Below are 115343 nucleotides of genomic sequence, written 5' to 3'. Positions count from 1 at the left end.
GTTTTACGGAGTGCAATTCGGATTTATCGAGCGGAAATGCAGGCCGATTTGGCAAACCAGCAGCTTAGAGAAAGTCATGAACAACTCATTTGTAAGAACCAAGAATTGGAGAGACAACAGCAACAAATTCAAATGCAAAACTTCAAGCTATTGGAGGCATCACGTCTAAAATCACTTTTTTTAGCCACTATTTCCCATGAACTTAGAACACCAATGAATGCGATTATTGGTTTTTCGCAAATCCTGCTGCGTCCTAAGTTTGGTCAACTAACGCACCAGCAAGCAGATATGGTTGAGCGCATTTTGAATAATGGGAAGCATTTGCTGATGCTGCTGAATGAAGTTCTCGACTTTTCCAAGCTGGAGGGAGGAGGATTAGATTTAAAAGCAGAAAGATTCGATATATCCAAGGTAATCAATCTCGTTGTCAGTGAAATGCGTTCCCTCGCTGATGCTAAAAATCTTTCATTGTTAGTACAAACCGATTTGCAAAATCCTTTGGTATTTAACGATCCAGTTCGTGTCAAACAAATTTTGATTAACCTGCTTTCCAACGCCATTAAATTCACAGAGTCTGGTGAAATTTGGGTTGAGGTTAAGGAACTACCTGCAAATCGAGTAGTAATTATTGTTCAAGATACAGGTATTGGCATAGCTTCCAAAGATTTTAAGCATATTTTTGAAGCATTTCGGCAAGTCGATCAAACTATCACTCGCAAATATCCAGGTACGGGTCTGGGTTTGGCAATTATAGATTCGCTAGTGCGAATGATGGGCGGTAAAATATTTCTTGAGAGTAAATTGGGGGTTGGTTCAAGGTTTAAAATTGAATTGCCACGTCAAATTACATTACCGACTGTAGCAGGCAATGCTCCAGCTTCACAGGCTTCATTAGATAACGAAGATTTTTTTTGCCCTGGAAAAAATCCTCATCAGTCATCTTCTCAAGCCAGGAAGGCACCTTATAGAATATCCTAAATTTAAAAATTACTTCCACAAAAACTGATAAAAATATATAAATATAAATCATGTCTGTAGTTGAAAATAATAAAATTTATCGTATCTTAGCAGTTGACGACACTCAAGATAATCTCATTTTGGTTCAAGCAATTTTAGAAAGTGAAGGATATAAAATTGATTTAGCTTCAGATGGAATAAAAGCTTTGCGGCAAATTGAGCAATCTCCACCTGATCTGATTCTGTTAGATGTAATGATGCCGGGGATAGATGGCTATGAAGTCACACGTCGAATTCGGAATAACCCCGCAATCTCTTATATTCCCATTCTGTTGATTACTGCCTTTCATCAATCCAGCGTTGTCGAAGGTTTGGATGCTGGTGCTGACGATTTTATTCGTAAACCATTTGATACTGATGAACTACTGGCAAGAGTGCGATCGCTATTACGTCTCAAGCACAGTCTGGACGAACAACAAAAAATGGCCCGCCAACGGGAAGATTTTGTTTCCCGTCTGACTCATGATTTGCGAACTCCCCTAGTAGCTTCTGATCGCATGTTGAATTTGTTTGAAATGGAAACATTCTGCAAAATTTCGCCGGAAATGAAACAGGCGATCGCAGTCATGATTCGTAGTAACCAAAATTTGATGGAAATGGTCAACACCCTATTAGAAGTCTATCGCTTCGAGGCGGGTAAAAAAACGTTGAATTGGGAGGAATGCAATTTATGTGAAATATCTCAAGAAGTAGTCAGCGAACTAAGTCCTCTAACTAATGAAAAAAGCTTGGCTCTGGAAATTGATACCCGTAAATTAGATCCACTGAGTCCAAACGCTGGTATTATCATGGGCGATCGTTTAGAATTACGGCGAGTGTTAAACAACCTGATTGCAAATGCCATCAAATTTACAGATACAGGAGGCATAACAATCCGCATTTATGAAACATCATCTAATTCAGATGATCCAGATTCGGTAATAATTGAGGTACAAGATACAGGATATGGGATTGCACCAGAAGATCAGGCAACAATTTTCGAGCGATTTCGCCAAGGCAGAAATAAACGCTCAGGTAGTGGCTTAGGATTACATCTATCCCATCGCATTGTAGAAGGGCACGCAGGAACTATCAAGGTCACTTCTGAAGTAGGAAAAGGTAGTTTATTTACTGTGCAACTACCTAAAAACGCTTAAGTTATTCTCCTTTATCACAGATTATTTTGCGGATATTTCCCTATAAATTAGATTTAATTTTTGATGTGTTTTTATGCCCTCAAAAAAATTAAATTACCTTAAATTAGATGGATTAATTACAGTAGCATTTGAAGGTTAATCCAATCAGATATTGCTGGATAACTTGCCTCTGCCAATATTTATATACTCCCAATGGCAGATGTATTGAGAAACTAAAATAACTAGATCTACTTTTGTATCATTCTATAGATAGTAGAAATAACTATTTTACAGAGTTATTATTTAACCTATTAATGCCTGAAAAACGTGTATGCACCCTGGAATCATAACCCAGGGTCTTTTTTATAAAAACTTAGACCATCTTCATATTTTTATCATTGACTATTGTCTATCCCCACCCTCAACTCTTGCTAGGGTGGAGATGAACAGCGCTTAAAAAGGATTATAGAGTAAACTAAAATACAGACCGTTTTCTTGTAATGTTCTCTCATTTGAGTTGTTAACAGATACCAAAGGAATACCCCAGTCAAGACGAACGGTGAAGCGATCGCCCTGTGCCCAACGCAACCCCAGACCAACAGCAGCTAAAGTATTGCGATCGGGATTGTCTTCACCAGAAGTATTCCAGCCAACCCCAAAATCCACAAACGGGACAACTTGTAATATGCTATCTATCTGCGGTAAGCGCAGAATCGGTACTTGAATTTCCGCAGAAACAAAAGCGCCATTATCTGTCAGCAGGTAATCTTGACGGTAGCCGCGAATGCTATCCTGCCCACCTAAGCCAAATTGCTCTATAGGTAGAAGTTTTGTAGATGCTAGTTGCGTATTTAAACGTAATAACAATAAGCTTTCAGGAGCTAAAAGCCGTGCCCATTGTGCTTGCCCTTGCCAAGCAAAAAAACGGCTATCGGGAGCATCTTGATTAACTGTCGCATCCAACACATCTATGCCCAAACTGAATTGAGAGCGTAGGGCAACGACTTCACGACTATTACGACTCGTCCATTCTTGAAAAAATCGCAATGCAGATACCCTGGTGCGTCCCTGTTCATCAGCACCAGGTGAAAGATCAGAGGCGGGAACCCCTTCTCTCTGTAACAAGGACGAGATCTCACTTTCGCGTCGGGAAGCTGTTAACCCCAAAGCGAATTCTTGTGTAGGAGTTTGGATTATTGGCTGACGGAATGTCAGCTCGTAGTAGCGAGAAGCCGATTCGATATCTAGGATGTCGAAAGGAGGCTCAATGACATTGCTCGACGTAGTGCCATAGTTGAAGGTAAGCGTTCCGTTGCGGGGATTGAGAGGCAATGTGTAACTAGCGTCAAAGGAGTTGCTACCATCAGTATTGGTGTAGCCTACACTCAGACCATCTCCCAATCCGAGTAAGTTGGCTTCATTCAATCTTAATCCGCGTCGAAAACTGCCAACACTAGGCGATCGCCCATTATCAAGAACTATTTGCCCACTAAAGGTTTTTGCCTCACTGATTTTAACTTCTAATAGACTCGTACCCGTCCGCGATCCTGCTGAGAGTTCAGCAGTCACGTTTTGAATCAAAGGATTAAGTTGCAAAAGTTGCAGTGCTTCTAATAGACGCTGGCGATTGAGAGGCGGTGATGTGGCTATTGCTAGTCGGCTGCGGACATAATTCGGATTCAGCCGCCGAGTCCCAGTTACCTGAATATCTTCTAATTTACCTTCGACCACCTGAATTTTGACAACACGGGATTGGGGTTGGATTCTTTGGGGTGGAATCAAAGCACCAGAAGTAATATAACCATTTTTGACATATAAATCAGTGATTTTGGAACGTGCTTGAAACAATTCAGTCAGTGAGATCGGGCGTTTGGTAAATTCAGCAGTGGCTTTGGCTAACTCTTCAGCACTGAAAACTGTGCTACCAACAACTTCAAAGCGTTCAACAACAATAGTTTGAGGAAAGTTGCCAGGGAGTGGTGCATCAGGTGTGGGAGTTGGGGCAGAGGGTGGAAGTAGTTCTGCTGGTGGGGGGAGTGGCTGTGGCACTTCAGGTGAGGGAAGTGGTGAAGGTGTAGGTGGTTGGATATCCTGTGGTGGTGGTGGTGGTGGTGGATTTTGTTGTGATAGGGTGAAATCACTAGTTGGTAATTGTGTAGTATCAACAGCCTGAGCTTTCAGTGGACTTAAAGATGTACTGCTAAGTAATAGAAGCATACTCAGCGGTAAGCAGGACAGTATAAGATTCTGAGGGTATTTATCAATCATCGCACTGGACTATTCTTGTCAGTAACTATGGGATTATACGGGGACTGCTTCAGAAGTGAATCTTACTTCATGTTTTGTCGCTAAAGTTAATATCTTGAGCAAATCTCAATTTAAAAGCTAAATCATCTGGTGATTGCAGATTTAAAAGTATCAATCAGATATCTGGTGAAATTAAATTAATTATGCGTTGCCCGAAATCCTTGGTAGGGAAAAAAATTTATGTAGTCAAAGGCTTCCCTACCACTACGTGGAAGCAAGCTACGCGTAGTATCTCCGTGCTTTTTTTACAGTTTAAATCGATATCAAATTTCTGATTTAGTATGCTGCACTCAGTGTAGGTCTTTCCCTTGTACGTCTCTGAAAGATAAGCCTACACCGCTCATTGAACTACTTGCTGCCTTTTTCACTCCATACCACTTTGCTGAAACATTCCCATCAATTTACGTTTACGAGCGTGAGTTTGCATCAAGTTTTCCCGATAGCTTAACCACTCAGCTTTCTTCCCAGATTCCAAATAGGCATTACGCGCCTTTTTCAACCATTCAACCGCGTAATAATAGTATTCGGCTTTACCTGCATCCATAATCTTTTCGGCACGGCGACGAGCATTAGCAATCACCCAACCAGGATTATGAGGGATAGCAGCATCCATAACTCGGTGAATTAACTCTGAACGATCGGAACTTAGTTCACCAGCGATCGCAATTGCATCATCAATTAGCCCCTCATACAAGAATATATCTACCTTGGCTGATTCTGTTCCCCAACCACTACAAGTACGGACAATTCTCAGCAGGTCTGTTTTGACACTTTCCCAGTTTGCCCCAGCCAATTCTGCCATCTTTTGGTAATCCACAAAGGAGGGCTTTATTTCAAAAGCCGCCTTGATTGCTAATAAAGCAGCTTCACTATTACCCAACTCAACAGCTAAATCACTTGTCCAAATTCCCAATTTGTACTGACAATTACCTGATAAATTTAATCCACTCTGGGCTATATCTAATGCTTGCTGTAATGCCCCCTGAACGCTAAGTGTTTTCGCTAAAGCAAAGGCTTCTTCCATTGAGTTCATCTGGGTTTGAGCAGCATCAATTGCTTCTTCCACCCTGCCTAAACGCCCCAACATTGTCAGATATTGCTGAGTTTGCCCTTCCGCTTCTGCTAAATACAGGTATTCTTGATAACGTTCTTGACGTTCGAGAATTTTCAGGCGAATTAATGCCAAATCATCAGCATAATCTGGTACGTCTTCTTCCCAAGCCCCCCTTTCAGTAATGTTACCTTGGAGAACTTGTACCAGTGGCGGATAATCCCAACCTTGGCGTAAAGCCTCCATAACTAAACCAAAATCAGCATTCCACTCATCTTGCCAAGCTTCTAAATTTATTTGAATATCAACTTTTTCTTCTGGAGTAAGTTCCGTGCTAAGAATTGCTTCACACCAAGCATTATTTAATTCCGCGACAACTTCATCATTTTCAGCGCCGTATTCGGCAACATCATCCCAATTTTCCGCACAGGTAGAGGTAATTGCTGACAAAATAGCGATCGCATTTTCACCTTCTCCCCGTTCGCTAAAATCAACCGCAGTTTGCACTACACTCAGCAAATCTTCGCCAATCGGGTCTTCTTCGTATCCCTCCTCAAAGTAGCGCACGGTATCCTTGAGAATCTGCCGTACTTGCCGCCGAAAAGCAGCCGGATCAATAGTACTGTGGCGCACGGATTTTATAATTGTTTGGTTGTCAACAGGATTTGTCATCCAACTTACATGGCGGTCAATCGCCTCAATTAGAGGGGGGTATTCTGCTACCAACTCTTGCAGGAGCCTTTGAGTTTCGATATAATTCAGGCGATTTAGTAGTTCTTCAAGGGTAGGACGCTGCTCAATATTTTCTGAGTTACGCGCACAAACGAGCATCGTCGCAACAATGTGTTTGCACCACCCTTCATAGTCGTAGGCACAGGTGCATTTTACTGAGGTTAACCCACTACTATCGAAATTCAGGCTGACATGATAAGGTCTAGCTTCGGTGCCTATAACATCTGCCTGAAGCAAATGACCACGTAGGATAACGGCATTAACAGCACCAGCGTTATAATATGCCTCGCCCCGCTGGAAAGATTTGGCGTTGGCATGACGGCGGATAGTAAATTCACTAATTTGGGGAATAGACATCGAGCGATCGCCTGCGTAAATCTTCTGGATCAATCCTAAATCCAGCTTAGTGTTACGCTAACGCCCTGTAAAGAAAAAGGTGTGGAGATTCTGAATGAAACCGCAATTTCTATTCATTAACTAGCTTAGAACTGGGAATCAGCTTCATTGCCCTGCAAATACTCACTTAATTTCTTGTCGCTTTTCTGGGAAAACCAACCCATATAATGAAAATATCCATATTTTCGCCAGAAGTGAGTGAATCATAATTTGAGTTAGCAATACCCAAACCTGAAATCAGTGAACAGTCAACAGTAAACAGTCAGGGTAATGTAAGGTAAGGGATTTAGAGTTCAGCGATAAAACTGATAACTGATAACTGTTAAAAGGGTTGCGCTGATTGTCGGTCAAGTTGAGAATAAATAGGCGAAGCACACGGGGAAACTAACGTGAGTCAAGGATATGATTACGATTTAGTAATTATCGGCGCTGGTGTAGGCGGACATGGCGCAGCCTTACACGCCGTAAGTTGTGGTTTGAAAACAGCAATTATTGAAGCTGCTGATATGGGAGGAACCTGTGTTAATCGGGGCTGTATTCCTTCTAAAGCGCTGCTGGCAGCATCTGGACGTGTGCGGGAGTTACGCAATGCCCACCACCTCAAGTCACTGGGAATTCAAATTGGTAGCGTGGAATTCGATCGCCAAGCGATCGCTAATCATGCTAACGATCTCGTCTCGAAAATTCAAGGCGACTTAACCAACAGCCTCAAACGTCTAAAAGTCGATATCATCAGAGGTTGGGGAAAAATCGCTGGGGCGCAAAAAGTCTCTATCGTCGGAGACGGGGGTGAAAAAACCATCACAGCCAAAGACATTATCCTTTCCCCTGGTTCGATTCCTTTTGTCCCTCCAGGGATTGAAATAGATGGCAAAACTGTCTTTACCAGCGATCAAGGTGTCAAATTAGAGTCGTTACCAGACTGGGTGGCAATTATTGGCAGTGGTTATATCGGCTTAGAATTTTCTGATATTTACTCAGCTTTGGGTTGTGAAATCACCTTGATTGAAGCCTTAGATCAGTTAATGCCAGGATTTGACCGCGATATTGCCAAACTTGCCGAACGGGTGCTAATTACTCCCCGTGATATTGAAACGAAAGTCGGAATATACGCCAAAAAAGTTATCCCAGGTTCACCTGTGGTGATTGAGTTAGCAGATTTCAAAACCAAAGAAGATGTAGATGTCATCGAAGTAGATGCTTGCTTGGTGGCTACGGGACGCATCCCAGCGACCAAAAATCTTGGTTTAGAGTCTGTGGGTGTGGAAGTCGATCGCCGGAATTTTATTCCAGTAGACGATCGCATGGCAGTGCTATCAGCAGGTGAAGTCGTGCCGCATTTGTGGGCAATTGGCGACGCTAATGGGAAGATGATGTTAGCCCATGCTGCTTCTGCTCAAGGCATCATCGCGGTAGAAAATATAGTTGGGAGGGAAAGAATAGTAGACTATCGCAGCATCCCCGCAGCGGCATTTACCCACCCAGAGGTCAGCTATGTAGGCTTAACTGAAACAGCAGCTAAGGAGTTGGGACAAACCGAAGGGTTTGAAATCGCCACAAGTAGGAGTTACTTCAAAGGAAATTCCAAAGCGTTGGCAGAAAATGAAGCCGACGGTATTGCCAAGGTGATATATCGCAAAGACACCGGAGAAGTCTTGGGTGTTCACATTTTCGGACTGCACGCCTCAGACATAATTCATGAAGCGTCAGCTGCGATCGCCAACCGTCAATCTGTCCACAATCTTGCACATCTAGTTCACGCCCACCCGACACTCTCAGAAGTCCTAGACGAAGCTTATAAACGAGCCATTTAGTCATTTGTCCTCTGTCATTTGTCCTTTGTCAATAAACTAGGACAAATGACCAATGACTAATAACCAATGACTAATGACCAATGACTAATGACAAATTATGCAAATCCGTCGCCGTTCACCTAACCCAGCTATTGATGTATCGATATTGCGTTATCAGGCTGTCGTGCCTGATGCAGCACCAAACCACATCTTAGAAGAAATTGTCTGGCAGAAAGAAGTAGAATATGACCAAATGCGGGAACAAGTTCCTTTGCAAGAATTACGGAAGCGGGTACTGACTGCGCCGCCAACCCGTGATTTTGTCGACGCCTTGCGCCAAGGTAAGACTAAGCCAGCATTGATTGCCGAAGTTAAAAAAGCTTCACCTAGTAAAGGTGTTTTACGAGAAGATTTTGACCCAGTAGCGATCGCCCTGTCTTATCAGCAAGGTGGCGCTAGTTGTCTTTCTGTGCTGACAGATGTCAAGTTTTTTCAAGGTAGTTTTGAAAACTTAGCCAAGGTTCGGGCTGCCGTAGATTTGCCCCTACTGTGCAAAGAGTTTGTCGTTTATGCTTATCAGATATACTTGGCGCGGGTTCAGGGTGCAGATGCTATTTTGTTGATTGCGGCTATTTTGAGCGATCAAGATCTGAAATACTTCCTCAAAATTGCTAACAACCTGAAAATGGCAACCTTAGTTGAAGTCCATAGTTTGGCAGAACTTGACCGTGTGTTAGCTTTGGATGGGGTCTCCTTAGTAGGAATCAATAATCGCAATTTGGAAGATTTCTCTGTTGATCTGCAAACTACTTGCCAACTTTTAGCTGCAAGGGGTAGACAATTGCAAGAGAAAAATATCCTTGTTGTCAGCGAGTCAGGACTACACAACCCAGAAGATTTAAGTTTAGTGCTGACAGCAGGTGCATCTGCTGTACTCATTGGAGAATCTTTGGTAAAACAACCAGATCCCGGCGCTGCGATCGCTCGTATATTACCGAGGAATTTTTGAAAGAAACACCTCACCTGCCCCTAAAAGGTGCAGGGCTGCACATAATAGTTGAGCAATTGGGCACACTATGCGTATACACGCAGCAGTTTGCCATTAAATATCATCAATATCTTTGCCAAATCTTCATTGCTAATCAAATCAAAGCCATAAGCAACTAGTTATTTAGTATGTAACAATTTATTAACAAGAAACGAACTGTGACTAATAAAAAATCCCAAATATGAAATCAAAATTTAACTTCATGGAGCAAATTCCTCTACCTTCGCCTATTCACTACGAACTTATACTTCAACTCTTAGAAAGACAAACTATGTTAGCAGTAAATGATAACCCAGATTTACGGCATCAGGTGAATCAGCTAATTATTACTCTCCGGAAAGCTGCTGTACAGCAAAAGCGACTAGAAGAAATTTGCGAGTTTTCCTCTGTAGCTATCGATCACCGTTGGTCAATCAATCATCATAACGATAGCAAAGTTGTTGCCCCCGATTGAAAAAAATTGTCATCTTTAGAAGATTTGAGTTCTGAGAAAGTTCATCTTGATTTAGACAAATCTGTAGATCAGTTAAAATAAAATATTGATAAGATTCTCTCTCGAATTTAACGAAAGATGAAATACAACAGCATTGATGAACTCCTCAGAAATAATCAGGCTTGGGTTGCCGAAAAGCTAGCTCTAGATCCAACTTACTTTCAACAATTATCTAATGGACAAACACCACCTTTTTTATACATTGGGTGTTCTGATAGTCGTCTGGCATTAACAAAGTTTACCCGTACAGAACCAGGAGAGTTATTTGTACATCGTAATATTGCCAATCAAGTTTCTCTAACAGATATAAACTTTTTAGCCGTTTTAGAATATGCAATTTTACACCTGAAAGTGGAACACATTATCGTTTGTGGTCACTACGATTGCGGAGGAATTAAGGCAGCTTTAGAAGGGAGAACTATCGGAATTCTTGATAACTGGGTAAATCCAATTCGGGAACTGTATTTAGAGAAACAAGAAGAAATTGACGCCTTGCCAACAAGAGAAGAACGTCTGAATCGCTTGGCAGAAATCAATGTTGTAGCGCAAGTGAAAAATCTTTACCAAACTTCCATCATGCGTCAAGTACTCCATGAGCGAAAAGCACCTATGGTTCACGGCTGGGTATTAGATATACGCACTGGGTTAATCAAAGATTTAAACGTTTCAACTGTGCAATGGCAATTACACATCTGCCCCTTGCTTCTAGAGTTTAGACTCTATACGATGTTAAAAAGTTAGAGTTAATTCAGTATTTACCCCACACAAAAGCTTACATTAGAGACTTGATAAATATTGTTTTTACAACTTTTATTTAGATATCGGGTTTTCTTGGGTAGTGTTTATGTATATTTCAAAAATAAAATAGTATTCTTAGAAATTTTTGTTTAATTAAAGTTACGAATACAAAGTAGTTAATTTTATAAACTTTTTTATAGAGGCAATTCATGAATTGCCTCTATAACAATCATTAACACAGATATTGGTACGCTTAACCTACTTCTACAAAGAATTATTTCTTAGCAATTATCCACACTGCATGAATAATACCAGGAATGTAACCAAACAGCGTCAAAAGTATATTAATCCAAAAGTCTATACCAAAACCTACTTGTAAAAAAACTCCCAAAGGCGGCAGGAAAATGGCACACAGAATCCGAACTAAATCCATTTAAACCTCCTGTTAATCTCAGAAAAAACAGCTTGTTGGCAAACTAATTTACCACTGTTCAAGCATATTTGTACCTCTCAAAGATAACATTCCCTCTCTTAATCTAGATAGCGCTTAAGATACGGTAAACCGCACTCAACACATTAGCCACCGCTAATTTTGGCTTTGTAACCTAGCTTGGTCAAAATCTCAACAATTTTCTGTTTGTGTTCGCCCTGAATTTCAATTTCGTTGTCTTTAAGTGTCCCACCTGTCCCACACTGGGTTTTCAACTGCTTCACCAAATCTGCTAAGGTTTCGGGTTTGGCTTGAAAACCGCTAACGACTGTGACGGTTTTACCTTTGCGTCCTTTGCGGGAAGCCTGTACTTTCAGATTTTGTTGTTGTGGGGGTAGTTCTGGAATCGGTCTTTCTGTGGCGGCGGAGTTGTCATTGCCAAATTCGCGGTAGACAAAGCTTTTGTCAGAAGATTGAGACTTGGAAGAAGACATAAAATGAATGTTTAAGAAAAATTTCAAAGGCAGTGGAAACTTCTACGCAACCATTCTGCTGGGATACAGTTTCTAGGCTAACATTACACATCCATACATCATAACCAAACTGACGTAATACTTGAACTAATTCAGGGAAATGGCTTGTCTATATCTATAATTAAACCTAATCTTACCTAAACCATCTCAAACTCTAATTGATGACTCTTGAGAAAATCATGGGTGAAATGATCTACCCTATTGGTATCAGCTAGTTCTAAATTATAAAAATCCACAGCTTCATGGTCAAAATGGGGGCCAGCGTGCCAAGTACCCTCGTGTAGCTTGATAAAACAATTCCCCGGAATGCGGAAAGCAGCAATATCTTCTAATGCTGGTTCATTCACATCATTATGAGGAGGACAAACTGCAATTAACCAATCCTTCCCTTCCAAAGAACCCAGACATTGAGTGCATTCCACATGACGAGTAATTTTGTGGAACTTTCGCCCTATCTTCTCCAACCGCATAATATAAAATCGTGGAATCCCGTTTTGCAGGTTTAACTGGGCATCTTCCCCATCATAAGTTTTGCCATCAAGACTTGCAAAAATCACCTGTCCATAACGTCCAAAGTTTTCAGAAGTCACCCATTGTACCTGCAATTGTTGCACTGTCTTTGGTGTACTCATATTAAATCTTTAAGAGAGATTATTTAGGTTTATTTTCCCCCAAAACGACTTAATTTTATACAGCCATTATGGTGATTTCTTTTATGAAAAAATAACTTTAGCTAGCTAGATAACTACGTACTTGTTCCTTTTGGCGTCGGAGGAGACTGAGAGCTTTTTGTTCTATCTGACGCACCCGTTCTCGACTAATACCCATGCGATCGCCAATCTGTGCTAAAGAAAGTTCATACCCATCAGTTAGACCAAAGCGCAGAGTTAATATTTCTCGCTGCTGGGGAGACAGCTTTGCCAATAAGTCTTGTAAATCTTGGTGGAGAGATTCTTCAACGGCATAATCTTCAGGAGAAGGACCATCATCCTCCAATATGTCCTGCAATTCTGTATCTTGTTGTTCCCCAACTCGTGCCTCTAGAGAGAAGGGTTGTCGGGCTAAGTATAAACACTCTCGAACTTGGCTAGGTGTCAAAGATAAGGCAGTAGCAATTTCAGCAGTACTAGGAACGCGACCTAACTGTTGAGATAATTCTCGCTGCACCCGTTTAATTTTGTTCAGTTTCTCAAAGACGTGGATAGGTAAACGAATTGTACGTCCTTGTTGAGCGATCGCCCGTGTAATTCCTTGACGAATCCACCAATAAGCATAAGTAGAAAACTTGTAACCAAGAGCGGGATCAAATTTATCCACCCCCCGTTCTAAACCTAAAGTACCTTCTTGAATTAAATCCATAAATTCTAGGTTCCGGTGCTGGTATTTCTTTGCCACAGCTACCACTAACCGGAGATTAGCCTGAATCATTTTCTGCTTGGCCTGGTGTCCTAAATTTAGCTGTTGCTCTAGTACCTCCACACTTAACTCCACCCGATCTGCCCATTCTTGCAGCGTGGGTTCGTAGTTTAATGTCACAGCCAATTCTTCCTTAGCAGCTAATAAATTCATCATCTGCTGCACGTGTTGGGCAAAAATAACCTCTTGTTCGCGAGTCAACAAATCTACACGCCCGATCTCTTGCAGATAACTACGCACAATATCATCTGTAGCTCGAGGCTTTTTATCTGCGGCTAAACTTTTTTTCTTCGTTTTTTGAACTTCGGTATGTGGAGATGTTAAGTTGCTCATGGTTATTTGCTCCTCTGTAACCTCATCAATTTATTGGTATCAAGTCTAGATATTCAGACCCACAGTCATTTCACACTGTTAATTAATAGATATCTTGCAAAAGTACTTAACACCCCATCCCTTAATTTCCTTCCACTTTCGGGGAGGGGAGATAAAGCTACGCTTTGGCGGGGTGGGGTTTTTAATTTGTAATTTATGCAAGAGGTCTAATCAATTTGCAACACTGATGAATTCTGGTCTATGATACATTACAAGTTAATTCTTGGAGATAATAAACCCAAAATCAACCTACTCCTTAATAATAACATCATCACCAGTCACAAATCAATTACCTAAAGTATCATTAGCATATCCTTTTAAGTAATTACATTCCTTTATCATTTATTTTCGCATATAAAATACAATTAACAATTAAATTTAGTTTCGTTATACAATGGTGTTACTGGAAAAAGTAAAAGTTACGAAGGATTTCATTATCTAAGAGATAAATTATTAATAGAAAATTTTAAAATATCACAAAAATTTCATTCATTGATATGCTCATAATTTTTTTATCAATAGATGTAATCCCCTTAAATAAGAACTTATTAAATATAAAATATCCATTTTTCACCTCATTTTTTTATAATACAATCTAATCATATCAAGCCAGGTACATAGCGGGATCCTTAAACGTGAAAGAACTTCACCTGCTCTCCTTCTTTAATAACAGCTTACTTTAAGAATCTGGTCAAATACTTAGTAATTAGGCATCTGGTGAAATTAATTATGCAGTATCCAGAACACTTGCACAGATGTAGCAGCGCTACATCTGTACATTCATTCTGACTCATATCTCTTTGCTAGGATTTAGGATGATCAAAAAGACGCAGATATCTGTGACAATTGCAATTGTGTCATAATTGCACGCAGACATCTGCACTGGATGCGGTATTATCAACTTGATTACTCCTAGAGAAATTTTAGGGAATAAAAGTACTAACAGTGGTAACACTAACATCAAGGATGATACTTGGCAAGGCAGCAACACCCGCGATCGCCCTAATATCCTCTTGAAGCGAAAACATTTTTGTGTAAGGGTATCTAGTTCATTGTTGTGCAGCATAGCTTAAACAACATTCCCACTTTTTGGAGAAGTCGGAAATAGTCTAAAACTCCTAATGAAGGAATATCTCACAGCTTTCTCGCTTACTGGTTTCAACTTTTAGTTGGCACAAAAGCCCAGTTATGTATCTATATATAGTTAGGTTATTGCAAAGTTTTTTCGGAAAATAGTACTATTATTGAAGTTTTAATCTAAATCTTCAATCATCACTTTAATAGATATTGGTTAAGAAAAGCATTCACCTCATTGGCGCATAATCTGACATTAACTATTTTTCCTGCTTTTTTAAGAATGTCTAATCCTTTACCATTATTGCGGGGGTCTGGATCAAGTATAGATACATATATTTCATCTATTCGACAATCTTCAGCGATCGCTAAAGCACATGTAGGTGTGCGTCCATGAAAAGAACAAGGTTCAAGAGTTACATACATTTTCAAGAAGTTGAAAGCTTTGCCTTGAATCTGTTTAAGTGCGTTAGCCTCAGCATGGTGTTTTCCTGGTGCTTGCGTGTATCCTTGAGCTACTATCTCTTGACCATCTACGATCGCACAGCCTACTGGTGGGTTCGCCAAACATTCCGGCAAAGCTTTTCTGCTTTGAGCTAAAGCAGCCAGCATAAATATTTCATCCATATTTGAGCGTAAATTCTCTAGATAAATCACACTACCAAGAATTAGCTATCTATTGTTAAAAAAATTCCTATATCAAAATTTAGTAACTGTCACACTAATACCAGAATCCAGTTTAGGAACCTTGAGATACTCAATTGGTTCAGTACTTTGAGTCTTGGTTGGCTCCTGACATTGCTTAAAAAAAGCGCTTGGGTTATTGATGAACTCAAGCGGGTTAATTTTTTGGCATCCTCGCTCCTGCATCAGGGAAATTGATTCAGCAGTTTGTTTTGGATTATTAGTCTGTCCGCTAAAATTGCTCCATGTAGCGTTAATTGTAGCTGGTTCTGTAAATAAAACTCCAGCCTGATCGCGATCGCCTATTGTTGTAGGAACATTCTCCTGGTTAGCATAGGCACTATGACTGAAAGTGAGTGTGCTAATCACAACGGGTAAGATAATAGAAGAGGATTTCATAATTCCATCTCTCAACATTTAATGTCAGTTTAATAATTACAATTGCCTAAAACCAAAAACCAAAAAATAGAAGGCTAGCTTGAGTACTTCAGATTAACACAGGTAATAATAAATATAGGGAAACTTCATGAAAAATATAGTGAAATCTAGTAAAATATGGCTGAAGTTGGCCTACCTTGAACAATTTGCTTGAGGTATTCATCTGGTTAATTGAGATAGTAGCTGGATTTCCGCTGTCTTGTACTAGTCTGATGTAAACTAATTTATTGCTCTAACCACGCTGTCATTTGATACTCCTTTGTTAAGCTACTTTAAATTAAAGCTGGATAGAGTTGAAAATTAAATTTTGTGTAAATTAATTTTGTCTTACTACTTGTCTTCTAATCATTTGTACCGACTTAATTACCTGTACTAAGTCGGTCAGCGGAAAAATTTGTCGTAGGTAGCAAGCCATCAGACAAGAGGGAGGAGTAAAGATTAGGGACTTCCAGTTAAAAAAATATCCCGTCTTAGGGGCCCAAGACCTTGCGTCCCTACAAATCTATAAATAATTTGGGATAATTTATTTTTTGCAAGTCCCTTAAGCTGATTGTGAGTCCTTATAGGTTCAATACTCAAATCATGCAATTTTATGATTGCCAGTCCCGTATTATTCCCATTGACTATTATTCAAAGCAAGAATTCATTGTTAATTAAAGTTTTGAAGTAGCTTACGTAAATATCCATCTAGTCTTTCTATGTATCTCTTTTCATTGTCCAAAGCCTATCTCTGAAGTGTGTACATTGCTTATAGACTGGCACAATCTAACTATTCCTTACCTGAAAAATTGACTCCTCTTGTCTTTTTAAAATCAGCAAACCAAAAGTAAATATATTAGTATTTTGTATAAATTTTTTGTGAAGTTATTAAATTCAGTGTTCTTACATAATATGATAGTGATTGTTAGGTTACTAATTAATACTTGCGTTAGTAGTAACATAAAACTAAGTTAACAAAAATTAAGCCCAAAAAATGGAAAGCAACTCAATCAGGGATAAAATTGTAAGTTATCCTGGCTTTGCTGCCAGTCAAATATGAATTAAGTTAAAATTGTGACTTGCTAAACTATTAGTTAACTTCAGATATTGAAGAATCTCAGCAATAAGGTATTAGCTAACAATCAACCCAAATATTAATATCACAAGATAGACTACAGTGTTACTGGATTCGAAATTGTGAGAACAATCTGCTGTAAGTAAATAGTCTTTTTTTATAAAAGTTTACATATATTATGACGATGGAATCTTTACCACATTTTGAAGAAGTAAATATTCAGAAATACCTAGAAGTTCTTCAACGGCGTTGGCTACCTCTAGTTGGAATTTTCGCTATATCTGTTAGCCTTGGATGCTTATATGCATTTTCACTAAAACCTTCATACAAGGCAGAAGGAAGTTTGATGATTAAAACAAATCGCTCTTCTTCACTCACGGGCTTACCGGATGACATAGGACGCCTAGAAGCTTTGAATGTGAACGACAATCCCTTGGAAACTCAGGTGAGAGTTATTGGATCAAATCCAGTAATTGAGAAAACGATTAATTCCCTCAACCTTAAAGATAGTCAAGGCAAACTGCTCTCGATTCCCGACTTGGCAAAACAACTAAAAATAGAAGGAATTAAAGGCACTGATGTTGTACAACTTTCTTATAAAGGCGGCGATCCAAAGCTAGCAGCTAAAATCGTTAATGAAGTTATTGACAGTTATATCGATCTAAATATCAAGGCTAATCAGAATGAAGCGCGGACAGCCAAACAGGTTCTTGTAACGGAAGTACCTAAAGCTGAGGAAGTTGTCAGAAGAGCCGAATCAAAACTGCGGGTATTTAAAGAAACGAATAAAGTTGTTGTCCTAGAACAAGAAGCAGCCGCAGCAGTCGATACAATTTCTAAGTTAGGAAACCAAATTTCTCAAGCTTTAGCTCAACTAGATGATGTCAAGGGTCGTCTACAACAGTTAAGCAGTGAAGCTCAGGTAGATTCACGGCAAGGGGTAATTGAATCTGAATTGAGTCAAGCACCTGGAGTTCAGAAAGTGCTTGCTGAACTCCAAGAAACAGAAAGCAAACTAGCAATAGAGCGGACTCGTTTTGCACCTGAACACCCTACAATTACTAACTTAGAAGAAAAAGTCGTAGCTCTTAAGAACTTGCTAAAAGAGCGGACAGGACAAGTAGCTGGTGGAGCACAGATAACACAGGGAAGTTTACAGGTTGGACAACTACGGCAAAGCCTAATTGCAGATATTACTCGTGCCCAGGCAGAACGGGTTGGGCTAGAGAGACAAATTGCCACACTCAAACAACAGCAAAATGCCTATATAAAACGAGCAAATAATTTGCCAAGGCTAGAACAAAGTCAACGAGAGCTAGAACGGAAACTGCAAGCAGCTCAAACGACTTACGAAACACTTTTAAAGAAACGCCAAGAGATTGATATTGCACAGAACCAAAAAATTGCAAATGCTCGTGTCATTTCCTATGCTTTAATCCCTGATAAAGCAGAAGGGCCTCGGAAAATGCTGTTTATTGTTGGTGGAGCAGGAGTTGGTTTTTTCTTAGGTATCATTGTCGCCTTTACTTTAGACTTGATAGACCGCTCGGTAAAGACCGTCAAAGAAGCCAAAGAAGTCTTGAGATACAGTGTTTTGGGAGTAATTCCTACACAAGGTAGAAATGGTAAAGATCATTCTTCTATACCAGGACTGGATAGAGCTATTCCCAAAATTATTGGCAGAGATATTCCTTACTTCCCTGTTGGTAATGCATATCAAATACTACAAGTAAACTTGAAGTTCCTCTGTTCTGATAAACCGCTCAAAAGCATTGTAGTTACAAGTTCTGTTGCAAAAGAAGGAAAGTCTGACGTATCTGCAAATTTAGCTGTAACTATGGCTCAAGCGGGGCGTAGGGTGTTGTTGGTGGATGCAGATATGCGTCATCCCATACAGCATCATATCTGGGGGCTAACAAATACAATGGGACTAAGTAATATACTAATTAATCAAGCTTCTTTAGATACAGTTGTTCAGGAAGTAATGCCTAATCTGGAAGTTCTCACTTCTGGAGTTTTGCCTCCTAATCCAGTTGCAATGCTAGATTCTCAACGCATGGCAACATTAATTAGTAACTTTGGCAGAGATTATGATCTTGTCATTTTCGATACTCCTCCATTGTCAGGAATAGCAGATGCTGCTGTTTTAAGCACCTTGACTGACGGTATCTTATTAGTCGTTCGTCCTGGAGTAGTTGACTTGAACAGTGCAAATGCGGCTAAAGAGTTTTTAACTCAGTCAGGTCAGAAGGTATTAGGGATAGTCATCAATGGTGTGAATACTAAAAATGAACCTAATAATTATTTTTATGACACTAAGAAACGACAAATTGAACAAGATTTGGTATCTAGCAGCTTAACTAAATTTCGCAAAGAGCATTAACTTTTCTGATAAATTTTGAAAGCTACCATCACTACAACCATCTAAACCCAATTTTGTGACTGTAGAAATAATGGATAAAACTAAAATTAAAACTTCTTGTTTAATTAATAATTACAATTATGCTGATTTTCTTTCTGAGGCAATTGATAGCGCTTTAAATCAGACAGTTAAATTTGATGAGATTATCATTGTTGATGACGCATCCACAGATAATTCTACGGAAATTATCAACAAATTTACTCAATTAACTAATGTTAAATCTATCTTGAAAGAAAAAAACCAAGGACAATTATCATCTTTTAATGAAGGGTTTTTAGCTGCTAATGGTGACATTATATTTTTTTTAGATGCTGATGATATTTATGAACCTCAGTATTTAGAAAACGCCCTAAATTTTTACAATAGACGCAGTGAATGTGATTTTTTATTTTGTGCGTATAAAAAATTTGGAGCAGTAGAAGGGACATTTCAAGACGATGAAGTTGATTTAGATTTGGGTTATTCAGTAATTAGAACTTTATATAATAATGAATGGATTGGTTCCATAACTTCAACATTATCAATACGTAGAGAAATAGTCAGAAAATTTTTGCCTATTCCAAATATAGAAGATTGGCGTGTAAGGGCTGATGACTGTTTGGTATGGGGAGCTTCTTTGGTGGGGGCTAAAAAGTTTTATATGTCTAAACCTTTAGTAATGTATAGAATACATGAAAATAATCAATATCATAATAAGAGGTTTTTAGATGTAGACAAAAACTATGAATATAAAAGATTTTGGAAACGCAATTCCCTCTTTAATTATATTTTGCAAAAAAACAATTTTAACCCTCCGCTATTCTTAGCTTTCATATCTCTGAATGAGTTACAAACAATACCATGCCCAAAATATCACGATTTTGTTACTTATTTGAAAATAATATTTTTATTTGAGCATAGTTTTTATTGGAAAATAAAGGGTATAGTTTTCTTACTTAGCTATTTTTTAAAAATTTTGACTAGTGGTAAATTAAAAATTTTGTAAGCGCTCAATGATGTGAATTGCTGAATAAATCCACTTTCTTTTATATTTAAGGAAGTTAAAAAGTTGCATGAGCTAGATTGATTATAAATAATTGCATATGATTAATTTATAAACATAATGTTAAGCAAATTAAAAATTAAAAACTTCTCGAAATTTAAATCTCGTTCTGGGCTGCGTGCAATTATTGCTAATACAGGTTGGTTATTTGCTGACCGCATTCTACGTATGGGTGCAAGCTTAGTTGTAGGAGTATGGGTAGCACGTTATTTAGGAGTACAACAGTATGGTCTATTTAACTATGCTTTAGCTTTTGTTGCCTTATTCAGCCCAATTTTTACTCTCGGACTAGATGACGTAGTAGTTCGCCACCTTGTTCGTCAATCATCAAACAAAGAGGAAATTTTAGGAACTACTTTTTGGCTAAAATTTTTGGGTGGAATTGCTTCTGTTTTATTGGCAGTTAGCACGATGTTTTTGTTAGGTGAGCGTGAAACACTAAAGATATGGCTAGTTGCAATTTTAGGAATAGCAGGAGTTTTTAGGGCATCTGATACTATTGAACTGTGGTTTCAATCACAGGTGCAGTCAAAATATGCTGTAATCGCTAAAAACACGGCATTTCTGCTAAATACTCTGATCAAAATCGCATTAATTTTAACAAAAGCACCGTTGCTAGCTTTTGCTTTGGTAACATTAGCAGAATTTGCAATGAGTGCTATTGGCTTACTGATTGTTTACCAAGTCAAAGGATCTTCATTGTGGTTATGGCGTTGGAGCGTTGCGGCTGCCAAAACTCTTCTGAAAGAGAGTTTACCTCTAATTTTTTCGGGGTTTGCCATCATGATTTTTATGAGAATAGATCAGGTGATGTTAGGTCAAATGATTGGAGATAGTGAGGTTGGAATTTATTCTGCTGCTGTGCGTATTTCTGAAATTTGGTATTTTCTTCCAGCGGCTATTGTTTCTTCTGTTGCTCCGGCAATTTATGCAGCAAAGGAAAAATCAGAAAGTCTTTACTATCAGCGAATAGGACAATTACTCAGTCTAATGACATGTATATCTTTAGCAATTGCTCTTCCAATGTCCTTTTTATCTGACAAGATAATTATGGTGATGTTTGGAAGTGGATATGCAGAAGCAGGAGCAATATTAGCAGTTCATATTTGGACTTCTTTGTTTGTATTTATGGGTCTTGCAACATCACCTTGGTTTATTGCTGAAGGTTTAAACCACGTTTCTTTAGGTAAGACTTTATTTGGGGCAATACTAAACATTATTCTCAATCTATTATTGATTCCTAAATATGCAGGACTTGGAGCTGCGATCGCAACAATAATCTCTCAAGCTGCTGCTGCTTTTATATGCAACGCATTTGATTCAAGAACACAAAAGCTATTTAAAATTCAGGTGCGATCGCTTATTCATTTTTACAAATACTAATCGTTATTATTTAAAGTTTATATGATCCAAACACCAGTAACTTTTATTATTTTTAAACGCCCCCAAACAACAGAAAAAGTTTTTGAGGCGATTCGCCAAGCCAAGCCAACAAAACTTTTTGTAATTGCAGATGGGCCCCGTACTGACCGCGAAGGTGAGGCAGAAAAATGCGAAGCTACTAGGGCAATTATTGAGAAAGTTGATTGGGATTGTGAAGTAATTAAGAATTATTCTGATGTCAACTTAGGTTGTGCAAAGCGGGTATCAAGTGGTTTAGATTGGGTCTTTAATAATGTTGAAGAGACAATTATTTTAGAAGATGATTGTATTCCTCACCCAACTTTTTTCAGGTTTAGTCAAGAACTGCTGGAAAAATATAGAAATGATACCAGAATCGCCACAATCTCTGCTCAAAATCTTCAAATTGAACAAAAACGTACAAATTACAGTTACTATTTTTCTCGCTACAACCACTGCTGGGGTTGGGCAAGTTGGAGGCGTGCTTGGCAACATTATGATTTGACTATCAAACTCTGGAAAGAGGTGCAAGCAGAAAACCTTTTACATGACATTCTTGTAGACCAAAAAGCGGTAAATTCTTGGCAACGAATATTTCAATCTGTTTATGACAATCCTACAGGTATAACCTGGGATTACCAATGGACATTTGCTTGTTGGATGCAGGGAAGCTTAAGTATTATTCCCAATGTCAATTTAATCTCTAATGTTGGTGTTGGTGTAGACGCAACTCATTTTACTTCAAATCAAGAATTTTCTTTCATCAATATGTCGATGCAAGCAATGGAATTCCCATTAAAGCATCCACCATTTATTGTCAGGAATGTAGAAGCAGATAATTTTACACAGAAAACAGTCTATAAAGCAACTGCATTGGACATTTTTAAAGAGGAAGTGAAGAAAAGATTGAATTACTCAGTGATAAAAAAATAGATTAATTAAATATCCCAAATGAAAGTAAAATTAACAGAAAAAATATTAACTATCTTGCTATTACTCATTGCTGTGGGGGCATTAACAATACACCCTGCGCAAGAAGTCTCCATGTCTACCCTTGGAGGTGATAAGCTAGATACTTTGTTCAACATAGTTTCATATTTAATCCTATTTTATTTCCTAATTTTATACTGGAAAGGTTTTCTTTATGTAATTACTAGAAGTCCATTACAGTTTTTTTTAATAGCAATAGTTATATTTTCTCTTTTATGGTCAGAAGACTTAAGTTCTAGTCTTACTTATCTAAGAGGTCTAATCCGCATATATTTTCTTGCAATCTATTTAGCAATGCGTTATTCCCTTAAGGAACAAATTAAGCTGATAGCTTGGGCGCTTGGCATAGCTGCATCATTATCTATGTTATTTTCTGCATTCGTACCAGGTTATATTCACGAATCACCTGAATTAGTAGGTATGTGGAGTGGAATTTATGGTCATAAAAATGAATTAGGTTACATGATGGCTTGGAGTGCAGGAGTTTTTTTGCACCTTGCTCTTAGCGGCCATCGATATCGCTGGTTGATGTGGGCACTATGTGGGATATCTGTATGTCTAATTATCCTCTCACGTTCAACAACATCTTTAACGATATTATTGACAATGGTATTACTTTTACCTTTCTACAGATCGCTGAAGAGAACTAATTATAAATTACAAGTTATTATGATTACTTCAACTTTGATGTTAATGATAGTTTTTTCAATATTACTTCTCAACAATATCGAAACTGTAGTTGGTACTTCTGGTAAAGACCTTACCTTCAATGGGCGCTCTGACCTCTGGGAGCTAGTAATTTCTAAGATTTTGGAAAGACCTTGGCTCGGTTATGGATTTTCGGGATTTTGGACTAGTAATGCTGCATCTAAATTAAGAGCTACTTATGATTGGGCAAGTAATGCTCACAATGGTTTTTTAGAAATATTTTTAGAATTAGGATTTTTAGGTTTTTTGACTTTCGCAGCAGGGTTTGTCCGGTTTTTTTTCATGGCATTGACTCGAATTATTTCTGTCGCGAAAAAACCGGAAGATTATTGGCCAATGCAGATACTAATTATTATTATCATAGTTAATTTTTCAGAAGCCAGATTATTAACTCCTAGCTGGAATTGGTTAATGTATGTCACTACGTCATTATCTTTAACTCTTGAATATCAACGAAACCATAAAAATATTTTAGTCAATTAGTTTTATGGCGGTCATAAATAGTTTTATTGATTATTAAGTTAATAAAAATGAAAATTTTACATATTAGTACCCATGATATTAATGGCGGTGCAGCAAGGGCTGCATATCGTTTACATACAGGTTTGCAGGATATAGGACTACAGTCACAAATGTTAGTTCAGGAAAAATATAGTAATGATAAAACAGTAATTGCACCTAAAATTAGACTATTTCAAGGCATCGCTAAGGCAAAGTTAACAGTTGAAAGTTTACCATTAAAGCTTTATCGCCAAAAGAAAAATACTCCATTTTTTACTCAATGGTTGCCAGATAGAGTTATTCCGAAAGTTGCTCAGATTAATCCAGATATAATCAATTTGCATTGGATTAGCGGAGGTTTTATGCAAATAGAAACATTTGCTAAACTGAAGCGTCCTCTAGTTTGGACTCTCCATGATATGTGGGGGTTTACTGGAGGGTGTCACGTAACTGGAGAATGCGATCGCTACAAAATATCCTGTGGGGCTTGTCCTCAACTCAACAGTGGCAATGAATGGGATTTATCCCGTTGGGTATGGCAGCGCAAAGTAAAAGCTTGGAAAAATTTAAATTTAACTCTGGTTTCACCAAGTTCTTGGTTAGCAGAGTGCGCTCGTTCTAGCTCTTTATTCCAAAATTTGCGAATTGAGGTAATTCCCCACGGACTAAATACTCAAAAATATCGACCGATTAATCAACATTTTGCACGAGAAGCACTCAATCTACCTCAAGATAAAAAGCTGATACTCTTTGGAGCGATAGAAGCAACAAGCGATAGAAATAAAGGATTTCATTTGTTGCAACCAGCTTTACAAGAATTGAGGAAATCTGGCTGGAAGGATGGCTTGGAAGTTGTGATTTTTGGAGCATCTCAACCCGAAAATCCACCTGATTTAGGTTTCAAAACCCACTATCTAGGACACTTACATGATGCTATATCTTTAGCAACTGTTTACTCAGCTGCTGATGTAATGCTTGTACCGTCTCTCCAAGAATCTTTTGGACAGACAGCTTCGGAATCATTCGCTTGTGGTACTCCAGTTGTGGCGTTTAATTCTACTGGCTTAAAAGATATTGTTGATCATCAGCAGAACGGCTATTTGGCTAAACCTTATGAAGTTGAGGATTTTGCCAAAGGAATTACCTGGGTTCTTGAAAATGAACAGAGGTTGCAAAAACTGTCATTTTATGCTCGTGAGAAAGCCGAGCAAGAATTTACCCTGGAACTTCAAGCCCGTCGTTATTCAGCTTTGTTTCAGGAAATATTGATGATAGCAAAGAAATCTTCATTGAGTAATTAACTTAGTAAATCAATACTTCATAATATGTCAATACCTATAGCTTTTATAATTTGTACAGAACCTGGTCGTTTAGAAGGTCAATCTTTGATGCTTGCAGAAAGTATTCGGAAGTTCTGCGGCGAATTGAAAAATACACCTATATATAGTTTTCATCCTAGAGTAGGTGAACCGATTTTAAAGCAAACCCAACAAGCCTTTGAAGCATTGCAGGTGATTCATCAACAAATTCCCATAAATCGAGAATTTCATGAATATTATTTAGCTAATAAGCCCCTAGTTTGTGCCTATGCGGAACAAAATATTGATGCAGAAATATTGGTTTTTTTAGACAGTGACAAATGCTTTTTTTCTGAACCAAAAGAATTTTTCTTGCCCGTAGATTGTAATGTACGGATGCGTCCTGAGTACGGTCAAGGAATTGGTTCTACAGGCCTGCAAGATCCTCAAGAATGGTATTGGCAAAAACTATATGAAGTACTGGGAGTAAAGCGTGAGGTATTTGTTGACACACCAATTGGTAATAAAAGAATCAGAGCCTACTGGAATTCTGGTTTGATTGCTGTAAGAAAGAGTGCGGGTATATTTACAACTTGGAAAGAGAATTTTGAAAAAGTAATGCGCTTGGATATTACTCCTCCCCAGGGTATTTATTTTGTTGAGCAGTCTGTTTTGTCTGTAACTTTATGTGCTTTGGAAGAAAATGTTGAACATCTTCCCCCTAATTATAGTTATCCATTACCTTTACATAACCGTTTATCAAAAGAACTACAAATTAAACATTGGGATGATATTGTATCCATTCATTATTTCAACTTATTTTTTTATAACGATTGGTATGGACAAATAAAAAGATTGAAAAAATTTAATGTCAATTCCGAGAAATATCAATGGTTATGTGAAGAGGTTGTCAGACTTAATATGCCTCGTGTATCAGTTTGGCATCGATATTTGTTGAGAGTCAGAAGAATGGAACAAAAGCTCAAAAGCTTTAATTTAGATATTAATTTTAGTGGCTGGATAGAAAGCAGGGTTAAGTTTTAAACCTATCTAACAATAATGGAAGGTATAAATTTGATGCTTAAGATATGAATAACATTTGTCAAAAATGCGTGTAATTTTATTACTTAGATTAATTATTGTTGTGCATATTATCTGAGGCAAATGAGATGAAAAAAGCGAATATAGCTGTAATTATGACATGTTATAACAGACGGAATACAACTCTTGCATGTCTAAATGCTTTATATCAGCAAAAAAATCATTGTGATGTTTATTTAACTGATGATGGAAGTTCTGACGGGACTACAGAGGCTGTTAAAGCAGAATATCCAGAAGTAAAAATTCTTCAGGGTAATGGCAATTTATTTTGGGTCGGAGGAATGCATCTCGCTTTTGGTGAGGCAATCAAATATCAATATGATTATTATCTGTGGTTGAATGATGACACATTTTTGGGAGCCAATGCTGTGAGTAAACTATTACAGGTTCATCAAAATTTGACAGAACTTGGTTATCCAGACTCAATTGTAGTTGGTTCAACTAAAGACTCAATTACAGGAAAAGCAACCTATGGAGGAGCAGTAAAATCTAAAAAGTGGTACTCTAATAAGTTTGAATTTTTAGAACCAAGTTCAGTTATCCAAAAATGCGATGCTATGTATGGTAACTGCGTGTTAATTCCTAAAAGTGTTACCGCCAAAGTTGGCAATATTGATACAGCTTTTGTTCATAGTCTAGGAGATTTAGATTATGCCCTGAGAGCGCGTAAATTGGGTTGTAAAATATGGGTAGCTCCTGGGTATATTGGTACTTGTACTAAAAACTCTATCCGCAATAGTTGGGCAGATACCAATTTAAATCTATTAGAACGCTTAAAAAAAGTACTAGAAATTAAAGGATTTCCATTGAAATCATGGACTATATTTTGTAGCAGACATTCTGGGCCATTCTGGATATTGTACTGGTTCTTACCCTATATTAGAGCAATTATTGGCTACAAAAATTTGGCAATCTCTCCCACATTTTCTGAGGATATTAATCAAACTAGTTCAGGAGTTTAATACTTGCAAAAGAGTCATTATTGAATGAAATTTCCATAAGTTATAAGTATCTTAGTAATTTGACAAATGTAATTTCAAATTATAAAATAATAATCTGCAATCATTTTATGGGTAAACGCTTACTGATTGTCTCAACCCTCGATTCTAGTCAGCCATTTGGTGCATTTACGAGACCTTTTTATCTAGGACAATATCTTACTAAACATTTTGATGTTTTTCAGCTAGGTTTAGATTGTTCATCTGTGAATTATGCACCTTCTTTTTCTATTGGCTCAAGAAGTTTAAAGTCATATATTCAATCTATAGAAAAGTGCATCGACGAGTTTTGTCCAGACATTGTGTATGCTCAGGAAACACTCCCTGGATTGGCTGCTTTAGTTTCACTAAAGCTTAGAAAACACAGTAGTTCCTCTCTTGTCTTAGACTTTCATACATTTTCGCCTTATGAATACTGGATGCGCTTGTTTTCAGTTGCCAATCCTTTCAAAGAGTTTGCACAATGTATTAAGACATATATTGCTCAGGGAATTTTAATATTCTCTGGTAGTCCAATAATTGCAGCAAGTGAATCAATTCCTAAACTAATTTCTCAATGGTATGGAAAAACTCCACAACAAATTTATTCTATCGGGAATGGAGTAACTGAAGACTTACTTAATAATGAGGTTTTTCCAGATAAAGACCCCTATCAAGCATTCAGACCAGCTAAAATAGTGGTTATTATTGCTCCCAAAACATTTCAATTTCCAAGTAATGATATGTCTGTATCAATGACTATTGAGGTCGCTAAACGCCTTGAAAGTCATCAAGGAAAAGTACATTTTGTTGTCATTGGTAGGGATAGTAGTGATATTGCAGAACCAATACCCTCTAATATTTCTTTTTTAGGATTTTTACCTAAAAGGGAAGATTTTATCACCCATTTGAAATATGCAGATATTGCTTTGTTGCCATTTTCAAAACAAGCAGTAGCAGGTGGTGCTCGCAATAAAGCATTAGATTATTTTGCTAGTAGAAAATTAGTTGTATCGACACCAGAAGGCTTGCGAGGTTTAGAAGAATTTCGGAACTTAGAACATCTGTTAGTAACAGGATACTCTAGCGAAGAAGTCGCTACTACAATACTTGATGCTGCTTCAAATATCGATACATATCAATCACTTGTAGATACAGCATATACTTTAATTACAGAAAAGTATTCCTGGAATGCAAGATCACAGAATATCGCAGACATCCTCATGAAAATAAGTGCTTTTTAGTTATATTTAGATAAGAGTTTTTAACTAAAAAACTTATATATTTCAATATTTTATTATTGAAGTTTTGTCAATTAATTTTACAATGCTAACCTTTCCATTGAGATAACATCTCATATTTATCAAAAGAAAAACAAGATATGAAAAAGCGATTTTCTTATAAAATTATTGGTGCTCAAGTGGATGCACTCTCTATCCTTGACTTAAATTTATTGATTGAAGAATCTATTGAGCAAGATGAAAAATGGATTATTGCTAATCACAACTTACATAGTCTTTATCTCTTGCATAACGATCTAAAAATGCAAGCTTTTTATTCCAAGGCCGAATATACCCATATTGATAGTATGCCTTTAGTGTTTATTGGAAAGCTGTTGGGTTTTCCAATTAAACGTGAACAAAGAGTAACCTATGCTGACTGGGTATGGCCTTTGATGGCAGAAGCTGCTACTAAAGGCTGGCGTGTATTCTATTTAGGTTCAAAACCAGGAGTTGCTGAAAAAGCAGCAAATATTTTATGCGAGAAATTTCCTGGTTTACAGATTGCTTGCGCTCATGGCTATATTGATATAGATAAAGATAGTCAAGAAAATCTCGCCACTGTAGCTGCAATTAATGCTTACAAACCCCATATATTAATGGTGGGAATGGGTATGCCACGCCAAGAGTATTGGATTTACGAAAATCTTGAACATCTTCATACCAACACTATTTTGACTAGTGGAGCCTGTATGGACTATATAGCAGGAGCAATACCTACTCCTCCTCGCTGGATGGGAAAAGTGGGGTTGGAATGGTTGTATCGCTTGTTATCTGAACCGAAAAGACTTTGGAGACGTTACTTACTTGAGCCTTGGTTTGTTGGGACATTATTTTTACGAGAAATTTGGAGTATCTCAAGTAAACAAAAAAAAAATAACCTGCTGGTATTTCTAAGTACGAAATTTCACAAGTTCGTAGCGTTATCGAGTTTCTCAAAGCCTTACCAGTAGGTTGCTCAATTCGTCACGAATTTATGGAATGTTGTACCAAGGTTTAATGATTAATTAGTCAGTAATTCTTCTTCAACTTCCATAATCGTGAATCACAAAAAATATCTCCATCTATTTTGCTTAGAATAATACTTAAAAGTGCTATAGCAGTGTCCGGCATAGTGAGGTACATTTTCCAATCTACTAACCTTGGTAAACAAGATTTGGGTGTACCTCAGTTGCTAAGGAAATGCTATATTTACGTCTGGACGGAGTATTAAGTTGATTCCTGAAAAGCCTGAGCTATAGCATTGCGGGCAGATTTAGGTTGCAGGTTTTCATCGAAGGGAAGCGGACGCAGAAATTTCCAAAGATTTGGATTGCCTCTAAAGATTTTTCTTGGCATCCAGTCGGGATGACGTATCCAGGTATGGCGATCGGTAAGTCCCCATGTAATGACAGTATCGACTTTAGCCGCAAAGCATAGATCAAGATATCGCTTGTAACTATCGGCTACCATCTGGTCTAGCTTTTTAATACTATCGGGCAATGGCGTATCAATAATAATATCTAATTCTGTGATTATTGGTTTAACTTCAAGATCGTTAAGCCGTTTTAAGACGGAATTAAATCCTTTCTCGTCAAAACTATAGGCAGTAGAAAACCATAGATGTGATTGGATACCTGCCCCGTCAATTTTAACGCCACTATTCTTCAGATATTCGACCATTTTTAAGAAACGATCTGATTTCCATGTAGCGCCTTCGATGCCAAAATCGTTTAGATAGAATTTCTTGCTGTTATCAACTGAAGCGGCAATTAAAAATAAGTCTCGAATTAATTCTGGCTTTACCCCTTTACGCAAACCGTAGGTAGCATTGTCAGTTTCATTTTCATTATCAGCGATAATTTCATTGGCAATATCCCAAGACTTTAAAACGGGACTATTGCGATAATGCCCCATGACTCCTTTAACATGGCGTTCGATCATCTTAAGTGTAGGGGGGTATGTTGCCCAGTCTGGTCTTCCCATGTGCCAGAAAAGGGTATGCCCGTGTAAGTCTATATTATGCTTTTGGCAGAAATTGGCGATCGCATCTGCTGATTCAAAGGTAAATTGTCCTGGCTGTGGTTCAGTGGCGTTCCATTTTAATTCACCATTCGGTGTCACAATCGAACATTCACGAGCAATCAGGTTAGCGTAATCCTTCTCTTTTAGCAAAATATCACTAGCAATTGCTGCGCCATAACGCTTTCCTTTGGCGGCAGCTAATTGCCGAAGGGGAGAATTATTAATTGTATAATTTGCTGCAATATAATCCGTGCTATGGTCTTTTTTTTGCTTATCCTTTTGCAAAAACCCCATAGTCAATAAGGCAGAAAGGGTAGTATATCCTGCTCTTGTTAAAAATTTTCTCCGATAAGGCATAAATTACACTTAAGAAAAAACACATTGATTATTATTTTACCGTATAAAAAATATACTGATTATTATTTTACTGTAATTCCCCAAGAATATACGGTGTTTTTCCCAAATAAAATTATAAGCTTATACTAAGTGGCAAACATAAAAATTTATGAGTATTACATCTAGCGCAAAATTGGATTAAACTATAACGCATGTTCGATTTAAATCAATCACTATATTTTTACATCTCAGCAATAAAGATGCTAACCTGATATATAACGATCGTTCGATATAAATAAGCTAAATCATGCCAAAGATTGTTGACCATGAGCAATACCGTAAAGAACTGCTCGACAAGTGCTTTGATTTATTTGCCCAAAAAGGCTATGGTTCCATCACTATGCGCCAAATTGCTGAGGGATTAGGGGTTTCTACTGGTACGTTGTACCACTATTTTCCTAGTAAGCAAACTCTATTTGAGCAATTGGCCCAGGAGATTTGTGAGCAAGACTTAAGTACAGCATTAGCTGAACTACAAGGAGCGCAAACGCTACAAGAATCAATGGAAGCACTAGGAAGATATCTAGTGAAAAACGAAGATTACTTCATTAAATGGACTTACATTTGGATTGATTTTTGCCAACACAAAGACTCTAAAGAAATGTTAAAAAATAGCATTTTTAAGCGGAATAATCAGCGCTATCAGGAGGCGATTTGCGATTTATTTGGTATTCAAGATTCAGTATTGGCTTCCTTTCTTTTGAGTTTTGTAGATGGTTTAATTCTGGAGAAGTTATGGGGTAATGAAACAATTGATTTTATTGAACAATGTGCGTTGTTAGGCAAAATACTGACAGCATATTTACCGCAACATACAGCAGAAATAAAAGTTTAAACGGAGGTTATATCACGTTTTGAGAGTTAGGCTATGTATCTCATGCTTGTTGCAACCTGCTATATGTATAATATATTAACCTGAATTGTTTTTGACAAAACTGACTCATTTAATATAAATAAAATAAGTTTTTAGGAGAGTAAAATACATGGTTCAAAAACTGTCAGAAAAAGCTTCTAAAAAAGGGTTAATTACATTAGTAATTGCAGCTACTGCAATTACAGGTGGAATTGTTACTTATGGGATTTCTCAGTTTGGATTAGTTGGTCAAACCGAGAAATCTGAGCCTGTTGAAACCACGCCCAACATTCAAAAAGTGGCTGCATTAGGACGGCTAGAACCGGAAGCTGAGGTAATTAGCTTGTTTGCGCCTTTAGCATTGGATGGCGATCGCATTGCCCGAATTCTAGTCAAAGAAGGTGATCGCGTTAAAGCCGGACAGGTGGTAGCAATTTTAGATGCCCGCGATCGCTTGCAAACTGCTGTAATACAAGCCCAACAACAAGTCAGAGTTGCTCAAGCTAAACTCGCTCAAGTGCAAGCAGGAGCAAAAGCAGGAGAAATTCAGGCCCAGCAGGCAAGCGTTGAACGTCTCCAGGCCCAATCCCAAGGAGACAAAACAGCGCAACAGGAAGCGATATTCCGCATAGAGGCACAGTGGGAAGGCGACAGAATAGCGCAAGAGGCAACCATTAAGAAGCTAGAGGCAGAACTCAAAAATGCCGAAGCCGAATATCAACGTTATCGGCAGCTCTATTCTCAAGGTGCAGTTTCTAATTCTTTGTACGATAGCAAGGGTTTGACTGTAGAAACTGCCAAACAGCAAGTAGACGAAGCCAAAGCAGTTCTCAACCGGATTAACACTACTGCTAGCAAACAACTTGCCGAAGCCAAAGCAGCACTTGCCCGTACTAACGCCACTGGTAGCAAGCAAGTCAGTGAAGCCAAAGCCACACTTACTAGTATTGCAGAAGTCCGACCTGTAGATGTCGCCGCAGCCAAGACAGAAGTTGAAAATGCGATCGCCACACTCAAACATGCCCAAACCGAGTTAGCGGGTGCTTACATCAAAGCACCGATGGCGGGACAAATCATCAAAATTCATACGCGAGTTGGAGAAAAAATTAGTGATTCTGGCATTGCAGAGTTAGCGCAAACAAACCAGATGATGGCAGTAGCAGAAGTTTATCAAACCGACATCGGTAAAGTGAAACTAGGACAACAGGCAGTGATTAGCAGTCAGGCATTTATCGGTGAACTGCGAGGAACCGTTGCTCAAATTGGTTTGCAGGTGAATAGACAAAACGTTTTCAGCAACCAGCCAGGGGAGAACCTTGATAGCCGAGTAGTTGAGGTGAAAATTCGCCTCAATCCTGAAGACAGCAAACGAGTTGCAGGTTTCACTAACTTACAGATACAGACAGCAATTGAAATATAGTTGTTGTCTGGTGTATTCCGGCATTTTTATCAGGTGAATTCAATCATGATTAAAGTCATATACCTTTTGCTTTGTGTACTTGGCTTTGTTCTACCTTACTCCCAGTTTGTTCCATTTATCTTAGAGCATGGTCTTGATATAAAGCTGTTTTTTGAACAACTCTTTGCTAACAAAATTTCTGGTTTTTTTGGCATGGATGTTATTGTTTCATCCCTAGTTCTCTGGACATTCATATTTTGGGAAGGAACACGTCTGAAAATGCAAAATCTCTGGGTTTACGTTGTCTGTAATCTTTTAGTTGGTGTTTCTTTAGGTCTTCCCTTATTTCTTTTCATGCGAGAACGCCAGCTTGAACAGCAAGCTGAAACACTGAGTTATTAAAGGGTTTTTTTATATGTTTTCTAAACTATTTCGCAAAACACCGCTAGCATGGCGGCAGTTAATGAAAGAAAAAACCCGTCTGGCTGTTGCAGTCGCAGGTATTACCTTTGCCGATATGCTGATGTTTATCCAGCTAGGGTTTGAAAGTGCGCTTTTTGATGCTGCTGTCAAACCTCATCGCAATTTACAGGCAGACTTGGTTTTAATTAGTCCCCAATTTCAAACTTTATTTTCTGTAAAAAACTTTTCTAGAGAACGGCTATATCAAACATTAGGTTATGAAGGTGTTCAGTCAGTTAATTCTGTCTACATCAGCACCGGACAGTGGCGAAATCCGGAAACACGTCTTGAGCGTGCCATTTTGGTTTGGGGTGTAGATCCGGCACAACCCGCATTTAAATCGTCCGAAATTAAGCAAAATCAAGAGCATCTTAAACAGTTGTATCAAGTTCTGTTTGACCAGGCAGGTCGTCCAGAATACGGAACAGTTGCCGATATCTTTAAGAATACAGGCAAATTTAACACGGAACTAAATAGTAAAGCCGTCTTTGTAAAGGGCTTGTTTACTGATGGTGCTTCCTTTGCAGCCGACGGTAATGTGATCACCAGTGACTCTACTTTTCTCCAGCTATTTCCAGAACGTAAACCTGATCGCATCGAAGTTGGGTTAATCACACTTAAAACAGATGCCGATGTAGAAAAAGTGCGATCGCAACTTGTCGATGGACTGCCTAAAGATGTCAGAGTCTTGACTCCAGAAGAGTTTGCCAAAGTGGAGAGAACTTACTGGGAAGAAGGTACTGGCATTGGTTTTATTTTCGGTTTAGGTACAGCAGTTGGGTTTATTGTTGGCATCGTGATTGTCTACCAAATCCTTTACTCCGATGTTTCTGATCACTTGCCAGAATACGCCACCCTCAAAGCAATGGGATACACCGATAACTATCTCTTAGGAGTTCTAATTCAAGAAGCGTTGTTATTGGCTATCTTAGGTTTTCTGCCTGGATTCATCCTTTCTTTTGGGTTGTATCAAGTCACTTACGCTGCAACGATGCTTCCTATTTTTATGAAAATGGAACGGGCAATACAAGTTTGGATTTTGACTGTGATAATGTGTAGTGTTTCTGGAGCGATCGCAATGCGGAAGTTACGATCTGCTGACCCTGCTGATGTTTTTTAGACGCGATGAATTGTGCCTGTACAAGAGACGCGATTAATTGCGTCTGTACAAAAATTAGTAGTTATCTCCCCAATGCCCTATAAAATCTTATGTTGCAAAAATCTCTACCAGTAAATCCCGATTCAACACTTTCTACTTTAGAATCTGTAATTTCTGTTAGTAACCTTAACCACTATTTTGGTGAAGGTGCGCTTCGCAAACAAGTATTATTCGATATTAATTTGGAGATTACTGCTGGAGAAATCGTTATTATGACTGGTCCCTCTGGATCGGGGAAAACCACCTTGTTAACCTTAATGGGTGGATTGCGTTCTGCTCAAGAAGGTAGTCTCAAAATTTTAGGAGAGGAAATTCGTGGCGCTAAAAAGCTGCAATTAACTAAACTTCGCCGCCAGATTGGCTATATTTTCCAGGCTCATAACCTGATGACTTTTTTGACAGCGAGAGAAAATGTGCGGATGTCCTTAGAGTTGCATGAGGATTTTCTGAATCAGGATATCAATGCCAAAGCGATCGCTATTTTGGAAACTGTCGGTTTAGGCGATCGTGTAAATTACTACCCAGAGAAACTGTCTGGAGGGCAAAAACAACGGGTTGCGATCGCTCGTGCTTTAGTTAGCCATCCTAAGATTGTCTTAGCAGATGAACCCACTGCTGCACTCGACAAAAAATCTGGGCGTGATGTCGTAGAAATAATGCAGAAGCTAGCTAAAGAACAAGGATGTACGATTTTGCTAGTTACCCACGATAACCGCATCCTCGATATTGCCGATCGCATCATTTATATGGAAGATGGTCAGTTGAAGACCGATGGTGTAGATTCTATCACAACAAGCAAGTAATACTAATTCGTAATTTGCAAAAATCTATGAATAAAGAATCACCTCAATTCATCAACCATATTGTTTCAAGTTTGCAGTCAATTGAGGGAATTACAGCTGTCTCATTAGGTGGTTCACGGGCACGAGGCAACCATACCCTAAAGTCAGATGTGGATTTGGGAATTTATTACAATCCAGAAAACCCGCCCGATTTAATTGCTTTAAATCGCCTCGCTTGTGAGCTTGATGATAACCATCGCGTAAATTTGATTACTGCGATCGGGGAATGGGGAAAGTGGATTAATGGTGGTGGTTGGCTAAAGGTTCAAGGTGTAGGTGTAGATTTTCTCTATCGCGATTTGGTGAAGGTAAATCGTGTCATTGATGATTGCCATGCTGGACAAATTACTATTGATTATCAACCAGGACATCCTCATGGTTTTGTATCTTCGATTTATATGGGAGAAATTGCTCTTTGTCAGGTACTTTATGACCCTAATAGTGTTTTAGAAGCTTTGAAGCTCAAAACAAAGCCTTATCCAGTTGGGCTGAAACAGGCAACTATTGATACTTTCGCCTGGGAAATAAGTTTCTCGCTGTTGGTCGCAAAAAAGGCGATCGCCCGCAATGATGTTGTTTACGCAGCAGGTTGTTGTTTCCGCAGTGTGGCGTGTATGAATCAAGTTTTATTTGCGCTCAATGAAGATTACCTGTTGAATGAAAAAGGGGCGATCGCAGTTGCTAATAAGTTTGCTATTTGCCCGCAGGACTATCAACAAAAGGTTGAGCGAGCATTTACACTTTTAGCTGCCGATGCAAAATCAATAACTGAGGCGATCGCGATTATTGATGCGATTGAGGATGATTTGAGTCAATGGTATGGAAACCGGCGATTAACAATGTAATATTCCCGTCCCTGTACCCCACAAAAAAGAATAAATTATCTAAAACTCCTTTAAAACAAGGACTTTGGTCATTGAGTACATTATTAATACATATTAATAGATGCAGTATTGCGGATGAGATATTAATAGATGCAGTATTGATTGAAAGTTAATTTAAGACCCTAAAGGTATCAACATATCCTTTAAACACGGAGTAAATCCTACCGTGAAATTTTTAATGCAGATAATACGTTTACTTTCTAGTACTGGCTATTTCTGATTCTTATATTCATACGTTCTGATAATGCAGCTTAGAGGCGGGGACAAAAATCATATTATGAACAAAACCTTTGCAACCATCGACGGGAATGAGGCTGTTGCCCGTGTTGCTTACAAATTAAATGAAGTGATTGTTATTTATCCCATCACCCCCTCTTCAGCAATGGGTGAATGGGCAGATGCTTGGTCAGCAGAAAGTCGTCCCAACCTCTGGGGTACTATTCCCAGCGTCGTGCAGATGCAGAGCGAAGGGGGAGCGGCTGGTGCTGTACATGGAGCATTGCAAACAGGCTCCCTGAGTACCACTTTCACGGCATCTCAGGGATTATTGTTGATGATACCCAACTTTTATAAAATTGCTGGTGAACTGACTAGCGCCGTGGTTCACGTTGCTGCCCGTTCTTTGGCTACCCATGCGTTATCAATTTTTGGTGATCATAGCGATGTGATGGCAGCCCGTGCTACTGGCTTTGCCCTGCTGTGTTCCGCTTCCGTGCAGGAAAGCCAAGATTTTGCTCTCATCGCCCATGCTGCTACCCTAGAGACGCGAGTCTCGTTTATGCATTTCTTTGATGGCTTCCGTACTTCCCATGAAGTGCAGAAAGTCAAATTGCTGTCAGATGATGATTTGCGATCGCTCATCCCCGATCATCTCATACTTGCCCACCGCAGCCGTGCCCTCACTCCAGATCGTCCAGTCTTGCGCGGTACTGCCCAAAACCCCGATGTCTACTTTCAAGGGCGTGAAGGTGCTAACCCTTACTACAAAACTTGTCCAGATATTGTCCAGCGCATCATGGATGAATTTGGAGAACGCACGGGAAGGCATTATAAAATCTATGAATATTACGGCGCTAACGATGCTGATCGCGTTATCGTTCTTATGGGTTCAGGTTGTGAAACTGTCCATGAAACAGTAGATTACCTTAACGCCCGTGGTGAAAAACTTGGTGTAGTGAAAGTACGGCTTTACCGCCCCTTTGATGTCCAAAGGTTTGTTGCAGTATTACCAACTAGTGTACAAGCGATCGCAGTTCTCGACCGTACCAAAGAAGCAGGTAGCGCCGGTGAGCCTTTGTATTTGGATGTCGTAGCTGCTATTCATGAAACGTGGGGAGATAAGAGAGCAGGGGGAGAAAATACTTCCTCATCTCCTAAAATTATTGGTGGTCGTTATGGTCTTTCTTCTAAGGAATTTACTCCGGCGATGGTGAAGGGCATTTTTGATAACCTTGCTCAAGCTAAATCGAAAAATCACTTTACTATTGGGATTAATGACGATGTTAGTCATACTTCCTTGAGCTTTGACCCTAATTTCTCTACAGAATCGGATAACGTTGTTCGGGCAATGTTCTATGGGCTGGGCGCGGATGGTACAGTTGGGGCTAACAAAAATTCCATCAAGATTATTGGTGAAGAAACCGACAATTACGCCCAAGGCTACTTTGTCTACGATTCCAAGAAATCTGGCTCGATGACCGTTTCTCACCTACGCTTCGGCAAAGAGCCAATTCGTTCCACCTACTTAATTGGCCAAGCCAACTTTATTGGTTGTCATCACTGGGGATTTCTGGAACGCATAGATATTTTGAAGGCTGCTATTCCTGGGGCGACTTTGCTGCTGAACAGTCCATACAATGCAGATACCGTTTGGGAATATCTGCCGCTAAAGGTACAGCAGCAAATTATCGACAAGCATTTGAAGTTATATGTGATAAATGCCAGCCAGGTTGCCCGTGAAAATGGCATGGGTGGCAGAATTAACACCATTATGCAAGTATGCTTCTTTGCATTAGCGGGTGTCTTGCCGCAAGAAGAAGCGATCGCTAAAATCAAACAAGCAATTGAAAAAACCTATGGTAAAAAAGGCGTAGAAGTTGTCCGCATGAACCTGCAAGCTGTAGACAACACCTTAGACAACTTGCATAAAGTAGATGTCCCCCAAACAATCCTAACTCCTAACTCCTCACTCCTAACTCCTCACTCCTCACTTAACCCCGCTCCCAAATTTGTACAAGAAGTTCTGGGCAAAATCATCGTGTGGGAAGGTGATGATTTACCTGTTAGCACACTACCAGTTGATGGCATTTTTCCCGTAGGTACTGCCAAGTGGGAAAAACGTAACGTTGCCGAAGAGATACCTGTGTGGGAGCCGGATGTCTGCGTTCAATGTGGTAAGTGCGTAATGGTTTGTCCCCACAGCGCCATCCGGGCAAAAGCTTATCAAGCGGATGAGTTAGTTAATGCACCAGAAACTTTCAAGTCAACTGGTGCAAAAGATAAAGACTTTGCCAATCAAAAATTTACCATTCAAGTTGCCCCAGAAGATTGCACAGGATGCACTATTTGTGTAAATATTTGCCCTGCTAAAGATAAATCTGAGCCATTGCGGAAAGCGATTAACATGGCACAGCAGTTGCCATTGCGGGAACAAGAGCGAAAAAACTGGGATTTCTTTTTGAGTTTACCTAATCCTGACAGGCGATCGCTAAAATTAAACCAGATTCGCCAACAACAACTGCAAGAACCTTTATTTGAATTCTCTGGTGCTTGTGCAGGTTGTGGTGAAACACCTTATTTAAAACTATTAACACAACTGTTTGGCGATCGCGCCGTCATCGCCAATGCTACAGGTTGTTCATCAATTTATGGTGGTAATCTCCCCACAACACCTTGGACAACTAACGCCGAAGGACGAGGCCCGGCGTGGTCAAATAATCTATTTGAAGATAACGCCGAATTTGGTTTTGGCTTCCGTCTCTCTCTCGACAAACAAGCTGAGTTTGCGGCGGAATTGTTGCAGCAGTTGGGGAGTGAAATCGATGAAAACCTTGTTTATTCAATCCTGAAAGCTGAACAAAAATCTGAGGCTGACATTTGGGAACAGCGCGAAAGAATAGAACTGTTGCAGCAGAAGTTAGATGAAATCGTAACTTTCGATCATAATCGTTCGACTGAGCGGCTTGTGCCGAGCGGAGCCGAGGTAAGCCGAAGTCTAAAATCCAAAATCCAAAATCTAAAATCCGTTGCAGATTACTTGGTGAGAAAAAGCGTCTGGATTGTTGGCGGTGACGGTTGGGCTTATGATATTGACTTTGGCGGCATCGATCATGTGATTGCTAGTGGTCGAAATGTGAATATCTTAATAATGGATACAGAAGTGTATTCTAATACAGGCGGTCAATCTTCTAAAGCTACGCCACGAGCCGCAGTTGCTAAATATGCCGCCAGTGGTAAGCCAGCACCAAAGAAAGACTTAGGGATGATTGCCATGACCTACGGAAATGTCTACGTAGCGAGTGTAGCCCTTGGCGCTAGAGATGAACATACCCTGAAAGCATTTCTGGAGGCAGAAGCTTATGATGGGCCATCAATAATTATTGCTTACAGCCATTGCATAGCCCACGGCATAAATATGACCACAGGGATGAATCATCAGAAAACTTTGGTAGAATCAGGTCGTTGGTTGCTGTATCGGCATAATCCAGAGTTGCTTAACCAGGGTAAAAATCCATTGCAATTGGATATGCGATCGCCTACACAATCTGTAGAACATTCGATGTATCAAGAAAATCGCTTCAAGATGCTCACCAAGAGCAAACCCGACGTTGCCAAGCAATTGTTAGAACAAGCTCAAGCTGAAGTAGATGCCCGTTGGCAGATGTACCAATATTTGGCAAAACGCGATATTCTCTGAACATTAACCCTAACTTTAGTTATAAAAATTGCGACTTAACTAACTCAAGTCGCAATTTTCGTTATAAAAACCCATTATTTTTGTTACAAACATCAGAATTTTCGTTACAAAAAACCATTTTGGTTACTAAATTCATTATTTTTGTTACAAACATTAGAATTTTCGTTATAAAAAAACCATTTTGGTTACTAAATTCATTATTTTCGTGACAAACATCAGAGTTTTCGTTACAAAAGCACCATTTTAGCTACTCAAATCGTTATTTTCGTTACTAACGCTATGGTTTAAGGTGTGTTGAACCCAAACTTTAGTCAACAAACGCGCAAATGTTGGGTTTCATTCCTCAACACAATCTGTAAAAAGAGTGCAATGTCTACGATGGACTGTGACGCTCAAATGCAAGAGCCTGTTGCAGACCAGACTCACTAACGCAACTCTTGGAGACGCTGCGTGTAGCTTGTTTCCCCGTAGGGATACGCTATCGGTGACGCAAAAACTTTATATAGCACTTCCTAAAATTCACTATAACTTTATCAAAATCATACCCAGCTTCTTGACAATGCTTAGATATTTATAAGAGTATTTAAGTGATTTAACGGTTATCAAAGTAATTTTTGCTTGCAAAGTCAGATCGGTTAACTAGCTGACACCAAAAGAGCACTATCAATACAATTCGTAATTGTAATCTTGTAATTCGTGATTAAATTTTATAATTACGAATTAGAATTACGAATTACAAATTATTCAATTACTGCGATCGGTCGGATGTGGCATCAAAGAGGGTAAGCGGGGAAATATTAATAGATAGCTCAATTTTAGAAGAGAGCAAAAGCGATCGCCCAATCTACAACGCAGTAACAAATTGACAATTTAATGGCAGTGCGGTAAAGGCTGGAAGAGCAAATTAGATTAGGATTTTCGTAAAAAATTCTGACCAAGCAGCTTGGTACTCAGCCTCATAGTACAGATTGGTGTAAATGAGCCACCCTTATAAAATGTCTAAAATCCTTATGCAATGGGAATTACGAATTACCCGTTCATGCAGCGTCTTGTAGAGAAGCGGTACAAATGTCTTTGCTAATGACCAAGGACAAATAACTTATAAAAACTAAACTGGAGACATGATGGCAAATTCAACTTTTAACCTTTTAAATCTCAACGCCACTCAGGGCTTTGCTATTAACGACATCAATAAAGGTGACAGTGCACGAAGTTCTGTCAGCAATGCGGGAGACATAAATGGCGACGGCATCGACGATGTGATTATCGGGGTATTCCTTGCTGACCCCAACGGCTTCGGTTCAGGGCAGAGCTACGTGCTGTTTGGCAGCAAAGGCAGTTTTGGTGCCCAATTTAACCTCTCCTCCCTCAATGGCACTAATGGCTTTACTATCAACGGCATCAATGAAGGTGACTTCTTAGGCTCTGTCAGCAATGCAGGAGATATAAACGGCGACGGCATCGACGATGTGATTATTGGTGCACGCTCTGCTGACCCGAACGGCTTCAAGTCAGGGCAGAGCTACGTGGTGTTTGGCAGCAAGAACGATTTTGATGCCCAATTTAACCTCTCCACCCTCAACGGCACTAATGGCATTACTATCAACGGCATCAATGAAGGTGACAACTCAGGCTTCTCAGTCAGCAGTGCGGGAGACATCAACGGCGACGGCATCGACGACCTAATTATCGGGGCACGCTTTGCTGACCCTAACGGCTCTAATTCAGGGCAGAGCTACGTGGTGTTTGGCAGCAAGAACGATTTTGATACCCAATTTAATCTTTCCACCCTCAACGGCACTAATGGCTTTACTATCAACGGCATCAATGAAGGTGACGGTTTAGGCTCTGTCAGCAATGCAGGAGACATCAACGGTGACGGCATCGACGACCTGATTATCGGGGCATACCTTGCTGACCCCAACGGCGACGGTTCAGGGCAGAGCTACGTGGTGTTTGGCAGCAAGAACGGTTTTGATGCCCAATTTAACCTCTCCACGCTCAACGGCACTAATGGCTTTATTATCAACGGCATCAATGAAGGTGACTTCTTAGGCTCGTCTGTCAGTAGTGCGGGAGATATCAACGGCGACGGCATCGACGACTTGATTATCGGAGCACCAGATGCCAGGCCCAACGGCAATTACTCAGGGCAAAGCTACGTGGTGTTTGGTAGCAAGGGCGGTTTTGATGCTCAATTCAACCTCTCTACCCTCAACGGCATTAATGGCTTTACTATCAACGGCACTAATATAACTTACTACTCAGGCTCGTCTGTCAGCAGCGCGGGAGACATCAACGGCGACGGCATCGACGACCTGATTATCGGGGGAGGATTGGGTTTAGGGGAGAGCTACGTAGTGTTTGGTAGCAAGGACGGTTTTCGTCCCCAACTCGACCTCTCCACCCTCAACGGCACTAATGGCTTTACCATCAAAAGCGCCACAGGTAGCTTCTTTAGCTCCGCTGTCAGCAGCAGTGCGGGAGATATCAACAGTGACGGCATCGACGACCTGATTGTCAGCACACTATATGGCGACTTCAGCGACCCTTTTTATAACTCATTGCAGAACACCTTCGTGGCGTTTGGCAACCGCGCTCCCGTTCTTGACCTCAACGGCAATTCAGAGGGAATTGATTTTAGCACTACCTTTAGCGGTACTCCCGTCTCCATCCTCGATCGCAATTTCACCCTAAGTGACAATAATACTACTACCTTAGCTGGTGTCACCATTACCATTACTAATCTTTTTAATGGCGCAGCCGAAAGTCTTAATGCCACTGCTATTGGTAACATCACTTCTACCTACAACCCCACCACGGGCACTCTCACCTTGAGCGGCACAGATACCATTGCCAATTACCGACAAGTTCTTAACAGCCTTACCTACAATAATACTGCTGCCGCTACTGCTAACACTACAATTGAGTTTGTCGTTAATGACGGGCAAGGTTTTAGTAATACCAGTGCAGTAGCAACTACCACCTTGGGTATTGTCCAGAAATTCATCACGGGAACTAAGAGTGCAGATATCCTCATCGGCACACTCAACAACAATATTATCGATGGAAAAGCTAGTAACGATATCCTCACAGGTAACGGTGGTCAAGATAAATTTATCTTTCTCCCTGGCGATGGTATCGACACCATCACGGACTTTGGCGGCATTGGCAAAGGCACAAATCCTTCATCAGGGGTGATTTCTCAAGTTGACACGCTGAACTTTACAGGATTGGGATTAACTGCTAAAAATCTGCAATTAACTCAAAATGGTAATAATCTAGAAGTCACTTTTGAAGATATTGCCAACACCAAAGTCATCCTGCAAGACTTTCAACTAGAATACTTGGATAATTTACCAGTATTAGGTAGCAGAGCTGCGATCGGCAATATCCTGTTTGATAACCAGACCAGCATCGCTGACAGTTTTGATGTCTTCGATGCCAACTCCACTCAAACGAACTTGTTTAATAAGAACACGGTGACATTCCTCAATGACCTTAACAATAACATCACAGGTTTTTACGATTCCAATGATGTGATTAATGGTCAGGGAGGTGATGATATCATCAACGGCAAGAGTGGCAACGATTTGCTACGAGGCGGCGCTGGTAATGATACCCTCATTGGTAATGATGATACCCTCATTAGTAGTGAAGACTATGATACTCTCGTTGGCGGTGCAGGTGCTGATAGATTTGTGTACAAAAAGGATTTTTCCAAACTTTCTCCTTCTACTCTTGTAGTAAATACCATTAGTGACTTTAATAGTTCTGAAGGTGACAAGATTGTACTGGATATAACTTTCTTTAATGCCATTACCTCTGTTGCGGGAAATGGTTTTAGTAATACCAGTGATTTTCAAGTCACTAATTTAGCAGGCACTAGCACGGCGAAAATTGTCTATGACGCTGTGAGTGGGCAGTTGTTTTACAACCAAAATGGCAGTGCGGCTGGTTTTGGCAGTGGTGGTCTATTTGCAACTCTAACTGGTGCGCCAACTCTCACTGCATCAGATTTTGTCTTGCAAGTGTAGTTTGTCCAAAACACGAAACTACTAGCTCGGAATTTTGAAATTGAATCCTTTACTAATACCAATTCAATTAATGATTGCAACACATTTTTGGGTAAAGACGCGACGCCAGTCGCTACAACGGGGAGCCACTGCGGTCTTCTCCCAAGGGGAGACGCCAAGGGCGATGGGGTTTCCCCAAGTGGAGCAAGTGGCGTGGGAACCCCCGCAACGCGCTGGCTCATGAATCGCGTCTCTACAAATGGTCTATTTGTTGCATTCTTTTTTTTAATTGGTATAACAACTCTTGGCTATTTAGATAGACGAGTCATTTCAAACAATTGTTGGGCATTACTTCCTAGAAAAGCATCGAAAAGTACCTGCTTTCCAGATTCCACTTCTACTAGATAGCGCTGGGCAATTTCATAATAGGCGTAAGTCCAAGGAATCTGAATTTCTGCACCACTGTTATCATCTAATACTGTCACCATTTCGGTTACTGCTTGAGTTGCAGTTTGCCGCAAACCACAAGCAATATTTCCCTCTATCTCTGCTTTCATTGGTACACCCAGGTTAGCTAAAGCACTGGCGGTGGTATCAATATCTGGATATTTTGGAGTATTTTGTCCGTTGACGTAGCCTGTAAAGTGGTTGACAGCATATCCGTGCAGTAACACCCAAGCCCCATACTGAGTAACCTGATTCACCTCTTCGACAACAGAACGCTGGGGAGGTAGCCAAGGGCGGGTGAAGACTTGCTGGAGTTGTTTGGCGATGGTTTCAATATTCCCGTCTTTTTGTAGAAGAGTAAGGGGTGAGGTCAGTTCCTTTGGGATTGAAGATACTGTTGTAGAGATGAGTTGAGCGATATTGCTAGGCAATTCATCGACAATCAACTCGCTGATAAACAGCTTGGGTAAATTAAATTCCTCTTGCTGCGGATGACGATAATGACGGGCGTACAAATAAGTTTGAGCAAAAGTATACTCTCCAGCTACCACATAACCCAAAGCTTCTGCAAGTTGCCCCAGGTAGTCAATTCCCAAGTTAACTTGACCTTGTGGAGTATCTACTAATAAACGCAATGACCGAAAGGCAATGTGGTCGTTGGCGACAGTTCCACCCGCAGCAGTAATCATTTGCTGGTAGGTACGAGCATAATTTACCCTGGCGCTGTATTCTTGCCAAAGTAATTTCCATAAATTAAGAGCTATTTTATTTGTCATTTGTCATTTGTCATTGGACATTAAGCACTGGTTATTTCTTTTTTGTTCCCCCTAATATTTTAAGAACTTAAAATCTCGCTGATAATCTGAAGGGCAGTTTGAATTTGGTTGCTGTCGATAACTAAAGGTGGACAGAGACGAATTGCTGCTTTACCGCAACCTAGCAATAATAAACCGCGTAAAAAAGCTTCTTGAATAATGCGATCGCGCAATTTATAATCAAGATTACCCTGTTCATCTAATAAATCTACCGCTACCATCAAACCTTTACCTCGTGGCGATGATACTCTCGGAAATCTTTGATGCAACTGGGTAAGACTAGCTTGTAATAATTCTCCCATCTGGGTAGCGTTAGTCATCAAACCACTTTCTAGCAGTCGTAGTGTGGCAATACCAGCAGCACAAGCTACGGGATTACCACCAAATGTAGTAGCGTGAGAACCGGGAGGCCAAGTCATTAACTCTGGTCTAGCAAGTATCGCTCCTAATGGCATACCACTGGCGATACCTTTAGCAGTGGTAATAATATCAGGCATCACACCCCAATGCTCGATCGCAAATAAGCGACCAGTCCGCCCCATCCCCGCTTGCACTTCATCCACTACCATCAGAATACCGTGGCGATCGCATATCTCCCGAATCCGCTGCAAAAAACCATCTTCGGGTACGATATATCCACCTTCTCCTTGAATCGCTTCGACGACGATCGCCGCTACTTCTTGCGGTGGTAAAATCGTCGTAAATAGCTGTTTTTCCAAGTAATCTAAGCTAGCGTGAGTGCCATAAGGGATATGAGTTACCCCAGGAACTAAAGGCCCAAAATTAGCTCGTTGCACTGCTTTGGAACCAGTGAGAGACATTGCCCCATAAGTGCGTCCGTGAAATGCCCCTAAGAATGCTACGATTAGCGATCGCTTGGTGTAATATCGAGCTAGTTTGATTGCTCCTTCGTTGGATTCTGCCCCGGAATTGGTGAAAAATATTTTTGCGGGAAACCCACTATGATTATGTGGGTGGGGAAAGGGAGCGCGAATTGCTAATTGTTCCGCTAGTTCCACCATCGGCTCATAATAAAAATCTGTCCCTGACATGTGCAACAGACGCGCCGACTGTTCTTGAATTGCCTTGACAACTTCCGGGTGGGCGTGTCCGGTGGCGGTGACAGCAATACCTGCGGTCATATCCAGAAATACATTGCCATCCACATCTTCTACCATACAGCCCTGACCGCGAGATACAACTAACGGGTAATCGCGGGTGTAAGAAGGAGAAGTTACGGCGCGATCGCGTTGTACAATTGCTTGAGCGCGAGGCCCAGGTAAGGAAGTTACTAAATGGGGTGTACGAGGTAAATTTAAGTTAATAGGAATACTTAACATAATTGTTTTCTATTTTTTAAAGATTACTGATGATTAAACGCTAAAGCTTGATTGCTGACAGTAGCATTTGATTCCATTGCTGTAACAATTACGCATTTACCGAAAAATCAGAGTATACGTCAGCGACTCAGGAAAAATTAGCTGTATTTTTCCTGAATCCTCAGAAGTATTTAACGAAAAAGCTTGATGTTAAGCCCTTTCGTATTGTTTAAGACTCTTGCCCGTTTTTATAACACAACTTTTAGAAAATGTTCCCTATTTTCTATTCCCTATTCTCTCTATGGAAACCACCAACTTCCTCTATTGCTGTAAAACTGAAACCGTCCAAAGCCAAGAAATTGACCGTGAGATTTCTCACCCACAGGGAATGCTGTAACACCCAATAAGTAAACACCAGAAAAGCTTGGATTACTTACAGGACGGAGGGCGATGGTAATTGTCTGTCCTGGAGTTACAGGTGGGTCAAAGTTTACAGAAACCGTGCGTGTGTCGCGGTCGTTTGTGACTGAGCCTAGTTTCAGTTGCGTTTCTTTGCGATCGCGTGTTCCGACAAATGCACGGGTATCATCAAGATTGTAGTGGATGTTTTCTGCTCCCTCTTTCTGTGCGATCGTTACCTTTTGGAGGGATTCTCCAGCATTTTCCGGCACATTGATAGTGAAATAGTAAGTTGCGCTTAAAACATTAACATCTTTGTAAGTAGTTATCGCTTCAACAAGTTTTGGCGGTTGGACGAAATAGACTAAGCCATCTCTAAGCTGCACAGCTTGAGTCACCGGAAGCGTAACTTCTCCAATGCCAATTGCTAACGAGAGTGTTATTCCAAACAAAGTTGCAAGGCGCATAATTCAAATATAAAAAAACGCACTTATTCTCATTCTAGTTCCTTGGGAATCAATGACTTAGGAACGATCGAAGCTTGTTTTTCCCCAATAGAAGATTTTGTATACCACCAAGCCCAAGCAATTAAAACAGCTTGCAACGGAAGTCTAACTACGTGTACCCAAGGTGAGTTTGGTATATGTTCAATCTTAATCAGATTAGCCGCCATGTAAATATTGGCTGGGTAAACAGCAATAAAAAGTGCAAGAAGTCCCCAAGCAGCAGCTTGACTTACAGGCGGAACTAATAACCCGATACCACCCAAAATTTCATAAAAGCCACTGAGATAAACTAATCCTAAAGGGTAAGGTAGTTGCGGCGGCACAATTTTGACATATTCTTGTGGAACAAGAAAGTGTGTTACTCCAACCACAATGATGGATATAGCAAGGATGACACGTAATGTTTCCTTATGCTTATTCATGGTTTTTGCCTCTTTATATACTTGCCCTATTACTTCAGTTTGACTGATGGATGTTAATCTGCATTGAGTCAATAGGAGTAAAAATCGACAAAATTTTCCCAAGTACTTACCAAAACAATGCTGAGTAAAAAAGCAATAATTGCACTCAGCACGGGCTAAACCTAGCTATCCGCTAACGGAACTCACAACTGGGCACTCCTGAAAAAAGTGATTGCAACAATAAATAAAACTGATGCACCGGACTGTACTAAAGGATTTATTAACTATGCCACGGCTCGGTTAGTAAAGCAAAACCACATTTTTATCAAAAATTTTCTTAACTACGCTTGCAATTTTAACTACTCTTGTATTAGTATAACTACGACAGCGCAAAACAGTAATATTTGCTGCTTAACAATACTTTTGCCAAAATAGCCTAAGACAAGCGCTTGCTTGAATATGAGGCAGAAACTAGAATCTGCACTAAGATGTACACGACAGTTAAAAATACTTCTGTAAAACCATACAGAACAGAATTTTCTTGACGGAATTTTTTGTTACATGGCAAAAAGAAGTATTTAAAATCTTAGGTTTGTTCGATGTCAAGCCTCGTAATTTGGCGAAGGTATTGTTAATTGTGCGTAATTTTTTCCAAATCAAATTGGATTGCTATAGATTCACTTTGACTAAACAATCAAAACTTTGGAGGAAAACAATGACAGCTACAACAACCACTAATGCTAATAATCTATACAATGTACAAAATCAGTGGGGTGGTGCATCTGCTCCGTGGAATCCTGGTGGAGTATGGGTAATTGGAGCTAGAGCAGATCAGCGCATTGTCGAACTCAAAGTTTCATCAAGTGACAACGGCAAAACACTTAATGGAACTACGACCTATGCTGGTGAAGGCCCCATCGGTTTTAAGGCTACCTTAACTGGAAGCGACAATTACAACGTAGAAAACCAGTGGGGAGGCTCATCTGCTCCGTGGAATCCTGGCGGGACTTGGGTACTTGGCGCTCGATCAAATCAAAATGTTGTTGCGATCGATATTACATCGAGCGACGGCGGTAAAACCCTGACTGGAACTATCACTTATGCTGGTGAAGGCCCCATCGGTTTTAAGAGTGCTGCTGTTGATGGCCGTGTCTATAATGTGGAAAACCAGTGGGGAGGCTCATCTGCTCCGTGGAATCCCGGCGGAGCTTGGGTACTTGGCTCTCGATCGAATCAAAATGTTGTTGCGATCGATATTACATCGAACGATGGCGGTAAAACCCTGACTGGAACTATCACATATTCTGGTGAAGGCCCCATCGGCTTTAAAGGTAACATTGTCGCCGGCAACAACTACACAGTAGAAAACCAGTGGGGTGGTAATACAGCACCCTGGAATCCTGGTGGGACTTGGATAATCGGTAGTCGTGTGGGACAGAATGTAGTAGCGCTCAATGTCACATCTAATGATGGTGGGAAGACCCTAACTGGAACCACGACATATTCTGGTGAAGGCCCTATCGGCTTCCGATCGCATCAAATCTAAAAAGGCGATGGCGACCGATTCTCGGTTAAGTCGGTACTGAACGCAACTCCCAACCCCCTCGCCGCTGTCTCGTGGCAGGGGGCTATGATGTAATTTGTTTTATTAGGAAACGCTATAATAATCGCTAATAATATAGTTTCCCTAGTTTTAACTATCGGGAAACTCAACGCTTAGAACTCTTTAAGCTAAATCTAATTTTTCTCGAACTATTCTCTCATCTCTAAAGCCAACCAGCACAGCTGTTCCATCTTTGACGAAAAGTGGACGTTTGAGCAGCATTGCATCGTGAGTGAATGCATCAACCCACTGTTCATCAGCCCAAGTCTTCTTTTCATCTCCTAAAGCGCGGTAGGATTGACCGGAGGTGTTTCGCATGGGAGCAAAACCCAAAGACTTTACCCAGTTTTGAATCATCTCACGAGTCGGCGGAGTATCTTTGGTGTTGATAAACTCATGGTCAATGTTGTTGTGTTGGAGCCACATCAAAGCTTTTTTGCAAGTGCTGCAATTGGGAATTCCGTAGACTTGAATAGACATAAAATAATTAAGCAACAATCTCCATATATGACATAGCAGGTGGAACTTCTGCTACCAATGCTCTTGTTGTAGAGTCTTTATAGCAGAAATTTAAGGGTAGCGATCGCTTTTAGCAATCGGTAATTCCAAGTATGGAACTGGTTGATCCATAATTCGAGGATTCTGAAATACCAAGGAGTAGTTTTACTAACACTTTTATCTATAAAAAATATGAGCGATGCCTTTAACCGACTTGCACCCTTCATCCAAGAATATATTTATCATCACCAGTGGACTGAATTACGACCAGTTCAAATTGCCGCTTGTCAAGTTATATTTGACACTGATGCTCACTTACTAGTTACTGCTGCAACTGCTGCGGGTAAAACAGAAGCAGCTTTTTTACCAGTTTTGACTCTATTACATGAAAACCCTGCTGCCACAATTGGCGCATTATATATTAGTCCAATCAAAGCTTTAATTAACGATCAATTTGAGCGTCTCAACGACTTACTCAAAGAAGCAGATATTCCAGTTTGGCACTGGCACGGTGATGTTTCGCAAACTCGAAAAAATAAACTTTTAAAGAATCCTCAAGGCATTCTCCAAATTACCCCAGAATCTCTAGAAAGTTTGCTAATTAACAAAAATCAAGACCTACCTCGCTTATTTGGTGATTTAAGGTTTGTGATAATTGATGAAATTCACGCCTTTATGGGTTCAGAACGCGGTTGTCAAATTATTTGCCAATTACAACGTTTAGCAAAGTTGACGCAAAAACAACCGCGTCGTATTGGTTTATCGGCAACTCTTGGGGATTACTCAATAGCGGAAAATTGGTTGAGTTCAGGAACAGATAAGCCAGTTATTACACCCAAAATCGATGGTATAAAACGTCAAATAAAACTATCTGTAGAACATTTTTATATTACTGATGAAGTAGATGAATCAGAGGCAACAGCTGATGAACAATATATTTTCAACCTCAGCAAATCTCGTAAATGTCTAATATTTGCTAATAATCGCACACGAACCGAATCTGTAATTGCATCTTTGCGAAAAATTGCCACAGAGCAAGGATTACCAGATATATATCATGTGCATCATGGGAGTATATCTGCTAGTTTACGGCAAGCTGCTGAAAATGCGATGCGTGAACCCAACAATCCAGCTGTTACCGCCGCCACCCTGACTCTAGAATTAGGCATAGATATCGGTCATTTAGAGCGAGTGATTCAATTAGAATCACCCTTGTCTGTAGCTAGCTTTTTACAACGCTTGGGACGAAGTGGTAGAAGAGGTGAAGCTGCTGATATGCGTTTTGTCTGCGCTGAAGATAAGCCATTATCAGAAGCTTCTCTGCCAGAACAAATCCCCTGGCAACTTTTACAGTGTATTGCAATAATTCAACTTTATTTAGAAGAACAATGGATTGAACCAATCAAACCAATTAAATATCCTTTGAGTTTGCTTTATCACCAAACAATGAGTATTTTAACAGCAACAGGAGAAATTTCAGTTAATGCCCTAGCTAAACAAATTTTTAGTCTGCCGCCCTTTGCTGCTATTTTAAAAGAAGATTTTCAACTATTACTCCGCTATTTAATTGATATTGGTCATATTCAGCTTACTGAACAAGGTAAACTAATCCTGGATTTGGCAGGAGAAAAAGTAGTAAGAAAATTTCAGTTTTATGCTGTCTTTGCTGAACAACAAGAATATATTGTTAAGCAAGGTGCAACAGAAATTGGCAGTATTGTCACACCGCTTCCTGTTGGTAATCAATTTGCTTTAGCTGGGAGAACTTGGGAAGTTGTAGAAGTTGACTTTAAAAAGAAGGCTATTTTTGTTAAACAGTCTGAGGGTAAATCTAGTATTTATTGGCGTGGTGGAGGTGGTACTATTCATACCAAAGTTTTACAACGAATGCAGCAAGTCTTATTTGAGAATATTGAGTATAGTTACTTACAAAAAAATGCTTTGCAACGGTTATGTCAAGTTCGCCAATTGGCAGAGCAAGTTGGATTAAATAAGCAGAATATTTTGCAATTAGAAAAAGGTAAATGCTGTATTTTTCCCTGGATGGGTACGGTTGCTTATCGCACTTTAGAAAGATTACTCAACTCATACTGTCGGGAATCGTTGGAAATTACAAGTATTGGCGGAGTAAATCCCTATTATTTGACAATTAAATTAGGCAAAGATAAATTTAAATATCTTTATCGTGAAATTGCTTCATTGTGTGAACAAAGGATTCTTCCAGAAGATTTAGTCAGTAGCTCCGAAGCACCGGAAATTCAAAAATATGATGGTTTTATTCCTCATTCACTTTTACGTAAAGCTTTTGCTAACGATTATTTGGATATGACTGAACTGAAACAGCAAGTGGCATTGTGGAGAGCATAATAAAGATAAGTCGGAATTATTTAAAATTACCTATTTTTTAATTAATTTGTGGAGCGATCGCAAATCATAATTTAATATTTTTCCAGTATTCAAAAGTTGATATCCAGCAACAAATAATGCTGATGATGCCACAACAACTAAAAGATTAACTGATGCGAACACATTACCAGTAAAAGCTATGACTACAATTCCTAGCGCTATCAAAATCCATCCTAAGTTAGGGTTTATTCGCTGCTGACAAAGGATGAAAATACCAGAAATACATAGCAATAAACCAGGAATACCAAAAAATATACCAACACGAATATTTGCAGTTAAAATGATGATGCCTGCAACCATTAAAGCAAAGCCTATATACCTGGTTGTTTGATTTACCGGAGTTTGTCTGCTGTTCAGAGTAATTTGAGCCTGCATTTTTGTGGAACTTGCAAGAGGAAAAAGATTTTCTTGAGATTTTATCTTCTCTTGAAATATAAATGTAACTTTTTCTCCTTGACCAAAGTCTATTTTATCTCCTACATTTATTTGGCAGGGTGTTCTAGGTTCTAATCTAGTATTGTTGACAAATGTCCCATTAGAACTTCCTAAATCTTCAATAAAGTAATTATTTATATGAATTTGAATTCGTGCATGGATGCGAGAAACCACATCTGCATCTGGTAAGTTAGAAACATCAATATCCGGTGGAATTTGGTCATTAGGTTTACCTATATGAAACACTGCAATATTTGGTGCTAATTCAAAAGCAGTATTGCTTTGAACATGAAAAAGCTCTAAACTCATTCCGATGATGTTAGACGTACTTAAATTTTGCATAGTTTTTAGTCAATAATTTCTCTAGACTTTTGACTCTTGCAAATCAGCAGGCAATTTTAATCCATTGTGGCTTACCGATTTCCCCATCTGATGCAAAGGAATCTCAATCCAAAACTCGGTTCCTTTGCCCAGTTCTGATTTACACCGCAGTACTCCAGAGTGTTTCTGCACCACAATCTGATAGCTAATTGATAAGCCTAACCCTGTTCCCTGACCCACAGGTTTAGTGGTAAAAAATGGGTCAAACAGTTTATTTTTCACCTCTTGGGTCATACCTGGCCCATTATCTGCAATTCTCACTACTACTCGGTTATCACTAATCAGCTTAGTACTAATTATAATCTTACTAGGATTGCTCTCAATCTCTTGCCGAGAACATTGAACATTGCACATATCAAGAGCATCGATCGCATTATTAATTACGTTCATAAACACTTGATTTAACTGCCCTGCATAACACTCTACCAGAGGTAACTCACCATATTCCTTAAGGATTTCAATTTTGGGATTCTCTGGCTTACCTTTTAATCGATTCTGCAAAATCAGCAGTGTACTATCAATACCTTCGTGGATATCAACCTCTTTCATGTCTGCTTCATCTAGATGAGAAAAGGTGCGTAAAGACAAGACAATCTGCTGAATTCGTTTAGATCCCATTTTCATTGAGTTGAGAATTTTGGGCATATCATCTAGCATAAATTCCAAATCAATTTCCTCTACCTTTTCCTGAATTTGTTGTCCAGGATTTGGGAATTCTTCTTGGTAGAGGCGTACTACTTCTCGCAGGTGTTCAGTGTATTCACGGGCGTGGACGATATTACCAGAGATAAAATTAACGGGGTTATTAATTTCGTGTGCAACCCCTGCCACAAGCTGACCAAGACTAGACATTTTCTCTGTTTGAATCAATTGGGCTTGAGTGCTTTGGAGTTCTTGTAAGGCTTTCTGAAGTTCTGATTGTGCCTGTTTCCGTTCAGAAATCTCCAACTCTAGACGTTGGTTCATTTGGGTTAATTCAGTGTTCTTCATCAGCGTTTCACGAGATTCAGCTAGCTTCAGTGACATGTAGTTAAATGATTTAGCCAAGTTTTCTATTTCATCTCCTGTCTGAATATCTAAACGGTAATCTAGGTTTCCGGCAGCAATTTCTGCTGTTCCTGCTTGTAATTTTTCCAGAGATTTAATCATTGGACGCCAAATAACTAGAAATTTACCAACAAGTAGCATTACAATTACTTGCACAACTACAAAGGAGATAATTCTCTGCACTTGATATAAATTTTCCAGTTCATCTTCAACTAGGAGGTTCTGCTGGTTCGCACGTTTAATCACCTGACTCAGGAACAACTCAATATCTCTATCAAAGGAATTGATGGCTCTAAAGTATTGCTGGGAATCTACTAAAGAAGTGTCCTGATAATTCCAATTAGTTAGTTGACTTGCTAACTGGCTAAGAAACTGGTGACGGCGGCGAATCACTGAAATTTCTGTAGCATTTGGCATCAGTTTTTCTAATTTATCCAGGGAGTCTAAAAACTCTTTTGAAAACTTGAATTTTCCTGTATCTTGAGTTTTAAGTAAGATAATATCTTTGAGTTCAATAATTTCAGATTTCAAGGCATTTTCCGCAATCAGAGCAACTCTGATAGTTTCAGTGGTTTGATTGCTTTTCTCACGGATAGTCTGCTTAATTTGTTGGACAGCTACATTATTGCCAACGATAATAGCTATTATCAGTCCGACAGACACAGATGAACCTGTAAAAAACTTTGTGGAGATTTTCATTTTGCCGGAACAGAAATTAAGTTGAGATATTTTCGGAGTTGCTCAATAGGAGCGTAATCTGAAGGACTAACAAGGGTGTATCCGGCTGACTCAGTTCCGATAATATCCTCAAGACCTTCTGGGCTACTAATAAAAGCCTGCTTTAGCCGTTGAACTAACTCAGGTGGCAGTTTTTTAGACACTACTATTGGAAAATTGGGTATGGGGGCAGATTCCCACAGTATTCTGGAATTTTGAGGTGTTAGCTTGCCGCTTTTTTGCCGTTTCAAGTAAGAGGGAATATTAGTCGCTGCGGCATCAACAATGCCATTTTCTAATGCAGCCATACTATTACTATGGCTACCAGCATAGAGGACTTGAGCAAAATTTTGACGATCATCAATTCCTAGTTTTTTGAACGTTGCCAGTGGCATCAAATACCCAGAGGTTGATAATTTGTCTACAAAGGCAATACGTTTACCTTTGAGGTCTTTTAAGGTTTTGATGAGACTGTCTTTTTTGATAATGATACACGCCCGATACCAGGGTTGTCCCGTATGTTTATCAATGGGAGCAACCAACGGTTCAATTTTAGCACCCCGGTCTATTGCCTCCAGATAGCTCATAGGCCCTAAATAAGCCATGTCTAGCTTATCTTGCAATAGCCAGTCAATTATTTGCTCATAATCCTTAGCAATCTGAAAATCTACTGAACTGGCGATCGCATCTTGCACTTTATCGATCTCTAGTTTTTTGTGTCTCCCTTGTCCCCCAATAATTTTTGATGGCGACTCAGTATCAACCCTTTCTCCAAGAGATTGCTCTAAGTATTCTTTTAAGGGTTTAATCATCCGTTCTTGCTCTATCCGGCTTTGTGTAAGTAGCATCCCAATTTTTAAAGTTGGTAAGTTTTGTTTACTTGAGACACTATCCACAACAGGCTTATTTTTCTGAAATTCTTTTCCAATACAGCCTGTATTCATTAGCGCCATGATTACCGCTACAATCAAAACTTTACTTTTACTGAATAAGCGATATCTAGTAACGTGCCACAGTGCTACTAAGCATTTGTTCATAAAATTCAATTTAAATTATAGATAGTTGATCTTAGAGTACGGAACGACTAACTGACCTTAGTCCACATGAGCAGACTAAGATCAGTTATCAGTTACACATACTATGTGAGCAGAGGGCTATTTACATATTTTTTTTTAAATAAATGTCAAAGTACAGCTTTGCGTAAAAACATGGTATTTTTAAACGTAAAGTATTTTAAATGGGAATTTGAATCCAGAATTCTGTGCCTTTTCCTGGTTCTGATAGACAATTCAAAATTCCACCATGTTTTTCTACTACAATTTGGTAGCTAATTGACAATCCTAAACCTGTTCCCTTTCCTACCTCTTTTGTAGTGAAAAATGGATCGAATAACCGCTTTTTAATCTCTTCTACCATTCCTAATCCATTGTCAGCAATTCGGATGAGGACAAATTTACTATCTAAAATTTCAGTACGAATTATAATTTGTGGTTTATGATTTGTCTTTTTCTTTAACATTGAATCTTCTAAGGCATCGATCGCATTAGTTAAAATATTCATAAATACTTGATTAAGCTGCCCAGCATAACAATCAACTAGAGGCAAATCACCATATTCTTTAACTATAGATATATCTAAGCCAATTCCATTATTTTTCCAACGATGGTGCAAAATCAATAACGTATTTTCAATTCCTTCATGAATGTCAACTAATTTTTTATCTGCTTCATCATGGCGAGAAAAATTTCGCAATCCCAAAACAATTTCACGGATACGATTAGTACCCATATTCATCGAGGAAAGAAGTTGAGAAAGGTCACTAGTAAGGAATTCCAAATCAATTTTTTTTGTGAAATCTTCAATTTCTACTTCCGGTTGGGGATAGTGTTGCTGATAAAGGTGCAAGAGAGTTAACATCTCTTGAAAGTATTCGTTAGCATAGGTTAAGTTACCATGAATAAAATTAACTGGATTGTTGATTTCATGGGCAACTCCGGCGACTAATTGTCCTAAACTAGACATTTTTTCATTTTGGATCAGTTGAGATTGAGTTTGTTGCAATTTATGCAAGGTTTCAGTGAGCTTTTCAGCTTGGGTTTGAGCTTCTAAAGTAGCAGCACGACTTTGGGTATAAAGTTGTGCATGATCGATAGCGATCGCTATTTGATCGCAAACAGCTTGTAACAGGCTAATTTCACTGTTATTCCAAATGCGATCGCCACTACAATGACTGCACACAATTGCTCCAATCTCCCCGGAATTACTCTTAACTGGTAGCATTAGTTGAGATGTGATCCCAAACTCAGTTAAAAGTTCTTGCATATCATAATCAAGTTGTGATTTACTATTAATATTTTCGATGCAGATTAGTTCTTGAGAGAGAAGATTTTGAGTAAAAAAATTGCTTTTTTGCAGTGGAATACTGCCTAACATACTTGTTAAGTTAGGGTTTCGTGCTTCATAGGTAATAGTTAGACTTGCTTGGGATGGGTGCGGTAAATAAGAAAGAAAGTAGCAACGGTCAATTTGTAATAAGCTGCGAATTTCATTCACAGCAGTTTCTAGGATCATATCTAGGTCAAGAGAACTGCGAATTTGGCTAGCTAGACGCAGTAATAAGGCTTCCCGACGGCTAAGTAGTTCTTCTCGCGCCCAGATTCGGTCAATAGCTACAGCAATATTATTAGCAATCCAATTTAATAGGTTATGAGTTGGTTCGGTAAATAATTGCTTACTAAATAAAGCCATTATACCGATTATTTGCTGCTCTACTATTAATGGATAAGCAGAAAATCGAGAAATTGAAAATGTAGACTCTATAAGCTTTTCTGAATGATTAACGGATAGTTCTTGGTTAAAAATAGCTTGATGATTTTGAATCATTGAGCCAATAATATTATTAACTAAAGCGATATGATCTGGAAAATCTTGAGTATCGCTCAAAGCACTACAAGTAATATCTGTGCAATGAACGCCAGCTTGTAATTGTAGCTGGTTTGTCTGGCGTTCAAATGTCCAGATACAAACGAAGCCGATATCAAGGTATTGGGAAATAGTATTTGTACAATTTTGCAAAATTTCTGGAAGTGTGCCACTTTGAGATAAAGCTAAACTGACTTCTGCACTCAAAACTGACAAGCGCGATCGCTCCAATAAAGCTAACTCTGAAAGCTTACGCTGTGTAATATCTGTACGAATTGATACATATTGATAAGGATTTCCATCTTGTCCCAACATTGGGGCGATCAAAGTATCAACCCAATAAAAAGTTCCATCCTTGGCTTTATTCTGAACTTCTCCCTTCCATATTTTTCCTTGGGCAATAGTTTTCCATAAGTTTGCAAAAAATTCTTTTGTGTGGTGACCAGAATTGATAATTCGATGATCTTGCCCTAGAAGTTCTTCTGAAGAATATTTAGAAACTTCACAAAATAGGTCATTCACATAGGTTATTCTTCCAGTCCTATCAGTAATAGCTACCAGTGAATGAGCATTTAAGGAAAATTTAAAAGCTTTTAATTCTTGGATAGAATTTTTTAGGGCTATTTCATTCTCTTTGTTAATAGTTATGTCACGAGCTACTGCATAAATCAACTTTTCTTCACTAAAACCAGTCGCATTCCACGATAGCCATTTGTAAGAACCATCCTGACAAAGATAGCGGTTTTCAAAGCTGACTGCATCTACAGATTGTGTAATTTTTTGGGCTGCTGCAATAGTAGATTCACGGTCTTCAGGATGAATAAATTCGATAAAGGGTTTAGTAACAAGTTCCTGAATTGACCAACCTAGTGTTTTTGTCCATACTGGATTTAAATACTTAAAATAACCATCAAAATTAGCAATACACAATAAATCTATAGAAAGTGAGAAAAATCGAGAGTATTTTTCTTCAGATTGTTTGTACTCAGATTTAACTAGTTTCATCAGCTTTTTAGGTATGAATCTTTTTTAATAAAGGTTAAATAAGTTAGTACGTTTTTTACTGAAGTTGAACAACCATTTTGATAAGATATATCAACCTAGAGACTCACCTAATATCAGTTATGGCAAAGACTATTTTGCTTACGAATAAAACGTAGTTAACTTGATGTAGAGTCAATAACTATCTACTAGTTTCTACTAAGTAAGCTAGCGATTGACTTATTTATCTACTAAATAAAGGTTTCCCTAAAAAGCTGTAAAGTAAACATTTATATTTTAAAATTAAGATAAGAAGTGTTAAGTAAACTGAATTAATCAGAATTTTTACCTGTCATTGTCCTTAAGCCGCCAAGGCATTAGTACCACAAAGTGTAATTCGTAGTTAAGAATTCAATGACGAATTATGAATTACGTTAGCGCAGCGTTAGCGACGCAGGAGCGTCATTACAAATTATTTTAAGCAATACTCCCGCGCTTTCTGGCTTCTTTGTAGGAAGTTCCCACGTTTTTCAAACCAGCTTTAATCATTTGTTGTTCGAGAAGCGCAAAGAAACGCGCTTTATCGCCACCTTTTACTACTGCTTGATTATGCGCTTCGGCGATCGCTACAGGGTAGCCATATCCTTTTTGTACTTGTGCTAACATCAGTCCCAGTGCTTGGTCTAACATGGTTGCATTCTCGGCGACCCATGCCGGAACTTCAATTCGGGCGATTTCGGTGCCAACGTGGACGTAGCAAAAGTAAATTGTTTGATCGCCATAAAGTTCGAGAATAGGAGAATTGCTGCGCCACAAAGTAGTGCGTTGTCCTGGTTTGAGTCTGCTTGCCCAAACAGAAGTATCTCGCAACTGTTCAAAAATTTTACAAGGTACTTTTTCTAGCTGATTTGGGCAATGACTTTTACAGTCTGGCGCTGGATGGGGACAAGCTAATAACCGTAAAAAGTTCATTGTTTCGATGCTGCGAGAGGCGCTAAGATAGCCCATTAAAGGAATTCGAGCATCACGCATTTGCTGCCAAGCTTCTAAGATAGGGGGTAAAATGCGATCGCGTGCATCCATCGGCAACTGTTCTAAAAACCAGTAAATTAGCGAACCATCTACCATCGCTAGTGCCGGCGTTTCCGCTTGTGCTGCATCACATGCAAGTTCTGCTAACACCGTTGTTTCGGAAGCAGTGCGGCGAAAACTCATCCATTCTTCGGTTCTAATTCCCCATTGCCGAGACATATATAAATCTTCTGGGCGGTAAAATACTTCTGGCACACTATCGAGTAATGGATGGCGATTTTGTCCGTAGTGTAAGACGACTCTGCCGATATTTAGGAGATAACAATAAGCAATTTCGTGATGGTTGGGGGCAATTTGGGAACCATCGGTAGCAATGACAGTATGAATTTTGGGGGGAACTGGGATATCGATGCAGGTTTCTAGCGGCTCAATTGGGGTAGCGTTAGCAAAGAGAATGCGATCGCGCCATTTTTCTTGGCGATCGATTAAATCTTGTTGACACTCGTAAGCATTTTTTAAATGTTGTTGTGCCAGTTCTAAACGCTGACGACTAGCAGCAGCTTCTAAGGTAAGATGCTGACTTAAACCCTGCATTTGTCGCGCCAGTTTTGTTAGGTCAAGCATAAAAGTAAGTACGAAGTTAGGAGTGAATAGTTATGAGTTATTATTTCAGCTAAATTTACAAAATACATATTTAATTTATATAAATACGTCCAGAAATTAAATATCCATCATTCAGAATCTTTGTAGAGACATAGCAGCGCTACGTCTCTTTTTGACTAGATATTTAATATATTAAAGCCAAGCGGAGAAATCTTTGGCAAACTGAGAAAGTGATAACAACTGAATTCGCGGATCGTTTTGAGCAGTTTCCCTTTCTGCTTGCGTATTATAGCCCCAGTCTGCAAGGAAAAGTTTTACATCTTCAAGGTCTGCTTGCTGTTGGACTAACTGTAATGTCTTGAGTCTATCTTCTACAAACCAGAGACTAACTGACTTATCTTCTGCTGACTGAATTAATTCTCGCAAAATTTCATATTTGGGACGCTTGACTTCTTTTCCAAAGATTGCTTCTGGTGGTAAATTCACTCCTTCTTGTTGCAACAACTGCTCTAGAAAGCGCCCTTCTTTAGTTGTCACAATGTATAGTTTAACTCCACTGTCAATAGTTAATTTTATTTTTTCTACTACAGCCGGATAAAATCTATGCAGACTCAGCCAACCACCTAAATCAGTGGTAATCCATTCATCTCGCTGGTGATCTAGTTTTGCACCAATTTCTCTTGCTTGGAGCTTATCATTTAACAAAATTTGTGGGGCAATGCTCACCCATTCATGAAGAATCTTTTCGTCAGGAATTCCATCTATCAAGGCTTTAATTAAAATGGGCATTTCCCAACCCGTTTCAATAACAGGCCTTAGTCGATAGAATCTCAAAGCTAAATCATCTGGCGGTGTGTCGTTAGCAGAAGACCAAATTTCACAGTAGGCACGCCATGCTACCTCAAAATATTCAATTAATCCGTCGCAAATCACTCCATCAAAGTCCAGGGCTAAAATTTTGGGACTACTTGTGGTCATTGGTTTGAGAATGAAACTGCTGTTGTCAGCTTACCCGACAAATTTCAATCATGCAGTAATTTTTGTTAGTCTTTTATAATTCATAAATTTGCTGAAAAAGTATGGTGGCATTGTTAAATTTGATTTTTTACTGGTAGCTTAACGAGGATCTACAACAGGTCTGCGATCGACCAAATGAATTTGGTTTTGCTTGACTATTACAGTGATTAGTGGTAAAGAACGTTTAGCTGGGTCACGAACAACTCGACCCTGAGACGACTTTGGCTGACTTTGGGAAATAGATATCCGATAGCTACTGATGCAACTGTAGTACCTAGCACATAGGTTAAAAATCCTGGCGTGTTTTTATCCTCGCTGGAATTTTGCCATTAATAGAAGAATGTTCCATGATGATGCGATTTGCCTAGCAAGGTCTACTAATATACTACGGTGCGATCGCATTAGGATTAATCTACATTTATGTTTACTGTGGGTTGATTTTCATAAAATTGGCTTTTTTAAGAGTTGTTCCTGAACTGTAATTTTTAATTATTATTTATTTCTGGAGGAGGAGGTTATTTATAAACCTCAGAGCTAGGCTATAACCTAAGATATGTTCCTCACAAAATCTCTTCAAAATATATTCTCAAACTCTCTCCAGAGAAAGAACTCTTTATACTCTTGATTTTTTAAGCTGTTGTTAGTCGAGTTCCATATTTTAATAACTGAAAGCGCCATGAGTGATAAAAATCAAGAAAATCAAATTAATCAACCAGTAAGCGAAGATCGGGATTCTCGTGAAAAGCCAGATGTGAACGAAAGAAACCTAACCGCGAATCCAGGAGATAGAATTTCTGATAAGCCTCAATCAGTTGAAGAGAAGGCTAAACAGGCAGCTGTTGATCATGTACCAGATATTACAGGCGACACAATCACAGTCCCGACTTACTTTGTTGTGGATGAACCCAACGGCGAAAAGAAGGCACTCCACCACGTTAAAGATGCTGAAGAAATTTCCGACGTAATTCGGGAAGCGCGAGTTGACGAAAATGGAAATCGAATTTGGTGGTAGTTGTTTATTGAAGACGCAAAGACGCGGAGGAGTTATTCAATACTCTCTCCGTTTCTTTGCGTCTCCCGCTGACCACGTTTTCTTTGGTCAAGTTAGTATTGCTAGATTTCGTTTTGCTCATCTACTGTCTCTCCAAGTGGATGAATTATTTTTCCCTCAAGTTTTGCACCTAAACCGAGCCTTAATTCAATTTTAGTAATCGTTTCCAATTCAGCTTCTAACTGCTCAATCGTTGGCAAATTACCTTGCAAAGCCTCCAGCAAAATATCTTGTAGCTGATACACAGAAACACCAATTGGCTTATGCATATCTCGCAGGGAATATTTGGCCATTACCTTACTTCTACTCTTGCATAGAATCATTCCAATTATAGGCTGATCATCTGGTTGCCTCAAGAAATCATCCACTGCACTAACATAGAATATTCATCTTACCGGAATACTTTGGTTTTAACTCTTCAATTTTTAGGTCAATCACTATAAGCAGTGTAAACGTGCGTGGTAAAATAATAAATCAATATAAAAGTCTTCACCACCAACTTCAAGATGGTATTGACTACCTAAATAACCAAAACCAACCCCTAACTCTATTAAAAAATCGCGGATGTGGTTGATTAAAGCACGCTCAAAATTAGGTTCCAGAAAATCTTCACCTAAATTGAGAAAATCAAAAGTGTAGGGTAATACTAATTCTTTGTTGACTGCTATTGCGGCGCGTAACTGAACGCTAGAAATTCGTGTTTTTAGTTCAGTTAAAAAATTTTCATAACCGATAACATCAGATACACCCCTTTCTAAAGCTTTAGATTTCTCATCTCTAGGCATAAGAAAATATTAACGCTACTTCTATACTGCCAGCATTACGCAAAATTTTGCTAACCAAATTTTGATATCAGATACAGATATGTAACAATCCAGCGTTATATCAGTATTCTTGCTGCATTGACAAAAGAACGCTGTGAGTTAAATTTATCAGTATTTACACAAAAGTGGTTGCCAAAACTTCAACATATTTTCATGTAAAAATTTTTTTTGCGCCCAAAAATTAAAAATTATAAGAAGTCGTCATTTCTGCCTTTGACATCAGAGTGTATAGCTTGAATAATGTTCTTACGTAAAAATCCATACTTATATAAGACTTATATTTGATTTTTGCTAAATAGACTAGAGAGCAAAACCTGATTGGCTTGCTCTCAGTTCGCTTGGCTTTTAAAAATCAAATGTGATTGTTATATAAGCTGGCATTAATAGGGTTGCATTATGCATTTTTTGAATTCCAAAACCAGCTTAAAAACTCGTCAAAAGAACAATAAAATAAGTACATTTCTTTTGACTCGTAGCAACATTGTACTGCTCATTGGATATTTAATCACTCTACCAATTTGTACATTGATAGTTTTATCTTTATTATTACCCTTGTTTAGTGCTAGCTTATTCACTTCCATTGGAAACTCGTACCACTCTACATCGATTCCTTGGATAGATAATGCATCTGAATGCGAACATACTGGCAGAAATTGGAGCGATCGCAAGTGTTGGGATAATGAACACAATCCGATGTTTTGAATGGAGATTGCGAAAAGCGTAGGCGCAGCCCGCACTTCTCTACGAGACGCTTTGCGTAGCTTGCTTCCACGTTCGCGGAGCGTGCCGTAGGCAAGTGGTACGACAAGCTCAGTGACCATCGTAGACATCACTCTCATCCATGCCACTGAGTAACTTCCATCTAGCTAATTGCAAAATAATCATCATTGCTATGCGTTTATCGCATTAATACGGATTTACTATAGCTTTACAGATGCCATTCTAAATGAGGGAATAAAGATGGATACCCCTGGCGATTGACCAGGGGCTTTTTATTTAGCTAAACGTCAACACCGAACTCAATCGCGCCACAAGGTCTACCATTTCTGCTTCAACCTGCACATCAATATGACCTGTGGATACCCCTTTTTCAGGGTACAAAAATACTATAAAATAGCGATCGCACCCTTAGAGCTTTTGTAAAAAGCCACGTATTGTTTTTATTTCGAGCTTAGTTGGGGAATACTAAACTAAGCACTGAATCTATATATGACCTTTTTACACAAAATTACTAAAAAATTTTCTCGTAATAACTCTCAAAATGTTTCTGGGATAAATCCATCTGTAATCAGCCAACAACCTACAGGGCTGAAGCAACCAGCAAAACCATCACAACCGAAAACTCTAGCTGAATTAGAACAGGAAATAGCAACACAGGGGCAGGTTAGCAGTATACCCCATCAAAAAAGACCTAGCAAACCCAACAAAGGTATAGGTACTAAGTTGATATGGATAGCAGTACTTATCGGCATTCCCGCAGGTGTGGTTTGGCTGGCGAATCTGCCTTACCCAATAATTCGTCGGACTGTGGTACAAAATACGCCTTTTTTATTGCTACCCAGTTACATGAGCATGGAACAGCACTATCGGCAAGCTTTGGCATCACTTGAGCAAGCTGAATACTTGATTGAAAAACCCACTAGTGCAGCAGATTTAGTGTTGGGTGAACAACAACTGCAACAGACAAAAACACATTTGGATAACTTGCCAGTTGGGTTAGTTAACGATTGGCCGGAATACAAATATTGGTGGTATGACTGGCGGTTCAGCGTTTACGGTCTGAATGCAGCGCGTCGTCAAGTAGGACAACTAGAAGCCAAGGTTTTTCAGGAAAAAAACGCTCAAACCTTGCTCACTGATAATAGTCAAGCATTATTGAATGCAAAACAGCAGTATCAAATTGCTACAACAGTAACCGATAAAAAGTCGGCGATCGCAGTTTGGCGTTCAGCACTGGATAAGTTAGAAGAGATTCCCGGACAAACCTTAGCCGGAAGAACTGCTCAAAATCAACTAGATGCCTACAAGCGTGATTTTAAAGAAGTTGTGGGATTAGCAGCGGGAAATGAACGCGTCAGTACTTTAATTACCGCAGCGCAGCAATTTTCTTGGCAAGCTGCAAAAGCTGGCCAAAATCCACCGCACACAGTCAGCGAATGGGAACAAATAGAAAATTTATGGTCAGAAGCGATTAATCGGTTAAAACAGATTTCTTCTGAAGATTTGGTCGGCTATGCCCAAGCACAAAAGTTATTAGCAACTTATGAGACTAACTTGGGTCAAGTCAAAGTAAGACGACAAGCTGAGGCAGATTCTGTACAGGCTTTCTTGATGGCACAACGAGAAATAGAAAGCTTAATGGCTTCAATTCCCACTGACCCCAAAAATTTGGATCGCAATCGTGTAATTAGTCAGTTACACAGCATTATTAACCAATTAGAAAAGGTAGAAAAAGGTACAACTGTTTATTTAAAAGCTCAAGAGTTATTGCTATCGGCAAATAATAAATTCAAACAACTCCAGTGAGATTTTTCAGTTGTATTTTTGATGAGTAACGTTACTCAGTCAAACCAAATTTGTAAAGAAATTTGAAGTTTAGCGAAAAACTTTTAAAAATCTCTAGACTTTCCAGCGGACTGGAGAGTCGAATAAAGATGGATACCCCTGGTCAACACCAGGGGCTTTTTATTTGGCAGCTACCCCTTAAACGTCAACACTGGACTCAATCGCGCCACAACGTCTACCATTTCTGCCTCAACTTGCACATCAATCACAGACTGAATCGGTTTGTAGGCAGCAGGTGCTTCCTCAATTCGGCGTTCTTCACGCAAGGTGATGCATTCTACTCCGGTTAATCCCAGTTCTGCCTGACTTTGAGATGCACCTTTGCGACTGAGGTCGAAGCGAGAACGAATTCTTCCCGCCCCATGTGACGCCGAATTACAAAATGCTGGATTCCCTTTACCCACCATCAGATAAGAATAAGCACCCATCGAACCAGGGATAATCACTGGTTGTCCTATATGGGCAGGACAAGCGCCCTTGCGTGTTACCCATCCCTGACCTTCTGGTAAAGTGATGTTATGGGGCAAGTCATAAACTAAAGGTGCTTCGACATCTTTGTATACTTCCCGCAAACGCAGACGTAGCAATTCCGCTAACAGCAGGCGATTGATAAAGCCATAGTTAGCAGCAGTTGCCTCAGCTTGCAGGTAACTGGCAACTAGTTCAGGATGAGAAGAAGTAGAGAGAGGAAAAATCTGAGAATCAGGGTACTTCAAACCTTTTTGCCAAGTCGCCTTAGCTTTATCTCGCCACATTCCCCCAATATACTTACCCACGTTTCGAGAACCAGAGTGAATCATAAAAGCTAGCTGTCCCTCGCGCACTCCCCAGGCGTGGGCAAGTGGGCGATTTTCAACTTTATCAACCCGTTGCACTTCGACAAAATGATTGCCGCCGCCAATGGTTGCCAGTCCGCCATCGCGTACTAGTCCAGCATCGGGAACCAATTCTTCAGGCGCTAGTTTCCAGTCACCGTCCATTGAACCACATAAGAAAATGCGTTCGCCCCTGGCGTTGGCGGAGCCATCGCTCTCTTGGGCAAGTTGTTGTAAATCAGATTTGATTACACTCCCAGTAGCCCGGTCTAGCATGGCATCCAGCCAACCGGGAACTCCGTACTGAAATAGCGATCGCATTGCTTGAGCAGTCATTGTCACATCACGCGTACTGAAGAAGTAATCCCCCTTCATCCGTTCTACGAATTGGTCGCGCTTTGCCAGGAATTCGTCGATTGTCAAATCAACAACATGCAGGCGCATCCCACAATTGATGTCAGAACCAACAGCACCAGGAATGACTTGACCCACCGTTTCTACGACTGAACCAATGGCAACACCCGCATCACCTGGGTGAAAGTCAGGCGTAGCACAGGCACGACAAACGCATCCACCTGACGGGTGACGGACGCTTGCTAAATTTGCTAACTGCTTCAATGCCTTAGCTTCTACGGGGAAGTTTTCTGGCAGCAACACTTCTGCTACAGGGGCATCCGGAGAATTAACTAAACGAACTGAATAAGTGCGATTGTTATAAGTTACATCTAAACCTTGCCGCTCTAAAGCACGCAGGAGACGTTTAAGATTTTTTGGCTGCATGAAAACTCCAAATAAGGTCTTAAATAAGACCCTTTGTTGTGAAGAGAGGAGGAGACTTGGGGTTCAGCAGCCGCGTCTCAATTAGTGCAGAAGGTCATTTTTCCAGAACTGTGGGCAAAACAACAAGTTAATTCTGACTAACGTGATTATATAGCCTTAATAACACACAGTTTCATCAAATGACAAGTGTTTTGTAGTACGTTGTAGTTTTGATGGGCAACGGTTACTCAGTCAAACCAAAGTTGTAAAGAAATTTGAAGTTGAGCGAAAAACTTTTAAAAATCTCTAGACTCTCCAGTCGGCTAGAGAGTCTAGGATAAATTCAAGGCGACTCTCTTTCCAGTTATTTCTAATGTGTGAGAGATACGTCTCAATCATCCAGCCCGATCCGGCTAAGTTGTTCATATTATCCCGTAAATCTATGACTCTCCAACTCACAGTTCCCAACATGGCTTGTTCTGCTTGTGCAAGCACTATCACCAAAACACTTCAGGCAGTCGATGCCAATGCTAGCGTTCAGGCCGATCCAACAACCAAGCTTGTCAATGTTGAAACTCAAGCATCAGAAACAGCAATTAAGGAAGCGTTAGCTGCCGCTGGCTATCCAGTTGCTTAAGGGGATCGGGGGCTGGGTACTGGGGACTGGGAGAATGACCAATTGCCAATCCCTAACCCCTAATCCCCAATCCCTAACCCCTAATCCCCAATCCCCAGAGGGGGCCCCACCTTCCCCAATTCTCAATCCCCAATCCTCAGCATGGATACTCTCACACTCAAACTTCGAGGCATGAGTTGTGCCGCTTGCGCCAACAATATCGAAAAGGCAATTCGCTCTGTTTCTGGGGTAATTGACTGCAACGTTAATTTTGGAGCCGAGCAAGCTACGATCAAATACGATCGCTCTCTAACGAATTTAGAGAAAATCCAAAGTGCGATCGCAGCTGCGGGATACTCTTCTGACTCACTTCAGGAAGAATTGCTCACCGAAGATGATGGTGAAAAAGCAAGTCGGCAAGCATTACAACGCCAACTCTCCCTCAAGGTAGCGGTGGGAGGTGTAATCAGCATTTTCCTATTTTTGGGGTCGTTGCCCATGATGACTGGGCTAAATTTACCCTTGATTCCAAGTTTCCTGCAAAATCCTTGGGTACAGTTAGTGCTGACAACACCCGTTGTGTTCTGGTGTGGTGGATCTTTTTACCGGAATGGCTGGAAATCCCTTAAGCGCCATACGGCGACGATGGACACGCTGATTGCTTTGGGTACAAGTGCGGCATATCTATATTCTTTGTTTGTCACTGTTTTCCCAAAATTTTTTATTGCTCAAGGCTTGATACCTCATATTTATTATGAAGTTGCCGCCATTGTTATCACCTTAATTTTGCTGGGGCGGTTGTTAGAAAATCGCGCTAGGGGACAAACTTCTGAAGCTATCCGCAAACTCATCGGACTGCAAGCTAGAGATGCCAGAGTTATCCGTGATGGTAGAGAAATCGATCTTCCCATCGCTGAAGTCAGAATCAACGATGTGATTTTAGTGCGTCCTGGTGAAAAGATTCCAGTAGATGGCGAAGTGATTGCAGGCGCTTCAACGGTAAATGAAGCGATGGTGACGGGTGAAAGTTTGCCAGTCAAAAAGCAGCCAGGAGATGAGGTGATTGGGGCAACGATTAACGGTGCGGGTGCATTTCAGTTTCGGGTGACACGAATCGGAAATGATACATTTTTGGCTCAAATCGTCAAACTAGTGCAACAAGCGCAAGGTTCTAAAGCACCCATTCAGCGCTTGGCAGATCGAGTTACAGGATGGTTTGTACCAGCTGTAATTGCCGTTGCGATCGCCACTTTCATCATTTGGTTTAATTTCACGGGCAATCTTACCCTAGCCACAATGACAACGGTGGGTGTACTAATTATCGCCTGTCCTTGTGCTTTGGGTTTAGCTACGCCCACTTCTGTAATGGTTGGGACGGGCAAAGGTGCAGAAAATGGCATTTTGATTAAAGGTGCTGACAGCTTAGAACTAGCACACAAAATTCAAACCATTGTTTTAGATAAAACCGGCACTTTGACTCAGGGTAAACCGACAGTTACAGACTTTGTAACAGTCAACGGCACGGCTAATGGTAATGAAATCCAGCTTTTACGATTAGCAGCAACGGTAGAACGCAATTCTGAGCATCCTTTAGCTGAAGCGGTTGTAAAATACGCCCAGTCTCAAGAGGTGAGTTTAATAGATGCAAAAAACTTTGTAGCTAATGCAGGTAGTGGTGTGCAAGCAGTTGTGGCAAATCGGCTTGTGCAAATTGGTACACAACGCTGGTTAACAGAACTTGGAATTAACACTATGAGTCTCCAGCAGTATAAAGATGCCTGGGAAGCTGCTGGTAAAACAGTTATTTTGATTGCTGTAGATGGCGAACTACAAGGAATAATGGGTATTGCCGATGCCCTAAAACCTTCATCAGCAGCAGTGGTGAAAGCCTTACAGAAGTTGGGTTTAGAAGTAGTAATGCTTACCGGAGATAATCGTAAAACTGCTGATGCGATCGCTCTACAAGTTGGCATTGGGCGAATCTTTGCCGAAGTGCGTCCAGATCAAAAGGCGGCGATTATCCAAGCTTTGCAAGGGGAGCAGAGGGGCGGGGGAGTAAGGAAAGAGAATTCTCGTAAATTCTCACTCAAAACTCAGCACTTAATTGTCGCAATGGTAGGTGATGGCATTAATGATGCGCCAGCGCTAGCACAAGCTGATGTGGGAATTGCTATTGGTACGGGAACAGATGTAGCGATCGCAGCTAGCGATATCACTCTAATTTCTGGCGATTTGCTCTTAATTGTGACAGCAATTCAACTTAGCCGCGCCACCATCAACAATATTAAGCAAAATCTCTTCTTTGCCTTTATTTACAACGTCATTGGTATTCCCATTGCGGCGGGAATTTTGTTCCCCATCTTTGGTTGGTTACTCAATCCAATTATCGCCGGCGCTGCGATGGCTCTTTCTTCACTTTCTGTTGTTAGCAATGCCCTGAGATTGCGTAACTTTCAACCAAAAATTAGCTCATAATTGCAGGGTAATTTAGGAAATGTCCAGTCAAAAAACGCTTTGGGGAAGCCTGATAGCTTTAGTGCTGCTCGCTGGAACATCAGGTGTAGCATTTGCAGAAATGCCAGCCCATTCATCAGAGCAAAACAGCCAATTTCAACACATTGAGCAACCTTTGAGCTTGAAAGTTGGGGTTGCGATCGCTGGTTTCGCCTTAATTGGACTAGAGTTGTGGTGGTTTCTTGTCTATAAAAGTCCTGATTCCTGATTAGTATCAGTCCTGAGAGGTGTTTTGAATAATCGGACAAATTGTCTCCTCATGATGGTCGCTGATATTCTTCCAGCCTGAAAGTAATCCCTTGATTTCAGAGCGTAAAGTTAACATCTGATCAATTTGGCGCTCGATTAGCAAGACCTTCTCTTCAAGCTTTTCTTTGATTTCACCACAAGGAGTTTGCCCTTGGTCATAAACCTGAAGAATATTTCCAATCTCTTCTAGGCTAAGACCAAGATTTTGCGCCCTTTTAATGAATGCTAAACGAGTCAGCACATCCAATGAAAACTGGCGGAAGCCTCCCTCTGTTCGTCTTGATGATTGGATTAAGCCTAAACTCTCGTAATAGCGAATTGTCCTAATGGGGATTCCGCTTATATCTGTTACCTGACCAATTAAAAGCAGTTCTGTTTCCTGAGTTAACACGGCAGATTTTCCCAAATATTGTAATTATTATGACATATTTTTTTAATTCATTAAGTCATTTGAGATTTTAAAAAAATTGGCGTAGTAGTTTAAATTTTTATCTAATTATAACTGTTACTAATTTGTAATTTTGCCAATATCTATTCTCAATGGATATCAGCTTATATAAGCTGATATCTGACTAGCATAATTTTAACAAATTTAATAAATTCTACCTAATATTTTGCCTCTCTGCTTTGAGCTATTGATTGGGTGACTGTTTGTCATGGTACTGAAAGTAACTGTTTTTTTCTAGTCCTCATGTTATTTCTAGATCAACTGCTTCACTTCAAGTGAAACCATACAAATGAATCTCAACTCGCAGACTTCTAGCTCAATCCGTAAACCTAAAATTTTCAATAATCCAGAGCGTTTTATTGAGGGATGGTATTGGGTAATACCTTCTCAAAATCTGCGGGTGGGTGAAGTAAAACCTGTCACGATTTTGGGTAGAGAATTAGTAATTTACCGGGGAAAAGATAAAAGAGTAGTTACCTTAGAAGCCTACTGTCCACACATGGGCGCTCACCTTGCTGAAGGCAAAGTTGAGGGTAATGCACTACGTTGTTTTTTCCACCACTGGAAGTTTGATGCTGAGGGGATGTGTATTGATATCCCATGTTTAGATGTACCACCTTCCCTAAAATTACAAACTTGGCCCACTGCTGAAAAATATGGGATGATTTGGGTTTGGACTGGAGAAATACCACAGCAACCTCTACCTTTTGTTCCAGAATTAGAACAAAAAGAGTGTGATGTCGCCATCCATTCCCACTTCTTGCTGAACTGTCACCCCAATGTAGTGATGATTAATGCAATTGATGCTCAACACCTCAATACAGTTCACCAATTGCCATTAGAAATTATTTTTGAAAGACACGAACTAAACGAGAATGCAATTATCTTCAGTAATACTACACCCATCAAAGACAATTTCTTTTTGATTAAGCTCATCCGTCTTTTCTACAAAAATGTCATAACTTACAGTATTTGCTATTGGTACGGTAGCATTGGCATTGTGACACTTGGCCCTGATTTCTTCCATGTCCACATGATGGTTGCAGTTCGCCTCCACGAAGGCGGAAAAACTGAAGGTCAAGTTCTGTTGATGACTAAAAAACGTAAAGGAATTTTTGGTTGGTTATGCAATCGAGTTGTGCTATGGCTGACTAAGATTGCAGCTAAGTACTTTCTTATGGGTGACATCAAGATTCTTCAAACAATTCAGTTTGATTTGAAAACTCCCATCAAAGCAGATCACTCAATTATGCAGTTTATTAACCATGTTGAAAAACAGCAATCCCTAATGTGGGGGACTTGGCAAGAAATGCGATCACGCGATGTGGAGAGCAAGCCCAGGCGTGAGAGATGGCAAGATACAATGAGTAATGACTAACATCATGTTTATATGACAAAAATTCCGCCAGACTGCTTGGTCAATTAAACGCACACGGTATCATAACTATTATCAACAATCTTTGCAAGAAATGAATCGTTTGTAGAGGTGTATAGATGTACGCCTCTACCAATGAATGTCTAGCAGATATTTTGTGAAATAGTATAACAATTAATAAAGGTTAAAAGTTCAACAAAGTTACTTTTAACTTTTAATCGATTTTTTACTCGACTACTAGATAAATAAAAAGAAGTGGCAAAGCCACTTCCTAATTCCCAGGTAGAACCTAAGTTATGAGTATAACCACTACAAAAAATTTAAATAGTATAAACAAACACCAATTAACTGAATATCTCTATTTTCCTTGTTTCTAGGTGAGTAAATTTTGATTTCTATGCACCAAATAACTGTATATTTACATAAATCTCATGATTGCAATCCAGACTCAATATGATCCAGATCGTCGCTTAAGATGTGCCAGTTTTATCTCTTCATCAAGAAGTTGCTGTTCTAATTAAAAATTAACTGCTTTACCAGCCTCAAAGACTCAGTATGAGAACCTTGTCTTCATAGTTACTCTAAGCTCTAGCAAGCAAACTGATGTTTAACATACCACTACTGACTTGGGTTCAATACAACGATAATTTCTGTAAGCCTAATCCCCAAAGGTTTCCAGTGGGGGTTGCTGGAAGAAAAAGTACCATCCCCAGATACTGATTGGTAATCATTGGGGAACTTTTCAGAAGCATTGGGAACCGTATCTACTCGTAAAATGAGTTTGCCTTGATAACGGGATAATTTACTGCTATCCAACAAAATAGTACCGCCGTAGTCCCACGCCAATCCATAAAGTTTAAAATCACCTAATTTTTTACGTAATTCGCTCAAAGGGGTTCCAACACCGATACCTTCGCGGGTTTTCCAAGCTAAACCCAGATTACGCACATCTAGGGGTTTGGTACGAGTATTATCGCTCCAAACTACCAAGAGCGATCGCCCCTGATTTAGATTTAACTGAGTAGCTGCAAAACTACCTATTCCTTCAGCACCAGAGATAGTTTTATCAACGAGATGGGATGCACCAAACAGTTTGACTAAATCCTGCTTGGTGGTTGTGCGTGTTATCGGGCCTACTCTTTCCCCAGGAACAATTAAGGTGTCTTTTGAGGGTTGCAATTTAGCAACAGTAATTGGGTGATTGATTTTCTGAGGTAGTGCAAAGGCTGGGTTTGCTGAATAGTTTAGCAGTAAAGCTAAAGTAGCTATAGCAATGCTTTTGATTGATGAATTCATCGGTTTTACTATTGGGTAGCAGAATATGAGTGAGAAGTACTCATAGTTTAACTACTACAATTTCCCAATTATAGATTCCCAATTTTCCAAAAATTTTATTTTATCGCTCTAGTTGCATTTAAAATTGCTAGCATTGCTACTCCAACGTCAGCAAATACAGCTTCCCACATTGTCGCTATCCCGAAAATACCCAGCCCAATAAATATACCTTTAATTGCTAAGGCAAACCCAATATTTTGCCAAACAATTTTGCGAGTTTTTCTGGCGATTTGGATTGCTTCTGCCACTTTGGATGGTGCATCTGTCACGATTACAATATCGGCAGTTTCGATTGCTGCATCTGAGCCTAATCCACCCATTGCCATACCAACATCTGCTCTAGCAATCACTGGTGCATCATTAATTCCATCCCCAACAAAGGCAACTTTACCACGCTTGCCGGCGGTGCTGAGTAACTTCTCAATGGCATTCACTTTTTCTTCAGGTAATAACTCTGCTTCGTAGGTATCTATGCCAAGCTGTTGAGCAATGCGGGAAGCGATCGCTTGATTATCTCCTGTCAACATTACTGTTCTCTCTACACCCATTCGCTTCAGTGCTTGAATAGCAAGTCTCGCATCTTCTTTGAGTTCATCAGCAATTACAATATATCCAGCGTAAATATCATCCACTGCTAGATGAATAACTGTTCCTTCTAATTGGCAATTAGCGTGAGAAATCTTCTCTCTATGTAATAGGCGATCGCTTCCCGCTATTACTACCCTATTTTCAATGTTGGCTTTAATTCCATAACCTGCTATTTCTTCATAATCTCTGATCTCAAACTCATCGATTTTTCCACCATAAGCTTTGCAGATAGATTGAGCGATGGGATGATTTGAGTGCGATTCTACTTTGGCAGCTATTAGCAGCAGTTCTTGTTCATTCCAGCCATTTAATGGTACTATCTCTACTACTTTGAATACCCCTTTTGTTAACGTTCCAGTTTTATCAAAAACAACTGTATTAACTGCATTTAAAGTATCTAAAAAAGTAGAGCCTTTAACCAAAATACCACGTCTAGCTGCACCTCCCACACCTCCAAAGTAACCTAATGGAATACTGATAACGAGTCCACAAGGACAGGAGATAACTAGTAAAATTAGGGCACGATAAATCCATTCAGAAGACGTTGCACCCGAAATGAATAAAGGAGGTAATATTGCAACTGCTAAAGATGTAAAAACTACGACTGGTGTATAATAGCGGGCAAATTTAGTAATAAACTTTTCTGTTGCTGCTTTTTTACTTTTGGCATTTTGCACCAAGTCTAAAATCTTGGCAATGGAAGATTCATCAAATAGTTTTGTGACTCTAATGACGAGCGCACCTATTTTATTGATCGTCCCAGCAAAAACTGTTTCTCCAATTCTTACCGTTCGTGGTACAGATTCTCCAGTTAATGCAGATGTATCAATTTGCGAATTACCATCTATAATTTCGCCATCTAAGGGAATTTTTTCTCCCGGCTTGACAACGATAATATCTCCAATCTTTACTGTTTCTGGCGATACTTTCTTGAGTTCTCCTTCTATTTGGATATTTGCATAGTCTGGGCGGATTTCCAATAATGATTTGATCGAATTACGGGAGCGACTGACGGCAATATCTTGGAACAATTCTCCAATTTTATAAAATAACATGACTCCGACAGCTTCGGGTAATTTATGAATTGCGATCGCCCCTAATGTTGCTACTGTCATTAAAAACGTTTCATCAAATACTCTACCTCTGACTATATTGCGCCCAGCAGTTTTTAAAACACTCCATCCACTTAATAAATAAGCAGGAATAAAAAGCAGATATTCACCTATTGAGTAAAATGTATTGTGTAATTGATCTTCAAAAATTATACCAGGTGCATATAAACTTAAAATCGCTACCAAAGGCAATATCTCATTTTTCAGATTAAATTCTCCACCGTGTTCGTGATTGTGGTCATGGTTATGATTCTCATCATGATTGTGATTATGAACATGGTTATGATTCTCGTGATGGTCATGTTCACAGCTGCAACAATCTGAAGATTCCAAATGTACTTTCTGCTTCATTTTTTCTATGTAGGCTAGTAAATTAATTGAGATATGAGCTTTTTTTTAAATGTAATGAAAAAAAGAAGTTTTTACAAGTTGGTATTTTAAGAACGAGAATCTCTATCAATCCGGTTCGGTTAAGTTTTTTGATGAAAATTCTAGATCACTAAAGATGCTATAAATCGCCATCAACACGAAAAACTGACTGATTATTGTAGAGACGGCGATTCATCGCGTCTCTTGTCTTAACCGAACAGTATTAAAATCTATCTAAAACTTATTACTAAATACATCATATATCTTGTGAATTAAAATTAAGATTTTTAATCTTGTAAAGATAGCTACAGTGGCTTTCAATTGTATAGAATTATGTAAAATATAACTTTTGTTCGTAGTGAGCGATTTATCGCTCTAATTTAATTAAGCTCTTATACTTACATCAAGCAAATAATCATCGTTGGAATATATAACGGATTGAAATTTGCTGAATTACATAACGTTGCGTCTAAAAGCTAGATATAAAGCCTGTTTTATTGTTGAATTATGATGTAGTAAATAATTTCCGCTCCAACTGGTGAAGAGGTGGAACTTTCTTGGGTAACAAGTGTCTATCTAGCTATTCTCAGGGAAAATTCACTTGAAGTTTGAAAGTTAATCGAATACCCTAATTTAGTAGACAATTTTCTCAAGGAAATTTATGAACAAAAAAATTCTTCTGAATTTGCTTTCCACTTCCTCAATTTTTGTGTCGATGATGTCTACGCTAGCGGCATTTAACCCTGCCCATGCTAGTATGGCTCTGCGATTAATGCACACACAAGATGGTCGTACCTGTATTACGAACCCACATGGTGGAAAAGATTTTGTGTGCATTCGAGATTCAGAGAGAAAGCAACCTTATACCTCTACACGTTCCTCAACTCTTGCCACATCAGTATCAGATCAGAATGTTGCCATGTTGAACTTTACTGAAGAGGAAAGTGATGCTGCAATTAAGACGTTTGGTTGCGACTGTCCATTGTGTGTAAATTCTTTGCGTCAGTTGCGCGGTACTGGAAACTTGGTGTACTAAGGTTGAATAGCGCTGATAGCGACTATAACTTTTGTTAGATACACGTGATTAATCACGTATAAAAGATATACGAAATCAAAAAAGCATTTTTAACTAAGTACCACTACTATTATTTGGCTACATGTAAACTCATTGTTGGGGCAACTCATGAATTGCCCCAACAGTATCTATTTTTGTGTAAGTACTGAGAGAAAAAGAGGCACAGAAATGATTAAATACTCTCGGTCAGAGCGTCCTATTTATTCAACTACCTCATTCACAGGGAATCTATCAATCAACTGCATCGCCCGATAGGCATTACGCAAGAAAGAGTCTTGCAAATGGGGAATGTGGGGTATCTGCGACAATAAATCCAAAGTCCGGCGTAAAATTCTCACTACATCGCCTTCATCCAAGGTAGTGTTCTCGCAGAGTTCAGTCCACTCCATTCCCAGCGCCCATTGTTCGACTATGGCAATTAACTCAAATTCCAACCATATCGGCAGCGCTACGTTATACCGCCGTTGTCGTTGGAACATTTGGTGGCGAATTCCCCGCAATTTTTTCAAGGCTTCTGCCACTTCATTGCTAAGGTCAAAATTAACTTTGCTATCTGGGCGGGGCGTTTCCATCACCAAAGCCGCTGCTGCTGCTGCTAAATGATGCGGATCTAAATTGTCCAATTCACCACTAGCGAATACTAAACCCAGCCACAATTCATTTTCCCCTCGAATGGCGGCAGCGATTTGCCCTAATTGTGTGGGAACTAAGTTATCCAAAGCATCAAAATGTTGCAGAATGGCAATTAAATTGAGAAATTCTTCCCAATGACGTTGTGACTGTTGCTCTACTTGCCCCTGCAACTGTTCGAGTTCGGCTTCTAGTTCGACATAGCGGGCCCGACGTTTGAAAAGCGTTGCCGCATTGCCTGATTGATGTAGGGGATGAGCTTCTAATTGCTCTTGAACAGCAGTAACTTTACTGAGTTGTTCTGCTACTTCTGGTGCTAGATGCAAAGATTCTATCGGATTGGGAATACGCACAGCGATCGCAAAGCTTTCTTCGTTACCACGGCGCGATTGTCCTGGCTTCAAAGGCATCTCTGGTGGTGGTAATACATTAGGCGGCACTTCAATTCGCGGTAGTTCGGCATACAAATCGACTACATCCCCTGTAGTTGCCACATACCAACGGTTATCGTGCCCCAAGCATACCAAGTAAGGAGCTTGACCAGAACCAGGCGATTTACCCACCAAAACTGCGGTTACGGGTGAAGATACTGTGATATTTTTGCCCTTGAGACTCAACAGAGTTCCTGACACTGCAAAGCCCAACATCATCACCAATTCTTCTTGGCGGTTTTCCTGTGCTTGCTCTTGCAAGGTTTTCAATATCTGGCGTTCCACCTTCAGGCGTTGCCGCAATTTTTCATAAACAGCCAGTTCATTTTCATTAACTGCGGCGATTTGTTCATGAAGTTGAGCTAATTGGGTTTGCAATTCGGCAATCTCATCGTATTCTGGCCGTAAATGCAAGGTCGCCATGTACTGCCCAAAACTGCGCTCTATCAGTTCCCTGGTTTGCTCCAGGGTGTGGGTTTGCAGCAAGTTGAGTACCATGCCGTAACTGGGTGTAAATTGGCTTACTAGAGGGTCTGGCTTCGATGTTCCCAAATATGCGGCTTCTTTAGCTCCTTCAAAGGGAGTTTGGACTGTTACCACATGACCTTGTTTATCCATCCCCCGGCGGCCTGCTCGTCCCGCCATTTGCAAAAATTCGGAAGCGTTCAACAGGCGGTGTCCGGTGTCAGTCCGCTTGGAAAGGGTAGAAATTACCGTTGTCCGGGCGGGCATATTAATTCCCGCTGCTAGTGTCTCGGTGGCGAATACTACTTTAATCAGCCCTTGCTGAAATAGTTCTTCTACCAGTGCTTTCCAAGCAGGTAAAATCCCAGCGTGGTGGGCAGCAATTCCCCTGTACAAGGGTGCAATTTGCCCAGAACGTCCTGCTTCGGGATTGCGGGCTAAAAAGTCATCAATCTGTTGCCGCAAAATCTGAGACTCTTCATTATTTACCAGCCATAAATCACCCACTTCTGCCACCGCTTTATCACATCCCCGGCGGCTGAAGATAAAGTAAATGGCTGGGAGCATATCCCGTTGTTCTAACTGGCTCAAGGTATAAATTATTCCTGGAGCTTCCGGTCTGCCATTTCTCCCTCTATCCCTTTCTCCCCCTTTTCCCTTCTTCTTCTGAAGGCGGGGGTTAATTTTGGTTTTGCTATCATTCAGCAGGGGAAATAACCCTTTGGGATTGCAAAAGTGAAATTCTAAGGGGACTGGGCGAAAATCGGAGTAAATCAGGTCAGTTGGGCCGTGAACGCGATTTAGCCAATCGGTGAGTTGATCGCTATTGGCAACTGTTGCTGAGAGGGCTGCCAGTTGCACTTCACGGGGACAATAGATGATTGATTCTTCCCAAACTGTACCGCGCTGGCGATCGTTCATGTAGTGGCACTCATCAAGTATCACCGCTTCAACGTCTACTAATGAGATGCCAATTTGCCCGATGGGTGTGCCATAGAGCATATTTCGGAAAATTTCTGTGGTCATCACCAAAATCGGTGCATCTCTGTTAATGGAAGCATCTCCAGTTAACAGCCCGACTCGCTCGAACCCGAATTTTTCCCGAAAGTCACGTAATTTTTGATTTGACAGCGCCTTCAGGGGAGTAGTATAAAATACGCGTTTTCCTCGCGCTAGGGCGCGATAAATGGCGTATTCCCCGACTAATGTTTTGCCCGAACCTGTGGGCGCACATACAACTACGGAGCGCCCAGCGTTCAGGGACGCGATCGCTTCTTTTTGAAACTGATCCAGTTCAAAGGGAAATATAAACCCTAAGTCAAGTTCTGGAGACGGTGCAGGATAATTCACTCAATCACATTTGCAACCAGATTGTTTACTATATTAACGAGTCTTTTGTCAACTTCGTTATTGGTCATTAGTCATTAGTTTTTCACAAAGGATAAAGGACAAATGACAAAGGACTCTTAAATTATTTTCCCAGTTCTTGCGATCGCTCTGTGGCAGCTTTGACTGCTTCAATTAAAGCGGAACGAAATCCTGCCTGTTCTAGCTTCGCAATCCCCGCAATGGTTGTACCGCCGGGACTGGTAACGCGATCTTTGAGTTCTGCTGGGTGCATTTTGGTTTCCTGCAACAGTTTTGCTGTTCCCAGTACGGTTTGCAAGGCTAGTTGATTGGCAATTACTCTAGGTAAACCTGCGGCTACTCCGCCATCTGCAAGTGCTTCTACCATGAGCGCCACGTAAGCGGGACCGCTACCAGATAGCCCTGTAACTGCATCCATCAGCGCTTCTGAAACTTCCACGACTTCACCCACGGCAGAAAAAACTTGCTGTGCTATTTGGTGATGCAAGGCATTGGTATATGCACCTAAACAAATCGCGGTAACTCCTGCTCCCACTGTTGCCGGGGTGTTGGGCATTGCTCTAATCACTGGCAATTGCACAAATGCAGCTTCTAGCTGACTTAAGGGCACACCCGCCAAAATAGAAATGATTAGAGGTGAATGTTCTCTATTAAGAATATCAATATCTGCTAATTCTTGAGCGATCGCGCTAAATACCTGCGGTTTCACCGCCAAAAATAGAACTTCTTTTGCTTCGGTGAAAACCTGGCTATTATCTGTCGTTACAGCAACACCGTATTGCTGCTTTAAAATATCTAGGCGTGAAGATAGTGGTTCGCTAACTATGACTTCTGATGATTGATAAATTCCACGCGTGATAAGGCGGGATAAGAGCGCTTCTCCCATTACCCCACCACCAATTAGGCCAAATTTTATAGTCATTAGTCATTAGTCATTGGTCATTAGTCATTAGTCGTTTGTCATTTGTCACCATGAGCAAAACTCAGGACAAATGACAAAGGACAAAGGACTAAATACTAATTTAACTTTATTGTGCCATCCGGTTAGTTTCGTTGCCCCAGGTTTGATTTGGAGTACCTGTTGTCGGACGAGAGGGACGTACTGGTGGTTGTGGTACTTCATGAAGAACGCCACCTTGGGTGCTAACTTGGACACAACTTGGTGTAAACAAAAAGATGCTCTCACCGATGCGCTCTTGATGTCCATCTAGTGCGTAAGTACCACCTGCAACAAAATCTACTGCTCGTTGAGCTTGATCTGGGTCCATGATTGTCAGATTTAATACCACTGACTTGCGTTCGCGCAACGCTTGAATTGCCTGGGGCATTTCTTCAAAGGTGCGTGGTTCGAGTACTAAAACTTCCGAAATTCCGTTAATTGCTCCTGGCATACCAATCACATTCCCCATTGGCTTTGAACCTGCTGTCATATCATCTCCCATTGTAGGCACTGGTTCCCGCCAGCGTCGATTTTGAGCGGCTGGACTCTCTTGTGGTGCTGGCTGGGGATTTTCTTGCTGATACAGATTTTGGTAATTATTATTATCTGTTTCTGGTTCTTCTTCGTAATACTCGTATTCCACTTGCTCATTTAGACCCACAAAGTCTCTGAGTTTGGAAAATATGTTGTTCATGGTGCGTGTACTCTCCTGATGCGAATTGCCTGCATTGACTTGGCTGAGGATTAGATTGAGTTAAGAGCGATGCCTACGGCGGTATACGCTACATCAATGGATACTTCAGCAACTTTATTGCTAGTTGTAGCCTATATTACGAGTTTTGGCGATGAACTGACACTTATTGGAAAGGTCTGTGCATCGCCTAAACATAATAATGAGTAAAGATTATATCCTAAGGTTTATCCGAAGGAAACTTCTTTATACCCCATTTTCTCTTGGCGATTACTCTTGTCAATACTATATCCTTTGTTTCCGATTGCACCAGTCTGTTAGAAAATTCTTGTCATCAAATCTTTAGCTTCTATTAATACCCAAGAGTAAAGCTGATGATTAATCGGCTAATAGCGATCGCCAAACAATATGGTTCCTAATCGTACCATCGTTGCGCCTGCTTGCACTGCCACTTCGTAGTCGCCTGACATACCCATAGATAGGTGCTGCATTTTAATATGCGACCAGTTTTGCTCCTGGATTTCTTTGGCTAGCTCACGATTGCGATTAAACACACTGAGAATTTCGGAATCTTTTAATCCTGATGGCGGGATTGTCATCAAACCTTGAATTTGTAAACTTTTGTATTGATTGAGTGTGGGTAAATCAGCCAAAAGTTCTGGCACACTCCAACCAGACTTGTTGGGGTCGGGGAGAATTTTCACTTGCAGGCAAACCTGGGGACTGACTCCTAGCTGTTGCGCCAATTGGTCTAAGCGCTGTGCCAGCTTCAAATTATCCACGGAGTGAATCCAAGGGAAATGCTCGATGGCTTTTTTGGCTTTATTGCTTTGCAAATGTCCAATAAAGTGCCAGGTAATATCCGGTAAGTCTTGCAACTCGGCTTGTTTGCTGGCAGCTTCTTGGATACGACTTTCCCCGAAATCACGAATTCCTGCGTTGTATGCATACCGAATAGCCTGGACAGAAACTTGCTTGCTTACAGCAATCAATTTGACTGACGTTGGTAGTGAGGAACGAATGGAAAGAATACGTTCAGAAATCGAACTGTTCATTGGAAGGTGCGCTGGAAAACACTCTGAAGCTGATCGTACTCCTGAGAATGCCCACTGCGCCGCAGGGTACGTAAGCGATTTTCCAACATCATTCTCGCCTCAGTACGTCCTAGAGACTGGAATTTAACACCTTTAACATCATTTGCCACCAAAAAAAATAAGCGCTGGGCATAAAGTGTGGTGAACAAATCCTGGTTCTCATCAACCATACAGATTTTGTAGAGTAAACCCCAAGTTGGATGGTTTATGTAAGTTTCTGCGTTTTCTGGATTCATTTAAGAGTCAAGGTGTAGTCAAAGTGGAAGTATATATATCTTTTCGCAGTGAATTCCAAACATTCAGACGATAATACCAACATTCGCCAGAATATTTGGTTAAAATGCGAAGCTGCGGTTACGAAGACCTTGATCTAGTTCCTAATGAGCAGATGAAGCTAGTGGTAGTGAAGCGCAATAGTACAACGAAGCCGCGAAGCGTAGATTCAAAGAGTAGAGGCTGTTTGACAAATATCACCATCTGCTTTGGTGACTTCAATTTAGTAATCTGTAGGGACAAGGCACAAAAGATTGCCGATCCTCTGGTTGAAAGTTTGACGTGGCAAGGAAAAACACCCTTTGAAATTCCCAACGGCAACGGCGAATTTTTCAACTTCTTTCCATACTGCCACAACTGTCGCCCAATGGCACAAAATTGGGTACTGGAAAGAAAACTACCATTTTTGCAAAAGGTCTATTGATTATCCAGTATTTTCAGTGGTGGAATTGGTGTCTGAGCATTGTGCAGAGATTCATAAGGGTACTCGGTCAAAAATCTTAAGATTAGTTTGTAGTGTTCGCGTAACGCTGGTTATTATCTAAAATCTACAAGAAATGCTAGGGGATCAATTTTATGGCTGGGTAGCTACTCAAATTACGCTACTATAGCCGTAGTCACACAGATTAGGACAGTGTTGATTGCTCAAAGTCTTGAAAAAACTGGATTTTTACTCAGCACTCAGCACTCAGCACTTAGCTATATATTGTTACCTATAGCTCAATACTCGGTTAAGGCAAGACGCGATGAATCGCCGTCTCTACAATAATTAGTCTTTGGTAGAGACGGCGATTTAATGTTTTACTTCTGACTCCTGAATTCTGCTGTATTACCTCTTACCATTTTTTCGGTGCAAAATTACGCCTGAGTTCCTATAGCTAGTCGTATTCCCCAGAATAAGATTAAAGTTGCGATCGCCAGCCAGTCACGCCCTTTTAATCGTAAATCGTGCCACTGGACTCGATGCTCATTGGGACTGGTAAAACCCCGCACCATCATGGCATTTGCCATTTGGTCGGCTCGTAAGAGGAGATTTTCTAAAAGTCTCTCTGCGACTGTCATCCAAACCTTGAATGTTCCTTTTAATCCTAGCTTTTTCCAATTAATTGCCCTTGTCATTACGGAGCGAAATAAGTTTTGTACTTCTTCTAAAACCAAGGGAATGAAGCGCAAGGACAAGGTTAAAGTTAAAGCAATTTCTGTGACAGGCAACTTGAAGCGTCGCAAGGGTTGCATTAAGCTTTCTATACCAGATGTGATTTCTTCTGGTGCGGTTGTCAGCAGATACAGGTTGGTGCTGTAAATGACGGTAAATATAAGTGTACTCAGGCGTACTGCCAAACTCAATGAGTAGCGAGTTACTTTAACCGGGCCTTTGTGAAATAGTACGTAGCTGTATGCTTTTTTCTTGGCTGGTGGCTCTTTAATATTATTAGAGTTTGCTTGCTGGGTTAAGATTTGTTCATTAGCTGGCAGGCGTGACTGATAATCTACACCCAATCCATCAGGACTGATGGCTGCGATCGCTAGCACAAAAAACGATAGCATTAATAGCCAACCCATTTGCTGCTGCCATACGCGTCGAGGAATTCTCGCAATCAAGGTGGCAACGATTAATATTACCACCAGCAGCACCCGCCAATTGTTGTTGGCTAAAACATAGCTTGTTAAAAAGCTCATCAACCAGGCGAACTTGACTCGCGGATCGATTTTATGCAGCCAAGTTTGGGGTTGTTCTAAATAAAGTCCAAGTGGCAGCGATCGCAATAAATCCATTTTAGAGTTACGAGTGAGAAATGAAGAGTTAGGAGTTTTGACTTTAACTCATAACTTTTACCTTGTGCCGCTATCAAACTCAAGTCGATAGGGTTCTGTAGTTAGCAATTTTGGCTTTAACTCATAACTCTTGTACAGACACGATTCATCACGTCTTTCCTAACAGACGCAATTAATCGCATCTCTATTTGTACAGACGCGATTCATCGCGTCTCTATTCTTAACTTATTTTGACGCGAGTTGCTCTATTAACATTACCACTTTCGGCATCACGGACTTTCTTGCTCCGCCACAGTAAAATAATTGGCGTGCCTTTAAATCCTAGTTGTTGCCGGAATTGGCGTTCAATATAGCGTCGATAGTTGTCGTTGAAGCGTTTCGAGTCGTTGACAAATAGTGCGATCGTTGGTGGTTGGCTACTTACTTGTGTACCATAATAAATCTTCCCTTGACGCCCACCACGGGATGCCGGCGGTGAATGCCAACTCACGGCATCTGTTAAGACTTCGTTAATCACTGATGTGCTGACACGGCGTTTGTGTGATTCAGCCGCAGTTTTCACCAATTCTAAAATCTTTTCGACCCTTTGTCCTGATAAGGCACTCACAAAAATTGTTTCTGCCCATTCGGTAAAATGTAACCGCGATTGCAGAGTTTTTTCGTAGTCGTAGATTGTGTAAGAGTCTTTTTCGACAGCATCCCACTTATTAACGACGATGATGCAAGCTCGACCATCTTCGATAATCCGCCCAGCTAATTTTTGGTCTTGCTCGGTGACTCCATCTAAAGCATCTATTACTAATAAAACCACGTCCGCGCGACGAATCGCTTTAAAAGCCCGGTTAATACTAAAGAATTCTGTGCCGTATTCGATGTGTTTCTTTTTGCGAATGCCGGCGGTATCAATCAAGCGATAGGTTTGTCCGGCTCGTTCAATGACGGTATCAATAGCATCACGGGTAGTGCCGGAAATAGGGCTGACAATTGCCCTTTCTTCCCCGACAAAAGCATTGAGTAAGCTCGATTTGCCCACATTTGGGCGTCCCACAATTGCTACTTTGATTTCATTCGTTTCTGGAATGTCTTCAATAGCAGGGATGTGATTAACTAACTCGTCGAGTAATTCTCCTGTGCCACTGCCATGAATCGCGGAGATGGGATAAGGTTCGCCCAATCCCAATTCCCAAAATTCGGCAGCTTGCATTAAGCCTTGTTCTGGGGATTCACATTTATTTACAGCTAGTAAGACAGGTACGGGTTGTTGGCGCATCCATTCGGCGATTTCTAAATCTGCCGATGTGGGGCCTGTTTGACCATCGACAACAAAAATAGCGCCACACGCTTCTGCAAGGGCTGTCATTGCCTGTTGGCGAATCAGTGGTAAAAATTCGGTATCATCGTTAAAAACTAAACCACCAGTGTCTACCACTAAAAATTCACGATCATTCCAGAAAGCTGGTAGATAAGTGCGATCGCGTGTCACTCCCGGTTCATCATGGACAATCGCCGTTTGTTCCCCGGCGAGTCGATTAACCAGGGTGGATTTGCCCACATTTGGGCGTCCGATAATTGCAACAATTGGCAGTGCCATAAAACCAGGGTAAGTGAGAGACGTAGTATATCACGTACTTACATTTTACTCGCTTTAAACTTGAAGTTTTAATAATTTCCCAATCATCTGAGGCGATGTCAAAGAAACCTCTCCCTGGTTTTACTACGTAAAACCGTCCCTCTCCGATTCGGAGAGGGAAAGACTTGAACTAAAGTTCAAGGCAGGGAGAGGTTATTGAACTCACGTTAATTTGAAAAATAAAAAAGGTAGGAAGTCCTACCTTTTACCCAAAAAAAGCATTTTGTAACCAAATACCAAATTCAATATCACACACGCTTTTGACGTATCTATTGCAAACCTATGACGAGGGTGTGACGTTTAATTTGTAGCTGATTTCGCGATTACTCCCAGTTGCAATCCAGGCGGATAGCTACCTTCTTCCTTGATGCGCTTAATTTCAGCATCGGTTATCTGCAAATTTAATTTTTGTACCAGCGATCGCACAATATCTCCCCGGTCAATTACACCAGCTACGGCACCAGCAGGAGAAAGGACGGTAATTCTCGGTAACTGCTCATTTTCTAGCTTCTTAATTACCTCAGCGATCAATGTTGATTCTGCAACGGTAGGTATTTCTGTCAGGGGATGCACTATGCTGTGTAAAGTTTTGGTTTCCCATTCACTCCTTTGGGTTAAACGGAAATCGTCAATGGAAACTAGACCCCGGTAACGTCCATCAGAAGCGGCAAAATAAACTTGTGAGGGAGTGGTTTCTAAGAGGTATAAATCGGCAAAGGAACGCAATGTCTGGTCAGCATCAATTACGCGAAAGTCACGAGTCATCGCATCGGCTGCCACCACCTTGAGTAGACTTTCTTGCAACGTAGTCATATTGTCATAGGTGTTAGCGTTGCGGACAGCAAACCAACCCAACAGCGCAATCCACAAACCAAGTACTAACTCTCTGGTGACGAAATCTACAACAAATCCGAAAGCGATCGCAGCATAACCCAATATCTGCCCAGACTTTGCAGCCAAGTGTACAGCTTGAAAACGATTACCTGTGATTTGCCATAGTGCTGCTTTTAACACTTGCCCCCCATCTAGAGGTAAGCCAGGAATCAGGTTAAATAGAGCCACCACTAAGTTAATTCTCGCCAAATCTCCGACCATCACACTGAGGGGATTAGTATCAGGTATCACAAAAGCTGCCAAGCGGAGCAGGACAAATAAAATGATACTCACCAAAGGGCCAGCGATCGCAACTTGAAAGGCTTTGAAAGGAGTTTTAGATTCTTCTTCAATGGCAGCAATTCCGCCAAACATAAATAAGGTAATTGAATTAACTCTAATACCTTGCGATCGAGCGACCAAGCTATGACCCAACTCATGTAACAACACCGAACCAAATAGCAGCAGTGCCATAACTATCCCAGCACTCCAAGCTACAACAGACCCCCATTCCTGATAAGCTACCCCAAAATTCAGGGTTGCCAACCCTAAAATCACAAACCATAACGGGTCTAAAAACAGGGGAATTCCAAATAATGACCCAATTTTCCAATTTGTTTGCATTACACTGCCCTAAAACTAGATATCGCCAGTAATTCCTATACTGCAATATTTACGTATATACTTATACATATACTTCTGAGCATCAACTCGGTAGTGCCGATTTACGAAATGCTCTTATTTCTAGAATAGACAATTAATGGTTGTAAGCAAAATTCTAGAATTGGGAATTGGGCATGAGGCATAAGAGGCAGGGAAGCGGAGGGAGAGGGAGAGAAGGGAAAGACTCACTGCAACTTCTCCTCGGTAACAGAGCGTAGCCGTTGGCGTGGCCACTGAGCCTAGTCGAAGTGCAGCCTCTCGTAGAGAAGTGCTGCTCCCCTCCTCCCCTGCTCCCTACTTCCCCTGCCCAAAATCGGTTTTAGAAGTTTTGCATTGATAGCGGGGTTACAAGTAACACCTCTGTCATCACAAAACTATAGACGGCCAATGTTAGTCAATCCTAAAACGATGCCAACGCCGATAATATGACCAAAAGCCATCGCTGCAACGAATGTTGGAATACTAATCGGCAGGATGGGGAACTTGGGACCAACTAAGGGTTTTTCAATCCTAGTACTTAGTAAAACTATTACTAAGCTGCTGATGCTGATGATGATTCCTACTGTGGGATTCCACGCGGGTGTTGGGGGAACAGTTGCCTGGGCTGCTAGTAAAATAGATGAAATCAAGCTTTTGTCTCCTAAAATGTAGACCTACAAGATTATAAAATTACCAAGGCACAAAAGTTTTTCAGATAATTTAGAATTTGTTGATATTATTTTAAATTTGTTAAATTTATATGCGTGTTAAGATTTGCGGCATTACTCAACCACAGCAGTCTATAGCGATCGCCTCTCTAGGCGCAACGGCACTAGGATTTATTTGTGTGCCAAACTCACCTCGTTACGTGACTACATCCCAAATTCGGGCAGCAGTGGCAGAACTCCCGACAAATATTGACACAATTGGGGTTTTTGCCAATTTTACTATCGCTGAAATCAGCCAGATAGTTGCTGATTCTGGATTGACAGGTGTGCAGTTACACGGAGATGAATCACTAGATTTTTGCTACCAATTGCGTCAAGCTTTACCCAGTATTGAAATTATTAAAGCACTGAGAATTCGTAGTCTTGAGCATCTTGACACAGCACATAATTACACAAAATACGTCGATACTTTGCTACTTGACGCTTACCATCCGCAACAACTGGGTGGTACAGGCAAAACTTTAGATTGGACGATGCTAGAGCAATTTAACCCCAATTGTCCTTGGCTTTTAGCAGGGGGACTAACAGCCGATAATATTGTGGAAGCCCTAAATCAGGTTAATCCTAGCGGCGTTGATTTATCTAGTGGTGTGGAACGGACACCAGGAGATAAGGATTTAGATAAAGTAGCACTGCTATTTCACAGTCTCAAGAACATTAGACCTCTTGCAAAAATAGTTTTGCAAGAGGGGGGAAAGGGTAAAGGTTAAAGGGAAAGGGAAAGGGTAATTCTATCGCCGCTTTCCCCTTTACCCCTTATATCATGTCCGGTTAAAGACTTATCATTAAGACCGCAGAGGGGCAGAGGGCAGGGGTTTTTGGGTTTTCTGCATAGATTTGGAAATTATAACTAATTAGCCGGACATGATATTACCCCTTACCCCACTTCTGCAAGAAGTCTATTGAGTTACTTAGAAGTTAGGAGTCATCAGTTGTGAATTAACTCCTAACTCCTAACTCAGCACTCAGCACTCAGCACTCAGCACTCAGCATTCAGCACTCAGCACTCAAAAAAATGCTGGTTGATGGCGAATTAAGTTAAAAAATTCTTCGCGGGTTTTGTGTTCTTCTTGGAACGCACCAACCATTGCGCTAGTGACAGTCCAAGAACCTGGTTTCTGGACGCCACGCATTACCATGCACATGTGGCTAGCTTCCATCACCACAGCAACGCCTTGAGGTTCTAGAATGGTCTGGATTGCTTCGGCAATTTGACGAGTTAACCTCTCTTGTACTTGTAAGCGACGGGAATACATCTCAACAATGCGGGCCAGTTTACTCAGTCCGACAACTTTTTGGTTAGGAATATAAGCAACGTGCGCTCTACCCATAAATGGCAGCATGTGGTGTTCGCACAGACTAAAGAAGTTAATGTCTCTAACAAGTACCATCTCGCTATGCCCTTCATCGAAGATGGCATCGTTAACGAGTTCTTCAAGAGATTGGGTGTAGCCACTGGTAAGAAATCGCATTGCCTCGGCCACTCGCTTGGGTGTTTTGAGGAGTCCTTCGCGTTCGGGGTCTTCGCCAACTCCCAATATTAGTGTCCGCACGGCGTCCTTCATTTCCTCCATCTGTTCCTCTTTTGGCGGGAATACATCCGGTTGTCGCCCGTTATGAGTATTGCGATCGGGTCTAGGAGTTATGGCTTCTGCCAAATCGGGAATCAGAGGTGATTGAGAGCAATTGGAACCGTTGGAACTAGCAATAGTCATGATTCAGTCTTGATTATGGTTTAGTCATTAGTTATTAGTCATTGGTCATTGGTCATTGGTCATTTGCAAAAGACAAAGGACAAAGGACGAAGGACTAATTAGAGTGCGCCAGCACTGGGCATCAAGGTCAATTCATCAATCACTGCCTGTTGTGGTAACAGAACTGTGTAGAGAATTGACTGAGCTACAATTTCCGGGGTTAACATTTTAGAACGGTCTAAGTTGATATGGACTGTTTCTGTATCCCAAAGTTCGGTATTGACTGCGCCGGGACAAATAGCTGTGACACGAATGCCGTGAATGCGTTCTTCTTGTGCCAGGGTTTGAGAGAGGGCTATCAAACCAGCTTTGCTGACGCTGTATGCTCCCCAACCAGGAAAGGGTTGCTTGGCGGAAATTGAGGCGACGTTGATAATTGTGCCTGTGCCTTGATCGCGCATTGAAGGTAAAATCCCCACAATGCACTGAAACACACTGGTGAGATTCAAATCAATTACCTGCTGCCAGCCCTCTAGGGGGATTTCGCTCAAAGCACCTGTATAAGCGATGCCAGCATTGTTTACTAGAATGTTTATATCACCAAAGTCAAGAGCAATCGCTTGGATCTTTTCTTTGACTTCAGAGATCCGCGCTAAATCTACAGCGTAAGCTTTCGCTTCCACTCCAGTATGCTCTACGGCTTCTCTTACCGCCTCCAATTTATCCAAAGAACGGCTGACTAAGGCAACATCTATTCCCGCTTTCGCAAAGGCTAAAGCCGTTGCTTTCCCAATTCCACTACTTGCCCCAGTAATCAGGGCGCGTCGTTTTTGCTCAACACTCATGGTGTCTCCCAATTTTTTGGCAGTTCCCAAAGCCTATTAACATCCAATTATTCACACTTGTCGGTTTGGATAGATTAAAGGAATCTAAAAATCTGATGATTTTCATTAAGTAACTGTTATTATGCAGTGCAATAGTGGGCATATTTTGGGTTTTACCAATGAAGACAACAAATCATCGCCTGGAAAACCACGCCGTACACTCAAATTAGATTAATTGATAACACAAAACCCACTCAATCAAATTGAGTAGATTTGCCAAACATACAAATGCCTATGGCTAGATTGTTAAAAATCTTTAAGCACATAGGCAATTATAGCATTGCTGCTTTACTAATAAATCATTATGCAGTGCCGTTAGTGGGCAACTTCTGTAAAAACACCAATTTTGCGGAATTTTTCATAGCGCAGTTGGCGGCGTTCTGGAGCAGTTAAACGATTGAGTTCGTCTAAGTTCTCCATCAGCACTTGCTTGAGAGTGGTAGCGGCTTTTAACGGGTCGGAATGAGCGCCACCAGTAGGTTCAGGCAGTATTTGGTCGATAATTCCCAACTTTTTCAGGTCGTGGGAAATAATTTTCAGAGCCACGGCGGCTTGGGGAGCTTTACCAGCATCTTTCCACAAAATTGCAGCGCAGGCTTCGGGGGTGGCGACAGTATAAACTGAGTGTTCAAACATGAGTAGGCGATCGCCTACACCAATACCGAGTGCGCCACCGGAACCACCTTCACCGATGACTGTGCAGATAATTGGCACATCTAAGCAAAACATTTCCCGTAAGTTGTAAGCGATCGCTTCTCCTTGACCTTGGTGTTCTGCTTCTACCCCAGACCAAGCTCCCGGTGTGTCGATAAAAGTTAGTATCGGCATACTAAACTTGTTGGCGTGTTCCATCAACCGCATAGCTTTGCGATAGCCACCAGGGTAAGGCATTCCAAAGTTACGGGCAATATTGTCTTTAGTATCGCGTCCTTTTTGATGACCCAACATCACCACAGGTTGTCCACTCAGACGACCAACACCACCAACTAAAGCCGGATCGTCACCACCACAGCGATCGCCATGCAATTCCATCCATTCATCACTAATTGCCTGAATGTAATCGAGAGTACTGGGGCGACGAGGATGACGAGCGACTTGTAATCGCTGGGACGGGGATAGACTAGTGAAAATTTCCTCACGTAGTTGCATGGCTCGTGCTTCTAGTTGACGAATTTGACCAGAAACATCAACGCCATTTTCTTCTGCAAGTTGCCGAATTTGATCGATTCGGGTTGCGAGTTCTGCTAGGGGCTTTTCAAAATCTAACAGTAGCGGTTTACGCTCGGTAGTTGCCATCGTAGGGGTTACAAGTACGAGTTATAAGTTATCTATCCTTTGTTCTTTGTCTTTTGTCAGTTGTCCTTTGTCCTTTGTGCAAATAACAAATGACTAATGACCAATGACTAATGACCAATGACTAAACCAGCAGCGGTCTAAATCCATGTTTCACTGATACCTTACCAATCTGCTCCATTTTGTCTACGGTAATCTGATTCCGTCCCCACGAAAAGTTCGTGTATAACTTCTCAAATTCCAACAGCATTGATTCGGCAAAACAAGCAAACAACTGGCGGGCTGGCACGTCCATATTGACGATTTTCATAATTTTCCAGTCAATATCCAGGGAATGCTCTACGATCCCACCATTTAACACAAATACACCAGGATGCTGAACTTTTGTTGCTAAGTTTTTAGGATAGCCGCCATCAATCAATAAACAGGGTTGTTTCAAAGTCGTCGGGTCAATTTCCACGCCTCTAGGCATACTAGCAACCCAAACTACAACGTCAGCTTCAGGCAGTGCTTCTGTCAAACCCATGATTTTTCCTCGCCCCAGTTCACCTTGCAGTTCTTTGAGGCGTTCTTGATCGCGGGCGATTAACAAAAGTTCTTTGACATCTGTTTTCGCATCTAGCCAGCGAGTAACTGCACTACCAATATCCCCAGTTGCCCCACAGATAGCAACAGTCGCTTTTGATAGATCGATTCCCAGTTGTTTTGAGGCTTCTTCTACCTGCTTACAAATAATGTAGGCAGTATGTGTGTTTCCTGTAGTGAAGCGTTCAAACTCTAGTTTAATGTTGCGGACTTGGCTAAACTGGTCTAACTTAAAGTTTTCAAAAATAATCGAGGAAAATCCGCCTAAAGCTGTAATGTTAATGCCATGCTTTTGTGCATGAGCCATCGCGTTGAGGATTTTGCGCGTCGCAGCTTTGATGCGACGGCTAGCTAGCATTTCCGGCAAGAAGCAAGATTCTACATACCGTCCTTCAATTTTTTGCCCAGTTACACTGGTGACAATAATGCTATCGACAATTTGCGGTGGTGCGCTGCACCAAAAGTCTAGCCCTTGATCGGCATATTCTGGGTATCCCAATTCTTTAGCTACCGATTGAGCGTGTTCTAAACTAGTCAGATGTCCAATTAGACCAAACATGTAGTGATTATTAGGCTTGTGCTGTCTTGAGACGTGGAATTTAGTAGAGTTAGGAGTTAGGAGTTAGGAGTTCTGAGTTCTGAGTTCTGAGTTCTGAATTTAAACTACTCAGCACTCAGCACTCGTTACTCAGCACTTTGTTAGGCGGCGATGAGTCCGTAGGCTGACAAGCGCATGATATCGCGAGTCGTGAAGCCTATGTTACTTAATGCTTCACCGTATTGAATCATAAAGTCTTCTACCAAAGCATCTTTTTCCATTGCCATTGTGTGGGCATCACCCTCTACTTGGTTAAGCATTTTCCAGACGATGGGTAGGTTCTGGCGATTTGCAAGTTCAAGTTCAGCTTTGGATTCTGTGAAGTGTTCTTTCAACCAAACTTCTCCAAAGTTGAGGTGGCTGTATTCTTCTTTAACTACTCCCTCCGTGATTTTGCGGGCAAAGGCGTCGGCGACGGGGATGTAAATGTTATATGCTGCGATCGCAAAACATTCGATAATCAAAGACTGAATCAACAGACAAGTGACGACCTTCCCGGACGCTGCTGCTGTTTGGAAATTCTGGTGTAGTCCAGAGAAAAATTCCTTAGCAAATTGCAAATCTGGGGTAACTTCCAAATTGCGTCCGCAAGCTTCAAATCCTTTCTTGTGTCGGCTTTCCATTTTGGAGAGACGAATCAATTCATCATGAGATTCCGGCAGCAGTTCGGCTAATGTGATGTAATTTTCATGGGCTTCTTGTTCCCCTTCAATCACGATCGCATTAATCCGGCTATAAGCATCTTTGTATGTTTCGCTCTTGAAATCTAATTCTTTAAATTGGTCTGCAAGCTGCTGCATGGTTATGTTTACTCCCGTAAAACTGAATTATTTGACACCAGAATTCGATTTACCCTATGAACTGAGGGTAACAATCATTGTGGTTTAATTTAACTTAACAAGTAGACTATGTTTATAGATTAATGGTTGCTGGGGGCAATGCTCTAGTACTAGCGAAATAAATGCTTTGCAGCTCAAGTTATGTCTAAACCAAACCTGAATGTGAAATCTGGTGATTTTTTGAGCCTAGTAGTCTTACTGCTAGGGGCATTTATCGTTCTACTACCGCTGTTTGTGGTCTTTCTCACCTCCTTTGCACCGACATCCGCCAGCCCAGAAAATTTGTTCAAAAATAACTGGTCTTTAGCAAATTACCGCGTAGCATGGCAACAGGGAAAATTTTTGCTGGCGTTTGCTAATTCTACCTTGGTAGCGATCGCTGTGACGGCGTTTCAGATTGTCACTTCTGCTTTGGCTGGTTACGCCCTAGCACGGTTGAAGTTTCGGGGACGCCAAGCACTGCTATTAGTCGTTTTAGCAACTTTAGTGATTCCCTTTCAGTTATTGGTGATTCCCATCTTTTTGGTGTTGAAGTGGGGACACCTGATAAATACATACTGGGCGCTGATTTTACCCACTGCGGTTAGCGGATATGGGATTTTCTTATTACGTCAGTATTTCCAGACAATTCCTGTAGAGTTAGAGGAAGCCGCAGCGATAGATGGGGCGAACCGACTACAAATTTTGTGGCGGGTGATGTTACCTTTAGCTCGCCCGGCCTTGCTAACGCTGTTTTTGTTCACCTTCATCGGTGAGTGGAATGATTTATTTAAGCCTCTAGTATTTACGACAAGACCAGAATTAAGGACTGTGCAACTAGCGTTGGCTGAGTTTCAGGAGCAATTTACGAATAATTGGCCCTTGATGATGGCAGCAGTGACAATAGCCACAATTCCAGTGATGGTATTATTTCTCATCGGTCAGCGTCAATTTCTTCAGGGTATTGCTGCGACAGGGATTAAGAATTAGTGGGGAAGGCGGTAAGTAAAAGCCCGATTTAGTTACTAGACGAGATGCTCGCTCGACAAGAAATAATTTGAATTGGTATTAGTTAAAAATAGCTGTAAAGAAAATCTCGCAGGAAAATTATGAACTTTTATGACACTGAGCGTAATCATTGCTAACTAAACTGAAGCAATAATTATACACCTCCCGTCAGGAACGAAAACACTCATGAGTTCTCAACAAGTCATAGATCCTCAAATATTACAGCAGTTACAAGAAGAAATTCAGCAGAAAATGGATCAAAGCCTAGAAAATGCTGACTTACATTCAGTGCTTGAAAAGTACGGCTTATTAGAATATAGAGTCCTGAGAATTCATTGGCAATGTAATCTCGACCCCAATCAACTCAAATCTGATGATGCAGTTGATGAACAGCAACCCAATGCATTATTACCAGTAACTCCAACAGCTTCAATACCAGAAATTGTGTTGGTGAAAAAAGCATTGTGTATCCCTTGCCCATCAACTGGTAGCCCTTTAGGCTGTTACTGCTAAATAATTTAATCTTCGGACTGGAAAGAGTTTATTCTAGTGAATGTAAAAATACTAAGCTTTGCATTTATGTAGTAGTTAGGTTACAGAGATAACATCAGCGTACTAACACCACTATTTAGCAAAAATAGTATTTTAATAAACTCTGATGTTTTGAGCGCCAGTTTTTCATGTCTCAAAATCGAAGCAGTTGCCACTGGAAGTTAGGAATAGTGAGTACTTTAGTAATTGCTAGAGTGCTCATTTTTGCTGAGAGTTTTGCTCTAGCTCAAATTCAAAAAGATGCCACACTTGGATCTGAAAGTTCAATCATTACACCAGAGCTAATCGATGGTCAGCCTATAGACCAGATTGATGGTGGAGCAGTTCGTGGTACAACCTTGCTCCATAGCTTTGAAAAATTTTCTATCTCTGCGGGAAGGACAGCCCATTTCAACAATGCAATCAATATTCAGAACATCATCAGTCGGGTGACAGGCAATTCTGTTTCTAATATAGATGGCATTCTCAAAGCTAACGGTGCAGCCAACGTATTTTTGATTAATCCTAACGGCATTGTTTTTGGGCCCAATGCTTCTTTAAATATTGGCGGTTCATTTGTGGCGAGTACGGCGAGTAGTTTGAACTTTGCTGATGGTACAAGCTTTAGTGCTACATCACCTCAAACTACACCTCTACTCACAGAAAGTGTTCCTATAGGTTTACAATTTGGAACAAATGCGGCGCCCATCCGCAATCAATCCCAAGCAAGTCCCAATAATGCAATTAATACCTTCGGACAAGGTGTTGGTCTACAGGTGCAGCAAGGCAAAACCCTAGCACTGATAGCTGGTGATATAACCCTAGAGGGCGGAAATTTAACAGCAAGTGGGGGAAGAATTGAGTTAGGAAGCTTTGCTGGCAATAGTTTGGTCAGTCTGAATTCAACGAATCAAGGTTGGGCATTAGGATATGAGGGTGTTCAAAATTTTCAGAACATTCAACTAACCCAGCAAAGTCAGATTCCATCTACTGTAGATACCAGTGGCAAAGGTGGCGGTAATATCCACGTGCAAGGACAGCGCGTACTGGTAACTGACGGTTCACAAATTTTGGCTCTGACTCTGGGAGCGCAACCAGGAGGAAATTTGACAGTGAACGCTTCCGAGTCTGTAGAACTTGGACTAAATGCGTTCTTGTCTACTGGAACTTTCGACACTGGAAACTCTGCAAATATAAATATCACTACCAGAAAGTTGATTGTCAAAGATGGAGCGCAAGTCTTAATGTTCAATGTTGGTTCGGGATTGGCCGGACAATTGACCATCAACGCCTCAGATTCCGTAGAACTAATTGCAGGTATCCCCATTTCTCCTTTGCCAGATGGTAGTGATTTAATATCGAGTGGATTATTTAGTGCAACTTTTGGCGCTCAAAATGCTGGCAACATAATAATTAATACTGGAAAGTTACGTATCGAGGGAGGGGCAGCAATATCAACAAGTTCTGAGGGTATACTTGGGCGTTTTTCTAATCAATTTATACCAGCTATAGGAAATGGAGGAGATTTGACAGTGAACGCCTCTGAGTCCGTAGAATTAATGGGAACCTCAGCAAATGGTTCTAGGCTCAGTAGCTTGTTTGCTGGCACTCAAGGGCCTGGAAATGGCGGCAACTTGACCCTAACTACAGAGCGATTGACGATCAAAGATGGGGCGGCAATAACTGTGAGCAGTGAAGCTCGAAAGGGTGTCAACTATCAAGGGGGTGTACCCAATTTAGGTCTAGCAGGCAAACTCAATATAAGCGCTCGTTCCATCCTGCTGGATAAAGGAAAACTCACATCTGATAGTGAGTCAGGTAAGGGCGGTGACATTGCGGTACAGGTGCGGGACTTATTACTGATGCGTCGCAACAGTCAAATCTCTACTAATGCCGGAGGTGATAAAACTGGCGGTAATATCGCCATCAATGTACCTAATGGCTTTCTCGTCGCCACTCCCTTCGAAAATAGCGATATTACCGCCAACGCCAACTTTGGTTTTGGTGGTAAAATCGCGATCGCCGCTAAGAATAGCTTTGGGTTTGTGTCACGCACCCGTGCAGAGGTGGAGAGGCTCGACCCAAAAGATATAAACCCAAATAACGTACCAACAAGTGACATCACTGCATTTTCTCAACAAAACCCTTCATTAAGTGGCACTGTACAAATCAACTCGCCAGATGCTGACCCCAGTAAAGGATTAGTGGAACTACCTGTCAATCTGGTTGATGCTTCACAGCAAATTGCTGCTGGTTGTAGTTCTGGTGGAGAAATAGGAAGAAGTTCATTTGTTACTACAGGGCGTGGAGGAATACAAGCCGATCCTACAGAGCCATTGATAGCTGATGATGCGGTGCTAGCAGATTGGATCGCACTCCCTCCAGAGAGTCAGAATCGGGCTGAGGGTATTCAGAAAAGAGCCGTTGCTCAGGCGCAGGGAAACACAGAAGAAAAATCACAGAAAGTAAATTCTGTCAATGAGCCTACTCAAATTGTAGAAGCCCAAGGCTGGATTCTAGATGCTAAAGGGAACGTGGTTCTGGTGGCTCAAGTACCTACTGCATCGCCTCATAACTCCTCGCTCGTCGCTACATCTTGCGGTGCTAATTAAAAATTCAGATTTTCGTAACTTTTGTTGGTGCGTTGGCGTAGGCCGTCGTAGACATCACTATCTTTGCAATGAACTTTATTATGAGCGATCGCCCTTTCCACTAAATCAGTGCGTTGGCGTAGATCGTCGTAGATATCGCTTCTTTGCAATGAACTTTATATAAGCGATCGCCCTAATAAAGCTTCTGAGTTTATCCAAACCGTAAGCAGAGTGTGACACTTGAGGAGATATCAATTATTCCATCCTCTTGAGCGATCAATGGTCAGTAGCCAGATTCATCAATCCTTTAAAGAAATCCGGCAGAAATATATGAAGTTTTATTACACAGTGCGTAATTATTACTAGTCAAGTTGAAGTCATAATTATCGGAGTTCACAAGAGCGTTAAAAACCTAATGCTTTCGTACCACTCTAGCCTTTGTATTCTTAATTCATTCGTTGCCAAACTGTACTAATCGAACTCATGTTAATTTAGTACATCACAAAATAGTTTTACACATTTACCAGTCTCCAAGGAGAGCAAAATTTATGAATTCTCAAAACACACAACAGTTAACAGAGGATATTCAAAAGGAAATTAGTCAGAGCTTGAATAATTCTGAATCTAGTAGTGCAAGCAAAAATGATGGTATATCAGAAGATAATTATAATAATTTGCAAAGTCATATAGACCTTAATAAAACTGAATTGAATTATCCTAATGGAAAGAAGGATGTTCAGGATTTTGCCGAAGGAATTCTACATATAAAGAAGGAACTAAATGACTGCGTGATCGATGCCAATGGTCGCAGGAAATGTCATTAGTGGTTAGCCTTAAGAGCTAATTTATAAATGAAAGTAAAGTCTTTATCTCGTAAGGGTTTCAGGAATTTGAGCCAATAAAGCGTTTCTTCTCTGAAAGTTTTGCCTAGCAATGAATTGGGTTTGCTTAAGATTTGATTTACGAATCAGCTCTAATATAGGAGTCCGATTTGATTTATGAACTTAATCATGTAGGCAATAGGCAAAAGGCACTCTTCTAAAAGGGTTATAGAAGATTAAACTGTACGGAATTTTGTTCAACAATCAAATAGGATTCCTATATAAATCATATGATTTTAAGCACTTCTTTATTCCCCCTAATCCCCCTTAAAAAACAGGGCTGTTTCATTCCATTTCAAACCGTATTAGTTTTACTTTTTGAACTTCATCGCTCATCTATGACATAGAAAAAGTATTTGCCAAAAAGCCAGGGTTTTTGCCGGATAAATAAAACCGAGTTCCTGTTTTTGGATAAAGTCGAGCTTAGAAGGGGTACAAAAATATTGTGCCCCTACCCCATATTGTTTGCAAATGATAAACGCTATAAAAGTTGATAAAGAGCGAAACGCAGATTACCGATTCTATTGCGATGTAGTCTAATTATCGCACTCCGTTAATACAGGTTGAACGTCACTATTGTGAGCAATTAATATTTTTTTAAAGCGGTACAATATCAAGTATGAGTAATCTGTGGGTCTGGTTTAAAAGTCTAGGATTTGCAGTATGTGGTGCAATAGCTTTCTGCGGTAACTCTGCTATTGCACAAATTACCCCGGATGGTACTTTACCTACTAATTCTCAGGTTACATCAGACGGTAATATGACAAATATTGAAGGTGGAACCAGAGCAGGAAACAATCTGTTCCACAGTTTTGAGCAATTTTCTGTACCTCCAGGGATTACGGCTTACTTTAAAAATCCTGGAGATATTCAAAACTTTATTAGCCGGGTAACAGGTAACTCTATTTCTAAGATTGAGGGCATTCTGAGAGCAGACGGCACAGCTAACGTATTTCTAATTAATCCCAATGGGATTATTTTTGGTGAAAATGCTTCTTTACAAATTAGCGGTTCATTTGTAGCAAGTACCGCAAGTAGTTTGAACTTTGCTGATGGTACAAAGTTTAGTGCCACAGATCCCCGAACTACACCTCTGCTAACAGTAAGTGTACCCATTGGCTTACAATTCGGAGCAACTGCGGCTCCCATCCGCAATCAATCTCGATATCCAAATCAGGATAACCCTGTTGGTCTACAAGTGCAGCCAGATAAAACCTTGGCACTTGTAGGCGGCGACATAACTCTGGAGGGCGGAAATTTAACTGCAACATCTGGACGAATTGAGCTAGGAAGTGTCGCTGCTAATAGTTTGGTTAGTCTGAATCCAACGGTTCAAGGTTGGGTTTTGGGATATGAAGGTGTGCAGAATTTCCAGAATATTAAACTAATGCCGCGAACTGTTAACGGTTCTGATATTCCATCTCAGGTAAATGCTAATAACAAAGATAGTAGTGGAGGCAACATCCAGGTGCAGGGTAATACCGTTAAACTAATAGGTTATGGTGTTGAGTTAAAAACTCAGGCTACAGGTGTCGCAGATGGCGGAGACTTAACGATTAATGCTACGAACTTAATTGTTCAGGATGGCGCAGCCGTATCCACTGCTACTATAGGTGAGGGAAATGGGGGAAAGTTAACCGTGAACGCATCTGATCTTGTGGAGGTGATTGGTAGTTCTCCTGAACCAGGCAGTGATTATATTGTACCTAGTCAATTGTTCAGTTCAACCGCCGTTGCCGGAAAGGCGGGTGAACTTAGCATTAACACTAAGAGGTTACGTATACAAAATGGGGGACAGGTATCAACAGACTCTATTGGATTCTTGGGTGAGAACTCACAATCCATACCAGGTAAAGGGGCAGGAGGAGATTTGATTGTGAACGCTTCCGAGTCTATTGAACTAATTGGAACCTCAATAAGCAATTTTAATGTTACTAGCGGCTTGTTTGCTTTAACTAATACTTCTGGAGATGCCGGAAAAGTAATAATTAACACAGGAAAATTGATTATCCAAGATCGGGCTGAATTAACAGTGAGTAGTCAAAAAAACTCAGGTTACACTTACCCAGATGGATATATTCTAGGTAAAGCAGGTGATGTAGATGTAATCGCTGGCTCCATACTTCTGGACAACCAAGGAAAACTCACATCTAATAGTGAGTCAGGTCAGGGCGGTAATATTATGCTAAAGGTGCGGGACTTATTACTCATGCGCCGCAATAGTGAAATCTCTACTAATGCAGCAGCTAAGGGAGATGGAGGTCAAATCACCATCAATGCACCAAATGGCTTCGTTGTAGCCACTCCCTTCGGAAATAACGATATCACCGCCAACGCCAACTTTGGTTCTGGTGGTAAAATCACAATCACCGCTAAGAACATCTTTGGGTTTGTGCCGCGCAGCCGTACAGACCTAGAAAGGCTGTTAAACACTAAAGATCCAGAGCAACTAAAACCAAGTAACCTTCCAACCAGCGATATCACGGCGTTTTCTCAGCAAGACCCTTCATTAAATGGCACAGTACGAATCAACTCACCGGATGCTGACCCAAGTAAAGGATTAGTAGAATTACCCGTAAATCTGGTTGATGCTTCGCAGCAAATAGCTGCTAGTTGTAGTTCTGGTGGAAAAATAGCAAGAAATTCATTTATTACCACTGGACGTGGAGGACTAGTAGCCGATCCTACGCAGCCATTGATAGCTGATGATGCGGTACTGGCAGATTGGATCACACTCAAGCCAGAGAGTCAGAATCGTGCTGGCAGTATTCTGAAAAGAGCCGTTGTTCAGGCGCAGAGAAACACAGAAAAAAAATCACAGAAAGTAAATTATGTCAATGAACCTACTCAAATTGTAGAAGCCCAAGGCTGGATTATAGATGCCAATGGGAACGTAGTTCTGGTTGCTCAAGTACCCACGACAACGCCCCATAACTCCTCGCTCACCGCTCCATCTTGCGCTGATCATTAAAATTTGAGATATGGCGATATTTCGTAACTTCGCGGTCAAGTGCGATCGCTGCTGCCTAACTCCTCTCCTGAATTTGCAAACGAACAGTGTGTTCAGTCGCACCGCTAAGTTGCAATTCCATGATTTCACCACCCAGAGGTTCCAAGCAAGTGAGGAGCGATCGCAAGTTGGGTGTACTTGCACCAGTATCTACATATAATCGATCTGCTAAATTACCGATCCGTTTCCAAGTCATGTATAATTTAGCGATCGTTTGTTCAATTTGCGATGCTTGATTTACCAAATCAGCAGCAATGCTCAAACAGCCGACCCTTTGCGCTTCTTCTAAAGCTGTTTCAATATCAACATTTTCCTGCGTTAACGCCTGAACTTGAGCCGCACCTTTGAGATATTTCGCCAAGTTACGCGCTTCGCTAGTTACCTGTTTCAGGGTATCCACATCAGGATTAGCAGCTATTTCCTTCTGGATAAACTTTTGGTGCGATTCTGGCAGTTTTTCCATTTCCTTCACCAGAGGGGCAATGTAGCGCGGGGGAAGGGTGTTATCTGCGGCTTTTTCTTTAACTGCTTCGGGTAATAAATCTGAGGACATGGCTGTCCATTCATCATTGAGTTGACGCACTTCCCGCCTTGTGATGCGATCGCCTTTTTGGGCGGCTTCACTCACCATCTGTTGCACTTCTGGAACTGCTTTGGAGGTTTCAACAAATGCCCGTTTACTGAAGTTGTTCACAGATCCGGGGTCAAGTTTCCCGTCTTCAATCAAAGTATCGGCACTATTCGCCAGTTGAATCCAGGAGTATGCTTGACTTTTACTGATTTCTCGCTCTTTTAGCCATCGCAAAAAGCCAGTACCGCGTCCGTCACCACCCACTTTTTCTCTGTCGCGGATCGCCCGTAAAATTCGCCCCCGCCAGATTTCAGTTTGCAAATCAAAGCGATCGCATACCTGCCAAGCTACTTCTAGCTGCTGTTGAAAATCTGACTCTAGAATCTGTTCATCTTCTGGATCGGGCAGTTCAAAGTTGATATCGGCTGGCTGTAGTAAAGCAGCAGCAAGGTCGTTGATGGAGTCGGTATCTTGCACGATTGATGGCTAACTAGTGGATGCGATCGGCTTATTATGCCACAATCTGTGGACTCATACTTAAGGGGGAGTAAGGTATTTTGAGTTACAACAAATATAGTAGGAAGGAGTAAACCACTTTTGTAAAGTCTTTAATTAATCAGAGAGAATAAAAATAAAACGATGAACCAGGTAGACTACCTCCGCATTAGCTTAATCGATCGCTGCAATTTTCGTTGTCAGTACTGTATGCCAGAGGGAGTAGAACTGGATTATATTCTCAAGCAACAGTTATTAACTGATGAAGAATTGCTCACCTTAATTCAAGAAGTATTTATTCCAGTAGGCTTTACCCGATTTCGTTTGACTGGGGGAGAACCCTTATTGCGTCCGCGTGTGGTGGATTTAGTCGGTGCGATCGCAACTTTACCCCAAACTCAAGACCTCTCAATGACCACTAACGGTTTTTTGCTGGCTCCGATGGCACAAAACCTCTACAATGCTGGTCTGCGACGAATTAATATTAGTCTGGACTCTCTCGATCCCGATATTTTTGACCAAATTATTGGTAATCAAGGGCGTTCTCGTTGGCAACAAGTTTGGCAGGGGATTCAAGCTGCCCATCAAGTCGGATTCGACCCCCTGAAGCTGAATGTAGTGGTGATTCCTGGGGTTAATGACCACGAAGTTCTCGATTTAGCTGCCTTGACAATTGATAAACAGTGGCACGTTCGATTTATTGAATTTATGCCCATTGGTAATGTGCATTTATTTGGCGATCGCGGTTGGGTATCTTCAGCCGATTTACGAGAACGTATTCGCGATCGCTGGGGCTTGACAGAATCACAAGTTCGTGGTGCTGGCCCTGCTGATGTCTTTCAAATTCCCAATGCGAAGGGGACACTAGGATTTATTAGTCAGATGTCAGAATGTTTTTGCGATCGTTGTAACCGGATGCGCCTGAGTGCTGATGGCTGGCTGCGTCCCTGTTTATTAAATGAAACTGGTCAAATAGATTTAAAAACTGCCCTACGTTCTGGTGTCAGCACCGCTCAATTACAAGAACAGGTCAGACATTTACTCGGAATCAAACCAGAAATTAACTTTAAACAACGTGATTCTGGCAATAATTTAGGTACATACACCCGCACCATGTCGCAAATTGGCGGATAATAATTTGTCATTTGCCCTTTGCAAATAACTAAGGACAAATGACTAAGGACAAATGACTATTACGCCTGTCGTGAGTAGTATTCCACAACAAGTAGTTCATTAACTTGTAGTGCCACCCATTCGCGCTCAATAACGCTGTTGACTTTACCAACCAACTTATTTTTGTCAAACTCCAAATGACTGGGGAGGTTGGCCAAACCGGGATATTGCAAGTTCGCTTCCACCAACTTCCGTGATTGTGCCCGATCTCTGACTGCAATTGTTTCCCCAGGACGGCATTGGTAGCTGGCAATATTCACGACACGACCGTTAACAGTTACGTGACCGTGATTTACCAGTTGACGAGCTGCTGGGATAGTCGGGGCTATACCCAAGCGGAAAACGGTATTATCCAAGCGCATCTCTAGCAATTGCAGCAGTACTTGTCCGGTAGAACCAGTAACACGTCTGGCTTTCCGCACATAGCGGAGCAATTGCTTTTCAGTCAAACCGTAGTTGAAGCGGAGCTTTTGCTTTTCCTCTAGACGGATAGCATATTCAGAGCGCTTCTTGCGATTCTGGCCATGCTGCCCAGGTGGGTAAGCGCGTCTGGCACTTTTACGAGTTAATCCTGGTAAGTCGCCCAAGCGGCGGACAATTCTGAGGCGGGGCCCTCTATATCGGGACATGAGTTTCCTTAATCTAATCCTGTTTAAACTTTACCCAAACATTCCATTTTGACATTCCACTGATCATAAATCAGCGGATTCTTGGTTTTTTGAAGTTGCTTACTTTGGTATGACGTATCTTACCAATGTAGAGGCATCTCCTTTACACCAGTTGCTTTAAGTCGGTTGAGCCGACAAACTGGCTTCCAAGCCTGAATTCCGACGTGCCCCGCCGTACTACTGCCAATAAGTTTTTTGTGTTTATTTAGTTTCGTAGACTACTCAATCATCAGATTGGTTTACGCAGTATTCTTACTCTGAAATACTTTTTACGTTGCCTACTTATCTTTCAAACAGCTATATTAACACAATTTTCGACATAATTAATTATGTCTACACTTTACTACCTCTGTAATTCAAGAATTTCAGAGGATTTTTAAGATATTTGAGTTAGCATAACTTTGGGTGTTTGGAGAATGGCAATGTCAATGAGCAAAAAAGTGGTTAGTAGAGGTAAGAACAAACAAGGCAGTTCCACCTCCAGGATTTTAACATTACCAGTTTTGGCTATAGCTGGATGTTTAACAATCTTGCCTAATGTGGCTGTTGCTGCCTCCTACAGGAATGATTATAGTGTCTGTGCGGGTCGCCTCCTGAGTGTGGGTGTAAGGGCAGAAGCGGCATCAGAAGGTTGTGCAGCAGCATTGCGTCCAAGAGATTTGGCTGCTTGCGTGGTGAAAATTGATAAGGAAACCCAAATTGCTGCAACGGATGCGCTTTCTTCTTGTGGGAAGGCCCGGCGTCCTGAAGAGTTAGCAACCTGTGTAGTCGGCGTTAGCTTAAGTACTAAGGAAGAAGCTAATCCGGCAGTTTTAGATTACTGTGGACGCAGTTTGTTACCTGTGCGCTTTGGGCAGTGTGTGGTTGGCTTGCGTAGTCAAATCGACTTTCCGGCTACTCAAGCGCTAGATACTTGTATCAGTGCTGATGATAGTGTTATCGGTGCTTCATCTTCGTCTACACCGCCAACGATAATTCCTGCGGGTTCAAGTCCAAGTTTAGAGACTACCCCATTTCCAACCCAACCAGTTGTTCCAACTCAACCAGTTGTTCCAACCCAACCGGGCACTAATTAGATTACAGTGCTTTGTGTAATTGATTGAAAATACAGGTTGAATATAGAGTGGCTATTTGTCAACCTGATTCAGGGACTACCGAAAAATAAATCATCCGATTTTAATTTGTAGGTTGGGTTGAGCAACAGCGAAACCCAACCTCATATATTATTACAATGCCTCAACCTGACTGGATAATTTACCTTTGCTGACTATATAGCTTTGGTTAGGCAATGACAGTAATATAGCGGTTCTCGAATGGAAGCAATACACTTTGACCTCTCTCCAAACCTCTCTCCTAAAAGGAGAGAGGCTTTGAATCTTGCTCCCCAATGCTAGCAGGGAAGGGGCTGGGGGTTAGGTCTGTATTGAACTCAAGCAAGAAGCGCTATATTTACAGCTATATTTACATTAGTCACCATTGCCTGATTCGAGAACTAGGCGATTTGAACTTGTGCAGCTTTACCAATCCCATCTGCGTCAAAGAAAAGATTATCGGTAGTTTGATCGTAAAGAAAGCGATCGCTTTGTCACACTAGTCCCAAGTCAGAACAAGCTGGAATTGAAGCAATAATAGTTACTATATTTCTTACTTTGGTATCTATATCATCATTGAAAGTTTGAAGAAGTTTCAGCACCTCGCCCAAAAAAGCCGTCTTTTTGCCCTTCTCGATTATGCCAATACCTAGTCTTATCCAGACTAGAAAGATATCACGCGAACCTTCAGGCGGATTTTACCCTAATGCAACTTCCATCAAACGCTTTATTAGCTCAGACAAACTTCAATACCACTTCAGCCACTTATGGGCATTCCCATACCTAGCACTGTTCCCAAAGTGTCCACTTCCCAGGTAAGCATTCAAATAAATGAAAAATATGATCATGCTCCTCTCCAACGCCAAGAGGAGTTGGAGAGAGGTTAGTTGAACTCACGTCAGTTTTTCAGCTTTGAGAATTTAGAATTTTGCACAGTTTGCACAGTTAGTTGTACTAGTCTTCTTTTTCACCAAAAGCCGTCTGTAAAACCACTGCAATACCACCGTCTTGATGATATTTGTCTGCCCAGGCACGGATAACTTCATCCAATTCTTCCATAGCCTGATCCATTTTTTCTGGGAGGATATCAAGTTCTTCCAGCAAGCGCATGGCATTTCGTCGCCGTTCTGCCCAATTTTTCATCATGCGGAAATACCGAGCAGTATCTTCCACGGTGATGTGTGTACGTTCTTCATCGTCTGTTGGGGTATAAGAAAGACGGGTAAGCGCGTAGAAAGGCATTCCCCAAGGAGAATCAATCCGTGTTACCGTTCCTGAGTAAAGCAGACGGCGCTTAATATGCTCACCCAAAGCTTCACTCAAAGGCATTTGGTGTTCGGGTGGCAAGTCTTCTTGCGATCGCTTGTGTAAAAACTCGATCAAATCCAGAAACTCAAAGGAGCTAACTAACTGAGCATCAGGTAAATTACTGGGCAGTTTCTGCTCAATTTGTCTTTTTTCTTCACTTGTCAGATTAGTACCAGGAACACGCGATCGCCCCGGTTGCCAAGGATATTTTTCTAGCCAGACATAAGGCAATTGAATTAAATAGCGAGGTTCCTGAGAACCCAGCATTTTTAACAGTTTGCCTTCTGTTAGTGCCTGTCTGACTTCTTCTACAATAATTTTTACTCGTTTTGGCTCTAAGTGATGCAAATGCCCTGTCATTCGCAGGTTTTGTCCCTGCTCTAGATAGGTCATGTAAATTGCACACTTTGCTGCTGTTGCGGCTGCGTCTAAAAATGCCCCATGCCTGTGCCCACTCGTCCGCATGGCACTAAAAGCCAGATAAAGCATGATCTGATCCATCGCACTGGGGTCAAGACGTTTGATCAGATCTATGTCGTTACTCATATTACAGACAATTGAATAGCACGTTTACAAAATTTTTAATCGAGTGAAAATAGGTAGTATACACCTGGCTGAAAGCTGTCTTTACTTCAAACTATATTAGTATGCGATAACGATGATATCGGTGGTAGCGCAAACTACCGTTTTCGCATATTTCCTGGTAGAAAAGCAGAGTCGGTAGTTGTGACTATAACTGTTTCTGCATCTAACCGGAAAATTAGAGACACCACCAAATCTAGCTTAACGGCGGTTTATCTCCCAAAAGTCAACTATGCTGCAATTGATCTCCAAAGCCCTTTATTTATCTGGTTTTTTCATCTTTCAAGAGCAACAACGTCAAGCTGCTTATACCTAATTATGGCACTATGCCGACTCAGAATAAAAACTAGTTTGCGTGGTTAATTTGGGATATCTGTTACTAGAAAAAGATGCTTGTTTTCAGCTTTGGCGAATTATTTGTAGTACACAAATGACTAGAAATAATTGGGAATAGTCTCAAAAGAAATTGCTTTCCAGGTGTAACCACATTTAGAGGTTAAGCTATACAGCTCGTTGTAAACTATCATTCCGTTCACAACCTCCAGTGATGTCTCGGCAGTATCAGCCGTTGGCTTGAGGAAACATAGTAGACATCAAGTAGAGCAAATAATTCCAATTTCAAAATACCTGTTGTTTTTCAAATATTGTTCATTATCATATCACTATTTTTTAGTTTTGAAATAAAATTGTGCATTTTAAAGTTTATAAATGATGAGTATTTAGATATTTTATATTCTGCTTAAATCAAGGTTTGATGATATTTTTATATTTACTCTTAAACTCCAGTTTTATTCATTATTTTATATATGATGATTGGACACAAAAAGCCGCGATGACTTCCGACTAAATCGCGTATTTATAAGGCTTTGCGGCTCCTGCTAATAACCGAAAGATTAGTTAATAGCCAGACATATAATAAAACATTTTGGGTTCCATCCTATGATTATTTAGAGATTGTTTAGCAATAAATTTATATTTATTTCATGAAAAAATTTTAGAGCTTTCATGATTTAACTAATTTATTGGCTACTTTTAAGTATGTTTTTACCTCGCTATTTTATAGATTTGATAGACTTGAATTACCTAGATAGTTTGTTGCTATAAAAGGATGATAATCCGTAGCAAGGTACGATATAAGCTGCTTTTTCTAGGTGTCTGGGCGATACCTACGGTGGGCTACGCCTACGCAGATTAAGCTTACTTGTATAAAACGACAGAAATAAAGATACCATTTTACGAAACACAATTAGTAAGTGGGTGTGAATAATTAAAGATTTTTCGTGACTTAGTGCGGTCTGGGAGGCTTCCCCATTAGCGACAAATAAAACCGAGGGATAAGGGCTTTAGCCCTTCAGACAAGGCAATTTAATTAAATTTACATTGCTTAACATAAGTTGGTTTATTCTTGCCCACTTAATTTGCCTCCCTACGAAAAAACAGGTAGGCCGACCGCTAATATCAACAAAGTGCGTTTGGCTTCAGAAAACGAGTTACTCTAAACATTTCTGCGACTTCTCCATCTCTTAGTTCCAAAATGTACTGCAATAGTCTTAACTCCTTACGAATCTCCTCTGTGAGCAAGTACTCGTACTCAATTGCTGAAGTCAGTACTACTCATATTGCTTACATATACGTGTTTTCCCTACCTGTATCAGGCTAAATCCTTAAAAATATATTACAAGTTGATTTATTCTGATTACTGCTCATCGAGCTATTAAGTGTTATCTGCACCTATAGAGCATTCTGAAATCATTCGTAAAAATTTAAATCCCCGACTTCTTTGAGAAGGCGGGGATCTTGTTTGTCACAGATGATTTAGAGAAGTTACAAGGGGGTGCATTAGCGTCAGGATTGATTTTGAGAGTGATGGAAGGTAAAGCAATACGGTTCGGATAAGCATTTTTCACTTTCCTTCTGGTCTGGGGAAAGGGTAAGGGGTAAAGGGTAAAGGACGTATTCAAAACCTTTCCTCTTTCCCCTTTCCCCTTTAACCGAACCGTATTGGAAGGTAAAGTAGTTTCCATCACTCTTAAGCTGATTGAACTCGCCATTTAATTGGTGGGACTAGAGGGTTTAACCTGATTTCGCATTGTTTCAAAGCTGAAAGCAGCCGCGCCAAAGGTTACAAATAACACTCCCAGAATCTGCACAATATCCAAATTTTCTTGAATGATTAACCCAGCGAAAATCACGGTTAAAACTGGGATGCTACCACCGATGAGCGCCGATCGCGAGGCACCTAATTTACTAATACCAACATTATTGAGCAAATAACCTGCAAGAGTCAGCACACCCAAAATAAACGCGCTTAAAACTAATTCCAGCATTTTCGAGGGATCAACTACTACCAAGTTCCAACTGCTGGGCAAAGGTAGCATTAAACAGATAAAGCTCAATAACAACATCGTAGTGAAGTTAATTAAAGTAAAAGTCACCGGATGCAGTTTGCTAGCACAGACTCGCGTCAGAATTATATAGGCAGCAAAAGCCACACCCGAAAGAATGGCAGTGCTGCTTCCCATTGAAGTATTACCGATCCCGATGTTGGGAGAACCCCCTAAAACCAACAATTCACCGCAGCAAATCGCGGCGATCGCAGCGATGCGGAATAGAGTGGGGCGATCGCGGAACAGAAACCACGAAAATAGACCACTAACCATTGGATAGATAAAGAACAGTGCGATCGCCATTCCAGTTGTGACTTGAGCGATCGCAATGTAGATTAGTACCTGCGATAAAAATAAAAAGCACCCACTCACAATTGACAACACCAAAATCTGCTTGGTAGCTGCATTGGCAGGTGTGGAATTTCCTCGGACTGAAGCAGACAAATTTTCCAAGTCTTGCCACAGTCTTGGATGCAATATCGGAGACAAAAGTACCATTAATGGTACGACTACCATAAACCGTAGCGTCAAAATTAACAGAGTATTGCCCAAAGTCGGCGGTAGCAATTGCTCTACCTCTAATACTCCAAAAATCTGGGAACCTTCGTGGAAAATCACTTTGATGGCTACGTTGTAAAGCGACGATACCACTGCCGATAAGACGATCAAAAACAAACCGATTCTGAGTGTCGATAAGCCAGGGGAGTTAGGCGATCGCGATTGTGGGGGTTTTGCTTCCGCCTGCGGTTCTGGTGCAGTGGTCGATGAGGATTCAGCTTTGCTTTGCGATACGTTCTTACGGCGGACAGAAAGTGGTTCAGTAGGAAGCTTTAGAGAAGGGCGGATTATTCTCGGCTGTAGCACAGATGCGATCGGAGGCTCTGATTTCGTTTCGTTTTCCGGCGATTCCTGATTTAGGACAGAGACTGGCTCGGTGGCATTATCCTTTGGTGGCGGAACTACAGCCGCAGTAGGTTCTGATGGCGTTTCTGTTGCCGACAAGTCTTTGCTGGGGACAGCAATTGGATTCGTGGTATTTTCTCTAACAATCGGCGGCTGTAATGTTGTTTCCCTTGGCGACAAATCCTTGCTGGGAGAAGAAATTGGATTTGCAACGTTTTCTTTAACAATCGGCGGCTGTAATGTTGTTTCCCTTACCGACAAATCCTTGCTAGGAGAAGAAATTGGATTCGCGGTACTTTCTTTAACAATCGGCGGCTCTACTGATGCTGTTTCCCTTACCGATAAATCCTTGCTGGGAGAAGAAATTGGATTCGCGGTGTTTTCTTTAATAATCGGCGGCTCTGATATCGTTTCCCTTGGTGAAAATTTATTGGAGATCGGGGAAATTGGCTCAAGGGAATTTCTTACTACTTCCTCAAACTCTGGCAAGGATGTATCAACAGAACTGTTTTTTTGTGGCTCCGTAAACTGCAAAACAGTCGGTATACCTGCTGTTGCTGATTTGCGTGTAGTTTCTTCTATAGTTTTTTCTAGTTCTCCATGCAGGCGGTTAACAAACTCCGCCAAAATCGTTTCCCCTTGCTGCTGCTGGCTATACATCCGTGACAACTGTTGGGAAAGATTACTTTGATAGTTTTTCAGTTCCTGTTGTAAGGAATTAAAGGTAATAGTAACGGTATCATCCAAACTGTCAAACATGTGTTCGACTTTTTCACCAATTTCACCTACTACATTGCTGCTTACTTCAGCAGACTTTAGCGCGGCTTGTTCGTAAGATTTGCCCTCGATACTTTGATTAGCTAAAGTTGCCAGAGAGGATTGCAGTTGTGAAGATATATGCTTTGCCAGAACTTCTGCGAGTTGCCGAATTAACACTTGCTGCTCAGTGATTTGGCGCACTTGTTGTAAATGCTCTTTTTCCTCTACCAAGCTTTGAATCTCATCAGATAACCGATTTTTTTCTGACTGAAGCCGCTTTACGTCTTCCTGCAAGCCTCTGAGGACATTCTGCTGAAGATTTTCTAAGTCTTCAACTACAGCCCAAAGAGCATTTTCTGCTGCTCTAGATAGCTCCCCTCTGACTCTTGGGTTTTCTGGTTGCTTCTCGAATCGCCCCATTAGCTTCTAACCTCTAACACTTTGACGATAAAGCTGCTTCCCGTACACTTGATTGGCGGTCATCCTAATTTCCTGTATTTTGTCAGATAAATTAAAAATTTTAACAGCACTTCCGCGTTTCAACGTAATTCTGTCATACTAGACACAAGTTAGCAAAGCATCTAAGTTTGCCACACAACTTACTACAGCGTGTCCTCTTCAGCATTGATAAGTATTTAACCATTAGATTGGGAATTTTGGTGAGGTAGCACTCGTCTTGGCGATTCCCAAAGAAATCTCACTTCAAATAAATATTTATTGTTTTGCTGCCAATAATAATTGGCAAAGATTCAGAGATGCTTTTGCGTAGGTAACTCGTCGCTAGATATCCCCACCAAATTGTCTGACTTGCGAAACTAACTGTAAATTTGTGTGGAATGTAACTGGTGTGACAGTTTATATCTCTAAACGGGGATTAAAGTATCCTTCTGTGGAAATTCTAAGTTACGTTATCCCCTGCACAACATTCTAATGAATGAGCAGCAATTCTGCAAAAGCACGCTTTTTTTGGCGTTGTTGCAGTCTGGGTTTTGCTTTGAGTAAATTCCAATAGAGGAAAAGTTGGGAAAATATTAATAATTCTTAGAAGAATAAAATCTGGGCGATGCTAAAAATGGCAGCGCTAAGGGCAGCACTCACAGGGATTGTAATTAGCCATGCGGCGGCAATACCTTTTAGTGTTTGAAACTTAATCGATTTGAGATTTTGCACTAATCCAATACCAACTACACCACCGACGAGAGCGTGAGAGGTGGAGACTGGTAAACCTAGCCGAGAAGCGATGAGGATGGTGGTAGCAGTAGCCAATTCGGCACAAAATCCACTACTGGGTTGCAAGGCAATAATATTTTCGCCAATGGTAGCAATGACTTTTTTTCCCCAGACAGCTAAACCACCAACAATACCAGCACCACCAAGAATTAAAATCCAAAGCGGGATAGTTATACCATCAGTAGGTACGCTACCAGTGCGATTGATGTAAACGATCGCAGCTAAAGGAGCGATCGCATTTCCCACATCATTAGAACCGTGAGCAAAGGCGACAAAGCAAGCACTTAGTAGTTGAAATCGACCAAATAATCTTTCTACGGGATTGGAGAGTATTTCTCCCTTGTCTCCCTTATCTCCCAATTGTCGCCAGCTAATGATTGTGAGTCCAACTGCTGCTACTGCACCTGTTAACAGGGGGATGTCGTAAGCAGGGATTGTAAAACCAACTTGCTCAATTACAAAATTGGTTAGCGGTTCAGTCAGCGATGGTAAGACAATCACGCCGAAGACACCTAGCAGGAGAGTACTCAACCAGGGAATCCATTCTTGTAACTGGACTACTTGATTGGGTTGATCTAAAATCCAGTGCTTGATTTGACTGTAAAATAAAGCAGCGATCGCACCACTAATTAACGGCGTTAAAATCCAGCCAATGGTAATCAAGCCAATTGATGACCAATCAATTGCATTTACTCCCAAAGCTACCCAACTAAATCCAGCGATCGCACCAACAACCGCATGAGAAGACGATACAGGTAAGCCGCGTGATGTGGCAATTTGCAACCACACACCACAGGATATTAGCACCGTTACCATTCCAGTTACGAATATTTGGGGTGTAGCTGCGAATAAAGCGGGATTAGCAATTTTCGTTGCTAGAGTTTCCGTTACCTCATGTCCAAACAATACAGCACCAGTAAACTCTAATACCCCAGCAATTATTAGTGCCTGTTTGAGGGTGACAGCTTTGGAACCTACAGAGGTTCCCATTGCATTAGCGACATCGTTTGCTCCGAGATTCCAGGCGACGTAGAAAGCTAGTAGAGCGACGAAAAGTAGGGTAATAAGCATTTTGTTGCAGACAAGGGGAAAGTGAGAGATAAGCATGAAACTTGAGCTTGTAAGGTTGAACTTTGAACCTTTTAGCTCCATCGTTGAACCTTTTAGCTTCATCGT

Annotated in this window: 92 protein-coding genes and 1 pseudogene (1 of these 93 running past the window's edge); 45 read left to right on the top strand and 48 right to left on the bottom strand. The window is 40.7% G+C overall.

Annotation, left to right across the window (positions count from 1 at the left end; translation table 11 throughout):
- Together RMY16_RS07890 and RMY16_RS07885 are read left to right on the top strand one after the other, a co-directional pair.
- Window positions 1–978, top strand: the 3' portion of a protein-coding gene (locus RMY16_RS07890; RefSeq protein WP_322735912.1) for an ATP-binding protein. 351 nt of this gene lie to the left of the window's left edge; 978 of the gene's 1329 nt are visible here — the last part of the coding sequence; its start codon lies beyond the left edge, outside the window; its stop codon occupies window positions 976–978.
- A 50-nt stretch (window positions 979–1028) separates the two neighbouring features.
- Window positions 1029–2153, top strand: coding sequence for a hybrid sensor histidine kinase/response regulator (locus RMY16_RS07885; RefSeq protein ID WP_322735911.1), 1125 nt, complete (start codon window positions 1029–1031; stop codon window positions 2151–2153).
- Between the two features lie 432 nt (window positions 2154–2585).
- Here the strand turns inward: RMY16_RS07885 and RMY16_RS07880 are convergent, their stop codons facing one another.
- The gene (locus RMY16_RS07880; protein ID WP_416211654.1) at window positions 2586–4349 is read right to left on the bottom strand and encodes a ShlB/FhaC/HecB family hemolysin secretion/activation protein; all 1764 of its coding nucleotides are present in this window, start codon (window positions 4347–4349) and stop codon (window positions 2586–2588) included.
- Window positions 4350–4803: 454 nt separating this feature from the next.
- On the bottom strand, window positions 4804–6579 hold the full coding sequence (locus RMY16_RS07875; protein ID WP_322735919.1) for an SWIM zinc finger family protein: 1776 nt from the start codon (window positions 6577–6579) through the stop codon (window positions 4804–4806).
- 428 nt (window positions 6580–7007) lie between these two features.
- On the opposite strand from RMY16_RS07875, the gene lpdA reads away from it, so the two are divergent.
- The 4 genes from lpdA to RMY16_RS07855 all read left to right on the top strand — a co-directional run bounded on the left by lpdA (window position 7008) and on the right by RMY16_RS07855 (window position 10693).
- A complete protein-coding gene (gene lpdA / locus RMY16_RS07870; protein ID WP_322735909.1) occupies window positions 7008–8432 on the top strand; it encodes a dihydrolipoyl dehydrogenase in 1425 nt (474 codons plus the stop codon).
- A gap of 97 nt (window positions 8433–8529) precedes the next feature.
- The gene (trpC, locus tag RMY16_RS07865) at window positions 8530–9420 is read left to right on the top strand and encodes an indole-3-glycerol phosphate synthase TrpC (RefSeq protein ID WP_322659364.1); all 891 of its coding nucleotides are present in this window, start codon (window positions 8530–8532) and stop codon (window positions 9418–9420) included.
- Between the two features lie 241 nt (window positions 9421–9661).
- Entirely contained in the window at window positions 9662–9913 is a 252-nt protein-coding gene (locus tag RMY16_RS07860) for a DUF5340 domain-containing protein (protein ID WP_322659782.1), read from the top strand.
- Window positions 9914–10030: 117 nt separating this feature from the next.
- Complete coding sequence (locus RMY16_RS07855; RefSeq protein ID WP_322659366.1) at window positions 10031–10693, top strand: carbonic anhydrase; 663 nt, start codon at window positions 10031–10033, stop codon at window positions 10691–10693.
- 271 nt (window positions 10694–10964) lie between these two features.
- On the opposite strand, the gene RMY16_RS07850 is transcribed toward RMY16_RS07855, so the two are convergent.
- The 7 genes from RMY16_RS07850 to RMY16_RS07820 all read right to left on the bottom strand — a co-directional run bounded on the left by RMY16_RS07850 (window position 10965) and on the right by RMY16_RS07820 (window position 15598).
- On the bottom strand, window positions 10965–11123 hold the full coding sequence (locus RMY16_RS07850; protein ID WP_179065728.1) for a YqaE/Pmp3 family membrane protein: 159 nt from the start codon (window positions 11121–11123) through the stop codon (window positions 10965–10967).
- A 143-nt stretch (window positions 11124–11266) separates the two neighbouring features.
- A complete protein-coding gene (locus tag RMY16_RS07845) occupies window positions 11267–11614 on the bottom strand; it encodes a translation initiation factor (protein ID WP_322735908.1) in 348 nt (115 codons plus the stop codon).
- Between the two features lie 176 nt (window positions 11615–11790).
- Entirely contained in the window at window positions 11791–12285 is a 495-nt protein-coding gene (locus RMY16_RS07840) for an ureidoglycolate lyase (RefSeq protein ID WP_322735907.1), read from the bottom strand.
- Window positions 12286–12382: 97 nt separating this feature from the next.
- Window positions 12383–13402: an RpoD/SigA family RNA polymerase sigma factor gene (locus RMY16_RS07835; RefSeq protein WP_322735906.1), complete on the bottom strand. Its 1020-nt coding sequence runs from the start codon at window positions 13400–13402 to the stop codon at window positions 12383–12385.
- A gap of 829 nt (window positions 13403–14231) precedes the next feature.
- Entirely contained in the window at window positions 14232–14507 is a 276-nt protein-coding gene (locus RMY16_RS07830; RefSeq protein WP_322735905.1) for a hypothetical protein, read from the bottom strand.
- Window positions 14508–14713: 206 nt separating this feature from the next.
- Window positions 14714–15142, bottom strand: coding sequence for a bifunctional diaminohydroxyphosphoribosylaminopyrimidine deaminase/5-amino-6-(5-phosphoribosylamino)uracil reductase RibD (locus RMY16_RS07825; RefSeq protein ID WP_322735904.1), 429 nt, complete (start codon window positions 15140–15142; stop codon window positions 14714–14716).
- A 72-nt stretch (window positions 15143–15214) separates the two neighbouring features.
- Window positions 15215–15598 carry a hypothetical protein gene (locus tag RMY16_RS07820; protein WP_322735903.1) on the bottom strand — a complete coding sequence of 128 codons (384 nt, stop codon included), beginning with the start codon at window positions 15596–15598 and terminating at the stop codon, window positions 15215–15217.
- 1271 nt (window positions 15599–16869) lie between these two features.
- Here RMY16_RS07820 and RMY16_RS07815 point away from each other — a divergent pair.
- From RMY16_RS07815 to RMY16_RS07770, 10 genes are all read left to right on the top strand, one after another.
- Window positions 16870–19074: a polysaccharide biosynthesis tyrosine autokinase gene (locus tag RMY16_RS07815; protein WP_322735902.1), complete on the top strand. Its 2205-nt coding sequence runs from the start codon at window positions 16870–16872 to the stop codon at window positions 19072–19074.
- Window positions 19075–19129: 55 nt separating this feature from the next.
- Window positions 19130–20098, top strand: coding sequence for a glycosyltransferase family 2 protein (locus tag RMY16_RS07810; RefSeq protein ID WP_322735901.1), 969 nt, complete (start codon window positions 19130–19132; stop codon window positions 20096–20098).
- Between the two features lie 117 nt (window positions 20099–20215).
- The gene (locus RMY16_RS07805) at window positions 20216–21538 is read left to right on the top strand and encodes a flippase (protein WP_322735900.1); all 1323 of its coding nucleotides are present in this window, start codon (window positions 20216–20218) and stop codon (window positions 21536–21538) included.
- A 24-nt stretch (window positions 21539–21562) separates the two neighbouring features.
- Window positions 21563–22489 (top strand): glycosyltransferase family 2 protein, encoded by a 927-nt coding sequence (locus RMY16_RS07800; protein WP_322735918.1) that lies wholly within the window; start codon window positions 21563–21565, stop codon window positions 22487–22489.
- A gap of 18 nt (window positions 22490–22507) precedes the next feature.
- Window positions 22508–23737, top strand: coding sequence for an O-antigen ligase (locus tag RMY16_RS07795; RefSeq protein WP_322735899.1), 1230 nt, complete (start codon window positions 22508–22510; stop codon window positions 23735–23737).
- Window positions 23738–23784: 47 nt separating this feature from the next.
- Complete coding sequence (locus tag RMY16_RS07790) at window positions 23785–25056, top strand: glycosyltransferase family 4 protein (protein WP_322735898.1); 1272 nt, start codon at window positions 23785–23787, stop codon at window positions 25054–25056.
- 24 nt (window positions 25057–25080) lie between these two features.
- Entirely contained in the window at window positions 25081–26097 is a 1017-nt protein-coding gene (locus RMY16_RS07785; protein WP_322735897.1) for a hypothetical protein, read from the top strand.
- Window positions 26098–26222: 125 nt separating this feature from the next.
- Window positions 26223–27116: a glycosyltransferase family 2 protein gene (locus RMY16_RS07780; RefSeq protein WP_322735896.1), complete on the top strand. Its 894-nt coding sequence runs from the start codon at window positions 26223–26225 to the stop codon at window positions 27114–27116.
- Window positions 27117–27223: 107 nt separating this feature from the next.
- Window positions 27224–28375: a glycosyltransferase family 4 protein gene (locus RMY16_RS07775; protein WP_322735895.1), complete on the top strand. Its 1152-nt coding sequence runs from the start codon at window positions 27224–27226 to the stop codon at window positions 28373–28375.
- Between the two features lie 137 nt (window positions 28376–28512).
- Entirely contained in the window at window positions 28513–29364 is an 852-nt protein-coding gene (locus tag RMY16_RS07770; protein WP_322659395.1) for a WecB/TagA/CpsF family glycosyltransferase, read from the top strand.
- A 256-nt stretch (window positions 29365–29620) separates the two neighbouring features.
- On the opposite strand, the gene RMY16_RS07765 is transcribed toward RMY16_RS07770, so the two are convergent.
- On the bottom strand, window positions 29621–30772 hold the full coding sequence (locus RMY16_RS07765; protein WP_322735894.1) for an endo-1,4-beta-xylanase: 1152 nt from the start codon (window positions 30770–30772) through the stop codon (window positions 29621–29623).
- A gap of 286 nt (window positions 30773–31058) precedes the next feature.
- On the opposite strand from RMY16_RS07765, the gene RMY16_RS07760 reads away from it, so the two are divergent.
- The 9 genes from RMY16_RS07760 to RMY16_RS07720 all read left to right on the top strand — a co-directional run bounded on the left by RMY16_RS07760 (window position 31059) and on the right by RMY16_RS07720 (window position 44586).
- The gene (locus tag RMY16_RS07760) at window positions 31059–31646 is read left to right on the top strand and encodes a TetR/AcrR family transcriptional regulator (protein ID WP_322735893.1); all 588 of its coding nucleotides are present in this window, start codon (window positions 31059–31061) and stop codon (window positions 31644–31646) included.
- A 148-nt stretch (window positions 31647–31794) separates the two neighbouring features.
- The gene (locus RMY16_RS07755) at window positions 31795–33084 is read left to right on the top strand and encodes an ABC exporter membrane fusion protein (protein ID WP_322735892.1); all 1290 of its coding nucleotides are present in this window, start codon (window positions 31795–31797) and stop codon (window positions 33082–33084) included.
- Between the two features lie 45 nt (window positions 33085–33129).
- The gene (locus tag RMY16_RS07750; RefSeq protein WP_322735891.1) at window positions 33130–33465 is read left to right on the top strand and encodes a DUF2834 domain-containing protein; all 336 of its coding nucleotides are present in this window, start codon (window positions 33130–33132) and stop codon (window positions 33463–33465) included.
- 13 nt (window positions 33466–33478) lie between these two features.
- Window positions 33479–34645: an ABC transporter permease DevC gene (gene devC, locus RMY16_RS07745; RefSeq protein WP_322735890.1), complete on the top strand. Its 1167-nt coding sequence runs from the start codon at window positions 33479–33481 to the stop codon at window positions 34643–34645.
- Between the two features lie 89 nt (window positions 34646–34734).
- On the top strand, window positions 34735–35487 hold the full coding sequence (locus tag RMY16_RS07740) for a DevA family ABC transporter ATP-binding protein (protein ID WP_322735889.1): 753 nt from the start codon (window positions 34735–34737) through the stop codon (window positions 35485–35487).
- A 26-nt stretch (window positions 35488–35513) separates the two neighbouring features.
- Window positions 35514–36371, top strand: a complete 858-nt coding sequence (locus RMY16_RS07735) for a nucleotidyltransferase domain-containing protein (protein WP_322735888.1) — start codon at window positions 35514–35516, stop codon at window positions 36369–36371.
- Between the two features lie 316 nt (window positions 36372–36687).
- Window positions 36688–40326 carry a pyruvate:ferredoxin (flavodoxin) oxidoreductase gene (gene nifJ / locus RMY16_RS07730; protein WP_322735887.1) on the top strand — a complete coding sequence of 1213 codons (3639 nt, stop codon included), beginning with the start codon at window positions 36688–36690 and terminating at the stop codon, window positions 40324–40326.
- A gap of 1121 nt (window positions 40327–41447) precedes the next feature.
- Window positions 41448–44363 carry a hypothetical protein gene (locus tag RMY16_RS07725; RefSeq protein ID WP_322735886.1) on the top strand — a complete coding sequence of 972 codons (2916 nt, stop codon included), beginning with the start codon at window positions 41448–41450 and terminating at the stop codon, window positions 44361–44363.
- A 70-nt stretch (window positions 44364–44433) separates the two neighbouring features.
- Window positions 44434–44586, top strand: a complete 153-nt coding sequence (locus tag RMY16_RS07720) for a hypothetical protein (protein ID WP_322735885.1) — start codon at window positions 44434–44436, stop codon at window positions 44584–44586.
- Window positions 44587–44650: 64 nt separating this feature from the next.
- On the opposite strand, the gene RMY16_RS07715 is transcribed toward RMY16_RS07720, so the two are convergent.
- The 4 genes from RMY16_RS07715 to RMY16_RS07700 form a co-directional block, all read right to left on the bottom strand.
- A complete protein-coding gene (locus RMY16_RS07715) occupies window positions 44651–45565 on the bottom strand; it encodes a VOC family protein (RefSeq protein WP_322735884.1) in 915 nt (304 codons plus the stop codon).
- Between the two features lie 59 nt (window positions 45566–45624).
- A complete protein-coding gene (locus RMY16_RS07710; protein WP_322735883.1) occupies window positions 45625–46944 on the bottom strand; it encodes an acetyl ornithine aminotransferase family protein in 1320 nt (439 codons plus the stop codon).
- A gap of 278 nt (window positions 46945–47222) precedes the next feature.
- The gene (locus RMY16_RS07705; RefSeq protein WP_322735882.1) at window positions 47223–47789 is read right to left on the bottom strand and encodes a DUF2808 domain-containing protein; all 567 of its coding nucleotides are present in this window, start codon (window positions 47787–47789) and stop codon (window positions 47223–47225) included.
- Between the two features lie 29 nt (window positions 47790–47818).
- Window positions 47819–48250, bottom strand: coding sequence for a DoxX family protein (locus RMY16_RS07700; RefSeq protein WP_322735881.1), 432 nt, complete (start codon window positions 48248–48250; stop codon window positions 47819–47821).
- A gap of 694 nt (window positions 48251–48944) precedes the next feature.
- On the opposite strand from RMY16_RS07700, the gene RMY16_RS07695 reads away from it, so the two are divergent.
- Entirely contained in the window at window positions 48945–49775 is an 831-nt protein-coding gene (locus RMY16_RS07695) for a lectin ESA-2 (RefSeq protein WP_322735880.1), read from the top strand.
- A gap of 180 nt (window positions 49776–49955) precedes the next feature.
- Here the strand turns inward: RMY16_RS07695 and RMY16_RS07690 are convergent, their stop codons facing one another.
- On the bottom strand, window positions 49956–50312 hold the full coding sequence (locus RMY16_RS07690) for a Spx/MgsR family RNA polymerase-binding regulatory protein (protein WP_322735879.1): 357 nt from the start codon (window positions 50310–50312) through the stop codon (window positions 49956–49958).
- A 210-nt stretch (window positions 50313–50522) separates the two neighbouring features.
- On the opposite strand from RMY16_RS07690, the gene RMY16_RS07685 reads away from it, so the two are divergent.
- Window positions 50523–52697 (top strand): DEAD/DEAH box helicase, encoded by a 2175-nt coding sequence (locus tag RMY16_RS07685; protein WP_322735878.1) that lies wholly within the window; start codon window positions 50523–50525, stop codon window positions 52695–52697.
- A gap of 30 nt (window positions 52698–52727) precedes the next feature.
- On the opposite strand, the gene RMY16_RS07680 is transcribed toward RMY16_RS07685, so the two are convergent.
- The 6 genes from RMY16_RS07680 to RMY16_RS07655 all read right to left on the bottom strand — a co-directional run bounded on the left by RMY16_RS07680 (window position 52728) and on the right by RMY16_RS07655 (window position 61832).
- A complete protein-coding gene (locus RMY16_RS07680) occupies window positions 52728–53513 on the bottom strand; it encodes an FHA domain-containing protein (protein WP_322735877.1) in 786 nt (261 codons plus the stop codon).
- Between the two features lie 21 nt (window positions 53514–53534).
- Window positions 53535–55298, bottom strand: a complete 1764-nt coding sequence (locus RMY16_RS07675; RefSeq protein ID WP_322735876.1) for an ATP-binding protein — start codon at window positions 55296–55298, stop codon at window positions 53535–53537.
- Complete coding sequence (gene phnD, locus RMY16_RS07670) at window positions 55295–56353, bottom strand: phosphate/phosphite/phosphonate ABC transporter substrate-binding protein (protein ID WP_322735875.1); 1059 nt, start codon at window positions 56351–56353, stop codon at window positions 55295–55297. The genes RMY16_RS07675 and phnD overlap by 4 nt, the downstream gene beginning before the upstream one ends.
- Window positions 56354–56549: 196 nt before the next feature.
- Window positions 56550–59243, bottom strand: coding sequence for a PAS domain S-box protein (locus RMY16_RS07665; RefSeq protein WP_322735874.1), 2694 nt, complete (start codon window positions 59241–59243; stop codon window positions 56550–56552).
- Between the two features lie 453 nt (window positions 59244–59696).
- The gene (locus RMY16_RS07660; protein ID WP_322735873.1) at window positions 59697–60875 is read right to left on the bottom strand and encodes a DNA double-strand break repair nuclease NurA; all 1179 of its coding nucleotides are present in this window, start codon (window positions 60873–60875) and stop codon (window positions 59697–59699) included.
- A gap of 171 nt (window positions 60876–61046) precedes the next feature.
- The gene (locus tag RMY16_RS07655; protein ID WP_322735872.1) at window positions 61047–61832 is read right to left on the bottom strand and encodes an HAD family hydrolase; all 786 of its coding nucleotides are present in this window, start codon (window positions 61830–61832) and stop codon (window positions 61047–61049) included.
- 715 nt (window positions 61833–62547) lie between these two features.
- Between RMY16_RS07655 and RMY16_RS07650 the strand changes: the two genes are divergently transcribed.
- A complete protein-coding gene (locus RMY16_RS07650; protein ID WP_322735871.1) occupies window positions 62548–62883 on the top strand; it encodes a hypothetical protein in 336 nt (111 codons plus the stop codon).
- Between the two features lie 101 nt (window positions 62884–62984).
- On the opposite strand, the pseudogene RMY16_RS07645 reads toward RMY16_RS07650, so the two are convergent.
- Together RMY16_RS07645 and RMY16_RS07640 are read right to left on the bottom strand one after the other, a co-directional pair.
- Window positions 62985–63707 (bottom strand): annotated as a pseudogene (locus RMY16_RS07645) (PDDEXK nuclease domain-containing protein).
- Between the two features lie 473 nt (window positions 63708–64180).
- Window positions 64181–64576, bottom strand: a complete 396-nt coding sequence (locus RMY16_RS07640; protein WP_322735870.1) for a hypothetical protein — start codon at window positions 64574–64576, stop codon at window positions 64181–64183.
- Between the two features lie 379 nt (window positions 64577–64955).
- Between RMY16_RS07640 and RMY16_RS07635 the strand changes: the two genes are divergently transcribed.
- Window positions 64956–66272 (top strand): hypothetical protein, encoded by a 1317-nt coding sequence (locus RMY16_RS07635; protein ID WP_322735869.1) that lies wholly within the window; start codon window positions 64956–64958, stop codon window positions 66270–66272.
- A gap of 170 nt (window positions 66273–66442) precedes the next feature.
- Here RMY16_RS07635 and RMY16_RS07630 read toward each other — a convergent pair whose 3' ends face one another.
- Window positions 66443–67906 (bottom strand): RtcB family protein, encoded by a 1464-nt coding sequence (locus RMY16_RS07630; protein ID WP_322735868.1) that lies wholly within the window; start codon window positions 67904–67906, stop codon window positions 66443–66445.
- Window positions 67907–68327: 421 nt separating this feature from the next.
- Between RMY16_RS07630 and RMY16_RS07625 the strand changes: the two genes are divergently transcribed.
- The 3 genes from RMY16_RS07625 to RMY16_RS07615 all read left to right on the top strand — a co-directional run bounded on the left by RMY16_RS07625 (window position 68328) and on the right by RMY16_RS07615 (window position 71223).
- A complete protein-coding gene (locus RMY16_RS07625; RefSeq protein WP_322672151.1) occupies window positions 68328–68522 on the top strand; it encodes a heavy-metal-associated domain-containing protein in 195 nt (64 codons plus the stop codon).
- Window positions 68523–68663: 141 nt separating this feature from the next.
- The gene (locus tag RMY16_RS07620; protein WP_322735867.1) at window positions 68664–70976 is read left to right on the top strand and encodes a heavy metal translocating P-type ATPase; all 2313 of its coding nucleotides are present in this window, start codon (window positions 68664–68666) and stop codon (window positions 70974–70976) included.
- Between the two features lie 19 nt (window positions 70977–70995).
- A complete protein-coding gene (locus tag RMY16_RS07615) occupies window positions 70996–71223 on the top strand; it encodes a hypothetical protein (protein WP_322735866.1) in 228 nt (75 codons plus the stop codon).
- Between the two features lie 6 nt (window positions 71224–71229).
- Here RMY16_RS07615 and RMY16_RS07610 read toward each other — a convergent pair whose 3' ends face one another.
- A complete protein-coding gene (locus RMY16_RS07610) occupies window positions 71230–71655 on the bottom strand; it encodes a heavy metal-responsive transcriptional regulator (RefSeq protein ID WP_322735865.1) in 426 nt (141 codons plus the stop codon).
- A gap of 346 nt (window positions 71656–72001) precedes the next feature.
- Between RMY16_RS07610 and RMY16_RS07605 the strand changes: the two genes are divergently transcribed.
- A complete protein-coding gene (locus tag RMY16_RS07605; RefSeq protein ID WP_322735864.1) occupies window positions 72002–73090 on the top strand; it encodes an aromatic ring-hydroxylating dioxygenase subunit alpha in 1089 nt (362 codons plus the stop codon).
- A gap of 615 nt (window positions 73091–73705) precedes the next feature.
- Here RMY16_RS07605 and RMY16_RS07600 read toward each other — a convergent pair.
- Window positions 73706–74383, bottom strand: coding sequence for a hypothetical protein (locus RMY16_RS07600; protein WP_322735863.1), 678 nt, complete (start codon window positions 74381–74383; stop codon window positions 73706–73708).
- 95 nt (window positions 74384–74478) lie between these two features.
- On the bottom strand, window positions 74479–76473 hold the full coding sequence (locus RMY16_RS07595) for a heavy metal translocating P-type ATPase (RefSeq protein ID WP_322735862.1): 1995 nt from the start codon (window positions 76471–76473) through the stop codon (window positions 74479–74481).
- Window positions 76474–77152: 679 nt separating this feature from the next.
- Here RMY16_RS07595 and RMY16_RS07590 point away from each other — a divergent pair.
- A complete protein-coding gene (locus RMY16_RS07590; protein ID WP_322735861.1) occupies window positions 77153–77527 on the top strand; it encodes a hypothetical protein in 375 nt (124 codons plus the stop codon).
- A 239-nt stretch (window positions 77528–77766) separates the two neighbouring features.
- Here RMY16_RS07590 and RMY16_RS07585 read toward each other — a convergent pair whose 3' ends face one another.
- The 3 genes from RMY16_RS07585 to RMY16_RS07575 all read right to left on the bottom strand — a co-directional run bounded on the left by RMY16_RS07585 (window position 77767) and on the right by RMY16_RS07575 (window position 82094).
- A complete protein-coding gene (locus tag RMY16_RS07585) occupies window positions 77767–80442 on the bottom strand; it encodes an RNA helicase (protein WP_322735860.1) in 2676 nt (891 codons plus the stop codon).
- A gap of 121 nt (window positions 80443–80563) precedes the next feature.
- Window positions 80564–81382 (bottom strand): pyrroline-5-carboxylate reductase, encoded by an 819-nt coding sequence (gene proC, locus RMY16_RS07580; protein WP_322735859.1) that lies wholly within the window; start codon window positions 81380–81382, stop codon window positions 80564–80566.
- A 106-nt stretch (window positions 81383–81488) separates the two neighbouring features.
- The gene (locus RMY16_RS07575) at window positions 81489–82094 is read right to left on the bottom strand and encodes a cell division protein SepF (RefSeq protein WP_322659462.1); all 606 of its coding nucleotides are present in this window, start codon (window positions 82092–82094) and stop codon (window positions 81489–81491) included.
- A gap of 69 nt (window positions 82095–82163) precedes the next feature.
- Between RMY16_RS07575 and RMY16_RS07570 the strand changes: the two genes are divergently transcribed.
- Window positions 82164–82301: a hypothetical protein gene (locus tag RMY16_RS07570; protein WP_322735858.1), complete on the top strand. Its 138-nt coding sequence runs from the start codon at window positions 82164–82166 to the stop codon at window positions 82299–82301.
- Window positions 82302–82477: 176 nt separating this feature from the next.
- Here RMY16_RS07570 and RMY16_RS07565 read toward each other — a convergent pair whose 3' ends face one another.
- The gene (locus RMY16_RS07565) at window positions 82478–83146 is read right to left on the bottom strand and encodes a YggS family pyridoxal phosphate-dependent enzyme (RefSeq protein ID WP_322735856.1); all 669 of its coding nucleotides are present in this window, start codon (window positions 83144–83146) and stop codon (window positions 82478–82480) included.
- On the bottom strand, window positions 83143–83421 hold the full coding sequence (gene pipX / locus RMY16_RS07560) for a transcriptional coactivator PipX (protein WP_069068710.1): 279 nt from the start codon (window positions 83419–83421) through the stop codon (window positions 83143–83145). The genes RMY16_RS07565 and pipX overlap by 4 nt, the downstream gene beginning before the upstream one ends.
- A gap of 104 nt (window positions 83422–83525) precedes the next feature.
- Between pipX and RMY16_RS07555 the strand changes: the two genes are divergently transcribed.
- Window positions 83526–83882: a hypothetical protein gene (locus RMY16_RS07555; RefSeq protein WP_322735855.1), complete on the top strand. Its 357-nt coding sequence runs from the start codon at window positions 83526–83528 to the stop codon at window positions 83880–83882.
- Window positions 83883–84316: 434 nt separating this feature from the next.
- Here the strand turns inward: RMY16_RS07555 and RMY16_RS07550 are convergent, their stop codons facing one another.
- The 4 genes from RMY16_RS07550 to psaK all read right to left on the bottom strand — a co-directional run bounded on the left by RMY16_RS07550 (window position 84317) and on the right by psaK (window position 89029).
- The gene (locus RMY16_RS07550; protein WP_322735854.1) at window positions 84317–85234 is read right to left on the bottom strand and encodes an energy-coupling factor transporter transmembrane protein EcfT; all 918 of its coding nucleotides are present in this window, start codon (window positions 85232–85234) and stop codon (window positions 84317–84319) included.
- Window positions 85235–85454: 220 nt separating this feature from the next.
- The gene (gene der / locus RMY16_RS07545) at window positions 85455–86825 is read right to left on the bottom strand and encodes a ribosome biogenesis GTPase Der (RefSeq protein ID WP_322659470.1); all 1371 of its coding nucleotides are present in this window, start codon (window positions 86823–86825) and stop codon (window positions 85455–85457) included.
- A gap of 339 nt (window positions 86826–87164) precedes the next feature.
- Window positions 87165–88361 carry a site-2 protease family protein gene (locus RMY16_RS07540; RefSeq protein ID WP_322735853.1) on the bottom strand — a complete coding sequence of 399 codons (1197 nt, stop codon included), beginning with the start codon at window positions 88359–88361 and terminating at the stop codon, window positions 87165–87167.
- 413 nt (window positions 88362–88774) lie between these two features.
- Window positions 88775–89029, bottom strand: a complete 255-nt coding sequence (gene psaK, locus RMY16_RS07535; RefSeq protein WP_322735852.1) for a photosystem I reaction center subunit PsaK — start codon at window positions 89027–89029, stop codon at window positions 88775–88777.
- Between the two features lie 110 nt (window positions 89030–89139).
- Between psaK and RMY16_RS07530 the strand changes: the two genes are divergently transcribed.
- On the top strand, window positions 89140–89817 hold the full coding sequence (locus RMY16_RS07530; RefSeq protein WP_322659476.1) for a phosphoribosylanthranilate isomerase: 678 nt from the start codon (window positions 89140–89142) through the stop codon (window positions 89815–89817).
- 297 nt (window positions 89818–90114) lie between these two features.
- Here RMY16_RS07530 and folE read toward each other — a convergent pair whose 3' ends face one another.
- The 5 genes from folE to RMY16_RS07505 all read right to left on the bottom strand — a co-directional run bounded on the left by folE (window position 90115) and on the right by RMY16_RS07505 (window position 94961).
- On the bottom strand, window positions 90115–90822 hold the full coding sequence (folE, locus tag RMY16_RS07525; protein ID WP_322735851.1) for a GTP cyclohydrolase I FolE: 708 nt from the start codon (window positions 90820–90822) through the stop codon (window positions 90115–90117).
- Between the two features lie 98 nt (window positions 90823–90920).
- Complete coding sequence (locus tag RMY16_RS07520; RefSeq protein WP_322735850.1) at window positions 90921–91646, bottom strand: SDR family oxidoreductase; 726 nt, start codon at window positions 91644–91646, stop codon at window positions 90921–90923.
- A gap of 354 nt (window positions 91647–92000) precedes the next feature.
- Window positions 92001–92981, bottom strand: a complete 981-nt coding sequence (locus RMY16_RS07515) for an acetyl-CoA carboxylase carboxyltransferase subunit alpha (RefSeq protein ID WP_094349744.1) — start codon at window positions 92979–92981, stop codon at window positions 92001–92003.
- 121 nt (window positions 92982–93102) lie between these two features.
- Window positions 93103–94122 carry a long-chain acyl-[acyl-carrier-protein] reductase gene (locus tag RMY16_RS07510; RefSeq protein WP_322659482.1) on the bottom strand — a complete coding sequence of 340 codons (1020 nt, stop codon included), beginning with the start codon at window positions 94120–94122 and terminating at the stop codon, window positions 93103–93105.
- A 140-nt stretch (window positions 94123–94262) separates the two neighbouring features.
- Complete coding sequence (locus RMY16_RS07505) at window positions 94263–94961, bottom strand: aldehyde oxygenase (deformylating) (RefSeq protein ID WP_322659484.1); 699 nt, start codon at window positions 94959–94961, stop codon at window positions 94263–94265.
- A 180-nt stretch (window positions 94962–95141) separates the two neighbouring features.
- On the opposite strand from RMY16_RS07505, the gene RMY16_RS07500 reads away from it, so the two are divergent.
- From RMY16_RS07500 to RMY16_RS07490, 3 genes are all read left to right on the top strand, one after another.
- Complete coding sequence (locus RMY16_RS07500; protein WP_322735849.1) at window positions 95142–95969, top strand: carbohydrate ABC transporter permease; 828 nt, start codon at window positions 95142–95144, stop codon at window positions 95967–95969.
- 204 nt (window positions 95970–96173) lie between these two features.
- The gene (locus tag RMY16_RS07495) at window positions 96174–96500 is read left to right on the top strand and encodes a hypothetical protein (RefSeq protein WP_322735848.1); all 327 of its coding nucleotides are present in this window, start codon (window positions 96174–96176) and stop codon (window positions 96498–96500) included.
- Window positions 96501–96667: 167 nt separating this feature from the next.
- Window positions 96668–99130 carry a filamentous hemagglutinin N-terminal domain-containing protein gene (locus tag RMY16_RS07490; protein ID WP_322735847.1) on the top strand — a complete coding sequence of 821 codons (2463 nt, stop codon included), beginning with the start codon at window positions 96668–96670 and terminating at the stop codon, window positions 99128–99130.
- Here the strand turns inward: RMY16_RS07490 and RMY16_RS07485 are convergent.
- Complete coding sequence (locus tag RMY16_RS07485) at window positions 99127–99279, bottom strand: hypothetical protein (RefSeq protein ID WP_322735846.1); 153 nt, start codon at window positions 99277–99279, stop codon at window positions 99127–99129. The two genes, RMY16_RS07490 and RMY16_RS07485, sit on opposite strands and share 4 nt — an antisense overlap.
- A gap of 378 nt (window positions 99280–99657) precedes the next feature.
- Here RMY16_RS07485 and RMY16_RS07480 point away from each other — a divergent pair, with 378 nt between their 5' ends.
- Together RMY16_RS07480 and RMY16_RS07475 are read left to right on the top strand one after the other, a co-directional pair.
- Complete coding sequence (locus RMY16_RS07480; RefSeq protein ID WP_322735845.1) at window positions 99658–99933, top strand: hypothetical protein; 276 nt, start codon at window positions 99658–99660, stop codon at window positions 99931–99933.
- A 676-nt stretch (window positions 99934–100609) separates the two neighbouring features.
- On the top strand, window positions 100610–102961 hold the full coding sequence (locus RMY16_RS07475) for a filamentous hemagglutinin N-terminal domain-containing protein (RefSeq protein ID WP_322735844.1): 2352 nt from the start codon (window positions 100610–100612) through the stop codon (window positions 102959–102961).
- Between the two features lie 55 nt (window positions 102962–103016).
- On the opposite strand, the gene RMY16_RS07470 is transcribed toward RMY16_RS07475, so the two are convergent.
- Complete coding sequence (locus tag RMY16_RS07470) at window positions 103017–104048, bottom strand: hypothetical protein (RefSeq protein WP_322735843.1); 1032 nt, start codon at window positions 104046–104048, stop codon at window positions 103017–103019.
- Window positions 104049–104210: 162 nt separating this feature from the next.
- Here RMY16_RS07470 and moaA point away from each other — a divergent pair, with 162 nt between their 5' ends.
- Window positions 104211–105200 carry a GTP 3',8-cyclase MoaA gene (gene moaA, locus RMY16_RS07465; RefSeq protein WP_322735842.1) on the top strand — a complete coding sequence of 330 codons (990 nt, stop codon included), beginning with the start codon at window positions 104211–104213 and terminating at the stop codon, window positions 105198–105200.
- Between the two features lie 59 nt (window positions 105201–105259).
- Here the strand turns inward: moaA and rpsD are convergent, their stop codons facing one another.
- Window positions 105260–105868, bottom strand: coding sequence for a 30S ribosomal protein S4 (rpsD, locus tag RMY16_RS07460; RefSeq protein ID WP_069071263.1), 609 nt, complete (start codon window positions 105866–105868; stop codon window positions 105260–105262).
- Window positions 105869–106329: 461 nt separating this feature from the next.
- Here rpsD and RMY16_RS07455 point away from each other — a divergent pair, with 461 nt between their 5' ends.
- The gene (locus RMY16_RS07455; protein WP_322735840.1) at window positions 106330–106983 is read left to right on the top strand and encodes a hypothetical protein; all 654 of its coding nucleotides are present in this window, start codon (window positions 106330–106332) and stop codon (window positions 106981–106983) included.
- A gap of 347 nt (window positions 106984–107330) precedes the next feature.
- Window positions 107331–107501, top strand: a complete 171-nt coding sequence (locus tag RMY16_RS07450) for a hypothetical protein (RefSeq protein ID WP_322659504.1) — start codon at window positions 107331–107333, stop codon at window positions 107499–107501.
- Between the two features lie 451 nt (window positions 107502–107952).
- Here RMY16_RS07450 and hetR read toward each other — a convergent pair whose 3' ends face one another.
- From hetR to RMY16_RS07430, 4 genes are all read right to left on the bottom strand, one after another.
- Window positions 107953–108852 carry a heterocyst differentiation master regulator HetR gene (hetR, locus tag RMY16_RS07445; protein ID WP_322735839.1) on the bottom strand — a complete coding sequence of 300 codons (900 nt, stop codon included), beginning with the start codon at window positions 108850–108852 and terminating at the stop codon, window positions 107953–107955.
- A 2087-nt stretch (window positions 108853–110939) separates the two neighbouring features.
- On the bottom strand, window positions 110940–113357 hold the full coding sequence (locus RMY16_RS07440) for an EamA family transporter (RefSeq protein ID WP_322735838.1): 2418 nt from the start codon (window positions 113355–113357) through the stop codon (window positions 110940–110942).
- 621 nt (window positions 113358–113978) lie between these two features.
- Complete coding sequence (locus RMY16_RS07435) at window positions 113979–115238, bottom strand: inorganic phosphate transporter (RefSeq protein WP_322659510.1); 1260 nt, start codon at window positions 115236–115238, stop codon at window positions 113979–113981.
- Window positions 115162–115343, bottom strand: a 182-nt coding sequence (locus RMY16_RS07430) for a hypothetical protein (protein ID WP_322735837.1), incomplete at its 5' end; no start/stop codon positions are given. The genes RMY16_RS07430 and RMY16_RS07435, both read right to left, overlap by 77 nt.

Source organism: Nostoc sp. DedQUE12b, assembly GCF_034530835.1.
GTDB lineage: Bacteria > Cyanobacteriota > Cyanobacteriia > Cyanobacteriales > Nostocaceae > Nostoc.
Note: the sequence above shows the minus strand (reverse complement) of the source record. Positions and strands in the feature narration are given on the sequence as shown.

What these genes read in the sequence shown, in the direction of transcription:
- RMY16_RS07825 (WP_322735904.1), bottom strand. Translation starts at nt 15,142, where the DNA reads ATGGATGAAATATTTATGCTGGCTGCTTTAGCTCAAAGCAGAAAAGCT.
- RMY16_RS07620 (WP_322735867.1), top strand. Translation starts at nt 68,664, where the DNA reads ATGGATACTCTCACACTCAAACTTCGAGGCATGAGTTGTGCCGCTTGC.
- RMY16_RS07630 (WP_322735868.1), bottom strand. Translation starts at nt 67,906, where the DNA reads ATGCAGCCAAAAAATCTTAAACGTCTCCTGCGTGCTTTAGAGCGGCAA.
- RMY16_RS07790 (WP_322735898.1), top strand. Translation starts at nt 23,785, where the DNA reads ATGAAAATTTTACATATTAGTACCCATGATATTAATGGCGGTGCAGCA.
- RMY16_RS07505 (WP_322659484.1), bottom strand. Translation starts at nt 94,961, where the DNA reads ATGCAGCAGCTTGCAGACCAATTTAAAGAATTAGATTTCAAGAGCGAA.
- RMY16_RS07700 (WP_322735881.1), bottom strand. Translation starts at nt 48,250, where the DNA reads ATGAATAAGCATAAGGAAACATTACGTGTCATCCTTGCTATATCCATC.
- RMY16_RS07530 (WP_322659476.1), top strand. Translation starts at nt 89,140, where the DNA reads ATGCGTGTTAAGATTTGCGGCATTACTCAACCACAGCAGTCTATAGCG.
- RMY16_RS07725 (WP_322735886.1), top strand. Translation starts at nt 41,448, where the DNA reads ATGATGGCAAATTCAACTTTTAACCTTTTAAATCTCAACGCCACTCAG.
- RMY16_RS07490 (WP_322735847.1), top strand. Translation starts at nt 96,668, where the DNA reads ATGTCTCAAAATCGAAGCAGTTGCCACTGGAAGTTAGGAATAGTGAGT.
- RMY16_RS07480 (WP_322735845.1), top strand. Translation starts at nt 99,658, where the DNA reads ATGAATTCTCAAAACACACAACAGTTAACAGAGGATATTCAAAAGGAA.
- RMY16_RS07640 (WP_322735870.1), bottom strand. Translation starts at nt 64,576, where the DNA reads ATGTCTACGATGGTCACTGAGCTTGTCGTACCACTTGCCTACGGCACG.
- RMY16_RS07590 (WP_322735861.1), top strand. Translation starts at nt 77,153, where the DNA reads ATGAACAAAAAAATTCTTCTGAATTTGCTTTCCACTTCCTCAATTTTT.
- RMY16_RS07695 (WP_322735880.1), top strand. Translation starts at nt 48,945, where the DNA reads ATGACAGCTACAACAACCACTAATGCTAATAATCTATACAATGTACAA.
- RMY16_RS07600 (WP_322735863.1), bottom strand. Translation starts at nt 74,383, where the DNA reads ATGAATTCATCAATCAAAAGCATTGCTATAGCTACTTTAGCTTTACTG.
- RMY16_RS07570 (WP_322735858.1), top strand. Translation starts at nt 82,164, where the DNA reads ATGCCTACGGCGGTATACGCTACATCAATGGATACTTCAGCAACTTTA.
- RMY16_RS07680 (WP_322735877.1), bottom strand. Translation starts at nt 53,513, where the DNA reads ATGCAAAATTTAAGTACGTCTAACATCATCGGAATGAGTTTAGAGCTT.
- RMY16_RS07475 (WP_322735844.1), top strand. Translation starts at nt 100,610, where the DNA reads ATGAGTAATCTGTGGGTCTGGTTTAAAAGTCTAGGATTTGCAGTATGT.
- RMY16_RS07510 (WP_322659482.1), bottom strand. Translation starts at nt 94,122, where the DNA reads ATGTTTGGTCTAATTGGACATCTGACTAGTTTAGAACACGCTCAATCG.
- RMY16_RS07720 (WP_322735885.1), top strand. Translation starts at nt 44,434, where the DNA reads ATGATTGCAACACATTTTTGGGTAAAGACGCGACGCCAGTCGCTACAA.
- RMY16_RS07550 (WP_322735854.1), bottom strand. Translation starts at nt 85,234, where the DNA reads ATGGATTTATTGCGATCGCTGCCACTTGGACTTTATTTAGAACAACCC.
- RMY16_RS07690 (WP_322735879.1), bottom strand. Translation starts at nt 50,312, where the DNA reads ATGTCTATTCAAGTCTACGGAATTCCCAATTGCAGCACTTGCAAAAAA.
- RMY16_RS07705 (WP_322735882.1), bottom strand. Translation starts at nt 47,789, where the DNA reads ATGCGCCTTGCAACTTTGTTTGGAATAACACTCTCGTTAGCAATTGGC.
- RMY16_RS07835 (WP_322735906.1), bottom strand. Translation starts at nt 13,402, where the DNA reads ATGAGCAACTTAACATCTCCACATACCGAAGTTCAAAAAACGAAGAAA.
- RMY16_RS07785 (WP_322735897.1), top strand. Translation starts at nt 25,081, where the DNA reads ATGTCAATACCTATAGCTTTTATAATTTGTACAGAACCTGGTCGTTTA.
- RMY16_RS07495 (WP_322735848.1), top strand. Translation starts at nt 96,174, where the DNA reads ATGAGTTCTCAACAAGTCATAGATCCTCAAATATTACAGCAGTTACAA.
- RMY16_RS07855 (WP_322659366.1), top strand. Translation starts at nt 10,031, where the DNA reads ATGAAATACAACAGCATTGATGAACTCCTCAGAAATAATCAGGCTTGG.
- rpsD (WP_069071263.1), bottom strand. Translation starts at nt 105,868, where the DNA reads ATGTCCCGATATAGAGGGCCCCGCCTCAGAATTGTCCGCCGCTTGGGC.
- nifJ (WP_322735887.1), top strand. Translation starts at nt 36,688, where the DNA reads ATGAACAAAACCTTTGCAACCATCGACGGGAATGAGGCTGTTGCCCGT.
- proC (WP_322735859.1), bottom strand. Translation starts at nt 81,382, where the DNA reads ATGACTATAAAATTTGGCCTAATTGGTGGTGGGGTAATGGGAGAAGCG.
- RMY16_RS07500 (WP_322735849.1), top strand. Translation starts at nt 95,142, where the DNA reads ATGTCTAAACCAAACCTGAATGTGAAATCTGGTGATTTTTTGAGCCTA.
- hetR (WP_322735839.1), bottom strand. Translation starts at nt 108,852, where the DNA reads ATGAGTAACGACATAGATCTGATCAAACGTCTTGACCCCAGTGCGATG.
- RMY16_RS07750 (WP_322735891.1), top strand. Translation starts at nt 33,130, where the DNA reads ATGATTAAAGTCATATACCTTTTGCTTTGTGTACTTGGCTTTGTTCTA.
- RMY16_RS07770 (WP_322659395.1), top strand. Translation starts at nt 28,513, where the DNA reads ATGAAAAAGCGATTTTCTTATAAAATTATTGGTGCTCAAGTGGATGCA.
- trpC (WP_322659364.1), top strand. Translation starts at nt 8,530, where the DNA reads ATGCAAATCCGTCGCCGTTCACCTAACCCAGCTATTGATGTATCGATA.
- RMY16_RS07780 (WP_322735896.1), top strand. Translation starts at nt 26,223, where the DNA reads ATGAAAAAAGCGAATATAGCTGTAATTATGACATGTTATAACAGACGG.
- der (WP_322659470.1), bottom strand. Translation starts at nt 86,825, where the DNA reads ATGGCACTGCCAATTGTTGCAATTATCGGACGCCCAAATGTGGGCAAA.
- RMY16_RS07520 (WP_322735850.1), bottom strand. Translation starts at nt 91,646, where the DNA reads ATGAGTGTTGAGCAAAAACGACGCGCCCTGATTACTGGGGCAAGTAGT.
- RMY16_RS07765 (WP_322735894.1), bottom strand. Translation starts at nt 30,772, where the DNA reads ATGCCTTATCGGAGAAAATTTTTAACAAGAGCAGGATATACTACCCTT.
- RMY16_RS07635 (WP_322735869.1), top strand. Translation starts at nt 64,956, where the DNA reads ATGACCTTTTTACACAAAATTACTAAAAAATTTTCTCGTAATAACTCT.
- RMY16_RS07880 (WP_416211654.1), bottom strand. Translation starts at nt 4,349, where the DNA reads ATGCTTCTATTACTTAGCAGTACATCTTTAAGTCCACTGAAAGCTCAG.
- RMY16_RS07435 (WP_322659510.1), bottom strand. Translation starts at nt 115,238, where the DNA reads ATGCTTATTACCCTACTTTTCGTCGCTCTACTAGCTTTCTACGTCGCC.
- pipX (WP_069068710.1), bottom strand. Translation starts at nt 83,421, where the DNA reads ATGAATCCAGAAAACGCAGAAACTTACATAAACCATCCAACTTGGGGT.
- RMY16_RS07625 (WP_322672151.1), top strand. Translation starts at nt 68,328, where the DNA reads ATGACTCTCCAACTCACAGTTCCCAACATGGCTTGTTCTGCTTGTGCA.
- devC (WP_322735890.1), top strand. Translation starts at nt 33,479, where the DNA reads ATGTTTTCTAAACTATTTCGCAAAACACCGCTAGCATGGCGGCAGTTA.
- RMY16_RS07740 (WP_322735889.1), top strand. Translation starts at nt 34,735, where the DNA reads ATGTTGCAAAAATCTCTACCAGTAAATCCCGATTCAACACTTTCTACT.
- RMY16_RS07565 (WP_322735856.1), bottom strand. Translation starts at nt 83,146, where the DNA reads ATGAACAGTTCGATTTCTGAACGTATTCTTTCCATTCGTTCCTCACTA.
- RMY16_RS07715 (WP_322735884.1), bottom strand. Translation starts at nt 45,565, where the DNA reads ATGACAAATAAAATAGCTCTTAATTTATGGAAATTACTTTGGCAAGAA.
- RMY16_RS07795 (WP_322735899.1), top strand. Translation starts at nt 22,508, where the DNA reads ATGAAAGTAAAATTAACAGAAAAAATATTAACTATCTTGCTATTACTC.
- RMY16_RS07830 (WP_322735905.1), bottom strand. Translation starts at nt 14,507, where the DNA reads ATGCTGCACAACAATGAACTAGATACCCTTACACAAAAATGTTTTCGC.
- RMY16_RS07805 (WP_322735900.1), top strand. Translation starts at nt 20,216, where the DNA reads ATGTTAAGCAAATTAAAAATTAAAAACTTCTCGAAATTTAAATCTCGT.
- RMY16_RS07685 (WP_322735878.1), top strand. Translation starts at nt 50,523, where the DNA reads ATGAGCGATGCCTTTAACCGACTTGCACCCTTCATCCAAGAATATATT.
- RMY16_RS07850 (WP_179065728.1), bottom strand. Translation starts at nt 11,123, where the DNA reads ATGGATTTAGTTCGGATTCTGTGTGCCATTTTCCTGCCGCCTTTGGGA.
- RMY16_RS07815 (WP_322735902.1), top strand. Translation starts at nt 16,870, where the DNA reads ATGACGATGGAATCTTTACCACATTTTGAAGAAGTAAATATTCAGAAA.
- folE (WP_322735851.1), bottom strand. Translation starts at nt 90,822, where the DNA reads ATGACTATTGCTAGTTCCAACGGTTCCAATTGCTCTCAATCACCTCTG.
- RMY16_RS07735 (WP_322735888.1), top strand. Translation starts at nt 35,514, where the DNA reads ATGAATAAAGAATCACCTCAATTCATCAACCATATTGTTTCAAGTTTG.
- RMY16_RS07755 (WP_322735892.1), top strand. Translation starts at nt 31,795, where the DNA reads ATGGTTCAAAAACTGTCAGAAAAAGCTTCTAAAAAAGGGTTAATTACA.
- RMY16_RS07775 (WP_322735895.1), top strand. Translation starts at nt 27,224, where the DNA reads ATGGGTAAACGCTTACTGATTGTCTCAACCCTCGATTCTAGTCAGCCA.
- RMY16_RS07655 (WP_322735872.1), bottom strand. Translation starts at nt 61,832, where the DNA reads ATGACCACAAGTAGTCCCAAAATTTTAGCCCTGGACTTTGATGGAGTG.
- RMY16_RS07845 (WP_322735908.1), bottom strand. Translation starts at nt 11,614, where the DNA reads ATGTCTTCTTCCAAGTCTCAATCTTCTGACAAAAGCTTTGTCTACCGC.
- moaA (WP_322735842.1), top strand. Translation starts at nt 104,211, where the DNA reads ATGAACCAGGTAGACTACCTCCGCATTAGCTTAATCGATCGCTGCAAT.
- RMY16_RS07455 (WP_322735840.1), top strand. Translation starts at nt 106,330, where the DNA reads ATGTCAATGAGCAAAAAAGTGGTTAGTAGAGGTAAGAACAAACAAGGC.
- RMY16_RS07860 (WP_322659782.1), top strand. Translation starts at nt 9,662, where the DNA reads ATGGAGCAAATTCCTCTACCTTCGCCTATTCACTACGAACTTATACTT.
- RMY16_RS07650 (WP_322735871.1), top strand. Translation starts at nt 62,548, where the DNA reads ATGAGTGATAAAAATCAAGAAAATCAAATTAATCAACCAGTAAGCGAA.
- phnD (WP_322735875.1), bottom strand. Translation starts at nt 56,353, where the DNA reads ATGAACAAATGCTTAGTAGCACTGTGGCACGTTACTAGATATCGCTTA.
- RMY16_RS07440 (WP_322735838.1), bottom strand. Translation starts at nt 113,357, where the DNA reads ATGGGGCGATTCGAGAAGCAACCAGAAAACCCAAGAGTCAGAGGGGAG.
- RMY16_RS07615 (WP_322735866.1), top strand. Translation starts at nt 70,996, where the DNA reads ATGTCCAGTCAAAAAACGCTTTGGGGAAGCCTGATAGCTTTAGTGCTG.
- RMY16_RS07885 (WP_322735911.1), top strand. Translation starts at nt 1,029, where the DNA reads ATGTCTGTAGTTGAAAATAATAAAATTTATCGTATCTTAGCAGTTGAC.
- RMY16_RS07840 (WP_322735907.1), bottom strand. Translation starts at nt 12,285, where the DNA reads ATGAGTACACCAAAGACAGTGCAACAATTGCAGGTACAATGGGTGACT.
- RMY16_RS07605 (WP_322735864.1), top strand. Translation starts at nt 72,002, where the DNA reads ATGAATCTCAACTCGCAGACTTCTAGCTCAATCCGTAAACCTAAAATT.
- RMY16_RS07665 (WP_322735874.1), bottom strand. Translation starts at nt 59,243, where the DNA reads ATGAAACTAGTTAAATCTGAGTACAAACAATCTGAAGAAAAATACTCT.
- RMY16_RS07575 (WP_322659462.1), bottom strand. Translation starts at nt 82,094, where the DNA reads ATGAACAACATATTTTCCAAACTCAGAGACTTTGTGGGTCTAAATGAG.
- RMY16_RS07595 (WP_322735862.1), bottom strand. Translation starts at nt 76,473, where the DNA reads ATGAAGCAGAAAGTACATTTGGAATCTTCAGATTGTTGCAGCTGTGAA.
- RMY16_RS07675 (WP_322735876.1), bottom strand. Translation starts at nt 55,298, where the DNA reads ATGAAAATCTCCACAAAGTTTTTTACAGGTTCATCTGTGTCTGTCGGA.
- RMY16_RS07760 (WP_322735893.1), top strand. Translation starts at nt 31,059, where the DNA reads ATGCCAAAGATTGTTGACCATGAGCAATACCGTAAAGAACTGCTCGAC.
- RMY16_RS07660 (WP_322735873.1), bottom strand. Translation starts at nt 60,875, where the DNA reads ATGCTTGACCTAACAAAACTGGCGCGACAAATGCAGGGTTTAAGTCAG.
- RMY16_RS07555 (WP_322735855.1), top strand. Translation starts at nt 83,526, where the DNA reads ATGCGAAGCTGCGGTTACGAAGACCTTGATCTAGTTCCTAATGAGCAG.
- RMY16_RS07875 (WP_322735919.1), bottom strand. Translation starts at nt 6,579, where the DNA reads ATGTCTATTCCCCAAATTAGTGAATTTACTATCCGCCGTCATGCCAAC.
- RMY16_RS07540 (WP_322735853.1), bottom strand. Translation starts at nt 88,361, where the DNA reads ATGCAAACAAATTGGAAAATTGGGTCATTATTTGGAATTCCCCTGTTT.
- RMY16_RS07710 (WP_322735883.1), bottom strand. Translation starts at nt 46,944, where the DNA reads ATGTTAAGTATTCCTATTAACTTAAATTTACCTCGTACACCCCATTTA.
- RMY16_RS07515 (WP_094349744.1), bottom strand. Translation starts at nt 92,981, where the DNA reads ATGGCAACTACCGAGCGTAAACCGCTACTGTTAGATTTTGAAAAGCCC.
- RMY16_RS07820 (WP_322735903.1), bottom strand. Translation starts at nt 15,598, where the DNA reads ATGAAATCCTCTTCTATTATCTTACCCGTTGTGATTAGCACACTCACT.